The 115,343-nt window shown below is 70.0% G+C and carries 88 protein-coding genes (2 of these 88 running past the window's edge); 50 read left to right on the forward strand and 38 right to left on the reverse strand.

The genetic code is table 11. The annotated features are described in order from the left end of the window. The 5 genes in view from KLK06_RS36970 to KLK06_RS61840 are tightly spaced (at most 33 nt apart) and all read right to left on the reverse strand, a layout consistent with a single transcriptional unit that may run on beyond the window. Positions 1-617 carry the 5' end (the start) of a glycoside hydrolase family 15 protein gene (locus KLK06_RS36970; protein ID WP_214640283.1) on the reverse strand. Its footprint begins 1,213 nt before the window's first position, so only the first 617 of its 1,830 coding nucleotides appear in the window; it begins with the start codon at positions 615-617; the stop codon falls past the left edge of the window. Positions 618-632: 15 nt separating this feature from the next. Next, positions 633-1,853 carry a hypothetical protein gene (locus KLK06_RS36975; RefSeq protein ID WP_214640284.1) on the reverse strand — a complete coding sequence of 407 codons (1,221 nt, stop codon included), beginning with the start codon at positions 1,851-1,853 and terminating at the stop codon, positions 633-635. A gap of 29 nt (positions 1,854-1,882) precedes the next feature. Then, positions 1,883-3,154 carry an ABC transporter substrate-binding protein gene (locus KLK06_RS36980; RefSeq protein WP_214640285.1) on the reverse strand — a complete coding sequence of 424 codons (1,272 nt, stop codon included), beginning with the start codon at positions 3,152-3,154 and terminating at the stop codon, positions 1,883-1,885. 33 nt (positions 3,155-3,187) lie between these two features. Next, entirely contained in the window at positions 3,188-4,012 is an 825-nt protein-coding gene (locus tag KLK06_RS36985; RefSeq protein ID WP_214640286.1) for a carbohydrate ABC transporter permease, read from the reverse strand. Then, the gene (locus tag KLK06_RS61840) at positions 4,012-4,896 is read right to left on the reverse strand and encodes a carbohydrate ABC transporter permease (protein ID WP_214640287.1); all 885 of its coding nucleotides are present in this window, start codon (positions 4,894-4,896) and stop codon (positions 4,012-4,014) included. The genes KLK06_RS36985 and KLK06_RS61840 overlap by 1 nt, the downstream gene beginning before the upstream one ends. Positions 4,897-5,165: 269 nt before the next feature. Here KLK06_RS61840 and KLK06_RS36995 point away from each other — a divergent pair, with 269 nt between their 5' ends. Both KLK06_RS36995 and KLK06_RS37000 read left to right on the forward strand, forming a co-directional pair. Continuing rightward, positions 5,166-6,203 carry a LacI family DNA-binding transcriptional regulator gene (locus KLK06_RS36995; RefSeq protein WP_214640288.1) on the forward strand — a complete coding sequence of 346 codons (1,038 nt, stop codon included), beginning with the start codon at positions 5,166-5,168 and terminating at the stop codon, positions 6,201-6,203. Between the two features lie 168 nt (positions 6,204-6,371). Further along, the gene (locus KLK06_RS37000; RefSeq protein WP_308168615.1) at positions 6,372-8,279 is read left to right on the forward strand and encodes an endo-1,3-alpha-glucanase family glycosylhydrolase; all 1,908 of its coding nucleotides are present in this window, start codon (positions 6,372-6,374) and stop codon (positions 8,277-8,279) included. A 61-nt stretch (positions 8,280-8,340) separates the two neighbouring features. On the opposite strand, the gene KLK06_RS37005 is transcribed toward KLK06_RS37000, so the two are convergent. Then, a complete protein-coding gene (locus KLK06_RS37005; RefSeq protein ID WP_214640290.1) occupies positions 8,341-10,113 on the reverse strand; it encodes a DUF1996 domain-containing protein in 1,773 nt (590 codons plus the stop codon). Between the two features lie 417 nt (positions 10,114-10,530). Here KLK06_RS37005 and KLK06_RS37010 point away from each other — a divergent pair, with 417 nt between their 5' ends. The 3 genes from KLK06_RS37010 (at position 10,531) to KLK06_RS37020 (ending at position 13,798) form a co-directional block, all read left to right on the forward strand. Beyond that, positions 10,531-11,607, forward strand: a complete 1,077-nt coding sequence (locus tag KLK06_RS37010) for a dihydrodipicolinate reductase (RefSeq protein ID WP_214640291.1) — start codon at positions 10,531-10,533, stop codon at positions 11,605-11,607. Continuing rightward, positions 11,604-12,110, forward strand: a complete 507-nt coding sequence (locus tag KLK06_RS37015; protein WP_214640292.1) for a carboxymuconolactone decarboxylase family protein — start codon at positions 11,604-11,606, stop codon at positions 12,108-12,110. Before KLK06_RS37010 ends, KLK06_RS37015 begins: the two co-directional genes overlap by 4 nt. Before the next feature lie 65 nt (positions 12,111-12,175). Then, positions 12,176-13,798, forward strand: coding sequence for a GMC oxidoreductase (locus KLK06_RS37020; protein ID WP_214640293.1), 1,623 nt, complete (start codon positions 12,176-12,178; stop codon positions 13,796-13,798). A 147-nt stretch (positions 13,799-13,945) separates the two neighbouring features. Here the strand turns inward: KLK06_RS37020 and KLK06_RS37025 are convergent, their stop codons facing one another. Further along, positions 13,946-14,440, reverse strand: coding sequence for a hypothetical protein (locus KLK06_RS37025; protein ID WP_214640294.1), 495 nt, complete (start codon positions 14,438-14,440; stop codon positions 13,946-13,948). A gap of 53 nt (positions 14,441-14,493) precedes the next feature. Here KLK06_RS37025 and KLK06_RS37030 point away from each other — a divergent pair, with 53 nt between their 5' ends. Continuing rightward, complete coding sequence (locus tag KLK06_RS37030) at positions 14,494-14,859, forward strand: hypothetical protein (protein WP_214640295.1); 366 nt, start codon at positions 14,494-14,496, stop codon at positions 14,857-14,859. A 207-nt stretch (positions 14,860-15,066) separates the two neighbouring features. Here KLK06_RS37030 and KLK06_RS37035 read toward each other — a convergent pair whose 3' ends face one another. Further along, positions 15,067-16,152 (reverse strand): serine protease, encoded by a 1,086-nt coding sequence (locus KLK06_RS37035; RefSeq protein WP_214640296.1) that lies wholly within the window; start codon positions 16,150-16,152, stop codon positions 15,067-15,069. 477 nt (positions 16,153-16,629) lie between these two features. Here KLK06_RS37035 and KLK06_RS37040 point away from each other — a divergent pair, with 477 nt between their 5' ends. The 4 genes from KLK06_RS37040 (at position 16,630) to KLK06_RS37055 (ending at position 19,974) form a co-directional block, all read left to right on the forward strand. Beyond that, on the forward strand, positions 16,630-17,139 hold the full coding sequence (locus KLK06_RS37040; protein ID WP_214640297.1) for a hypothetical protein: 510 nt from the start codon (positions 16,630-16,632) through the stop codon (positions 17,137-17,139). A 132-nt stretch (positions 17,140-17,271) separates the two neighbouring features. Next, positions 17,272-18,174 (forward strand): DUF4097 family beta strand repeat-containing protein, encoded by a 903-nt coding sequence (locus KLK06_RS37045; protein WP_214640298.1) that lies wholly within the window; start codon positions 17,272-17,274, stop codon positions 18,172-18,174. Positions 18,175-18,205: 31 nt separating this feature from the next. Next, positions 18,206-19,174, forward strand: a complete 969-nt coding sequence (locus KLK06_RS37050; protein ID WP_214640299.1) for an ATP-binding cassette domain-containing protein — start codon at positions 18,206-18,208, stop codon at positions 19,172-19,174. Beyond that, a complete protein-coding gene (locus tag KLK06_RS37055; RefSeq protein WP_214640300.1) occupies positions 19,171-19,974 on the forward strand; it encodes an ABC transporter permease in 804 nt (267 codons plus the stop codon). The genes KLK06_RS37050 and KLK06_RS37055 overlap by 4 nt, the downstream gene beginning before the upstream one ends. A 13-nt stretch (positions 19,975-19,987) precedes the next feature. Here the strand turns inward: KLK06_RS37055 and KLK06_RS37060 are convergent, their stop codons facing one another. The 3 genes from KLK06_RS37060 to KLK06_RS37070 are packed head-to-tail and all read right to left on the reverse strand — an operon-like array spanning position 19,988 to position 22,981. Next, positions 19,988-20,494 (reverse strand): DUF3830 family protein, encoded by a 507-nt coding sequence (locus KLK06_RS37060; protein WP_250906608.1) that lies wholly within the window; start codon positions 20,492-20,494, stop codon positions 19,988-19,990. Between the two features lie 18 nt (positions 20,495-20,512). After that, a complete protein-coding gene (locus KLK06_RS37065) occupies positions 20,513-21,919 on the reverse strand; it encodes an amidase (RefSeq protein ID WP_214640301.1) in 1,407 nt (468 codons plus the stop codon). Between the two features lie 9 nt (positions 21,920-21,928). Then, a complete protein-coding gene (locus KLK06_RS37070) occupies positions 21,929-22,981 on the reverse strand; it encodes a D-2-hydroxyacid dehydrogenase (protein WP_214640302.1) in 1,053 nt (350 codons plus the stop codon). A 147-nt stretch (positions 22,982-23,128) separates the two neighbouring features. On the opposite strand from KLK06_RS37070, the gene KLK06_RS37075 reads away from it, so the two are divergent. Genes KLK06_RS37075 through KLK06_RS37090 form a run of 4 tightly spaced genes read left to right on the forward strand, consistent with a single transcriptional unit; the run spans position 23,129 to position 27,511 of the window. Continuing rightward, complete coding sequence (locus tag KLK06_RS37075; RefSeq protein ID WP_214640303.1) at positions 23,129-23,872, forward strand: Asp/Glu racemase; 744 nt, start codon at positions 23,129-23,131, stop codon at positions 23,870-23,872. 24 nt (positions 23,873-23,896) lie between these two features. Continuing rightward, positions 23,897-25,090, forward strand: a complete 1,194-nt coding sequence (locus KLK06_RS62605; RefSeq protein ID WP_214640304.1) for a M24 family metallopeptidase — start codon at positions 23,897-23,899, stop codon at positions 25,088-25,090. Positions 25,091-25,095: 5 nt separating this feature from the next. Further along, a complete protein-coding gene (locus tag KLK06_RS37085; protein ID WP_250906631.1) occupies positions 25,096-26,316 on the forward strand; it encodes a PLP-dependent aminotransferase family protein in 1,221 nt (406 codons plus the stop codon). Continuing rightward, entirely contained in the window at positions 26,309-27,511 is a 1,203-nt protein-coding gene (locus tag KLK06_RS37090) for a M20 family metallopeptidase (RefSeq protein ID WP_214640306.1), read from the forward strand. Before KLK06_RS37085 ends, KLK06_RS37090 begins: the two co-directional genes overlap by 8 nt. 22 nt (positions 27,512-27,533) lie before the next feature. Here the strand turns inward: KLK06_RS37090 and KLK06_RS37095 are convergent, their stop codons facing one another. From KLK06_RS37095 to ehuB, 5 genes are read right to left on the reverse strand one after another with little or no spacing between them, the layout of a single operon-like run. Continuing rightward, on the reverse strand, positions 27,534-30,464 hold the full coding sequence (locus KLK06_RS37095) for an FAD-binding and (Fe-S)-binding domain-containing protein (RefSeq protein WP_214640307.1): 2,931 nt from the start codon (positions 30,462-30,464) through the stop codon (positions 27,534-27,536). After that, the gene (gene ehuA / locus KLK06_RS37100; RefSeq protein WP_284735232.1) at positions 30,461-31,285 is read right to left on the reverse strand and encodes an ectoine/hydroxyectoine ABC transporter ATP-binding protein EhuA; all 825 of its coding nucleotides are present in this window, start codon (positions 31,283-31,285) and stop codon (positions 30,461-30,463) included. Before ehuA ends, KLK06_RS37095 begins: the two co-directional genes overlap by 4 nt. Next, entirely contained in the window at positions 31,269-31,925 is a 657-nt protein-coding gene (ehuD, locus tag KLK06_RS37105; RefSeq protein WP_214640308.1) for an ectoine/hydroxyectoine ABC transporter permease subunit EhuD, read from the reverse strand. Before ehuD ends, ehuA begins: the two co-directional genes overlap by 17 nt. Further along, positions 31,922-32,623, reverse strand: a complete 702-nt coding sequence (gene ehuC / locus KLK06_RS37110) for an ectoine/hydroxyectoine ABC transporter permease subunit EhuC (protein ID WP_214640309.1) — start codon at positions 32,621-32,623, stop codon at positions 31,922-31,924. Before ehuC ends, ehuD begins: the two co-directional genes overlap by 4 nt. Positions 32,624-32,674: 51 nt before the next feature. Next, complete coding sequence (ehuB, locus tag KLK06_RS37115) at positions 32,675-33,565, reverse strand: ectoine/hydroxyectoine ABC transporter substrate-binding protein EhuB (RefSeq protein ID WP_214640310.1); 891 nt, start codon at positions 33,563-33,565, stop codon at positions 32,675-32,677. A gap of 215 nt (positions 33,566-33,780) precedes the next feature. Between ehuB and KLK06_RS37120 the strand changes: the two genes are divergently transcribed. Together KLK06_RS37120 and KLK06_RS37125 are read left to right on the forward strand one after the other, a co-directional pair. Next, the gene (locus tag KLK06_RS37120) at positions 33,781-34,512 is read left to right on the forward strand and encodes a maleate cis-trans isomerase (RefSeq protein ID WP_214640311.1); all 732 of its coding nucleotides are present in this window, start codon (positions 33,781-33,783) and stop codon (positions 34,510-34,512) included. A 108-nt stretch (positions 34,513-34,620) separates the two neighbouring features. Then, on the forward strand, positions 34,621-35,295 hold the full coding sequence (locus KLK06_RS37125; protein WP_214640312.1) for a GntR family transcriptional regulator: 675 nt from the start codon (positions 34,621-34,623) through the stop codon (positions 35,293-35,295). Positions 35,296-35,300: 5 nt separating this feature from the next. Here the strand turns inward: KLK06_RS37125 and KLK06_RS37130 are convergent, their stop codons facing one another. Next, positions 35,301-36,770: an NAD-dependent succinate-semialdehyde dehydrogenase gene (locus tag KLK06_RS37130; RefSeq protein WP_214640313.1), complete on the reverse strand. Its 1,470-nt coding sequence runs from the start codon at positions 36,768-36,770 to the stop codon at positions 35,301-35,303. Positions 36,771-36,891: 121 nt separating this feature from the next. On the opposite strand from KLK06_RS37130, the gene KLK06_RS37135 reads away from it, so the two are divergent. Beyond that, positions 36,892-38,145: an aspartate aminotransferase family protein gene (locus tag KLK06_RS37135; protein ID WP_214640314.1), complete on the forward strand. Its 1,254-nt coding sequence runs from the start codon at positions 36,892-36,894 to the stop codon at positions 38,143-38,145. An 18-nt stretch (positions 38,146-38,163) separates the two neighbouring features. On the opposite strand, the gene KLK06_RS37140 is transcribed toward KLK06_RS37135, so the two are convergent. The 6 genes from KLK06_RS37140 to KLK06_RS37165 form a co-directional block, all read right to left on the reverse strand. Further along, positions 38,164-39,819 carry a serine/threonine-protein kinase gene (locus tag KLK06_RS37140; protein WP_214640315.1) on the reverse strand — a complete coding sequence of 552 codons (1,656 nt, stop codon included), beginning with the start codon at positions 39,817-39,819 and terminating at the stop codon, positions 38,164-38,166. A gap of 81 nt (positions 39,820-39,900) precedes the next feature. Further along, positions 39,901-41,844, reverse strand: coding sequence for a serine hydrolase (locus KLK06_RS37145; protein ID WP_214640316.1), 1,944 nt, complete (start codon positions 41,842-41,844; stop codon positions 39,901-39,903). A gap of 76 nt (positions 41,845-41,920) precedes the next feature. After that, positions 41,921-42,517 (reverse strand): ATP/GTP-binding protein, encoded by a 597-nt coding sequence (locus KLK06_RS37150; RefSeq protein ID WP_214640317.1) that lies wholly within the window; start codon positions 42,515-42,517, stop codon positions 41,921-41,923. Continuing rightward, positions 42,498-42,848 carry a DUF742 domain-containing protein gene (locus KLK06_RS37155; RefSeq protein WP_214640318.1) on the reverse strand — a complete coding sequence of 117 codons (351 nt, stop codon included), beginning with the start codon at positions 42,846-42,848 and terminating at the stop codon, positions 42,498-42,500. The genes KLK06_RS37150 and KLK06_RS37155 overlap by 20 nt, the downstream gene beginning before the upstream one ends. Beyond that, the gene (locus KLK06_RS37160; protein WP_214640319.1) at positions 42,845-43,270 is read right to left on the reverse strand and encodes a roadblock/LC7 domain-containing protein; all 426 of its coding nucleotides are present in this window, start codon (positions 43,268-43,270) and stop codon (positions 42,845-42,847) included. Before KLK06_RS37160 ends, KLK06_RS37155 begins: the two co-directional genes overlap by 4 nt. Continuing rightward, on the reverse strand, positions 43,251-45,935 hold the full coding sequence (locus KLK06_RS37165; protein WP_214640320.1) for an ATP-binding protein: 2,685 nt from the start codon (positions 45,933-45,935) through the stop codon (positions 43,251-43,253). Before KLK06_RS37165 ends, KLK06_RS37160 begins: the two co-directional genes overlap by 20 nt. 291 nt (positions 45,936-46,226) lie before the next feature. Between KLK06_RS37165 and KLK06_RS37170 the strand changes: the two genes are divergently transcribed. Beyond that, positions 46,227-46,718: a hypothetical protein gene (locus KLK06_RS37170; protein WP_214640321.1), complete on the forward strand. Its 492-nt coding sequence runs from the start codon at positions 46,227-46,229 to the stop codon at positions 46,716-46,718. A gap of 50 nt (positions 46,719-46,768) precedes the next feature. Here the strand turns inward: KLK06_RS37170 and KLK06_RS37175 are convergent, their stop codons facing one another. Continuing rightward, positions 46,769-47,887 (reverse strand): Dyp-type peroxidase, encoded by a 1,119-nt coding sequence (locus KLK06_RS37175; protein ID WP_214640322.1) that lies wholly within the window; start codon positions 47,885-47,887, stop codon positions 46,769-46,771. A 343-nt stretch (positions 47,888-48,230) separates the two neighbouring features. Here KLK06_RS37175 and KLK06_RS37180 point away from each other — a divergent pair, with 343 nt between their 5' ends. Together KLK06_RS37180 and KLK06_RS37185 are read left to right on the forward strand one after the other, a co-directional pair. Beyond that, positions 48,231-56,198, forward strand: a complete 7,968-nt coding sequence (locus KLK06_RS37180; RefSeq protein ID WP_214640323.1) for an RHS repeat-associated core domain-containing protein — start codon at positions 48,231-48,233, stop codon at positions 56,196-56,198. Further along, complete coding sequence (locus tag KLK06_RS37185) at positions 56,195-56,998, forward strand: colicin immunity domain-containing protein (RefSeq protein ID WP_214640324.1); 804 nt, start codon at positions 56,195-56,197, stop codon at positions 56,996-56,998. Before KLK06_RS37180 ends, KLK06_RS37185 begins: the two co-directional genes overlap by 4 nt. 16 nt (positions 56,999-57,014) lie before the next feature. Here the strand turns inward: KLK06_RS37185 and KLK06_RS37190 are convergent, their stop codons facing one another. Then, positions 57,015-57,647 carry a GntR family transcriptional regulator gene (locus KLK06_RS37190; RefSeq protein WP_308168616.1) on the reverse strand — a complete coding sequence of 211 codons (633 nt, stop codon included), beginning with the start codon at positions 57,645-57,647 and terminating at the stop codon, positions 57,015-57,017. 68 nt (positions 57,648-57,715) lie between these two features. Between KLK06_RS37190 and KLK06_RS37195 the strand changes: the two genes are divergently transcribed. The 10 genes from KLK06_RS37195 to KLK06_RS37240 all read left to right on the forward strand — a co-directional run bounded on the left by KLK06_RS37195 (position 57,716) and on the right by KLK06_RS37240 (position 70,340). After that, positions 57,716-58,495, forward strand: a complete 780-nt coding sequence (locus tag KLK06_RS37195) for an NAD(P)-dependent oxidoreductase (protein WP_214640325.1) — start codon at positions 57,716-57,718, stop codon at positions 58,493-58,495. 107 nt (positions 58,496-58,602) lie between these two features. After that, the gene (locus tag KLK06_RS37200; protein ID WP_214640326.1) at positions 58,603-59,625 is read left to right on the forward strand and encodes a LacI family DNA-binding transcriptional regulator; all 1,023 of its coding nucleotides are present in this window, start codon (positions 58,603-58,605) and stop codon (positions 59,623-59,625) included. 92 nt (positions 59,626-59,717) lie between these two features. After that, entirely contained in the window at positions 59,718-62,090 is a 2,373-nt protein-coding gene (locus KLK06_RS37205; RefSeq protein ID WP_214640327.1) for a glycoside hydrolase family 2 protein, read from the forward strand. Next, positions 62,091-63,773, forward strand: coding sequence for an ABC transporter substrate-binding protein (locus tag KLK06_RS37210; protein ID WP_214640328.1), 1,683 nt, complete (start codon positions 62,091-62,093; stop codon positions 63,771-63,773). It abuts the gene before it with no gap. 4 nt (positions 63,774-63,777) lie between these two features. Further along, positions 63,778-64,764 (forward strand): ABC transporter permease, encoded by a 987-nt coding sequence (locus KLK06_RS37215; protein WP_214640329.1) that lies wholly within the window; start codon positions 63,778-63,780, stop codon positions 64,762-64,764. Positions 64,765-64,768: 4 nt separating this feature from the next. Continuing rightward, the gene (locus KLK06_RS37220; RefSeq protein ID WP_214640330.1) at positions 64,769-65,638 is read left to right on the forward strand and encodes an ABC transporter permease; all 870 of its coding nucleotides are present in this window, start codon (positions 64,769-64,771) and stop codon (positions 65,636-65,638) included. Continuing rightward, on the forward strand, positions 65,635-66,675 hold the full coding sequence (locus KLK06_RS37225; protein WP_214640331.1) for an ABC transporter ATP-binding protein: 1,041 nt from the start codon (positions 65,635-65,637) through the stop codon (positions 66,673-66,675). Before KLK06_RS37220 ends, KLK06_RS37225 begins: the two co-directional genes overlap by 4 nt. Then, positions 66,672-67,592: an ABC transporter ATP-binding protein gene (locus KLK06_RS37230; RefSeq protein WP_214640332.1), complete on the forward strand. Its 921-nt coding sequence runs from the start codon at positions 66,672-66,674 to the stop codon at positions 67,590-67,592. Before KLK06_RS37225 ends, KLK06_RS37230 begins: the two co-directional genes overlap by 4 nt. Positions 67,593-67,621: 29 nt before the next feature. Next, positions 67,622-67,873 (forward strand): SCO4226 family nickel-binding protein, encoded by a 252-nt coding sequence (locus KLK06_RS37235; RefSeq protein WP_214640333.1) that lies wholly within the window; start codon positions 67,622-67,624, stop codon positions 67,871-67,873. A gap of 133 nt (positions 67,874-68,006) precedes the next feature. Beyond that, positions 68,007-70,340, forward strand: a complete 2,334-nt coding sequence (locus tag KLK06_RS37240) for a glycoside hydrolase family 6 protein (protein ID WP_214640334.1) — start codon at positions 68,007-68,009, stop codon at positions 70,338-70,340. On the opposite strand, the gene hutH is transcribed toward KLK06_RS37240, so the two are convergent. After that, positions 70,337-72,010 (reverse strand): histidine ammonia-lyase, encoded by a 1,674-nt coding sequence (gene hutH, locus KLK06_RS37245; RefSeq protein ID WP_214640335.1) that lies wholly within the window; start codon positions 72,008-72,010, stop codon positions 70,337-70,339. The genes KLK06_RS37240 and hutH overlap by 4 nt on opposite strands. A 163-nt stretch (positions 72,011-72,173) precedes the next feature. Next, entirely contained in the window at positions 72,174-72,269 is a 96-nt protein-coding gene (locus tag KLK06_RS37250; RefSeq protein ID WP_308168617.1) for a hypothetical protein, read from the reverse strand. On the opposite strand from KLK06_RS37250, the gene KLK06_RS37255 reads away from it, so the two are divergent. Next, positions 72,258-72,551: a hypothetical protein gene (locus KLK06_RS37255; RefSeq protein ID WP_214640427.1), complete on the forward strand. Its 294-nt coding sequence runs from the start codon at positions 72,258-72,260 to the stop codon at positions 72,549-72,551. The genes KLK06_RS37250 and KLK06_RS37255 overlap by 12 nt on opposite strands. Positions 72,552-72,559: 8 nt before the next feature. Here the strand turns inward: KLK06_RS37255 and KLK06_RS37260 are convergent, their stop codons facing one another. Next, positions 72,560-73,084: a MauE/DoxX family redox-associated membrane protein gene (locus KLK06_RS37260; RefSeq protein WP_214640337.1), complete on the reverse strand. Its 525-nt coding sequence runs from the start codon at positions 73,082-73,084 to the stop codon at positions 72,560-72,562. Between the two features lie 111 nt (positions 73,085-73,195). On the opposite strand from KLK06_RS37260, the gene KLK06_RS37265 reads away from it, so the two are divergent. The 3 genes from KLK06_RS37265 (at position 73,196) to KLK06_RS37275 (ending at position 77,000) form a co-directional block, all read left to right on the forward strand. Continuing rightward, the gene (locus KLK06_RS37265; RefSeq protein WP_214640338.1) at positions 73,196-75,997 is read left to right on the forward strand and encodes a BTAD domain-containing putative transcriptional regulator; all 2,802 of its coding nucleotides are present in this window, start codon (positions 73,196-73,198) and stop codon (positions 75,995-75,997) included. A 140-nt stretch (positions 75,998-76,137) separates the two neighbouring features. Next, on the forward strand, positions 76,138-76,323 hold the full coding sequence (locus KLK06_RS37270; protein WP_214640339.1) for a hypothetical protein: 186 nt from the start codon (positions 76,138-76,140) through the stop codon (positions 76,321-76,323). A 116-nt stretch (positions 76,324-76,439) separates the two neighbouring features. Continuing rightward, positions 76,440-77,000, forward strand: coding sequence for a hypothetical protein (locus KLK06_RS37275; RefSeq protein ID WP_214640340.1), 561 nt, complete (start codon positions 76,440-76,442; stop codon positions 76,998-77,000). A gap of 321 nt (positions 77,001-77,321) precedes the next feature. Here the strand turns inward: KLK06_RS37275 and KLK06_RS37280 are convergent, their stop codons facing one another. Then, on the reverse strand, positions 77,322-78,545 hold the full coding sequence (locus tag KLK06_RS37280) for a CynX/NimT family MFS transporter (protein ID WP_214640341.1): 1,224 nt from the start codon (positions 78,543-78,545) through the stop codon (positions 77,322-77,324). 174 nt (positions 78,546-78,719) lie between these two features. On the opposite strand from KLK06_RS37280, the gene KLK06_RS37285 reads away from it, so the two are divergent. Together KLK06_RS37285 and KLK06_RS37290 are read left to right on the forward strand one after the other, a co-directional pair. Next, positions 78,720-79,319 (forward strand): hypothetical protein, encoded by a 600-nt coding sequence (locus KLK06_RS37285; protein WP_214640342.1) that lies wholly within the window; start codon positions 78,720-78,722, stop codon positions 79,317-79,319. A 2-nt stretch (positions 79,320-79,321) separates the two neighbouring features. Beyond that, positions 79,322-80,230 (forward strand): hypothetical protein, encoded by a 909-nt coding sequence (locus tag KLK06_RS37290; protein WP_214640343.1) that lies wholly within the window; start codon positions 79,322-79,324, stop codon positions 80,228-80,230. A gap of 173 nt (positions 80,231-80,403) precedes the next feature. Here KLK06_RS37290 and KLK06_RS37295 read toward each other — a convergent pair whose 3' ends face one another. Next, complete coding sequence (locus tag KLK06_RS37295; protein ID WP_214640344.1) at positions 80,404-82,104, reverse strand: glycoside hydrolase family 55 protein; 1,701 nt, start codon at positions 82,102-82,104, stop codon at positions 80,404-80,406. Positions 82,105-82,520: 416 nt separating this feature from the next. On the opposite strand from KLK06_RS37295, the gene KLK06_RS37300 reads away from it, so the two are divergent. From KLK06_RS37300 to KLK06_RS63215, 3 genes are all read left to right on the forward strand, one after another. Continuing rightward, entirely contained in the window at positions 82,521-86,411 is a 3,891-nt protein-coding gene (locus KLK06_RS37300; protein WP_214640345.1) for a metallophosphoesterase, read from the forward strand. A gap of 60 nt (positions 86,412-86,471) precedes the next feature. Continuing rightward, positions 86,472-87,605, forward strand: a complete 1,134-nt coding sequence (locus tag KLK06_RS37305) for a HupE/UreJ family protein (RefSeq protein ID WP_214640346.1) — start codon at positions 86,472-86,474, stop codon at positions 87,603-87,605. A gap of 85 nt (positions 87,606-87,690) precedes the next feature. Then, entirely contained in the window at positions 87,691-88,002 is a 312-nt protein-coding gene (locus tag KLK06_RS63215) for a hypothetical protein (RefSeq protein WP_374197175.1), read from the forward strand. A gap of 22 nt (positions 88,003-88,024) precedes the next feature. On the opposite strand, the gene KLK06_RS37315 is transcribed toward KLK06_RS63215, so the two are convergent. Next, entirely contained in the window at positions 88,025-88,282 is a 258-nt protein-coding gene (locus KLK06_RS37315) for an acyl carrier protein (protein WP_214640348.1), read from the reverse strand. 173 nt (positions 88,283-88,455) lie between these two features. Between KLK06_RS37315 and KLK06_RS37320 the strand changes: the two genes are divergently transcribed. After that, entirely contained in the window at positions 88,456-91,668 is a 3,213-nt protein-coding gene (locus tag KLK06_RS37320; RefSeq protein WP_214640349.1) for a BTAD domain-containing putative transcriptional regulator, read from the forward strand. On the opposite strand, the gene KLK06_RS37325 is transcribed toward KLK06_RS37320, so the two are convergent. The 3 genes from KLK06_RS37325 to KLK06_RS61855 all read right to left on the reverse strand — a co-directional run bounded on the left by KLK06_RS37325 (position 91,650) and on the right by KLK06_RS61855 (position 95,220). Next, positions 91,650-92,447: an ABC transporter permease gene (locus KLK06_RS37325; RefSeq protein WP_214640350.1), complete on the reverse strand. Its 798-nt coding sequence runs from the start codon at positions 92,445-92,447 to the stop codon at positions 91,650-91,652. The genes KLK06_RS37320 and KLK06_RS37325 overlap by 19 nt on opposite strands. After that, positions 92,444-93,397, reverse strand: coding sequence for an ATP-binding cassette domain-containing protein (locus KLK06_RS37330; protein ID WP_214640351.1), 954 nt, complete (start codon positions 93,395-93,397; stop codon positions 92,444-92,446). Before KLK06_RS37330 ends, KLK06_RS37325 begins: the two co-directional genes overlap by 4 nt. Positions 93,398-93,618: 221 nt before the next feature. Further along, positions 93,619-95,220, reverse strand: a complete 1,602-nt coding sequence (locus KLK06_RS61855) for a phospholipase A2 (protein WP_214640352.1) — start codon at positions 95,218-95,220, stop codon at positions 93,619-93,621. A 520-nt stretch (positions 95,221-95,740) separates the two neighbouring features. On the opposite strand from KLK06_RS61855, the gene KLK06_RS37340 reads away from it, so the two are divergent. From KLK06_RS37340 to KLK06_RS37360, 5 genes are all read left to right on the forward strand, one after another. Continuing rightward, positions 95,741-98,818 (forward strand): BTAD domain-containing putative transcriptional regulator, encoded by a 3,078-nt coding sequence (locus KLK06_RS37340; protein ID WP_214640353.1) that lies wholly within the window; start codon positions 95,741-95,743, stop codon positions 98,816-98,818. A gap of 112 nt (positions 98,819-98,930) precedes the next feature. Continuing rightward, a complete protein-coding gene (locus KLK06_RS37345; RefSeq protein ID WP_214640354.1) occupies positions 98,931-99,398 on the forward strand; it encodes a hypothetical protein in 468 nt (155 codons plus the stop codon). A gap of 109 nt (positions 99,399-99,507) precedes the next feature. Then, entirely contained in the window at positions 99,508-100,929 is a 1,422-nt protein-coding gene (locus KLK06_RS37350) for a phosphatidylinositol-specific phospholipase C domain-containing protein (RefSeq protein ID WP_214640355.1), read from the forward strand. A gap of 59 nt (positions 100,930-100,988) precedes the next feature. Then, positions 100,989-101,888 (forward strand): CHRD domain-containing protein, encoded by a 900-nt coding sequence (locus tag KLK06_RS37355; RefSeq protein ID WP_214640356.1) that lies wholly within the window; start codon positions 100,989-100,991, stop codon positions 101,886-101,888. Between the two features lie 143 nt (positions 101,889-102,031). Beyond that, complete coding sequence (locus tag KLK06_RS37360) at positions 102,032-102,256, forward strand: hypothetical protein (protein WP_214640357.1); 225 nt, start codon at positions 102,032-102,034, stop codon at positions 102,254-102,256. 52 nt (positions 102,257-102,308) lie between these two features. Here KLK06_RS37360 and KLK06_RS37365 read toward each other — a convergent pair whose 3' ends face one another. Together KLK06_RS37365 and KLK06_RS37370 are read right to left on the reverse strand one after the other, a co-directional pair. Further along, positions 102,309-102,725, reverse strand: coding sequence for a hypothetical protein (locus KLK06_RS37365; RefSeq protein WP_308168619.1), 417 nt, complete (start codon positions 102,723-102,725; stop codon positions 102,309-102,311). Positions 102,726-103,189: 464 nt separating this feature from the next. Beyond that, positions 103,190-103,921 (reverse strand): hypothetical protein, encoded by a 732-nt coding sequence (locus tag KLK06_RS37370; RefSeq protein WP_214640358.1) that lies wholly within the window; start codon positions 103,919-103,921, stop codon positions 103,190-103,192. A 179-nt stretch (positions 103,922-104,100) separates the two neighbouring features. Here KLK06_RS37370 and KLK06_RS37375 point away from each other — a divergent pair, with 179 nt between their 5' ends. From KLK06_RS37375 to KLK06_RS37395, 5 genes are all read left to right on the forward strand, one after another. Continuing rightward, positions 104,101-104,421: a GYD domain-containing protein gene (locus KLK06_RS37375; RefSeq protein WP_214640359.1), complete on the forward strand. Its 321-nt coding sequence runs from the start codon at positions 104,101-104,103 to the stop codon at positions 104,419-104,421. A 98-nt stretch (positions 104,422-104,519) separates the two neighbouring features. Further along, positions 104,520-105,446, forward strand: coding sequence for an SPFH domain-containing protein (locus tag KLK06_RS37380; RefSeq protein WP_214640360.1), 927 nt, complete (start codon positions 104,520-104,522; stop codon positions 105,444-105,446). A 68-nt stretch (positions 105,447-105,514) separates the two neighbouring features. Next, complete coding sequence (locus tag KLK06_RS37385; protein ID WP_214640361.1) at positions 105,515-106,381, forward strand: hypothetical protein; 867 nt, start codon at positions 105,515-105,517, stop codon at positions 106,379-106,381. A gap of 199 nt (positions 106,382-106,580) precedes the next feature. Further along, a complete protein-coding gene (locus tag KLK06_RS37390; RefSeq protein ID WP_308168620.1) occupies positions 106,581-107,411 on the forward strand; it encodes an SAM-dependent methyltransferase in 831 nt (276 codons plus the stop codon). Positions 107,412-107,602: 191 nt separating this feature from the next. Continuing rightward, positions 107,603-108,151 (forward strand): dihydrofolate reductase family protein, encoded by a 549-nt coding sequence (locus tag KLK06_RS37395; RefSeq protein WP_214640363.1) that lies wholly within the window; start codon positions 107,603-107,605, stop codon positions 108,149-108,151. Here the strand turns inward: KLK06_RS37395 and KLK06_RS37400 are convergent. Together KLK06_RS37400 and KLK06_RS37405 are read right to left on the reverse strand one after the other, a co-directional pair. Beyond that, entirely contained in the window at positions 108,148-108,474 is a 327-nt protein-coding gene (locus tag KLK06_RS37400) for a ZPR1-type zinc finger protein (protein ID WP_214640364.1), read from the reverse strand. The two genes, KLK06_RS37395 and KLK06_RS37400, sit on opposite strands and share 4 nt — an antisense overlap. A gap of 103 nt (positions 108,475-108,577) precedes the next feature. Then, positions 108,578-115,343 carry the 3' portion of a LamG-like jellyroll fold domain-containing protein gene (locus KLK06_RS37405; RefSeq protein WP_214640365.1) on the reverse strand. Its footprint extends 2,852 nt past the window's final position, so the window shows 6,766 of its 9,618 coding nt (coding positions 2,853-9,618); the start codon falls outside the window, past its right edge — the gene reads right to left on this strand; its stop codon occupies positions 108,578-108,580.

Genomic DNA, 115,343 nt, shown 5'->3' on the forward strand with positions numbered 1-115,343 from the left:
GGGCAGCCTCGTGACGTGATCCCCTCGCCGACCCGGTCGAGGGCGAACACCGCGTGCTCGCCCTCCTGGAGTTCGAACTGTGCCCAGGCGTCCCGTCCATCGGTGTCGACGGGCACGCTGGCGGACAGTTCGAGGGAGAGGCACTCCGACGCGAAGATCGTCGAAGCGCCCTGCTGGTGGACCGTGTGGGATTGCCGGGCGTAGTCGAACCGGGGGGCCACCCGGGCGCGGAACGGGAGAGTGCCGCGGACGCAGGCGACCCGGCGGATCAGCCGGTGCCGATCGGCCTCGCTCGAGTCGCCCTCGATCGGCATGAAGTCCTGAATCTCACCCACCCCGTCGACGGCGAAAAAGCGGGTGATCAGGACATTGGTGTCCGGGAAGTAGAACTGCTTGGTCTTCGCCGGGGTGTCGGCGTACAGCTCGAACGAGCCGCCCTTGTCGGCGTCCAGGATCGAGGCGAACACGCTCGGGGCGTCGAAGCTCGGACAGCAGTACCAGTCGATCGTGCCGTTGGTGCCCACGAGCGCGACAGTGCGCAGGTCACCGATCAACCCGTGCTCTCCGATCGGCAGATACCGGGAGTCCTCGGGGTAGTCGGCTGGTCCAGCGGTCATATCCGTTTTGTGCCACTATGCAGTGAAATTATGCAGTTTCCTGATCACTTCAAGGGTGGCCGCCAGCTCGGCTTCAGGGATGAAGTGCCCGAAGGTGTCGTTGGCGAAGAACGAGACGCCGGCCACGGACGCGGCCTGCTCGGCCAGGACCTCCCGCTGGTAGAGATAGGTGCGCCGGTCGTCGAGGTAGGTGCGGTACCAGTACCAGGGGTCGACGAAGTCCAGGCCGAGCAGGGGGCGCGGGCCGCCCAGCGCGGCCTTGCTCAGCAGGTTGGGCACGATCTCGGTCCGCTCGACCAGTACGGCGAACGTGCTGACCAGGATCGCGTCGAGGGTCAGGTAGGCGGTGTCGGTCATGCCCCACGCCGCCCGCTCCACCTCGGCCCGCCAGTAGGTGTCCATCCAGTAGACGAGGCGCTCGCCCATGGCCGCGCGCAGCCGCAGGAAGAACCGCTCGATCCCGGCCGACCGCTCGCGGGTGAGCGGCGGCGCGTTGTCCGGGTGCCAGAAGCCGAGCAGGCCGAACTGGTTGCCGAGCATGACCCCGTCCAGCCCGAAGTCGGCGGCGAACGCCGCCGTCTGGGCGGCGACGAAGTCCCCGGCGGGCAGCCCGGACGGGATGCCGCCGGGGAAGGCGGCATACCCGCGCGAGTCGGCCGAGAGCGGGGCCGTCACGTCGATCACGCCCGGGACCAGGTGGCCGCCGGCGTCCGCGGTGCCGCCGGCCGCCTCCGGATGGCGTGCGGTCTTCCACTCGCTACGGCAGAACTCCGGGCCCGGCTCCAGGTACTCCAGCAGGTTCACCCGCAGCCCGCGCCGCTCCGCCTCCGCCCGGATGGCCGCGTAGATCCCGGCCAGCGTCCGGTAGTCCATGGGCTGCTCGGACACGACGAACATCGGCCCCGCCGAGTACGGGTTGGCCGAGCGTTCGCCGCCGTCGCGGACCCGGGCCAGCCAGTCACGGTTGTGCGTCCTGGTCATCGTGGTCGGCCCGCCGGGGCCGAGCGCGAAGCAGTTGTACCGGGCCCAGTCGAAGCGGTCGTCCCAAGCCTGGCGGCCGGCGTAGTCGAGCACGTGATCGCCGTTGCCCGCGCAGAACACGACCGTGACCGGCCGGTCCACCAGCCAGTCGGCGTGGTGGTCGAAAAATGCCGCTATTCCGGGTGCTGGGGCGCTTAGATCGTCGAAGATCTTGGGTGTGATCCACAGACATGCTTCTTGCGGGTCGTACGTCATGGTTTCCTTCGTGAGCGGGGGAGCGGGAGTCACTTGGTGGCGGCGAACGCCTTGTCCATGCGGGAGAGCACGGTGGGCACGTCCACCGTCCCGTTGAACAGCTCCTGGATCGACGTCAGGTGCTCCTGCTGGACCTTCGCGTTGGGCCAGGCCTGGTCCGGATAGGTCGTGGACCGGCCGGCCTTGACCGCGTCGAGCACCGGCTGCTGGAGCGCGTCGGCCTTGAAGCTGTCGGCCGACAGCGCCGGGCTGCTGCCCGAGGCGGTGGCGTACAACGCCTGGCCCTCGGGGGAGGCGAGGAACTCCATGAACTTCTTGGCCAGCGCCGGGTTCTTGGCCTTGGCGTTGACGCCGTAGACGATGCCCACCGACACCGGAAGGTAGGTGCCGCCGGCGCTGTCGGTGGCCGGGAACGGGGTCATCGAGAACGTGGTGCCCTGGGTGGCGTACTTGAGCGCCGACTGCACCGCCGACAGCACGTGCACCACGCCCAGGGCCTTGCCCTGGCCGAACAGCTGCATCTGCTCGTCGTAGCCGACGCCGTTGGGGCTGTCGTTGAAGCAGCCCTGCTCGCGCATCTCCAGGTACTTCTCCAGCGCCTGCTTCCACGCCGAGGTCGCGAAGGTGGCCTTGCCGTCCTTCTGCTGCTGGACGAAGCCAGGGTTGGGACCGTAGACGAGGGAGGCGGTCAGCGCGTACGGCACGAGCTGGGTCACCCAGGCCGACTTCAGGCCGAGCGCGAACGGCACGACGCCCTTGGCCTTGGCGTCCTTGCAGAACTTCAGCACCTCCGGCCAGGTCGTCGGCTTGCCGAGCCCGCTCGCCTGGAGCGCCTGGTCGTTCCAGACCGCGCCGATGGCGCCGATCGTCACTGGGACGGCCACCACCTTGCCGGCCGGGTCGCTGGTCACGGCCTTGAGGTCCGCGCTCAGGCCGCCCGCCCAGCCCTCGCCGGACAGGTCCATCAGCATGCCGTCCTTGCCCAGGTCGCGTACGGCCATCGTGTTGCCGCCGCCGGGCCACATGCGGAACACGTCCGGCGCGGTCCCCGAGGCGAGCTGGGTGCGGATCTGCTGCTGGTAGGCCGCGTCGTCCTCGGTGTAGATCGTCTTCACGGTGACGCCGGGGTTGGCCTTCTCGAACGCCTCGACCGCGGCCTTGGCCGGACCCTGGCCCGCGGCGGCCAGCGTCAGCACCTTATCCGCCGCGGCGGCGGTGGTGGCGCCGCCGCCCGAGGTGGAGCAGGCGGCGACGGCGGTGGCCAGGCAGCAGACCGATGCGAACGTTTTAATCGACTTCATGACAGACTCCAGGATCAGAAGTGGGGGGACTAGCTAGCCTTTGAGGCCGCCGGCGAAGCCCTTGATGATGTGCTTCTGCAGCGCGAAGTAGACGACCAGGATCGGGATGACGCTGATGACCAGGCCGGCGAAGATGAGCGGCCACTGGGAGACGTACTGGCTGACGAAGCCGTAGATGGCCACCGGTGACGTGGTGTTGTCGCTGCCGCCCAGGTAGAGCAGCGGGGTGAAGAACTCGTTCCAGATGCCGACCGCGTTGAGGATCACCACGGTGCCGGTGACCGGCCGCAGCAGCGGGAACACGACGGTGACGAACGAGCGCACCGGGCCGCACCCGTCGAGCAGCGCCGCCTCCTCGTAGTCGAGCGGCAGCTCGCGCAGGAACATCGTGTAGAGGAACACCGAGAACGGCATCTGCTGCCCGACGTTGATCAGGATCACCGACCAGAGCGAGCCGAGCAGGCCGAGGTCCCGCATGGTCGCGTACAGCGGGAGCAGCGCGAGCTGGCCCGGGATGAGCAGCCCGCCGATGACGAAATAGAAGGCGTACCGTGACCAGCCGCGGGTCACGCGGGCCAGCGGGTAGGCGGCCATCGCCGAGAAGGCGATGATCAGGACGACGCTGACGGCCGTGATCGCGAAGCTGTTGGCCAGCGCCGCGTCCAGGTTGGCCTGGGTCCACGCCTGCGCGTAGTTGCCGAGGGTGGGCGGGAACTCCAGGGCCAGCGCGCTGGTCTGGCTGTCCTGCGGCTTCAGCGACACGTTGAGCAGGCCGACGAGCGGGACGAGGAACAGCAGGGCGAGCAGGATCAGCGTGGCCTCGCGACTGAGCGTCCGCCAGGTGTAGCGCGCGTGCATCAGGAGGTCCTCCTCTGCGTCAGGCGGAACTGGACGGTCGCCAGGATCGCGATGACCACGGTCATGACGACGGCCAGCGCGATCGAGAACGGGAAGTCGCCCAGCGAGAAGGCGCTCTTGTAGATCGCCGTGGAGATCGTCTCGGTCGCGGTGCCCGGCCCGCCCCCGGTCATGGCCATCACCTGGTCGAACTGCTTGAGCCCGCCGATCAGGCAGAGCATCACGTTGATCACGACCGCCCCGTTGAGCAGGGGGAGCACGACGCGGCGGAACTTGCTCCACGCGCCCGCCCCGTCGATCGTGGCCGCCTCCAGCACCTCCGCCGGGATCGCCTGCAGTCCCGCCAGGTAGATCACCATCGAGTAGCCGGAGAACTGCCAGACGATCTCGGCGACGATCGCGTACAACGCCGTGTCCGGATCGCCGAGCCAGTCGTGCGCCAGAGCGCCCAGGCCGACGGCCCGCAGCGCGTCGTTGACGGCGCCGTTGGGCGAGAGCAGGAAGCTCCACACGTAGCCCGCGACCAGCGGCGTGAGCACCACGGGCGCGAAGAAGATCACGCGGAGCGCGTAGCGGCTCCTGGCCATGCTGTTCACGCCGAGGGCCAGCAGCAGCCCGACGACGTTCTGCGCCACGGTCGCCGCCGCGGCCAGGAGCAGGGTGTTTCCCAGGGCGGCGCGGGCGGTCCGGTCGGAGAAGACCGCGGCGTAGTTGTCCAGGCCGACGAACGACCAGACGGGCCGCAGCCCGTTCCAGTCGGTGAAGGAGAACAGCGCGCCGTTGGCGCTGGGGACGACGACGATGAAGAGATAGACCGCGATCGCCGGGACCACGAACCACCACGGAGCGTGCACACCCACCTTGCGGCGGGTCTTTCCGGACACACCGGGAGGTGCCTGCGCGGTGGGCTCCCGTGCTCCAGGCGCTGTCGTCGTCGCATGCGGCAAAGCCACGTGTAACCCCTCTCGCGGATGTTCGTGACCATGCTGTGAATCGATTCACAGGTTTCGGGCAGATTACGTGTCGCCCGGACCTGTGTCAACGGGCGTCGTGAATCGATTCACGGCTGCGCTAGGCTGATGTGCGGCCCGGAGCGGTTGGGCCGCGGCCGTCGGCCGACCGGCACGCGACGGACCTGACAGTGAGGAGCCCGATGACCCCCGGACCGGCGCCGAGGCGGCCGAAGGTCGAGGATTCCGCGGCCACGGTCGCCGACGTCGCGGCGCGCGCCGGGGTCTCGCGAGCGAGCGTCTCCTACACCTTCACCCAGCCGAACCGGGTCTCGCCCGAGTTGCGGCGGCGGGTCCTGGCGGCCGCCGACGAGCTCGGCTACGTCGGCAACGACGCGGCTCGACGGCTCCGCGTCGGCCACAGCCTCGCGCTCGGGTTGCTCGTCTCCAGCACGAGCAACCCCGTCTACGCGGAGATCGCGGCGGGCGCCGAGGCGGAGGCCGCCGCGCACGGCCGCTTCATCCTGGTCGCCAACAGTGACGAGAATCGCGAACGCGAGCGCGCCTACATCAACTTCCTGGAGTCACAGCAGGTCAGCGGGGTCGTCGCCGCTCCGGTGGGTGACGTGCCGGCGGAGCTGCTCGGGCTGAGGCGGCGGGGGACGCCGTTCGTCCTCGTCGGCGTAGCCGCCGGTCCGCACGACTATCCGGCGATCTCCGGCGACAACGAGCGGGGCGGCTACCTCGCCGTCTCGCACCTGCTCGCCCAGGGCCGCCGCCGGCTGATCTTCGTGGGCGGTACGCACCACCATGTCGACCTGCGGCTGGCGGGAGCCAGGCGAGCGGTCGCCGAGTCCACGGAGCCGGCCACGCTCGAGGTCATCCGCGTGCCGGTCCAGACCGCGAAGGCCGGCGAGGAGGTCTCGCGGGCATTGCTGGAGCGCCCGAAGGCCGATCTTCCCGACGGGATCGCCGCGGGCAACGACCTGCTCGCGCTGGGACTCCTGCACGGGCTCATCATGGCCGGGGTCCGCGTGCCCGAGGAGCTCTCCCTTGTGGGCTACGACGACATAGAGTTCGCCGACTTCGCGATCGTGCCGCTCACGAGTATCCGGCACCCGTCCGCGGCGCTCGGCGCCAGTGCCGTCCGGATCTTGCTCGGTATCGAGGACGAGGAGGACGCGGAGGGGCGCTTCGAGCCCGAGCTCGTGGTCCGCGCGACGTCCCTCTCCACCCAATAGACATGTGCTTTATCTGTACTTTCGGCTGGCAAGATGATCCCCGATTGCGTAGGACACGAGACAATCGAGGGCAAAAGCATGATTTCGCAGGTCAGGCTAGGAAAAGGGGTCGCCTTATCGGTAGGCGTCCTGCTTCTGGCCATATCGGGTGCCACCGCCGCCGGGGCCGTGACAGGGACGGCCGCCGTCGCGTCGCCCATCACCGTCGAGACGGCCAAGGACACCTATCTCAGCCAGGACGCCCCCACCCGTACGCACGAGACCTACACCTGGCTCTCGGTCTGTGCGGCGACGTGTGACGGCAAGGCCGAGTCGGAGCGCCGCGCGCTGGCCTCGTTCACGGTGAGCGGCGTGCCCTCGGGTGCCAAGAACGTCAAGCTCTCGCTGGAGGTGACCGCCGCCCGTACCACCGACACGACCATCGCCGCGAGCAAGGTCACCGGAAGCTGGGCCGCGGCCACGGCGAACTGGGCCGACAAGCCGACCTTCGGCCCGGCCATCGCCACCGCCAAGGGCCTGGTCAAGGACGAGACCAAGAAGCTCGACGTCACCTCCGCCTACACCGGTAACGGCACCTACGCCTTCGGGCTCTCGTCGTCGGCCGGCGCGCAGGGCGTGCTGCACTCGTCCCACTCGACCACGGGCAAGGGCCCCCGCTTGGTGGTGACGTACACGACGGCCACCGCCACGGCGACCCCCACCCCCACCCCCACGGCGACCTCCGCGGCCACCGGCCCCCTGCCGTTCGACCTGCCGGCCAAGAGCACGCTGCGTGCCTCCGCCAAGAAGGTGTTCGCGCACTACTTCACGCCGTACCCCATCTCCTTGGACAACAAGGAGGGCAGCGTCGACTACTACGCCAAGAACTACCTCAACCCGGCCGGCGAGAGCGGTAAGCACGCCGCCTACGGCGGGTTGCTGCGCGACCGCCCGAAGCCGCGCGCGGCGCTCTCCGGCGACTACCAGCTTCAGGACATGGAGACCGAGGTCAAGACGGCCGCCGCGGCGGGCATCGACGGCTTCACCGTGGACATGCTCTCGCTGACCAGCGCCAACTGGACCCGGCTCAAGCTGCTGGTGAAGGCGGCCGAGACGGTCGACACCGGCTTCACCATCGTCCCGATGCCCGACATGACCTCGCTGTCGGCCGACGCCGCGACGCTCGCCGCCTCCCTCGCCGAGCTGGCCGCGTCGAAGTCGAGCTACCGCCTGCCCGACGGGCGCGTCGTCGTGTCGCCGTTCAAGGCTGAGGCCAAGACCGCGGCCTGGTGGGCGGACCTCATCGACATCATGAACACCAAGTACGGCATCAAGGTCGCCCTCGTGCCGACGTTCCTGAACTTCTCCGCCAACGCCTCGGCCTTCGCCCCCATCAGCTACGGCTTCTCCAACTGGGGCAACCGCAGCCCGGCCGGGCAGACGGGCATCGCGAGCAACATCAAGAAGGCGCACGACCTCGGCAAGATCTGGATGCAGCCGGTCTCCGTCCAGGACGAGCGCCCGAACCAGAGCATCTACGACGAGGCCCTGAACACCCAGAACCTCAGGACCACGTGGGAAGGCTCGATCAACAACAGCGCGGACTGGGTCCAGCTCACCACCTGGAACGACTTCTCCGAAGGCACCCAGTTCACCCCGTCGCCGCACAACGACTCGTCCTACCTGGACATCTCGTCCTACTACCTGACGTGGCTGAAGACCGGCAAGGCCCCGGCGATCGTCCGGGACACGGTCTACCTGACGCACCGCACCCAGCTCGCCGCGGCCAAGCCCACGGGCGGCCAGACGAAGCTGATGGCGCCGCGCTCGGGCACCAGCACGCCCAGGGACAGCGTCGAGATCCTGTCGTTCCTCACCGGCGCCGCGACCGTGAACGCCACCATCGGCGGCACCGCCAAGACCTACGCGGCCGCGGCGGGCCTGCAGGCCCAGCTCTACCCGCTGGCCAACGGCACCAACAAGGTCTCCGTGGTCCGGTCCGGGACGACGACGGCCACCGTCACCTCCCCCTGGACCGTGGTGGCCGCTCCCGTGGTGCAGGACCTGCAGTATCACGCGGTCAGCAGCGGACGCTGATCGGCAGACGAAAGGGCCACCCGAATCCTCGGGTGGCCCTTTCCGTCTCCGCTTCCGGCTGTCAGCACCTCCTGCCGCTGTTGATGCATCGGACGACGGTGTTCATGAGCTGCTTGGACATCACCTCGATGGCGCCTGCGTGGTCGGTGTTCGGGCTCTGCTGCTGGCTGGCGACCCCGTCCAGCGCGAACGGGACGTCCGTGCCTTCGGGCTGGGTGTTGGGCACGTTGGCGTAGACCAACGTCATGCGGAGCTGCGGTACGGCCTTGGTCCCGCTCGGGCAGGCACCGTTCTCGTCGGGGAAGACGACGTGGGTACGGTGGTCCGCGCTGTCGAGGTTCTGGCCGTCCCAGCAACTGGGCATGTCGAGGATGCGGACGACAGCGCTGCCGTCCGGGCAGATCGGATACTTGTCGGTCAGCCTGTCGGTGAAGCCGGTGCAGCTCCACGTCGGCCGGGCGTTGTCCGCGCTGGCGGCCGGGGCATCGGCTGGGGCGTCGGTCGGGGCATCGGTCGGGACGTCGGTCGCGACGTCAGTCGGGAGGTCGGTCGGGACGTCCGTGGGAAGATCGGTCGGGACGTCGGTGGGAAGGTCGCTCGGAACGTCCGTGGGGAGGTCCGTCGGAGCGTCGGTCGGGGTGTCCGTTGGGGCGTCGGTCGCGGTGTCGGCCGGGGCGTCGGCCGCGCTGTTGGTCAGCGCCATCGCGTCGCCGGTGACCAGCCTGAGGAAGCGGGGCGCCGCCGTGACCCGCGACGTGGCATTTCCGCGGAACTGCAACTGCACCGCGGAGGGCAGCACGGATGTGCTCTGGCCCCCGGTACGTACCTGCAGGGACGGCCAGAAGTACGTCGACTGGTCGGCGCTGATGCGGCAGGTGGTGTCCGCGGCGGCCAGGCTCTCGTTGGTGGAGAAGGCGTCGGTGGACTCGTTGCCCACGTAGTTGTTCAGGTGCTGGGCGCCGTTGGACACGCCCGGAGCGGTGATGACGTTGTCGGAGTTGGTGTGTCCCTCCTGGTCCGTACCGCATTTGGAGACGAAGGTGCCGCTGGAGGCGACCCTCTTCGGCTGCTGCACGGGGGAGACCGCCTGAATGTCGATGAAGTCGTCGGCCGACGGGCCGGCGGTCTCGGCGGCAGCCGCGGTGGAGGCGGCACTCAGCTTGCAGGTGGACAGGGCCTCAACTTGGAGGTTGGGGCGTGCCGCTACTCGGCCGATGGCCGTGGCGATGCGGTTGATGGTGGCCGTTCGCTTGTCAGCGAGTGGGCCGAGAATGGCGTTCTGTACGAAGTTGGGGCCACCCTCTCCGGCCGAGGTGACCAGGCGTTTGTTCGCTTCGGCGATCTGGGTGTTCAGCAGGGCGAGGTTGCGGTCGACCTCGGCCTTCGCCGCTGCGGGGATCGCCGGAAGTTTGTCCGCGACACTCGGGCACGTGATCGTCTGAGCTGTGCCTTCGGGCGCCGGCGCATCAGAGGTCTCCGGTGTCGCCGAGGCGGAGGCCTCAGGCGCCGGGGCGGCGGTGGCATTGGCGCCGCCGAGCTTGCAGGTGGACAGCGCTTCCACCTGGAGTTCGGGGCGTGCCGCTACTCGGCCGATGGCCGTGGCGATGCGGTTGATGGTGGCCGTTCGCTTGTCAGCGAGTGGGCCGAGGATGGCGTTCTGTACGAAGTTCGGACCGCCCTCTCCGGCCGAGGTGACCAGGCGTTTGTTCGCTTCGGCGATCTGGGTGTTCAGCAGGGCGAGGTTGCGGTCGACCTCAGCTTGCGCCGCTGCCGGAATCTCTGGAAGTTTGTCCGCCACATTTGGGCAGGTGATCGTGTCCGCGCGGGCGGACACGGTCGTCAGGGTCAGTGACTGCCCTGCTGCGGGGGAACCCGCAAGGGCGAGAGTGATACCTCCGACTAAGGAAACAACAGCTAACCATGGCCTGAATGGCCTGCTCCCCGAGGCATTCGCCATACGGAACTCCTCTCGGGTTCGGAACGTGAACCGGAAAGCCCGGTTTTCGTGAGATACGGGACAACAAGCGCGATGGTTCACCCACCAGCAAATTCCCCCGTCGGCAGGAATTGCCGAAATAAATCCTGCGCGCATTGAACTGATGTCCGTTATTCCGCGTATCTCGCTACTATTACGGCGCTGGAGTTTCGCCACCAGCAGGGCGAGGACCGTAGCCGGGGCGATCCTCACACGGTCATCAGCGGGGTCGTGATGGCTCTATGCACCTAACCAAGCGCTTGCTACGCTCCGATCATGTTGTCCACGATCGTCTGGGGCACCGGCAACGTCGGCCGCGCGGCCATCCGTGTCGTCGAGGCCCACCCGGCGTTGAGACTCTCGGCCGTACTCGTCCACGATCCCGGCAAGGTCGGCCGCGACGCCGGCGCGCTCGCCGGGCTCGGCGATCTGGGGATCGCGGCGACCGACGACGTCGACGCGGTACTGGCCACCGGCCCCCACGCCGTCGTCTACGCGGCGTCCGGCGACATCCGCCCCGACGACGCCCTCGCCGACATCATCAAGGCGATCCGCGCCGGAGCCGTGGTCGTCACCCCCTCGTTGTACGCGCTCTACGACCAGCGCAACGCCCCGCCGGAACTGCGCGAACCGGTGCTGGCCGCCATCGCGGACGGCGGTGGCTCGCTGTTCGTCTCCGGCGTCGATCCGGGCTGGGGCAACGACGTGCTGCCCCTGCTGATCAGCGGACTCGGCGGCACCGTCGACGTGGTCCGCTGCCAGGAGATCTTCGACTACTCCACCTACGACCAGCCCGACTCGGTCCGGTACCTGGTCGGCATGGGCCAGCCGATGGACTACGAGCCGCCGATGATCGCGCCGACGATCCCGACCATGGTGTGGGGCGGCCAGGTACGGCTGATGGCCAGAGCCCTCGGCGTCGACCTCGACGAGATCCGCGAGACCGTGGACCGGCGCCCGCTCGACTCGACGGTGGGCACCGAGACGATGGGCGAGTTCGAGGCCGGCACCCAGGGCGCGGTGCGGTTCGAGGTGCAGGGCATCGTCGAGGGCGAGCCCCGCATCGTCATCGAACACGTCACCCGCATCCACCCGTCCTGCGCACCGGACTGGCCGACCCCGCCCGACGGCCAGGGCGCGCACCGGGTGATCATCGAGGGCCGCCCGCGCATCGAGGTCACGGTCGAGGCCACCGACGAGGGCGGCAACCGGGCGGCGGGCGGGAACGCCACCGCGGTCGGCCGCCTGGTGAACGCCATCGACTGGCTCGTGGACGCCGAACCCGGCCTCTACGACGCGCTCGACGTCCCCCTGCGCCCCGCGATCGGCAAACTCGGGAGGAAACACCCATGAACCTCGACATCCCCGAGGGAAAGGACGCGATCGAGTACGTGTGGGGTGAGATGGTGCCCGGCATCGGGATCGCCGCCTCGCACTTCTCCCTGTCGGTGTACGCCCACACGACCCTCGGGCTCCGCGAGTTCGAGGCCGCACGGCTGCGGATCGCGCAGATCAACGGCTGCGCCTTCTGCCTCGATTGGCGTACCGAACGGGACGGCGAGAAGGTCGAGGAGGAGTTCGAAGACGCGGTCACGCAGTGGCGCACCACCGACGCCTTCGACGATCGCACCCGGCTGGCCGCCGAGTACGCCGAGCGGTACGCCCTGGATCATCACGGTCTCGACGACGAGTTCTGGACGCGGATGACCGCGCACTACAGCCAACTGGAGATCGTCGAGCTGAGCATGAGCATCGGCTCCTGGCTGGCGTTCGGACGGCTCAACCACGTACTGGGCCTCGACACCGTGTGCAGACTGCCCAGCGGCCCATCGCCCGCCCCCAAGCGGGCTTCCTAGCTGACACAAAGGCGCGAGCAACATGCAGGACCTGTTCTCATCCCACCGAGAGTAAGGACCATCGGATGAGTGACAACACCCCGCGCGGTACCGGTTCCAGAGGTGTCTCGCGCCGTGGATTCATCGCGGGAACCGTGGGAGCCCTCGCCCTCACGGCCCACCCCACCGCGGCCCAGGCGGCAGCCGGTCCGATCGGCAACGGGGCCCACGTCGCGGCCCTGGTGATCGGTACCGGATACGGCGGCTCCGTCGCCGCGCTGCGTCTCGCCCAGGCGGGCGTCGACGTGCACATGATCGAGATGGGTATGGCCTGGGACACCCCCGGCTCCGACGGCAAGATCTTCTGCAGCACGCTCGCGCCGGACAACCGGTCCTACTGGTTGCGCACCAGGACCAAGGCGCCCCTCAACTACTTCCTCGGCTTCCCGATCGACCGGGACATCTCCCGCTACACCGGGGTCCTGGACGCCGAGGAGTTCAGCGGCATCACCGTCTACCAGGGGCGCGGCGTCGGCGGCGGTTCGCTGGTCAACGGCGGCATGGCGGTCACCCCCAAGCGGGAGAACTTCGCCGCCGTCCTCCCGTCGGTCAACGCCGACGAGATGTACAACACCTACTACCCGCGCGCCAACGCCGGGCTCGGGGTCGGCACGATCAGATCGGCCTGGTTCGACTCCACCGACTGGTACCAGTTCGCCCGGGTCGGCCGTAAGCACGCCCAGCGCTCCGGCTTCCCGTTCGTCTTCGTGCCCGACGTGTACGACTGGAACTACATGGAGCAGGAGGCAGCCGGCACCGCCACCAAGTCGGCCCTGGCCGGCGAGATCCTCTACGGCAACAACTACGGCAAGAAGTCCCTGCAGAAGACCTACATCGCCCAGGCCAAGGCCACCGGCAGGGTCACCATCTCACCGCTGCACAAGGTCACCTCGGTCGCCCCGGCGGCCGGTGGCGGCTACACGGTCGTCATCCAGCAGCTCAACACCACCGGCGACACCACGGCCACCAAGACCGTGACCGCCGACCGGGTGTTCTTTGCCGCCGGCAGCGTCGGCACCAGCAAGCTGCTGGTCAAGCTGAAGGCCACCGGCGCGCTGCCCAACCTGAACGCCGAGGTGGGCAAGGGCTGGGGCGACAACGGCAACGTCATGTGCGGCCGCGCCAACCACCTGTGGGACCCGACCGGCAGCTCCCAGTCGACCATTCCCTGCGCCGGCATCGACAACTGGGCAACCGGTGGCGCGTTCGCCGAGGTCGCGCCGCTGCCCACCGGGATCGAGACCTTCGCCTCGTTCTATCTGTCGATCACCAAGAACCCGAACCGCGCCCAGTTCTCCTGGAACGCCACGACGGGACAGGTCGATCTGAACTGGCAGACCGCCTGGAAGCAGCCGGGCATCGACATGGCCAAGACGATCTTCGACAAGATCAACGCGACGGAGGGGACGATCTACCGGACCGACCTCTTCGGCATCTACAAGATCTGGGGCGACCACCTCACGTACCACCCGCTCGGGGGCGCCGTCCTGAACAAGGCCACCGACAACTACGGCCGCTTGGCCGGCTATGCGGGCCTGTACGTCATCGACGGCTCACTGATCCCCGGAAACACCAGCGTGAACCCGTTCGTCACCATCACGGCACTCGCCGAACGGAACATCGAGAACATCATCGCCACCGACCTGTAGCGACCGATCAGCCCTGTAGCGATGGGTCGGCTCTATGGCAACCGGTCAGCTCTGTAGCGACCGGTCAGCTCTGTAGTGACCGACCAGCTCTGTAGCCGAAAGGGGCCGCGGCCTGCCCGCCGCGACCCCTTTCCGCGTTTCACTGGCTCAACCGAGATTCACCCGGGTGATCGCGTTGACCCTGGTCGCCATGATGTTCACGTTGAACACCGACATGTTGGTGGTGGCCGTAGTGGCGGCGCACCGTAGCCGAACCACCCCGGTGGTCGCCACGGCACGGGCGGTGCCCGACGACAGGCTCGCGAGCTGACCGTTGGGGCCGACCGTGGCGACGACACTGGTGTTGTTGGTGCTGCTCTCGCTGATGATCAGGAATGAGCAGGCCAGGGCCGCCGCCGTGGCGGTGTTGTTGCGGGCCGTGAGCGTCGCCACGGCCGTCCAATTGCCGGCCGGAACGTTGAACAGGTAGTCGGCAAAGGTGTCGGCCGTCACCGTCCTGGTGGCGAACGTGTCGGCGATGATCACCTCCGGCGGCACCGCGGCGTTCGCCGGGGCCGCCAGGCCGACGCCGACGATCAGCGCCACCCCCGCGACCAAGGCCACCCACAGCCCGCGCACCCTTGTGAGAACCGCAGTAAACACGAAACATCACTCCTCGCATCCGGGACAGCGTCCGCTGCCCACCCGATGCTCAGATGGTCTCGATCGCCGTTGCAGTCCCATTGCAACTCGTCCGCCGGGTGCTGCGGCCCGGAGGGCTGCTGGCGGTCTCGGCGCCCAGCCGGCACAACGACCCCGAGCTGTCGTCGGTCCTGCCGGATTGGGGGCGGCCGTCAAGCTTTGACGCGGAAGTGGGGCCCGCCGTCGTCGGCGAGGTCCTGGACGTGGTGGCGGTGACCTCTTGGGACGAGCCGCTGCTGCACCTGCCCGACCGAGAGGCCGTCACCCTCTACCTCCGAGGCCGCGGCCTCTCCGAGCCGACGGCGCGCGACGCCGCGCTCCGCGTGGCCACCCCGTTGCGGGTGACCAAGAGGGGGTCGCTCATCTGGGCCCGCCGGTAGTGATCGGTGATCCCGGCTCATTGCGGTGAGTGGCCCAAGAATCGCATCAAGGATCGGAAAGCCCCGCTCCTTGGGGTGAACGGCCCAAGGATCCCGGTGGCGATCAGAGAGCTCGGCCCATTGAGGTGAACGGCCCAAGGACCGCCGGCCGGATCTGAGGCAGATCCAGGCCGGGGATCGCGGTCACCGGCATCGGCAGAAGGATGCTCAGGGGGCGTTGGTGTTCTGGGCGGCCTGGTAGACGGCCATCGCCTCGTTTCCGAAGAAGGGGCCGAACATGAAATCGGGAGCGAAGTCGTACTTGAAGCTGTTGACGGAGTTCAGCCAGCCGAGCCCGGTGGATTCGTTGAACCCCTGGAACCACGGGCCGCCGCTCGCCCCGCCGGTCATGTTGCAGCGCAGCCCCTGGTCCCTGGTCATCACGGTGTCGTTGAACGCGCGCCCGCTGCAGTAGACCAGCTTCGAGCCGTCGAAGGGCGGCGCCGCCGGGTAACCGAAGGAGAACATCTGCCGCTGCCTGGGCTGGTTGAACGCCACCCCCTGCCCGCCCACGACGTCGGTCAGCGTCCGGCCCTGGAGCGGCGCGACCACGGCGGCGGCCACGTCGAAGTTGATGTCCTCGCGAGCGTTCCACTGCTGGGTGGTCAGCAGCCTGCTGGCCACCCAGGTGCCCAACGGGCGCCGGCCGTTGTCGAAGGCCGGGATGAACACCCAGTTCCGGTGAAAAGCACCGTCCGCCTTCACGCAGTGCCCGGCGGTGATCACGACGCTCTCGTTGGCGCTGGTCACGGCCGAGCCGGAGCAGGAGGCGTTGCCGCCGTTGGCAGTGGTGAAGAAGACGCGTCCGGTGGTACGCACGACGGCGCCGCCGTCGGTCCACCGGAGGCCGGGGCTGTTGGGCACCCGGGCCTGCTCCTGGGCCGCGACGCCCTGGACCGTCAACGGGGTGCCCTGGGTGGCGACGGCCGAGGCGACCCGGGTGGTCCCCTGGGTGCGCTGGGTCGTGGTGGTGGAGGCGCCTCGCGTGGCCCACGGCGTGCCCTGGGTCGGTGCGCCCGACCGGTCGGAGCGTCGCGGCGTGGGTTCGTCGAGCGGCTGCGCCGCCATCAAGCGCTGCTGCGTCCAGTACTGCAGGACGGTTCTGCGCTGCGACCAGGAGTCCGTGGCGGACCATCTGACGGGTGTGGGGTCGGCGCTGGTCCAGCCACCACTGGCCTGGGCGGTACCCGCGGGGACCAGGGCGCCTGCCAAGGTCAGTGCGACGGCGGAGAGCAGGGCGACTCTGCGGTGCATTACATACCTCCCGAAACCGGAATCTGCCGTCAGGAGGTACGTACGGCGCTATGAATCTTCCTCAAGGCATACGCAAACCGGTATAGCGGCATTTCGCGACGACCTCGCACCGACCGATCGGGAGGCGCTCGTCCTCGTCCACGCCGGCCCTCTCACCGCGCACCCCGGTCGTGCCGTGACCCTCCTCGAGCAGGGCGTAGCGGATCTGATCGCCCTCGCCGTTCCTCAGGCGCCGTCGGGCGGGCGGCGGCTGACCGCCAGTGGGTCTACGGCCATGTGATCGCGGACGAGGTCCAGGAGCTGTTGGCGATGGTGTGGCGGGTGGTCATGCGTAGGGTGCGGGCGCCTGCTCTGCGGTCGAGCGGTGTGCCAGGGGAGGCCGTACTGCTTGCCGATCCCTGGCCGTGATGCCTACGTGACGTCAGCTTGGGGCAACTTGGACTTGCAATGACGCCATTATGACGTCATAGTTGCGTCATGGACCTCGCGCCGTATGTCGACCAGCTTCGCCGTGAACTCACGATCGCCGCCGAGGCAGGCGGCGAGGACGCTCGCGCGCTCGCCGAGCGTCTCGCCCTGACGCTCGAGCCGGCCACCCGGCTCGCCCTGCTGGAGGCGCTCTCCGCCGCCGCGGACGAGATCACCCGCGACCTCGCGCCGGGTTCGGTCGAGGTACGCCTGCGTGGACCCGATCCCGGCTTCGTCGTGATGCCGCCACCGGTCGGTCAGCCGTTCGGCGAGCCTGGGCACGCCGGGGCAGCCGAGAGGGGTGCCAGGCCGCCGGATGTCGACGAGGGCGGGACGTCGCGGATCTCGCTCCGCGTCCCCGAGCAGCTCAAGCCGCGCATCGAGGACGCGGCCGCCCGAGACGGGCTCTCGGTCAACACCTGGCTCGTCCGCGCCGTCTCCGCAGCGCTCGAACCCGACGGCGGAGGCCGACGCGCGGGCCCCCGGACCCTGCGGAGCCACAGCGGCTGGGTCCGCTAACCGGGCCCAAGACCGTGCGTTCCGGCAGCCCCAGGCCGCTCGTCGCACCCAAGGCCGCGCCTTCCGGCAGCCAGGACGCTCGCCGCACCCAAAGACAATCGGGACGCCCGCCGAACCCATGAGGGGACCGTCATGCCAACGTTCGCCACCCCCGAGCCCATCTCCGTCATGATCGATCTCGCAGCCGCCAAAGTCCGGATCAACGCGAGCGATCGCACCGACACCGTCGTCGACGTACGCCCCAGCGACGAGTTCAGCGAGACCGATCGGCACGCCGCCGAGCAGGTCCAGGTCGAGTATGCCGGCGGCCGGCTGCTCGTGCGGGCGGACAAGGATCGGCCCGCTCCGCTGTCCGGGTGGGGCTCGATCGACAAGCTGGTCGAGGCGCCCAGAGTCTGGGCTCGTTCGCTGCTCGGCTGGGGCGGCTCGGTCGACCTGACCATCGACCTGCCGGCCGGCTCCCGCGTCGAAGCGAACGCGGCGGCGGACTTCCGCTGCAAGGGCCGTCTCGGCGAGGTGAAGTTCAGCGCTTCCTACGGCGACATCCGGCTCGAGGAGGCCGGCAGGCTGCAACTGAAGACGGGGTCCGGCGACATCTCGGTGAGCCGGTCGGTCGGGCACGCCGACATCACCAGTTCCAACGGTGACATCCGGATCGGCGAGATCGACGGCACGGCGGTGGTCAGGACCTCCAACGGCAACCTCACCCTCGGCTCGGTGACCGGCGAGCTGCGGCTGAAGACCGCGTACGGCGACATCACCGTCGACCACGCCCTGGCCGGAGTCGCCGCCAAGACCGCGTACGGCAATGTCCGAGTCGGCGAGGTGGTGTCCGGCGCGGTCGTCCTGGAGACCGCCGGCGGCCGGCTCGAACTCGGCATCCGGGAGGGCACCGCCGCTTGGCTGGACGTGAGCTCGCAGTACGGCAGCGTGGACGTCTCCCTGGACGACTGCGCCGGCCCCGGCCAGTCCGACGAGACCGTCGAGGTGCGTGCTCACACCGCCTACGGCGACATCGTGATCCACCGCTCCTGACACCAACACAACAGCAGAAGGAGAAGATCTCATGCCCCCAGCGATCGTGGCCGAAGGCCTGGTCAAGAGATACGGCGACGTGGTCGCCCTGGACGGGATCGATCTGTCGGTCCCGGAGGGAACGGTGTTCGGGTTACTCGGCCCGAACGGCGCCGGCAAGACGACGACAGTACGGATCCTGACCACGCTGCTCAAGCCGGACGCCGGACACGCCACGGTCGCCGGACTGGACGTCGTGGCCGACGCGCAACGGCTGCGCTCCCACATCGGGGCGTCCGGGCAGTACGCGGCGGTGGACGAGCACCTCACCGGCGCCGAGAACCTGGAGATGGTCGGCCGTCTCTACCACCTGGGCACAAAACGCAGCAAACAGCGCGCCAGAGAGCTGCTGGAACGCTTCGACCTGACGGAGGCGGGCGACCGGCCGGTCCAGGGCTACTCCGGCGGCATGCGGCGCAGGCTCGACCTGGCCGGAGCGCTGGTGGCCGACCCGCCGGTGCTGTTCCTGGACGAGCCCACGACCGGCCTGGACCCCCGCGCCAGGGTGAGCCTGTGGGAGGTCATCGCCGAGCTGGTCGCCGGCGGCACGACGGTCCTGCTCACCACTCAATATCTGGAGGAGGCCGACCGGCTCGCCGACCGGATCGCGGTGGTCGACCACGGACGGGTGATCGCGCTCGGCACCGCCGACGAGCTCAAGGACCAGGTCGGCGGCGACCGGATCGAACTCTCGGTGACCAGCCCCGCCGATCTGGAGACCGTCCGCCGGGTCCTGGCGCCGCTGGCCGTCGCCGACGTCTGGATCGACCCCACCGCCCTGCGCGTCACCATCCCGGTGGCGGGCGGCGCCGCCTCGCTCACCACCGCCCTGGGCCACCTGGCCGCCGAAGGCGTCGCCGTACGCGACGCCGGGCTGCGGCGGCCGACCCTGGACGAGGTCTTCCTGAGCCTCACCGGCCACCAGGCCGCCACCGACGACACCAAGGAGACGGTCCGATGAACGCCTTTCAGCTGGCCGTCGCCGACGGCATGACGATCAGCAAGCGCAACGCGCTCAAGATCAGGCGAGCCCCCGACCTGCTCGGCGGCGTGATCATCCTCCCGATCGTGTTCGTGCTGCTGTTCGCGTACGTGTTCGGCAGCATGATCGACCTGCCTGGCATCTCCTACCAGGAGTACCTGCTCCCGGGGATCTTCGTCCAGGCGATCGTCACCAGCGCGCAGATCACCGGCTACACCCTCACCCAGGACCTGCAGAAGGGCATCTTCGACCGGTTCCGCACGCTGCCGATGGCGCCGTCGGCGGTGCTGGTCGGGCAGACGCTCTGCGACATGCTCATGAACATCACCAGCATCGTCACGATGGCGCTGGTGGGGCTGCTGGTCGGCTGGCGCGTCCACTCGTCGCCGCTCGAGGCGGCCGGGGGGTTCCTGCTGCTGCTGTTCTTCGCGTACGCGTTCTCCTGGGTGACGGCGACGGTCGCGCTGGCCCTGCGCACGCCCGAGGTGTTCAACAACATCGCCACCCTCGTGTCGTTCCCGCTGGTCTTCCTGTCCAACGCCTTCGTCGACAGCGCGCGGCTGCCCGGCCCGCTCAAGCCCGTCGCCGAATGGAACCCGGTCTCGACGTTCGTCCAGGCAGCGCGCGAGCTGTTCGGCAACACCACTCCCCTCAGGCCGGTGCCCGACGCGTGGCCGCTCCAGCACGCGGTGCCGGTGTCGGTGGGCTGGTCGGTGCTGATCCTGGTGGTGTTCGTCCCGCTGGCCACGCGGCTGTACAAGCGAGCGGTCAGCCAGTGACGCTCGGCCGTCGTCAGTCCTCGTGGGAGCGCGCGTACGTCAGCGTCTCGCCCCGGGCGCCGGCCATCCAGATGTCCTGGCAGGCGGCGGCCATCTCCTCGAGTCCCTCGACGACGGCGCCGAAGACGTTGCCCGGCACCCAGCCCTGGTCGCCGTTGAGCAGCAGGTTGTTGCGCCCGTAGAACAGCGCCAGGTCGATGATGTGGGACAGGTTCTTGGGACCGTCGTCGCTCTCGTAGCCGTGCGAGGGAGTGGCGAGATCGTTGGCGTCGAACGCGAAATAGCAGAGATCGCCGGGAATGGGAGTGACCGTGGTGTTCTCCTTCCCGGGCTCGACCGCCGCGAACGCCGGCACCAAGTTGTAGATCTCGTTACGGGCGTACTTGCCGTGGAAAACCTGACCGGACAGCGGAAGCGCGTCCCAGACGGCGGCCGCGGTGCGCGGCGCCTCGTCATCGAGCAGCCGGGCGGTGCAGGAAACACCGCGCGATTCCAGCGTGACCGTGATGTAGCGAGCCATGGGGATTCTCCTCAATGGTTAGGGTCGAGCGAGCGGCGGCCGCGCGGAGGTCCAGTCGGTGGCCGCCTCATAGGCGTGGGCGGCCCGCAGCACGAGCGCGTCAGCGTGCCGGGGGCCGACGATCTGCAGGCCGACGGGCAGCCCGGCGGAGGTGAATCCGCAGGGCACGCTCGCGGCGGGCTGCTGGGTCATGTTGAACGGGTACGTGTAGGGAGTCCAGCTGGTCCAGTCCTCGGAGTGCCAGCCCTTCGGGGCGTCCATTCCCTTGGGGAACGCGGTGATCGGCAGGGTCGGCGTCAGCAGCAGGTCGTACGTCTGGTGGAAGCGCCCCATCCGTACCCCGAGGTCCATCCGGACCGCCGTGGCGTCCAGATAGTCCGCGGCGCCGGCGGCCAGGGCGCGCATGATGCCGCGGCGCAGCCCGGGGTCGACCCGCTCCAGGGCGTCGGGGCCATAGGCCTCGACGACCTTGGCCGCGCCCGTGAACCACAGGACGTGGAAGGCCTCGACGGGGTCGGCGAAGCCGGGATCGATCTCCTCGACGTCGGCCCCCGCCTCGGCCAGCACCGCCGCGGCGGTACGGACGGCGGCCTCGACCTCGGGGTCGTTGCGCACGTACCCGAGCGTGGGGGAGAACGCGACGCGCAGGCCGCGGATGCCGTCGCCGAGTCCGTCGCGGAACGAGGTCGCCGGGGTGGGCAGCGCCGACCAGTCACGTGCGTCGAAACCGGTGAGTATGTCGAGCATCAGGGCGGCGTCGGTGACGCTGCGGGTCATGGGCCCGCCGTGTGACAGGGTGCCGAACGGGCTGGCGGGCCACATCGGGATGAGGCCGTACGTCGGTTTGATGGTGACTGTCCCGGTGAAGGCGGCGGGGATGCGTACCGATCCGCCGCCGTCGGTGCCGACCGACCAGGCCCCCATGCCCAGCGCGACCGCTGCCGCGCTGCCGCCGCTCGATCCGCCGGCGGTCAGCTCGGCGTTCCACGGATTTCCGGTGGCGCCGTGTCGCGGGGAGTCGGTGACGCCCTTCCACCCGAACTCGGGCGTGGTGGTCTTGCCCAGCAGCACGGCTCCGGTCTCGCGCAGCCGGGCCACGGCCGGGGCGTCCTCGGGCCACGGTCCCTGCTCGTCGATGAGGTTGGTGCCGCGCAGGGTCGGCCAGCCGCGGGTGTAGAGGATGTCCTTGATCGAGGTGGGTACGCCGTCGCCGGGGCCGCGGGTGGTGCCGTCGCGCCAGCGGGCCTCGGACTCCTCCGCGCCGGCCAGCGCGGCCTCGGCGTCGACCATGACGAAGGCGTTCACTTCGTCGTTGGCGGCCTCGATCGCGGCGAGCGCGGCGCGGGTGGCCTCCACCGGGGACACGCTGCGGTTGCGGTAGCCGGCGATCAGCTCGGTGGCGGTCAGCCGGGTCAGGTCGGTCATCAGGGCTCCCTACTCGTCTGCGGGACTCGACTGCGGGCGGCTCGGCTCCGGCCGGCTCGGCTGCGCGTGGCTCGGTTGCGCGTGGGCGGGCACGAACCCGAGTCGCTTGTCGACGACGTTGACGAGATCCTCGCCGTCGAGCCAGCGGACGGCGTTGTCGGTGAACTGCCGGGCCAGCGTGTCGAGCCAGCCGACGGTGTCGCCGGACATGTGCGCGGACACGACCACGCCGGGCGCGCTCCACAGCGGATGGTCCCCCGGCAGCGGCTCGGTCGCGAACACGTCCAAGGACGCCCCCGCGATCTGCCCGCCTGCCAGGGCCGCGACCAGGTCGTCCTCGACGACGCAGGGGCCGCGCCCGACGTTGATCAGGTGGGCGGTGGGTTTCATCGCGGCCAGCACGGTGGCGTCGATGAGCCCCCGGGTCGCCTCGGTCAGGGGCGCGACCATGATGACGTGGTCGGCCCAGCCGACGTGCGCGGCCAACTCGTCGCTGGCGACGACGGTGCCGAAGTCGGGGTCGGCGGCCCGCGCGGTGCGCCCGGCCCCACGTACGTCCATGCCGACGGCGCGCAGCAGCCGGGCGATCTCGCGCCCGATGGCGCCGGTGCCCACGATCAACGCCGTGGTGCCGGCCACCGGCAGGGTCTCCCGGTGCTTCCACGTACGGGCGAGCTGCAGATCGTGGCTGCGGTGGAGGTCCTTGGCGAAGGCGAGCACCGAGCCCAGCACGAACTCGGCGATGGGCCGGTCGAAGACGCCACGTGCGTTGGTGACGATGACGTCGGATTCGATGAGCTCCTCGAAGAGGAGCTTGTCCACGCCGGCCGCGGCCACGTGGATCCACCGCAGTGCCCCGGCGAGATCCCAGATCTGGCGTACGGCGCTGGAGAAGAAGTCCCACAGGAAGAGGGCGTCCGCGTCCGCCACAGCGGCGGCCAAGCCGTCGGCGTCGCAGTAACGGACCGTCGCACGCTCCTCGACCGGCCGCATGTGCGGGGGGAGCGGGCCCCCGGCCGCGCAGAGCACGGCGATGATCGGCTTGCCGTCGGATCCTGCCATGGGCGCCTCCCCGTTCACTCGCCACCTGGGCCGCGGCCCAACGTAGGAGAGCTACGTATGATTGTCAACAATGCATCGATCCTGCATGATGGCGACACGGCTCCACACTCGCACGGGGTCGGCCCCCACGATCGCAGGAGACCGTCCATGACCACGAACACGAGCACCGCACCGCCCGGACCGGAGGTCCAGACCGGCGTCGGCGTGATCGTCCCGTACGACATGGCGCTGGATCGGGAGCTGTGGCGCTGGACGCCCGAGGACGTGGCGCTGTTCTTCACCCGTACCCCGTTTTCGCCGCTGCCGGTGACGGTGGAGATGGCGGAGCATGTCGGTGATGCCGAGGCCGTCAGCCGTTGCACCCGGGACCTGATCACGGTCTCGCCCGCGGTCTACGCCTACGGCTGTACGTCGGGTAGCTTCGTGCGAGGCGTACGGGGAGAGCGGCAACTGGTCGAGGCGATGTGCGCGGCCGGCGCCCCCGCGGCGGTCACGACGTCCGGTGCCCTGCTGGCGGCCCTGCGCCAGTTGGCCGCCGGGCGTGTGGCGATCGCCACCCCGTACGACCCGGACGTGACCGAGCGGCTCCGGCTGTTCCTGCGGGAGGCCGACGTGGACGTCGTCGGCAGCTCCCACCTGGGGCTGAGCACCGACATCTGGAAGGTCCCGTACGCGCGCACCGCCGAACTCGTCGCTCAGGCCGACCACGCCGAGGCCGACGCGATCGTGATCTCGTGCACCAACCTGCCGACCTACGACGTCATCGCCCCGCTGGAGGCGCGGCTCGGCAAGCCGGTGATCAGCGCGAACCAGGCGACCATGTGGGCGGCGCTGCGGGCCATCGGCCGCCGGGCGACAGGGCCGGGGCAGCGTCTCCTCGGCGACCACTGATAGAGAGAATGCGAGGTTCATGTAGTGCAGCAGTCTTCCCTCGGCCCGGATGCCGCCGAGTACGCGCGACGGCTCGCCCGTGTACAGGAGGGCATGGCGGAGCGCTCGTTCGCCGCCCTGCTGGTGACCGATCCGGCCAATATGTACTACCTCACCGGCTATAACGCCTGGTCCTTCTATACGCCGCAGTGTCTGGTGGTGCCGGCCGACGGTCAGCCGGTGCTGTTCGCCCGTGCGATGGACGCCGCCGGAGCCGGGTTCACCGCCTGGCTGCCGCCGGAGCAGATCGAAGGCTACCCGGAGGAACTGGTCCACCGTCCGAAGGTGCACCCGTACGACTGGATCGCCGAACGCGTCCGCGAACGCGGCCTGATCGAGACCGGGCCGGACGGGTGCGTAGGAATCGAGGGAGACTCCGCGTTCTTCACCGCCCGCGGCTACCTCGCGCTGCGGGCGGGTCTTCCGCACGTCCGGCTCGAAGACAGCCAGGAACTCGTCAACTGGGTACGCGTGGTCAAGTCCGACCACGAACTCGCCCAGATGCGGATCGCCGGGTCGATCGCGCAGCAGGTCATGGAGGTGGCGCTGGCGGCCGTGGCCCCGGGGCGACGCCAATGTGACGTCGTCGCCGAGATCGCCGCCGCACAGGCGCGCGGCACGGCTGAGCACGGCGGCGACTACCCGGCGCTCGTGCCGATGCTGCCCACCGGCGAAGGAGCCGGCACACCGCATCTGACCTGGACCGAGGAGAAGTTCCGCGTCGGTGAGGCCACGACGATCGAGCTGGCGGGCGTGTACCGGCGCTACCACGCGCCGCTGGCCCGCACCATCATGCTCGGCGAGCCGCCCCGCCTGCTCGCCGACACCGCGGCGATCGTGCGCGACGGCATGGCCGAGGTCCTGGCCACGCTGCGCCCCGGACGGACCGCTCACGAGATCCACGCCGCGTGGAACGCCGTCATCAGCGCGCACGGCTTGACCAAGGAATCCCGGATCGGCTACTCCATCGGCCTGGGATACCCGCCGGACTGGGGTGAGCGCACCATCAGCCTGCGGCCCGACGAGCACACCGTGCTCGAGGCCGGCATGTGCTTCCACGTCATCCTCGGCATGTGGATGGACGACTGGGGATACGAGCTGTCCGAACCCGTCGCGCTGACCACCGACGGGGTCGAGCGGCTGACCGACCTCACCCAGAACCTCACGATCGGACGGTGAACACGATGACGCAGACCGCCCGGCAGGTGCCGCTCGCGGCACGGGCGGCAGGACTGGTCGGGTCGGTCATCGACTCGAGCACGTCGCTGCTGCAGAAGCAGTCGCACGACATCGTCCGCTTCGCGATGGGCAGCCCCGCCGCCGAGGTGGTCCCCACGCAGGTCCTGGCCGCGATCAGCGCCGCCGAACTCGGCTCGGCGCACGCCTACGACTACGCCGCGACCGAGGGCGACCCCCGGCTGCGGGCGGCGGTGCTCGACATGCTGTCAGGCACCGGCGAGGCGACGACCCCCGACCGGCTGACCATCACCAGCGGCGGCATGCAGGGCATCGACCTCGCCTGCAAGCTCTTCGTCGACCCCGGCGACCTGGTCGTCGTCGAGTCGCCGACCTACACCAACGGCAGCGCCACCGTCATGTCGTACGGCGGCGAGGTGCTCGAAGCGCCCGTCGACGACGACGGGCTGATCGTCGAGGCTCTGCCGGCGCTCGTCGAGCGGGCCGGCCGCCTGCCGAAGGCGATCTACACGATCCCGAACTTCCAGAACCCCTCCGGCACCACCATGTCGCTCGCGCGGCGGCTCGCGCTCCTCGAGCTGGCCCGCGGATGGGGGGCGATCGTCATCGACGACGACCCGTACGGCTGGTTGCGCTTCGCCGGCGAGGACCTGCCGAGCCTGCGCGAACTGGGTGAGGGGCGGGCGGACGTGTTCTCGGTGCGTACCTTCTCCAAGGTGCTGGCGCCGGGTCTGCGGGTGGGCTGGGTCGACGCGGCCCCCGAACTCGGCCAGTTGCTGATCAACGCCAAGCAGGCCATGGACACCTGCGCCAACCTGCCCGCGCAGCTCCTGGTGGCCCGGTTCCTCGAGGACGGCCATCTCACCGAGCACCTGAGCGGCCTGCGCGTGGAGTACCTGCGCCGCAAGATCGGGATGCAGCGGGCGCTCACCGAGCACCTCGGCGACATCGCGAGATGGACCAGCCCGGACGGCGGATTCTTCCTGTGGGTGACGCTGCCGGAGGAGGTCGACGCGCAGGAGCTGTTCGAGGTGGGGCTGGCCGAAGGGGTCGCCTTCATCCCCGGCTCGGCATTCTCGCCGAGCGGCCGATTCCGCAACGCCCTGCGGCTGTGCTTCGCGTCGACCACTCCGGAGCGCACCTTCGAGGGTGTACGCCGACTGCGTCGCGCGATCGACCTGGTGACGACGGGGGCTCGGCATGGCTGACCGCGAAGCGATCACCGAGGCCGAACACGCGGTCCTCGACCTGATCACGCTCGACGAGATCCGCGAGGTCGCGGTGGACCTGGTCCGGGCGGTGGGGCAGAACCCGCCCGGCGAGGAGGGCCCGACCGTGGACGTGCTCGTCGCCGCCTGCGAGGCGCGCGGTCTGGCGGTGACGACCACCGAGGTGGAGCCCGGCCGGTCCAACGTGTCGGCGGTCCTCACCGGGGGCTCCGGGCCCGGGTTGCTGCTGCTCGGGCACACCGACGTGGTGCCCGTGGGCGACAACTGGACCGTGCCGCCCTTCGGCGGCCAGGTCCGCGACGGCCGGCTGTTCGGGCGCGGCTCGGCGGACATGAAGGGCGGTCTCGCCGCGTGCGTGGTGGCGCTGTCCGCGCTGCGCCGGGCCGGTGTCGCCCTCACCGGTCCGGTCGAGCTGGCCGCCGTGGTCGACGAGGAGGAGACCGGCAAGGGCATCCGGGCCTACCTCGCCGACGGTGACCGTTCCGGCTTCGCCGGGTGCGTCGTGGCGGAACCCACCGACCTGCAGACGATCATCGCTGCGCGCGGTGACTCGTACGTCGAGATCGCGGTCACCGGGCGGGCCGCTCACTCCGGCAAGCCCTCCGACGGGCTCAACGCCATCTACGGCGCCGCCGCGGTGGTGACCGAGCTCGAACGCTGGCACGGTGAGCTGTCGGATGTACGGCACCCGCTGGTCGGGGCCGCCACGTGGAGCGTCGGTCAGATCGCCGGCGGCACCGGGACGTCCACCGTTCCGGCCGAGTGCCTGATCACCGCAGATCGGCGCCTGCTGCCCGATGAGAAGGGGGAGACCGTGCTGGCCGAGACGACCGGCCGGATCGAGGCCCTGCGTCTGGAGGAGCGTGGGCTGGGCGTCGCGGTCACCATGACGATGCAGATGCCCGGGTTCGAGACGGCGCCGGACCATCGGCTGGTCGCGACGGCCAAGCGGGCGGTGGGCGACGCCGGCGGGCCCGATCTGCCGCTGGCGGGATGGACCGCCGCGTGCGACGGCGGATTCATCGCCCGTGACGCCGGGGTTCCGGTGATCGTGCTCGGCCCCGGCTCGGTCGCCGAGCAGGCGCACCGGGCCGACGAGTCGGTCAGCCTCGAGGAACTCGTGGTCGCGGCCCGCGCCTACGCGCTGTGCGCGATGAGGCTGCTCACCGGCTGAATCGGGGCCGCTTGCGCGGTCGTCAGCGGCGTTCAGTGCCGCCTTCGAGGTCGTCAGCGGCGTCCAGGGCCGCTGCGAGCACCTGTGCCAGGTGCAGCGCGGTCCGGTCGGTGCCCTGCCCGATCTGCGTACGGCAGCTGAAGCCGTCCGCGACGATCGCCGTCGCAGGGTCCGCCGCGCGTACGGCGGGCAGCAGCACCCGCTCACCGGCCGCCCGCGACACTTCGTAATGGCCCCGCTCGAACCCGAAATTACCGGCGAGACCACAACAGCCGGAATCCGGGGCATCGGCGTCGATGCCCGCCGCCCGCAGCAGCGCGGAGTCCGCCTCGAAGCCCATGACCGAATGCTGGTGGCAGTGCCGCTGCACCAGCGCCTTCCCGCCCACGTCGGGCGGCCGCCAGTCCGGGGCGTACGCGGCCAGCAGCTCGGCGAGCGTGTGGGTGAGCTGCTTGGCGCGCTCGGCCCGCTCGTCACCGGGCAGCAGATCCACCGCCTCGTGCCGGAACACGGCGGTGCAACTCGGTTCCAGCCCGACGACGGGGACGCCCGCCCGCAGGTAGCCGTCGAGCAGGCCCAGGGAGTGGCGCAGCACCCGCTTGGCGACACCGAGCTGCCCGGTCGAGATCCAGGTCAGCCCGCAGCACACCTGGCCGCGCGGCAGCACCACCTCGAAGCCCGCCGCCTCGAGCACCCGGACCGCGGCCCGGCCGACCTCGGGGGAGAGGTAGGTGGTGAAGGAGTCGGGCCACAGCACGACCTTGCCGCGCGCGCCGGTGCCGGCCGGTCGGCCGCGCCGGCGGAACCACGCCGTCAACGGCTGGTCGGCGAAGCGTGGGATGGCCCGCTCGGGCGCGATCCCGCCGATCCGCTTGAGCAGGCCCGCGAGACCCGACGACGTCATCCGGTTGACCACTCTCGGCATGCGCGCCGCCAGGCGTGACCACAGCGGCAGCCAGCCCATCGAGTAGTGCGACGGCGGGCGGAGCCGATGCCGGTAGTGGTGGTACTGGAACTCGGCCTTGTAGGTGGCCATGTCGACGTTGACCGGACAGTCGGACAGGCATCCCTTGCACGACAGGCACAGGTCGAGGGCGTCGCGCACCTCGGTGGAGCGCCACCCGTCGGTGATGACGTCACCCCGGAGCATCTCCCACAGCAGGTGGGCCCGGCCCCGCGTGGAGTGCTGCTCTTCGCGGGTGACCTGGTAGCTGGGGCACATCACGCCGCCCGAAGACTCCCGGCACTTGCCCACCCCGACGCAGCGGCGCTGCGCCTGGGCGAAGCTGCCGGCGTCCTGCGGGTAGGCGAAGACCGTGAGCAGGCGCTTGGGGTCGGCCGCTCCGGCGTGCCGGATGTTCGCGTCGATCGGCTCAGGGTCGGCGATGATGTTCGGATTCAGCACCTCGGAGGGGTCCCAGAGCTGCTTGACCTCGCGGAACAGGCCCATGATGTCGGTGCCGTACATGCGGGTCAGCAGTTCCGAACGCGCTCGTCCGTCGCCGTGTTCGCCGGAGACCGAGCCGCCCAGGCGGACGACGAGGTCGGTGGCCTGCTCGACGAACGAGCGGAAGGTGGTCAGACCGGCCCGGCTCATCAGGTCGAAGTCGATGCGCATGTGCATGCAGCCCTCGCCGAAGTGCCCGTACGAGGCGCCCGACAGGCCATGGGCCGCCATCAGCTCGTCGAGCTCGCGCAGGTACGTCCCGAGCCGGTCCGGCGGGACCGCGGCGTCCTCCCAGCCGGCCCAGGCCTCCGCGCCGTCGGCCCGGCGGGTGGCCAGGCCGGTGCCGTCGCGCCGGCACCGCCACAGCACGGCCTGCGCGCGCGGATCGGTGACCAGGGCCGACGTCACGGGGATGCCCGCATGGCCGAGGTCGGCGACGATCGCGCGCCCCGCGCGGGCCGCGTGCTCGGCGTCGTCGCCCGCGACCTCGATGAGCAGCCAGGCGCTGCCCTCCGGCAGGCCCGCCGCGATCGCGTCGTTCCTGACCTGGTCGGGCAGGCGCCGCACCAGCTCGTCGTTGATCGATTCCATGGTCAGCGGCTGGTGGGGCAGCACGTGGGGCACGCACTCGGCGGCGCTGAAGGAGTCGGGGAAGCCCAGCACCAGCAGGGCCTTGGCGGCGGGCAGCGGCACCAGGCCGATGGTCGCCCGCAGGGTGGTCGCCAGGGTGCCCTCGGTGCCACAGAGGAAGCGGGCGACGTCGTAGCCGTGCTCGGGCAGCAGCCGGTCCAGCGCGTACCCGGAGATGCGGCGTTTGAGACCGGAGAAACGCCGGCCGATCGCGAGGGCGTTCCGCTGGGCCAGCGCCTGCATCGCCCGGTGGAGTTCGCCTTCGCGGCCCGGCCGTGCGGCCAGCTCGGCCATCCGTCGCCCGGTGTCGGCATCGGCGGCCGGCACCGTGAGGTCCAGCCGGGAGCCGTCCGCGAGCAGCGCCTCAAGGCCCATGAGGTTGTCCGCGGTGGTCCCCCAGGCCACCGAGTGGGCGCCACAGGCGTTGTTGGCGATCATCCCGCCGAGGGTCGCCCGGCTGGCCGAGGAGGGATCGGCGCCGAAGGTGAGGCCGTGACGGCCCGCCGCCGCGGTCAGGTCGGTGAGCACGACACCCGGCTCGACCACGGCGGTGCGGCTCACGGGGTCGAGGTCGAGGATCCGGTTGACGTGACGGGAGACGTCGACGACCACGCCGCCGATGGCGTTACCGGCCATCGACGTACCGCCGCCGCGGACCACCACGGGCGCGCCCACCTCGGCCGCGATGCACACGGCGGCCACGAGGTCGTCCACGTCGGCGGGCACGACGACCAGGTCGGGCACCAGTCGGTAGTTGGAGGCGTCGGTGCTGTAGAGGGCCTTGGTCCCGGGGTCGTGGCGGGCCGTCCCCCGCAGGACGGACGTCAGCCGCGTGGCCAGCGACTCGACGTCGAAAGCCGTCGAGTGGCGGGTCAATGGCTCAGGACGGCGTGCAGGAAGCTCTTGGTGCGATCTTCCTTCGGCGCCTTGAAGATCTCTCCGGGCGGGCCCTGTTCGACCACGGAACCGTGGTCGAACATCACGACGCGATCCGAGATCTCCTCGGCGAAGCGCATCTCGTGGGTCACCATGAGCATCGTCATGTCGGTGCTCACGGCCAGCTCCCGGATGACGTTGAGCACCTCGCCGATCAGCTCCGGGTCGAGTGCCGACGTGGGCTCGTCGAAGAGCAGCACCTTGGGCCGCATGGCCAGCGCGCGGGCGATGGCCACCCGCTGCTGCTGCCCGCCGGACAGCTTCGGCGGCTTGTGGTCGAGGTGCTTGGACAGGCCCACCATCTCCAGCAGTTCGACCGAGCGCTGACGGGCCTCTTCCTTGTCCAGCTTGAGCACCCGGGTGGGCGCCTCGAGGACGTTCTCCAGGGCGGTCATGTGCGGGAAGAGATTGAACTGCTGGAACACCATGCCGACGTGGCGGCGGGTCGCCCGCATCTGCTTGGTCTCCTTGGGCCGCGAGCCGGGCTTGACGTCCCACAGGGTCTCGCCGTTGACCGTCACGAGACCCGTGTCGGGCGTCTCCAGGGTCATCAGGATCCGCAGGATCGTGGTCTTGCCCGATCCGGACGGCCCGATGATGGACACCTTCTCGCCCGACTTGACGTCGAAGTTCAGCGATCGGAGCACCTCATTGTCGCCCCACCGCTTGCTGACGTCGTCGAAGGAGATCATCACCTCGCGGGCCGCCGCGGGCGTCGATTCGGGTACGGGGGCCGATTCGGTGTCAATGTGCGGGGGCAAGTCGACGCTCCAATCTCCGGACCATCTGAGAGGCCGGGTAGCTGACCAGGAGGAAGAGCAGACCCGCGATGGTCAGCGGCTCGAGGTACCGGAAGTTGTTCGATCCGATCGCCTGAGCGTGGGCCAGCAGTTCGAACACGGTGATGGCGGACAGCACGGCCGAGTCCTTGAACATCTGGATGAGGTAGTTGCCCAGGAGGGGGATCACCGACCGGACGGCCTGAGGCAGGATGATCCGGGTCCAGGTGGCCCCGATGGGCAGGTTGAGCGCCTTCGCCGCCTCCCACTGCCCGGGCGGCACGTCGTGGATTCCGGAGCGGTAGACCTCGGCCGTGTAGGCGCTGTAGTTGATGCCGATCACGACGATGCCGGTGGCCATCGGACTGAAGCTCAGGCCGTAGTTGGGCAGGATGAAGAACGCGCAGTACGCCTGGATCAGCAGCGGCGTTCCCCGGACGAACTGGACGTAGAAGTTGAACAGCTGTGACACGACCGGCAGGCGCGAGAACCGGATGACCGCGACCACCAGGCCGAGGATCATCGCGATGACCGTGCCGGCGAGGGTGATCTGGACGGTCACCCACAGCCCCTGAAGCAGATCCGGCAGGATCGACAGGGCGAATTCAGAGTCCCAGATCATACGGGCATCCCTGCCTTCACGAGCGGACCCGGCTGATCCCGGCGTGACTTGGGCCGGCGGTCCAGGGCGAACCGCCGCTCCAGCCACTTCATCAGCAGCGAGATCAGTGACGAGAGCACGAAGTAGAGCACGAGGATGGTGAGGAACACCGCCGTCGTCTGCCCCGTGGTGCTGCGGACCATCTGCCCGCGGAAGGTGAGATCCGCGACCGTGACGAGCGAGACCAGAGAGGTGTTCTTCAGCAGATCCACCATCACGTTGCAGAAGGGCGGCAACATGGCCGGGATGGACTGGGGTATCAGCACCCGCCGCATCCGCAGCGCCCGGCCCATGCCGAGGGCCACGCACGCCTCGCTCTGGCCGGCGGCGCGTGAGCTGATCGTGCCACGCACGATCTCGGCCCCGTAGGCCCCCTCGTTGAACCCCAGCGCCAGCACCGCCGCGGTGAGCGGGGCGAGCTGGAAGCCGAAGAAGGGCAGCGCGAAGAAGAACCAGAACATCTGGACCAGCAGGGAGGTGCCGCGGAAGACCTCGACGAAGACGCCGGCCGGCCACCGCAGCCACCAGTGCTGCGAGAGGCGGGCGAGACCCGCCGTGAACGCCGTCACCACCGTGAGGATGGCGCCGAGAACGGTGACGAGCACCGTGATGAGCAGCCCCTGCAGCAGCAGCGGCGCGTAGGTGATCACATCAGACATGGGTCGTCGATCTCCTGGGCCGTGGGGTGAGGCTGGGGTGGCCCACTCGGGTCAGCCGGCGTTCTTGCACAGCTCGGCGGCTGTGACGCCCTTGGTGGTCTGCGCGTCGAAGCCCCACTTGGTGAGGATCGCGGCGAACTCGCTGGTCGCCTTGAACGCGGTCAGCTCCTTGTTGTACTCGGCCAGGAACGTCTTGTCCGTGGGGCGGAAGGCCGCTCCGGACCCGGTCCGTGGCGCGTCACCCACCGGCGCGGTGACCTCGAAGTCCTTGTCCTTCTCCCGCAGGGCCGTCAGCGAGAGGGTGGGCAGGAAGAAGGCGTCGGCCCGCCCGGCCCGCAGCGCCTCGATGCCGCTGCGCCCGTCGTCCACCTTGACCAGTTGCCCGTCGGGCACCTTGGCCGTCTTGAGGATCCCGTCCTCGAACCCGCCGGGAAGCACCGCGATCTTCAGCTCCGCGTTCGCGAGCACGCCGGCGACGGTGGTGATCTTCTTCGGATTGCCGGGCTTGACCCCGAAGGACTCCGTCGAGACGATGACCGGCTCCGAATAGAGCACCTCGGCGCAGCGTGACTGCTTCATGAACAGGCCCGCCGCGATGGCGTCCCACCGGTTGGCCTTCAGGCCGGGGATCATCGACGCGTACGGAGTGATGACTCCCTGGACGTCGTTGATGCCCAGGCGCTTGCACACGGCGCGGAACACGTCCGGCTCGGCGCCCGTGACGTTGCCGTCCGCGGTGACCTGCGTGTACGGCGGCTCGTTCGCGATGCCCACGCGGAGGAAGCCTTGCTTTCGCCCGGTCGCGAGCAGGTCCTGGGTGGCGCTCGCGGAGCCGGGGATCTCCGTCCGGCTGCAGCCGGCCAGAAATCCGGTCAGCGGCGCGGCCATCGCGGCGGCGCCGAGGCCGCGAAGGAGTGCTCTCCGCGTGGGGTCGTAGGTCATGTCGACTCCGATATCGTCGCGGCCGTCCTGGGGGACAGCGTTGGGAAGCCGGGATTCGCCAGGAACGGGGCGAGGCCTCTTTGTTGCTGACCGAAGCTAATCAGCTGGTGTAGCATTGTCAACAATCTTATTGATCCCTCGGGATATTGGAACGCGCTCGAAACACTCGCGAAACGTGTTTTCCTCCGCATCGCTCCTCATCCGAAAGGTCATCCGTGAACGAGCAACTCCGTCATACGACCGTCGGTCTGCTGTACCCCGGCTTCGGCGCCGAGGACGATTTCCCCGCCCTCGAGCGACGGCTGGGCGGCGCCGTGCGCCTGCCGCTGGTGCACACGTCGGTCGGTGAGGACGCCCACAGGGTCGACGCGCTGCTGGACCTCGGCAGCGCCGAGCGCCTGGCCGAAGGCGCCCGGCAGTTGGCCGGTCACGCTCCGGACGCCGTGATGTGGGCGTGCACCTCGGGCAGCTTCGTCTTCGGCTGGGACGGCGCCCGCGAGCAGGTGGACGGCGTGGCGAAGATCGTGGGGCTGCCCGTCTCATCGACCTCCATCGCGTTCGTCGAGGCGGTGCACGCGCTCGGCCTGCGCCGCGTCGCCGTCGCGGCGTCCTACCCGCAGGACGTCGCGTCACACTTCGTGGAGTTCCTGCGGCGCGGCGGCGTCGAGGTCGCGGCGCTGGGCAGCCACGGCATCCTCACGGCGGCCGAGGTCGGCACCTTCGGCAAGGAGCGCGTGGCGGACATGGTGCGCTCCGGTGACGTCGACGACGCGGAGGCCGTGCTGGTCCCCGACACCGCGATGCACTCGCTGGCATGGCTGGACGACCTCGAGAGCGCCGTTGGCAAGCCGGTCCTCACCGCCAACCAGGTCACGGTATGGGAGGGGCTGCGGATCGGGGGAGGGAGCACGCGCCTGGACAACATGGGATCCCTCTTCCGCCGGTGATCGGAGATGACATCAGTTGATTCCCACGTCGCGATGATGAACAATCCACAATCGACACGCACGCCGGGCTCTCCGCGCCGCACTGTCGCAGTCGAATCGGAGACCAGCATGACCACCCTGGGCAGGTTCATCGGACCCGTGGACCGCGAGTCCACGCCGAGCATCATCGCCCGCAAGCTCCGTGAGGCGATCGCCCACGGCGAGCTCCGGCCCGGCACCCAGTTGGGCGAGGCCGACCTGGCCCGCGAGCTCGGCGTGAGCCGTGGCCCGCTGCGGGAGGCCATGCAGCGCCTGACGCAGGAGGGGTTGCTGATCTCGATCCGCAACCGCGGTCTGTTCGTCATCGAGCTGACCGATGACGACGTCTACGACATCTACGTGGCACGCACCGCCGTCGAGCGCGCCGCCGCCGCCGAGATCTTCCGCCGCGATCCCGTCGCCGCGGGTACGCGACTGGCGTCGATCATCAAGAAGATGGCGAAGGCCTCCGACCGGATGGACGGAGAGAAGATCGGCGCCGCGGACCTGGAGTTCCACGAGGAGCTCGTCCGGATGGCCCAGAGCCCTCGGCTGTCACGGATGCACCACACGCTGCTGACCGAGACCCGCATGTGCGTGACCGCGCTGCAGGAGACCTACCCCGCGCCCGACGACCGCGTTCCCGAGCACAACGAGATCGCCGACGCGTTCATCGCCGGCGATGCCGAACTCGTTGACCGCCTGCTCATCGAGCACATGCGCGACGCGGTGGTCCGCCTCGGGTCGCGGGGGGCCGCCACCTAGACCGGTCAGGCGAGGGCGATGCCGATGTACTTGGTCTCCAGGAACTCCTCGATACCGGTCGGCCCGCCCTCGCGGCCGAGCCCCGAGGCCTTGACCCCGCCGAACGGCGCGGCGGGGTTGGACACCACACCCTGGTTGATGCCGACCATGCCCGTCTCCAGCGCCTCGGCGACGCGCAGCGCGCGCGACAGGTCGTTGGTGTACAGGTAGTTGACCAGGCCGTACTCGGTGTCGTTGGCGGCGGCCACGACCTCTTCCTCGGTGGCGAACGGCGTCAGCGGCGCGACCGGGCCGAAGATCTCCTCGTGGCGCATCCGAGCCGACTCGGGCACGCCGGTCAGAACCGTCGGCGGGTAGAAGAAGCCGGGCTCGTTCCCGGTCTCTCCGCCGGTGAGCACCTTGGCGCCGCGCTCGACGGCGTCGGTCACCAGTTGCTGCACCTTCCGCTGCGCGGCGGCGTCGATGAGCGGGCCGACGCGGACGCCGTCGTCGACACCCCGTCCGACGGGCAGGGCGGCCATCTTCTCGGCCAGCTTCGTACCGAAGGCGTCGATGACGTCGGCGTGGACGTACATGCGGTTCGCGGCGGTGCAGGCCTCGCCGGAGTTGCGCATCTTCGCGGCGATCGCCCCGTCGACGGCCGCATCGAGGTCGGCGTCGGGGAAGACGATGAACGCGGCGTTGCCACCGAGCTCCATCGAGGTGCGCAGCACCTTGTCGGCGCACTGCTCGAGCAGCCGGCGGCCCACGGCGGTGGAACCCGTGAACGACAGCTTGCGCGCCACGCCGGAGCGGATCAGCGGCTCCATGACCGCGCCCGCGTTGTCCGTGGTCACGACATTGACCACACCCTCGGGAACACCGGCTTCGGCCAGGATCTCGGCCAGGGCCAGCATGGACAGCGGGGTCTGCGCGGCCGGCTTGATGACGCTCGTGCAGCCGGCCGCGATCGCGGGGCCGATCTTGCGGGTGCCCATGGCCATGGGGAAGTTCCAGGGCGTGATCAGCAGCGACGGCCCGACGGGCTGCTTGGTCACCAGGAAACGGGCGCCGCCGGCCGGCGCGACCTGGTAGCCGCCGTTGACGCGGACGGCCTCTTCGGCGAAGTGGCGGAAGAACTCCGCGGCGTAGGCGATCTCGCCTCGTGACTCCGCCAGGGGCTTGCCCATCTCCAGCGTCATGAGCAGGGCGAGGCTGTCGATGCGCTCGTGCAGCAGGTGAAAGGCGCGCATGAGCATGTCGGCACGCGCGCGCGGCGCGGTGGCGGCGAACGCGGTCTGCGCCGCGGCGGCGGCTTCGAGGGCGGCCATCCCGTCTTCGGGCGACGCGTCCGCCACGGCGCACAAGAGCTTGCCCGTGGAGGGATCCAGCACGTCGAAGGTGGCTCCCGACGACGCGTCGATCCACTTGCCATTGATGAAGAGCTGCTTCGGAGCCGCCTCGACGACTGAGCGTTCACGGGCCTGATCAGTCATTTCTCGTCCCTTCCGACGGAGGGTGCTGGGAGCCGGCGCCGCTTCGGGGGCTGACGCGGACCGCGAGCCGTTGTAAGTTATCTACCAGTTTGATTGTCGACAATCTACCAGAGGGGTCCTCGTGGCAGAACTCTCTTCGATCCTCAAGCAGGCAACCGGAGTCATCGCCGCCCGCGGCGAAGGCGTGCACCTCTATGACGAGGAGGGCCGCCGCTACCTGGACTTCACCGCCGGCATCGGCGTCACCAGCACGGGGCACTGCCACCCGCGCGTGGTCGAGGCGGCCCAGCGCCAGGTCGCGACCCTCATCCACGCCCAGTACACGACGGTCATGCACCGCCCCCTGCTCGACCTGGTCGACCGTCTCGGCGAGGTGCTGCCCACCGGCCTCGACCGCATGTTCTTCGCCAACTCCGGCTCCGAAGGGGTGGAGGCGGCCCTGCGCCTGGCCCGCCAGTCGACCGCCCGCCCGAACGTCGTCGTCTTCCACGGCGGCTTCCACGGCCGGACCGTCGCGGCCGCCTCGATGACCACCTCCGGGACCAAGTTCCGCGCCGGCTTCAGCCCCATCATGGGCGGCGTCGTCATCGCGCCCTTCCCGAACCCCACCCACTACGGCTGGAGCGAGGAGGAAGCGACCGACTTCGCCCTGCGCGAGCTGGACTACCTCCTTCAGACCGTGACGACGCCGGCCGAGACCGCCGCCTTCTTCGTCGAGCCGGTGCTGGGGGAGGGCGGCTACGTGCCGGCCAACACCCGGTTCCTGGCCGGCCTGCGCGAGCGCGCCGACAGGCACGGGATCCTGCTGGTCCTCGATGAGGTGCAGACCGGCTGGGGGCGCACCGGCAAGTTCTGGGGCGGCGACCATTTCGACGCCCGCGCCGACATCCTGATCACCGCCAAGGGCCTGGCCTCCGGGTTCCCGCTGTCGGCGATCGCCGCCCGCGCGGACATCATGGAGAAGGCCTGGCCCGGTTCGCAGGGCGGCACCTACGGCGCGAACGCGGTGGCCTGCGCCGCGGCACTGGCCACCCTCGACGTGATCCAGAGCGAAGGCCTCGTGCAGAACTCGGCCGCCCGCGGCGCCGAACTCCGCGCGGTGCTGCAGGACGTGGCGTCCGCGCACAAGAACATCACCGACGTACGAGGCCTGGGCCTGATGCTGGGCAACGAGTTCCGCGACGCGAACGGAGACCCGGACGGCGCCACCGCCGCCGCGGCCCAGCAGGAGGCCGCCAAGCGCGGGCTGCTGCTGCTGACCTGCGGCGCCTGGGGAGAGGTCGTCCGGTTCATCCCCGCGCTGGTCGTCAACTCCGAGCAGGTGAAGGAGGCCGGCACGATCTGGGCGGAGGCGGTGACCGCGGTGACCGCCTGACCAGCGGTCGCGGCTGTGTCACTGTGCCCGGTGGACGCTGAAGTCGTCGAACGACACGGTGATGACGCCGCCGCCGGCCTCCGGCACCCGGGCGACCACGCCGGCCTGACTGATCGAGCTAACGGGCAGCGTCTGAGAGTCGACGACGTCGATCGTCTGGGTTCCGTCGATCCACAGCGTCAGGTGGGTTCCGGTGCCGGCCCGCCGGCAGGCGGCCTGGATGCGGACCCGCTGCCCGGCGGTGGGCGCGCCGGCCTGTACGGGAGGCGTCACGTCGAGGTTGGTGCCCTGGGCGTTCCTGACGACGCGCGCGGTGCCGTCGAGGCCGAGCAGGAACGCGTACCCGTTGGGCACCTCTTCGTCCCATCGGCACAGGAGCCCGAAGCTTCCCCGGCCCGACGAGCCCGCCCGCACCTCGGCCGTCGCGCCGATCATCACGTCGCGTTCGACCGCGGCCGGTGAGGCCGGATTCTTGGCCGGCACGGGGGAGAGGGCGGGATTGTTCGGGTAGCCCTTGTCGGCGAAGAGGGAGTAGACGCCGCGGTCGATCTCGTACCCGTGCACGGTCCGGTTGTCTCCTTCGGCGTGGGGGCTGAAGGTGTAGCCGTCCCAGTTGCCCCGGTCGCTGAAGTCGTCGGCGTAGAGCAGCGGGCCGTTCGCCGGCGCCTCATGCGTGGACCTGAACTGCGGCACGAGGATCACGCCCGCGACGAGCACCGCCGCCAGACCGGCCGCGACCCCCCAGATCCACCGCCGTGTCCTTCCCGGGCCACCCGCGGCCCCCTGGGCGGTCTCCTGCGCGGCGGTCCGCAACGTCGCGGTGGACGGGTCCGGCCCGGCGGGCAGGGGTGGTAAGGGCGGCGGGGAGTGCGGGTCGCTCCCGGTGAGGTCGCGCAGCAGGTCGGCGGCGGTGGGCCGGGCGTCGGGGTCCTTGCTCAGGCAGGCGGCGAGCAGCGGGCGGAGGTCGCCGGGCACGCCGGCCAGGTCGGGGTCGCGGGTGGAGACGGAGTACAGGAGCGCGGGAATCGTCGCGCCGCCGAAAGCGAGCCGCCCGGTCGCGGCGAACGCCATCGTGCAGGCCCAGCTGAACACGTCCGACGCCCGGCTGGGCGGTTGCCCGGCGAACTGCTCCGGGGCGATGTAGGCGGGGGTGCCCACCACTCCGGACTCGGTGGTGGTGTGGTCCAGGGCGCGGGCGATGCCGAAGTCGATGACCACCGGCCCCTCGGGGCCGAGGATCACGTTACCTGGCTTGAAGTCGCGGTGCACGATCCCCGCCCGGTGGATCGCGGTCAGAGCCGTCAGCGTGGCGACCGCCAGCCGCTGCAACCCGCTGCCGGTCCGCGGGCCGTCGGTGGCGACCGCTTCGGCCAGGGACCCGCCGGGGATGTACTCGCTGACGACGTAGGGGCGACCGTGGATGTCTCCCACGTCCAGCACCCGCGCGGTGCAGAAGGGGGCGACCCGGCGGGCGGTGTCGGCCTCCCGCAGGAACCGCCGACGGCTTTCGGAGTCCATCGAGGCGCTGCGGTGCAGCACCTTGATCGCGACGCGGCCGCCCGACGCTGCCTCTCCGAGGTAGACCACCCCTTGACCGCCCTGGCCGAGCACGCCGGTCAGCCGGTAGTCGCCTATCCGCTCAGGCTCGTCCGGATCCAGGGGACGCGGGCCCACGGCCCACCTTCGATCATCTCGATGTCGTGCTGCGAAGGGCCAGGATAGAGGTTTCCCAGCCGGGCGGGAAAGCCGCGGCCGCTAGAACAGGTCGTGCGCCGGCCAGGCGGCGACCTCCCGGTAGACGTCCCACATCATCGCGTCGAGGTCGACGCCGTTGCCGTTGGCCACCGCCGCCCAGCAGAACTCGTTCCCGGTACGCACGAGCACGGACTCGGTGCCGGGCAGGCGTCCGGTGTGCCACCAGTTGTTGCTGGTGTTGACGGCCCAGCCGCAGGCGTATCCGGAGTTCGCCGCCGACGGCGTGGTCATCGTGGTGATCGTGTCCCTGCGCAGCAGGTCGGGCACCGTGGCGAACCCGTCGGCCCGCACCGCGAACCTCAGGAGGTCCGTGGGCGAGGCGAGCCAGCCGCCGTGGGAGTCCATCCGCCGTACGCGCATGCCGTACGGGTCGTCGGTGCCGTAGTAGACCACCTCGTCGGCGCGCCGCTCGGCGCGGGTGTCGCCGGCGATGTGCATGTTGGTGATCCCGCTGGGCGCGAGCACGCTCTGGCGTACGTGATCGGCGTACGGCTGCCCGGTGACCTGTTCGATGACCCGGCCGAGCACGCAGTAGCCGAAGTTGGAGTACATGTAGGTGGTGCCCGGCGTGTGCTGCAGGGGCCGGTTGTCGAGCACCCAGCCGATCAGCTGCGCGTGGTTCATGCCGGGGTTGGTGAACATCGGGTCGTTGCCGTCGTTGGTCCAGCCTCCGGCGGTGTGCTGGAGCAGGTGCTGGATGGTGATGGCGTCGATGCCCGTGCCGTAAGGCTGCGTGCCGTAGCGGGTGCCGAGGACGCCGCCGGTGCCGAACACCCGCTGCCCGAGCCTCAGCCGCCCCGCCTCGACGAGCCGCATGATCGCGACCGACGTGATCGGCTTGGAGACGCTGGCGACGCGGAGCAGGTGCCGTTCGGTGAGCCGCTCGCCGGTCTCCCGGTTGGCCCGGCCGTACCCCCGGGCGAAGACGAGCGCGCCGCGGCGGGCGATCGCGAGCGAGATGCCCGCGACGCCGGCGCCGGTCAGGTAGCGGTTGACGACCGCGTCGACCGGGGCGAAGTCCCCGGCGGCCGGTGCCTGGTTCCACCAGATCGCCGCGAACCGGGGCGTGCCACTGCCGTAGCCGCTCACCCGCGCGGGGCGGAAGCCCTGGCTCGTGTGCGTGTCGAAGGCGAGCTGGTAGTCGGCGGAGCTGAGGCCGTGGCGGGCCGACCAGCGCGGGCCGGCACCGCGGGCCCAGATCGCCGCGTACAGGTCGGTGCCGCCCACGGTGTAGCCGCTGACGCGCATAGGGCGGTAGCCCTGGCCGGTCAGCCGGTCGAATTCGGCTTGGTACTGCGCGGCGGTGAGGTTGTGCCGGGCCACCCATGGCGGGCCGCCGGTCTGCTCCCAGATGGCCGCGAACAGGGCCTGTCCGCCGGCCTGGTAACCGTCCACGTGCACGAGGCGGTAGCCCTGGCCGAGCAATCGGTCGAATTCGGCTTGGTACTGCGCGGCGGTGAGGTTGTGCCGGGCCACCCATGGCGGGCCACCGGTCTGCTCCCAGATGGCCGCGAACAGAGCCTGTCCGCCGACCTGGTAGCCGACCACGTGCGCCGGGCGGTAGCCCTGGCCGGTGAGCCGGTTGAACTCGGCCTGGTACTGCGCCCCGGTGAGGCCGTGGCGCGTGACCAGCGGCGGTCCGGGCATACGTTCCCAGATGGCCGCGTACAGGGCCTGCCCGCCCGCCTCATAGCCGTCCACGTGCGTGAGCCGGTAGCCCTGGCCGGCCAGCCGGTCGAACTCGGCCTGGTACTGCGCCGCGGTCAGGTTGTGCCGCGCCACCCAGGCGAACGGGCCGGTGGCTCGCGCCGTACCGGCGACGAGGCACTCGGCGAGCCCCGCCGCCGGCACCATCCCGCCCTTCTCCAGGCCGATGAGCGCGCCCAGTGCGGCACCCGCGTGCAGGATGGTGCGCCGGCTGTACGGCGTGGATGGATCGCCCATGTCGTCTCCCCCCAGAGTCGATCGATCAGCTCGATCGTGGGACCGGGGAGGGGGGATGACATGAGCACCCCCATACTCAATTCGGCGACCCGGAGGCGCCTTCCACCGCGTACATGACCAGCGTGGTGAGCACGTCCTTGACCGAGTCGCGCTCGCGCACGTCGCACAGCACGATCGGGATGGTCTCGGTCAGGCCGAGCGCCCGCCGTACCTTGACCGGGTCGTGGCGGCGGGCGCCGTCGAAGCAGTTCACGCAGACGACGAACGGGATGCCGCGCTGCTCGAAGTAGTCCACCGCCGGAAAGCAGTCCTGCAAACGGCGGGTGTCGGCCAGCACGACGGCGCCGAGCGCGCCGACGGACAGCTCATCCCACATGAACCAGAACCGGTCCTGCCCGGGAGTGCCGAACAGGTACAGCCACAGCCCATCGCGGATGGTGATGCGGCCGAAATCCAGCGCCACCGTGGTGGTGGTCTTGGACTCCACACCCGAGGTGTCGTCCACCCCCAAGCTGCGCTCGCTCAGCAGCTCCTCGGTGTGCAGCGGCCGGATCTCGCTGATCGTGCCGACCATGGTCGTCTTGCCGACGCCGAAGCCGCCCGCGATGAGGATCTTGATGGCCAAGGCCGAGGCGACCGAGGTCGCCCCCGGCTCAGAGGCTGCGTAGTCCATGCAGCACTTCCCTGTAGATGCGTTCGTCGATGGTCTGCGCCGCCGGACGCGGGCGCTCGATGGTGACCAGGCCCTCTCGCCGCAGGTCGCTGAGGATGACCCGGGTGATGTTGAGCGGCAGCTTGAGGTGCGCCGCGACATCCGCCACGGGCGTCGGCCTGCGGCATACCGACAGCACGGTGTGATGCTCCGGGATCAGGTCCGCGGGCGCGTGGGAGCCGCCGACCGTGGTGACGATGGCCACCAGGTCGAACGTCTCGCCCCGTGGGCGCGCCCTGCCTCCGGTCAGCCCGAACAGCCGGATCAGCGGCCCGGGATCCTCCCCGGTCACGGTCTGGCGCCGTTCCAGGCGGGTGCCGGTGCCGCTCCCCTCGGCTGCGAGGAAAGGTGCTCGCCGACCCGCTTGACCATGAGCGCCATCTCATAGGTGACCATGCCCAGCTCGGCGTCTCCCGAGGCGAGCACGGCCAGCCGGGCGCCCTGGCCGGCGGCGGTGACGAACAGGAAGCCCCCCTCCAGTTCGATGATCGTCTGACGTACGCCGCCCAGCCCGAAGTGCCGTCCCGCGCCCATGGCGAGGCTGTGGCTGCCGGCGGAGATGGCGGACAGGTGCTCGGAGTCCTCCCGGGTCAGCTCCCGGGAGCCGCCCATGGCCAGCCCGTCGGCGGACAGCACGATGGCGTGCCGGATGCCGGGGACTCGCTGGGTGAGGTCGTCGAGCAGCCAGCTCAGTTCACTTCTCGGGTCGGGCATCGGGATGGTCGTCCTTTCGATTCCATACGTCTTGTCCCTGCTCCGTTTGGCTGCGGCCTTGCTGCCAGCCGCGCTGCATGGACGACATGAGCTGGGAGAGCTCCTCCGGCGAGCGCACCGAGACGGAGCTCCGGTCCGCGCGCCTGGCGGCACGCAGTTGCGGAGCCATATTCGCCTGCGGGACCCGCATCGGCAACCCGTCGAGGTCTTCGTCCGCCTCCTGTGCCGGTACCGTGACGCTCCACTCGACGGACGGCCCGGCGGGGAGGGAGGCGCCGGGCACCCGTCGCGTGGCGGGGCCGGTCCTCGGCTCGGCTACGGATCCGTTCCCGGGCTCGTTCGCCGAGTCGCTCACATGTCCGTTCGCCGGGCCGGTCATCGGGCCGGTTCCGGTCAGCGGGGTCTGCCTCGGCGTGGGGGCGGCCTCGAACCAGGCCACGCGCTCGGGCTCCGATTCAGGCGCGGGCCAGTCCGGGATGTCGCCGGGGCTGTCCGCGTCCCCGTCGTCACCCGGGAACTCCCGGCCGTTCGCGGCCTCCGGCCCGCGGGCCGAGAAGGGCTCCGGTTCGAGGCTCGGGAAGGCCTCCGAGGGGAAACTCGGGAAGGGGTCCGGGGCAACGCTGGGGAAGGGGTCCGGGGTGACGCTGGGGAAAGGCTCCGGGGCCACGGACACCACGCGGGGCCGGCCGTCGGCGGGCGCCGTGCCGAGCGCGCGCATGGGCCTGCCCGCGCGGCCGGTGGTGCGCTCCGCCGTATGCGTCGTCGTGGTGACGGCCGGGGCATCGGAGAGGGCGAGCAGAGCGGAGGGCAGCAGCACGATCGCCGTGGTCCCGTCGTACGGCGAGCGGCGCAGCGAGATCTTGATACTGTGCCGGACCGCGAGCCTGGACACCACGAACAGGCCGAGCCGGTCGCTGTCGGCCAGGTCGAACTCCGGCGGGTCGGCCAGCCGGGCGTTGAGCTCGTCGAGGGTGGCCTGGTTCAGCCCCAGGCCCCGGTCCTCCACCTCGAGCGCGAAGCCGTTCGCCGCCGTCATGCTGCGGATGTGCACGGTCGTGTCGGGCGGGGAGAAGACGGCGGCGTTCTCCACCAGCTCGGCGATCAGGTGGATCACGTCGGTGACCGCGGCGCCGACCAGCAGCGGGGAGTTCGGCATCGGCGCGATCGTGACGCGGGTGTAGTCCTCGACCTCCAGCACCGCGGCGCGTACGACGTCGAACAGCGGCACGGGGTCGCGCCAGCGGCGCGCGGGGGCGGAGTCGGACAGGATGATCAGGTTCTCCGCGTGCCGCCGCATGCGGGTGGTCAGGTGGTCGAGCTTGAACAGGTCCTCCAGGACCTCCGGCTCCTCGATCCGCCGCTCCATGGTGTCGAGCAGCGCGAGCTGGCGGTGGAGCAGCGCCTGGTTGCGCCAGGCCAGGTTGAGGAAGACCTGGGCGACGCCCTTGCGCAGGGTCGCCTGGCCCACCGCCGCCTCGACCGCCGTGCGACGTACGGCGGAGAAGGCGTTCACCACGCGATCGACCTCGGCGGTGTGAGCCGGATCGAGGCCGGGCGCCTCGGTGGCCGGATCCACGTCGTCGCCGCGGCGCAGCCGCTCGACCAGCCGGGGCAGCCGCTCCTCGGCCAGCTCCACCGCGGACGACTGCAGGCGCTTGAGCTCGGAGATCAGCGAACGGCCGAACCGGAAGGACAGCGCCACCGACCCGACGACCGCCAGCAGGCCCAGGACCAGGACCAGCCCGATCCGCCAGTACGCCCCGGACTTCAGATCCTCGGACTCGATCGAGGCGCGGCCCAGCTCCGTATGGGTGTCCCGGTTGATCACGCTGAGGAGCGACTCGGCGTCGCTCTTCCACTCGGCCGGCTCCACCGGCGGTGATCCGTTGGTGTCCCACACGAACAGCCGGTCCTCCACCGCCAGCAGCCGCTTGTACGGGGCGCTGGCGACCAGCCTGTCCAGGTTCGCCCGCAGGGCGGGACCCGCGTCGCGCTCGGCGTTGGCGAAGAAGATCCGGCGGCTGGTGAACGCGGCGACGAACGAGGCGCGGTCGGTGGGGGTCATCTTGTGGTGCACGATCGTGTTGGTGAGCACGGCGTGCTCCCGGCCCAGGTACTCCGAGGTGGCGCTGTAGGCCGCCATGCCACGCACCGCGCGGTAGGACGAGACGCCGCTCAACGCGTCGCGGTCGTTGAACTGCTGGTTGGCGACGTCGATCAGGTCGTTGTAGGCGTCGATGACCTTCAGCCGCGGGGACAACCCGCCATCGTCCGCGGACGCGCGCAGCGACTGGAGGCTGTCGAGCGCCTGCACCAGTGCCTGCACCTCGGCCGGGGTCTCGCCGTCCGACCCGACGTCAACGGATCCGATGACCTCGCGCAGGCGCTCGGCCTTGCTGTCGGTGATCGGCCGCTGCTCGGCCAGCGGCGCGTACGACGCGGTGCTACGCGGTGCCGCCGCGGAAAGCTGGCGCTCCTGCTGTAACTCGATGATCAACTCCAGCACCGGTGACCCGATGGCCTCCCACCGGTCCTGTGTCTGGGAGATCGAGGCGATCTCGTCCACGCTGGAGTAGGCGATAAACCCCCACAGAGCGATCATGGAGACCAGCGGAAGCAGGAGGATCCTGAGCAGCTTGGTACGGATCGGCGGGGGCGAGCTCATCCATCATGTCCAATTCCGCGCGTGGTGTGCGCCGCTTAGCGTCGTGAACTGGTGGTGGCCCCCCAGGTTGCCTGCCACGACTGGTACGTACGCCTGTGGTGCGTCCACTATGCCGATGGGGCACATGCACTTCAAGCTCCAGATGCGAAGAATCAGGCCAAAAGGCGTGTTGACTCCATGTCAGCACACGATTTGTGATCGTCACCGTTGGCTTTTCACCCACAGTGACGATCGTCGGACCCGCGCTGCCCGAAACTGTCGCGTGATCTTCACCTGCCATCATCCGGCCTCATGGTCCGTCACTTACTCGCGGGCGCGTGCCTGGTGAGCGCGCTCCTGGGCTGCACCGCGGCCCCCGCCGCTCCCCTCCGACAGGTGGCGACCCCCACCGTGGCCCCCGCGCCCGCGCCCGCTCCGGCTTCCGGCGAGGTGGCGAGCCCGGCCGTGGCGCAGTATCACGCCACCGAACTGCGTCCCGGCGACTGCATCGAGCCCATGCCCGACAGCTTCATAGTGACGGTGGTCGGTTGTTCGGTGCCGCATGCGGCGGAATTCGCCACTACCTACGTCATTCCGGACGGCCCGTGGCCGGGCTTCGCTGAGATGGAGAAGCTGGCCGTGGCGGGGTGCGGGCCGAGGATGCGGTACGTGGCGTCGAGGATGGGCGAGGTCGGTGCGGCCGTACTCGTTCCGGCGGAGGCGGACTGGCCGAGGTTCAGAACGGCGTATTGTCTGGCGGCCCCATTCGATGGCGGGAAACTCGTCGGCCGCGTCATCAAGTAAATTGACCTGTTTGAGTAACTACTCAATAGCCGATAGTGAGAAATCGCCGATCACACCGCGATATTCGCCCGCCCATGGGAGAGATCGAGCAGGAAGTAGTATCCGCCGCCGACCGTGAGCGTGTATCTGTCGAGCGTCTGCCCGGCCAGCCGGCGCTGGACCCCGGCGAATCCCTGCTCCAGGTCGCCCTGGAAGGCCACGAAGAGCATGCCCTGATCCTCGGGGCCATCATGGTAAGAATAGCCGCGCCGGAGCATTCTGGGGGCGGCGACCCCGGAGGTGCCTGGGTTGGCGCGGCGGGTGTGGGCGTCCAGGGGAGTGATCCGGCCCTCCGGGTCCGCGTCGAACACGGGTCTGCTGGTCGGGTGGGTGCCGTCCAGCCAGGTTCCGTCGCGGCGGCGTCCCATGACCCGCTCCTGTACGGGAACGGGCTCGAGGTCCCACAGCCGGGTGGCGAAACGGATGATGCGGACGACCTGGTAGCTGCCGCCCACCGCCCATCGCGGTTCGCCCGAGCCGGTCGCCACGCGGGCCACCTCCGCCGCGTCAGGGCTGCTCCGGTAGGAGGGGTTGCCGTAGCCCTCCATGAAACCGAACAGGTTGCGGGCCAGTGCCCGCCCTTCGCTCAACTGGCCGCCCGCCCGGAAGCCCTGCTTCTCCCATCGGACTCGGACTCCGGGCACGGCGCGCCGCAACGAGCCGCCCACCTGTCTGGCCAGCTCGGCGGTGCCGGCGCTGACCTGGAGGAGCAGGTCGCCGTGGACCAGGGCGGGGTCGAGCACGTCTCCGACGAAGGGCGGCATCGGCGTGAGCGAGACAGGCCGAGCCGCCGCCAGGCCGGCCTTGTCGAACCACGACGCCCCGAGGGCGATGGCCGCCTGTGCTCCGCCGCCGGGCTCGCGTGCCAGGCGGGCCAGCGCGTCGAGGGAGCGTACGGCATCGGCGCCGGATGGTACGTCGAGCGCGGTGAGGGCGACGTGCGAAGCGGGGGGCAGGAGCGCGGCGGGCAGCGGAGCGACGTCGGCGGCCTCGAACGCCGGCTCATCGCCGGAGTCGGCGGCGGTCATCGCGCAGACGGCCGCGAGGCCGGCGAGGGCCATGGCGCCGCGCCGGGTGGTGACTCCGGGGTCGGAGGATGACTTCTGGGCTGCCGACCGGCGTGGTGTCACAGATTCTCCGTACTGTTCGACAGGACACAAAACATCATGTCTCCAATCGAGTCAAGATCCGTTGCCGAACTGAGATGCTGTAAATAATCAGTCTTGTTTTCAGTGATCGTCCGGCTTAGTGTTCCCAATCGCCGAGTAAAGCCTACATAAAACGGACAGTCGGAATAATTCCGACTGTCCTAGGCATTGTCGCGGGGAGTGCTATATGTCGGGTTTTGTCCGTGGAAAGCTCCTGGCGACACTGCTCGGGCTGAGTGTCGTCTTTTCGCCACTTCCCGTGCTGGGTCAGAGCTCCCAAACCGTCTTACCCGCGGCACTTCCCGATCACGACAGGCCACCGCCGGTGAGCGCCAAGGCCACGGCGGCGAGTGCCAAGGCCGTCGCGGACGCGGCCGGTCCCGCCGTCTACGCCTATGACGCGGCGGGCATGCTGACCGGCGTCACGCACCCCGGCGGCGAGGCCGCCAAGTACAGCTACGACCCGGCCGGCAACCTGACCGGCATCGAGCGGTATCCCGCGACGCAGCTCTCGGTGATGAGCGTCGTCCCGGTCGCCGGCCGGCCCGGTTCGACCGTGCGCGTCTCCGGCACCGGCTTCTCCGCCACTCCGTCGGGCAACACCGTCTCGTTCAACGGCGCCACCGCCACCGTGACCGCCGCCACCGCCACCTCGCTCACGGTGACGGTGCCGGCGAGTGTGACCACCGGTGCGGTCGCCGTCACCGTCGGCGGCACCACCGCGCAGGCCGGGACGTTCACCGTGGCCGCCCCCGGACCCGCCCTCACCGCGATCACGCCGCAGACCGGTCCGCCGACCACCGCGGTCACCGTCACCGGATCCGGCTTCGCGAGCGCGCTGTCGGACAACATCGTCAGCATCAACGGGTTGCGCGCCGAGGTGACGTCGGCCACGGCCACGCAGCTGACGTTCGTGGTCCCCAACGGCGCGAACTCCGGCAAGGTGCTGGTCGCGACCCCCGCCGGAGAGGCGACCTCAGCCGCGGACTTCATCGTCCCCCTGACCGCGGTGGACCCGGCCACCATCGAGAACACGACCCGCCTGCAGGTCGGCGGCGAGGCGCAGCCCGTCCTCATCTCCAGCGCGGGCAAGTCCGCGCTCGTCGTGTTCGACGCCCCGGCGTCAGGCGAGGTCGACGTCGGGCTGACGGGGAACACGCTGGGCACGGTCAACGCGATCGCCTACAACTACGCGAGCACGAAACTCCAGAACGTCTCCGTCAGCAGCAGTGGTGGATCACTGCACCTCAGCGGTCTTGCCGAAGGGCGGACCTACCAGCTCCTGCTCGATCCGAGCACGGCGACGGCGACAGGTCAGGTCACGGTGACGCTGTCGGCCCCGGTGTCCGGCGGCCTGCTGTCGCCCACGGCCGCGGGATCGACCGCGACGATCGCCCGGCCGGGCCAGCACGCGGTCTTCACCTTCGTCGGGGCCGCGGACGCCGCCGTGAGCGTGGGATTCACCGGCACCACGATCGACAAGTACTGGAACGTCGACGTGGTGGCGCCGAACGGCACGGTGGTCGACAACTACAATTTCTCCGCCGGCACGTCAGGTGACCTCGATCTTCCGAAGCTGCCGATATCCGGCACTTACCGGGTCGTCATCGATCCCGCCTCCGCCGCGACCGGCTCGGTCACGGCGACGCTGTCGTCCCCGGTGTCCGGCGGCCCGCTGTCGGCCACGGCCGCGGGATCGACCGCGACTATCGCCCGGCCGGGCCAGGACGCGGCGTTCACTTTCACCGGGGCCGCGGACGCCGCCGTGAGCCTGGGATTCACCGGCACCACGATCGACAAGTTGTGGATCGTCAACGTGATGGCCCCCGACGGCACGAAGGTGGTCGACAGCCGGATCTTCGCCGCCGGTGCGTCGGGGGAGATCGACATTCCGAAGCTGCCGGCGTCCGGCGCCTACCGGGTCGTCGTCGATGTCAACTTGGGCGGTACCGGCTCGATCACGGCGACGCTGTCCGTACCGGTGGCCAGTGGCGTGCTGTCGGCGACGGAGGCCGGGTCGGTCGTGACGATCCCCCGGCCGGGCCAGGACGCGGGGCTGACCTTCGCGGGCACCGCCGACGCCGCGGTGAGCCTCGGTCTCACCGCCAACACCTTCGGCAAGACGATCTACCTGGACGTGGTGGCGCCGGACGGGACCGTCGTCGTGGACAACCAGTTCCTGTCCACGACGACCTCCGGTGAGATCGACATCGCCAAGCTGCCGCAGACCGGCACCTACCAGGTGCTGATCGACCCGGACCAGGCGAGCACCGGCTCGGTCACGGTGACGCTGTCGAGCCCGGTGTCCGGCGGCCAGATCACGGCGACGGGCGCGGCCGCGGTGCTGCCGATCCCGCGGCCCGGTCAGGACGCCATCCTCACCTTCGCCGGGACGGCGGACCGCCCCGTGAGCCTGGGGCTGACGGCGAACACGCTGACCAAGTCGGCGTACGTCAACGTGCTGGCGCCGGACGGCACGGTCACGGTGAAGAACTTCTACGTGTCCGCCGCGGCCGCCGACGAGATCGACATCGAGAAACTTCCGCAGACCGGTACGTACCGGGTGGTGATCGACCCCAATGACGCGGCCACCGGCTCGATCACGGCCACGCTGTCCGAGCCGCTCACCGGGACGCTGACCGCCACCGGCGCCGGGGTGACGTCGGCGATCTCGCGCGCAGGTCAGGACGCGGTCCTCACCTTCGCCGGGACGGCGGACCGCCCCGTGAGCCTGGGGTTGACGGCGAACACGCTGACCAAGGCCGCGTACGTCAACGTGCTGGCGCCGGACGGCACGATCACGGTGAAGAACTTCTACGTCTCGGCTGCGACGGCTGACGAGATCGACATCGCCAAACTCCCGCAGACCGGGACGTATCGGGTGGTTATCGACCCCACTCAGGCGGCCACCGGCTCGATCACCGCCTCGCTGTCCGAGCCGCTCACCGGGACGCTGACGCCCACCGGCGCCGGAGTGGCGGCTGCGCTCTCGCGCGCCGGTCAGGACGCGGTCCTGACCTTCGCCGGGACGGCGGACGGCGCCGTCGGCATCGGCCTCACTCCCAACACCGTCAACCAGCCGACGTACGTCAACGTGCTGGCGCCGGACGGCACGGTCGTGGTGAAGAACACCTATGTCTCGGCCGCGACGGCCGACGAGATCGACATTGCCAAACTCCCGCAGACCGGGACGTACCAGATCGTGATCGACCCGACGAAGGCGGGGACGGGCTCGGTCACGGCCACGCTCTCCAACCGGATCGCGGCCGGCACTCTGACCCTTGGCGGCGCCGCCGTCAACGCCACGATCGCCCGCGCCGGGCAGGACGCGGCCTACACCTTCACCGGCACCGCCGCCCAGAAGGTCAAGCTCACCGTCACCGGGGTGCCGAGCTTCACCGGGCCGATCTACGTGGGCGTCATCAAGCCTGACGGGACCCAGCTCAGCAACACCTACATGTCCGTCAACACGACCGTCAACGTCGCGGACCTTCCCGCGGCCGGAACGTACACGGTCGTGGTCGACCCCACCAAGGGCCTGACCGGGCAGGTCGGCATCGCGCTCGCCACCAGGACCGCGCTGGCGCCCGCCGCCACGAACGCGACATCGGGTCCGGCCGCCTCGCCGTCCCCGACCCCGTCGGCCACCCCGGCGATCCGGCCCGCCACCCTCATCGGTGAGACGCCGAACGGCGAGGGGGACTGGAAGCCCGACAAGGGCAACCTGACAGGCGTCGACTGGAACATCCGGCGGGCCGAGCCCGCGACGATCGAGGCGGCGCGGGCTTCCGCCGGGGTCACGGCGCTGTCCGGCGTGATCCGGACGATCGACGGCAAGCCGCTGCCGAAGGTCGCGCTGACCGTCGGCCGGGTCAAGGGGACCACCGACGGCAAGGGCCGCTTCCTGCTCACCGGTCTGCCCGCCGGAACCTCGACGCTCGACGTCGACGGTGCCGCGGCCAGCACGAAGGGCCACCGCTACGGCTTCTACTCGGTCAAGGTGGACCTGGCCGCCGGGCGGACCACCGTGCTTCCGTACACCATCTGGATGCAGCAGCTCGACACCCAGTACATGGTGAAGTTCGACTCGCCGACCACCAAGGAGGTCGTGCTCACCACGCCGAAGATCCCCGGCCTGGAGGTGCGCATCCCCGCGGGGTCGGTGATCCGCGACAAGTTCGGCAAGGTCATCACCGAGCTGGGCATCACGCCGATCCCGATCGACCGGCCGCCCTTCCCGTTGCCGCCGAACGGCATCGTGCCCGTCTACTTCACCGTGCAGCCCGGCGGCACCTTCGTCTTCCCCGACGGCGCCCGCGTCGTCTACCCGAACTACACCAAGCTGCCGCCCGGCCAGACCGTGGACTTCTGGAACTACGACCCGGAGCGGCAGGGCTGGCACGTCTACGGTCACGGCAAGGTGAGCGCCGACGCGACGCAGGTCGTACCGGATCCCGGCACCAAGGTGTGGTCGTTCTACGGCGGGATGTTCAACACCTCGAGCCTGCCGAAGTGGCTGCAGGGCTGGTTCAAGGACGTCTGGGACTGGATCAACGGCGACCCGGTGCAGCTGTCCACCGGTCAGCTCATGGACTCGCGCACCGACCTCGCCGTCGACGACGTGCTGCCGATCGAGGTCACCCGCACGCTCTACCAGGGCGACACCGCCAACCGTGACTTCGGGATCGGGCAGATCGGGGCCTACAACGCCTTCCTGCACTCGGAGCAGCAGTACCAGGAGGTCGACCTCTACCTTCCGGGCGGCGCGATCATCCACTACGTCCGGACCTCTCCAGGAACGGGCTTCATGGACGCGGTCTTCGGCGCCGTCAACACTCCCGGCGAGTACAGAGGCTCGACCATCAGGCGCGACAACACGCGCGACGGCTGGGAACTGTGGCGGCGCGACGGCATGCGGTACTACTTCCCGCAGTACCAGCCGCTGGCGGAGATCAGGGACCGCAACGACAACACGATCACCTTGACGCGCGACGGCCAGCTCAACCTCGTCCAGATCACCTCGCCCAACGGCAAGTGGATCAAGCTGGCGTACAACACGAACAACCGGGTCACCGGGCTGCGGGACAACATCGGCCGCACGGTGGGCTACACCTACAACGCTGGCGGCCGGCTGGAGACGGTCACCGACACCGGCGGCAAGGTCATGAGGTACACCTACGACTCCGCCGGCCGGATGTTCACCGCGACCGACACCCGGGGCATCACCTACCTGACCAACGAGTACGACGCCGCGGGCCGCGTGGCCAAGCAGACGCTGACGGACGGGCAGATCTACACGTTCGACTACGTCACCGACGCCGCCGGGAAGATCACCGAGACCCGGGTCACCCAGCCGAACGGCGCGGTGCAACGAGTCACCTTCAACGCGGCCGGCGCGGCGACCAGCCAGACCGAGGCGTACGGCACGGCCGAGGCGAACACGACGACCTTCACCCGCGGCACCGGTCAGCGGATCGACTCGATGACCGACTCCGCGGGACGGGTCACGTCCATGGCCTACGACGGCGAAGGCCGGATCACCCAGTCCACCCGCCTGGCGGGCACCCCGGCCGCGGTGAACGGTGTGAAGACCGTCTATGGCGGGCCCTTCGACCTGCCCTCGGCCGTCACCGACGAGCTGGGCAAGACCACCACGTACGAGTACGACGACAAGGGCAACCTCCTCACGGAGACCGATCCGCTGGGCCGGGTCAGCAAGACCCGCTACAACTCCGCGGGCCAGGTGCTCACCGTCACCGACGCGGCCGGCAAGGTCACCACCAACACCTACAGCCTCGGCGACCTGAAGACCTCCACCGATCCGACAGGCCGCGTCACCCGGTTCTTCACCGACAACGCCGGCCGGATCACCCAGACCACCGACCCGGCCGGAGCCGTCTCGACGATCGCCTATGACGCCCGCAACCAGATCGGCTCCGTGACGGACCCGCTGGGCCGGACGTTCGGCTTCGGCTACGACGAGAACGGCAACCGCAACAAGCTCACCGATCCGCGCAACAACTCGATGTCCTGGGAGTACGACGCCTCGGACCGGGTCACCAAGGTCACCGATCCGCTCGGCAGATCGACGGTCACGACCTACGACAAGGCCGGGCAGGTCGCCACCACGACCAGCCGCAACGGCAAACTCACCAAGTTCGCCTACGACGCCCTCGGCCGGACCAAGCAGGTCGACTACGGCGTCAGCGGCACCACCGCCGAATCGACCGTGGTCTTCACCTACGACGAGGTCGACCGGCTCAAGCGCATCGCCGACACGGCCGCCGGGGGAGACACGGTCTTCACCTACGACGACCTCGACCGGGTCACCCGGGTCACGCGCCCGGCCGGGCAGGTCGACTACGGGTACAACGCGGTGGACCAGCGGACCAGCGTCACCGTCCTCGGACGGGCACCCGTCACCTACGACTACGACGACACCGGCGCGGTCAAGCGGATCGCCCGCGGAAACGTGGCCGTGGCCCCGCACTACGACGACGCGGGCCGGGAGGACCGCCTCGACCTGCCCGGCGGCTGGAGCCAGCACTACGGCTACGACGACGCGGGCCGGGTCACCGGGATCACCTACCGCTACGGCACGACCGACAAGGGCGGCCTGGCCTACGGCTACGACCCGCTCGGCCAGATCGCCGACGTCACCGGCTCGTTCGCCAAGGTCGCGTTGCCGGCGGCGGTCAGCGGGATGGTCTACGACGCGGCCAACCGGCTGACCAGCCGCTCGGGGCAGACGCTGTCGTACGACCCCGACGGCAACCTCACCGGCGACGGCACCACCACCTACGACTGGAACGCCCGAGGCCAGCTCAAGGGCCTCAGCCGGGCCGGCCTGACCGCCGGGTTCCGTTACGACGCCGAGGGGCAGCGAGACCGCCGCACGGTCAACGGCGCCGTGACCGGCTACCTGGCCGGCGGGGACAACCCCATCGCCGAGACCGACGCGTCGGGGAACGTCACGGCCGAGCTGATGTCCGGCGCGATCGACCAGTGGTTCGGCCGCACCAGCGGGGCCGGGACCCAGACCTATCTCACCGACCTCCAGGGCAGCACGCTGGCGCTCGGCGCCGATGACGGCAGCCTGAAGACGGCCTACTCCTACGACCCGAACGGCGGCACCGCGGTCACCGGTGACCCGGGCGGCAACGGGTTCACGTACACCGGCCGCGAGGACGACGGTACCGGCCTGCTGTTCTACCGCGCCCGCTACTACAGCCCGACGCTCGGCCGGTTCATCAGCGAGGACCCGGTCGGCGTCGACGGCGGGGCCAACCTCTACGGCTACGCCGCCGGCGACCCGGTCAACGCGACCGACCCGAGTGGCAACAGCCCGATGCTGGCCGCCTGCCTGGGCGGCGCGCTGTTCGGCGGCGGCCTGGAATACCTGACCCAGCGGCTGTCCGGCCGCAAGGTCGACTGGGGCAGCGTCGGCACGCAGGCGCTCCTCGGCTGCGGGCTCGGGATGTTCGGCAAGGCGTTCCAGTTCGGCAAGGTCGCGCAGTGCGTGGGCAACAGCTTCACCGGCGACACCCCGGTTCTCATGGCGGACGGGACGCGCAAGCCGATCAGCGAGGTGCGGGTCGGCGAGCTGGTCATGGTGACCGATCCGGTGACCGGGGCCACCCGAGGCGAGCCCGTCACCGCGCTCATCCAGGGCCTCGGGTCGAAGAGCCTCGTCGAGCTGACCGTGGACCTGGATGGAGAACGGGGCACGGTCACCGCGACGGACGGGCACCCGTTCTGGGTCCCGGACCGCCGGGAATGGGTCGAGGCCGGCGACCTCGTCCCCGGCACGTGGCTGCGGACCTCCGCCGGCACCTACGTGCAGGTCAGCGCGGTCCGGAAGCTCTTCAGATGGGACCGCGTCTACAACCTCACGGTCGGCGAGACGCACACGTTCTATGTGGCCGCCGGCGCGGCGAACCTGCTGGTCCACAACAGTGCCTGCCCGAAGGCGTCCTGGCTCGGCAAGGCCAACTTCACCAGCCAGAAGACGATGAGCAAGAAGTTCGACGCCCACGCCGCCGACTTCGGCATCACGGGCAACCGCAACAAGGCAACCATGCAGGCGTTCGAGAAGGCCATGCGGGACCACATGGCCGCGCCGGGAACCAAGATCTACCGGTTCAACTACCGGGGACAGGGCACGGCGGTCGGCTTCATCGATCCCAGTACGGGAAAGATGGTGATGCTCCACGCGGACGGGTCGTTCTGGTCCGCCTGGAACCTCGGAAGCAAGCAGCTCGCGGGCATCATAGACAAGGGCTACCTGTATTGACAGCAGGCGGAGGCGACCCCGCGACGAGCGGGGAGCTGGCCGGGGCGCTCCTCGACGGCCCGCACCGGTTCGGCGGCCGGTGGCTGGACGAGGGCGCCAAGGCGGTGGTGCCGGTGCCCGCGTCCTGGCCGCCGGACGAGCGGCTCGCGGGCCGGGTCTCCGCGGGCGCCAGGGCGTCCGGCGTGGACCGCGTCCTCGCGGGGCAGGTCGGCGCGCGGCATGCCGCCGAAGACGTCCTCGAGCTGCGGGTGCCGCTCGCCGGGCTGCCCCGGTCCGAAGGCGGCCTCCTCCTCGCCCTTCCCGGGCTGTCCGGCGCCGTCCTCGTCACGGGGCAGGGATATGCGCTGGTCGCGGGGGACACCCGGTTCGTCCGGGCGTGCCTGGACACCGGGATCGACGAGGCCAGGGCGAGGTTCGCCAGATACGCGAAAAGGCTGGCCGGCTCGCGGCCGGAGCCGGCGGCGGTCGCCGCGGAGTACCCTGCGCGACATCCGTCGGCGTCCACGCCGGCCGAGGTCGCTCCGGGATCCGGGGTGGCCGAGCAACTGGCTCTCATGCGGGCGTTGGTGCGAGGCGACCTGCCCGCCGCCTCCTTCGCGCCGGCCTGGCTGGCCGCCCGCCGGCGCGCGCTCGACGAGGGAGAACGGGTCCGCGACAGCCTGGAACGGGCGCTGCTGGACGTCTTCTACGCCCTGGAGGACTACCCAGCCGACCCGGACCTGCGCGAGCCCGGCGACCTCACCGACGAGGAGCTGACCTCCCGGGTCCGCGTGTCCCTTGCCGGTCTCGCCCCGCCCTGAAGCCGCGGTGAGCTGGTCAGTCCTTGTAGGCGCGCAGGGCCTCGATCACGCTGCGGAGGTGCCCGCGAGCGGCCTGTTCGGCCGTCTCCGGATCGCCCGAACAGATGGCGTGGATGATGGCCAGGTGCTCGTTCAGTGAGACGGCCGGCCGTCCCGGCTGCATGGCCAGCCGGAACTGGTGCCGGACGATCTGCGCGCGCAGCCGCTCCAGCACGCCACCGGCCGTGGCCTGACCACTCAGCTCCCGGATCCGGCGATGCAGCGACCGGTTGAGATCGGAGTAGCCGAGCACGTCGCCCGAAGCGACCGCCGCCGACATCCGCGCGCCCACCTCGCGCAGCTCGTCCGCCTCCGCCGGAGTCACCCGCTCAGCGGCCTTGGCCGCGCACAGGCCCTCGACCACCATGCGGACCTCGCTGATCTCGATGGCCTCGGCCAGAGAGACCGCGCGGACCCGGGCGCCCCGGTTCTGAATCCGCTCCACCAGGCCCTCGTTGGCCAGTTGCTGCAGCGCCGAACGCACCGAGCTGCGGCTGGCGGAGAAGCGCTCCGACAGGTCGGTCTCGACCAGCCGCTGATCAGGCACGAACTCACCACGCATGATCCCGTCACGCATGGCGTCGAGCACCGCTCCCGAGTCTGAGGACACGTTCCCTCTCTCTGATTGTCGCCAATCTTGTGCTAAATATCGTATCGATGATGGATGCCATTCACTCGATGACAGATGCCGCCCCGCCCCTGCGCGTGGCCGTGCTCGGCCTCGGTGAGGCCGGCGCGGCCATCTCGGCCGACCTCGCCGCCGCCGGGGCGCTGGTCCGCGGCTACGATCCCGCCGTCGGCGCGCCCGCGGGCGTCGTGGAAACCGGTGGCGAGGCCGACGCGGTCCGCGGTGTCGACCTGGTCCTGAGCGTCAACAGCTCAGCGGCGGCCGAGGAAGCGCTGCGTAACGCGCTGCCGGGCGCCGCGCCGGCGACCCTGTGGGCGGATCTCAATACGGCGGCGCCGGCGGTCAAGCGGCGGCTGGCCGAGCTCGCCGGCCAAGCCGGTCTCGCGTTCGCCGACGTCGCGCTGATGGCGCCCGTTCCGGGACGTGGCCTGCGTGCGCCCATGCTGGTCTCCGGTGGTCACGCCGAACGGTACGCCCGCCTGCTCACACCGCTCGGCGCGCGGGTGGATGTGCTCGACGGCCCCCCTGGGCTCGCCGCCGAGCGCAAACTCCTGCGCAGCGTCTTCTTCAAGGGCTTGGCGGCCGCCGTGGTCGAGGCGCTCCGGGCCGGGCGGGCGGCCGGATGCGAGGACTGGCTACGCGAGAACATCGCCGACGAGCTCGCCGCGGCGGACGCGGCCACCGTACGGCGCCTGGTGGACGGCACGCACCGCCATGCCGTACGGCGTGCCGCGGAGATGCGCGCCGCCACCGACATGCTGACCGACCTGGGCGTGCCGCCCCTGATCACCCGAGCCACCGCCGACCTCCTCCGCGGGCCCCTGGAGTGAACCCCGCGTCCGCGGGGGCTTGCGTTCGCGGCCGGCCTTCATTGAGATGGCTTGTCATAAGGTCGCGTGCGCGGCGAAAGTGAACCGGTAAATCCAGGGACGGCCGTATGAAGCGACCCACGATCGACGACATAGCCCGCAGGGCCGGTGTCTCGAAGGGCGCGGTGTCGTTCGCGTTGAACGGTCGTCCCGGTGTCTCCAGCGAGACCCGCCGCCGCATCCAGGCCATCGCCGCCGAGCTGGGCTGGCAGCCGAACAGCCTGGCGCGGGCCCTGTTCGACGGCCGGCCCGACGTGCTGGGTCTCGTCGTGGACCGGCCGGCGCGCACGCTGGGGCTGGAGCCGTTCTTCATGCAGCTGATCTCCGGCATCGAGGCCACGCTGTCGGCGGCGTCCGTCGGACTGTTGCTGCAGATGACCGAGGACCCAGAGCAAGAAATCGCGATTTATCGGAAATGGTGGGCGCAGCACCGGGTGGCCGGGGTGTTCGTCGTCGATCTGCGGGCCGAGGACGCCAGGATCGCCGTGCTGGAGGAGCTGAAGCTGCCCGCCGTGGTCATCGGCGGACCGGAGGGGACGGGGCGGCTGCCCACCGTCTGGAGCGACGACGCCGGCGCGATCGGCGTCGTGATGGAGCACCTGGCCGGGCTGGGGCACCGCAGGATCGCCAGGGTCGCGGGGCGGGAGGAGCTCAGGCACACCCGCGTCAGGACCGACGCGATGCGAGAGGCGGCCGCCAGGCTGGGGGTGGCGGCAGCCACCGTGTACGCCGACTACAGCGGCGAGAGCGGCGAGCGGGCCACCCTCGACCTGCTGCGCGGGCCAGGACGGCCGACCGCCATCGTGTACGACAACGACGTGATGGCCGTGGCGGGCACCGCCGCCGCTCGTGAGGCGGGGATCTCGGTGCCCACCGAGCTGTCCGTCGTGGCCTGGGACGACTCGGCCCTGTGCCTGCTGGCCCGGCCCCACCTGACGGCGGTGAGCAGGGACATCGCCGCGTTCGGCGCCCAGGCTGCTCGGTCGCTGCTCAACCTGGTCCAGGGCCGGGAGGTCGCCGACTCGCGGCAGGCCGAGCCGCGCCTGGTGGACAGGGGGAGCACCGCCCCCTGTGATGAATCGGTTCAGTAACCGAGCGGAAATATGCGCGACCAGTCATTGCAACTAAACGGGTTTAGTGATGGCATGTCAGCCAATCCCCGCTGCTCAAGTCCGGAGGGTTGATGACCCCGTTCCGTCCCTTGCATGAATCCTGGATTGTCCGGTCGGCGAGCGGCGACGTGCGGGCTCCGGCCACGGTGCCCGGTTGCGTGCACACCGACCTGCTCGCCGCCGGGCTGATCCCGGATCCCTACCTCGACGACAACGAGACCCGCGTGGCCTGGGTGGGCCGTACCGAGTGGCGTTACGAGACGGAGTTCTCGTGGGACGGCACCGAGCACGAGCACACCGACCTGGTCTGCGAAGGGCTCGACACCGTGGCCGAGATCGAGCTCAACGGTGTTCTCGTGGGCGAGACCGCGAACATGCATCGCTCCTACAGGTTCGACGTCCGCCACGCGCTGCGTATCGGAGGCAACCGGCTGGCGATCACGTTCCGGCCGGCGCGGCAGTACGCCGAGCGGCTGAAGGAGGAGCTCGGAGACCGGCCGAGCGCCTACACGGAGCCCTACAACTTCATCAGGAAGATGGCCTGCGACTTCGGCTGGGACTGGGGGCCGACGCTGGTCACGGCCGGCATCTGGAAGCCGATCGGGCTGCACGAGTGGAGCGGTGCCCGGCTGGCCGCCGTGCGGCCGGTGGTGAGCGTCGCCGACGGCGTCGCCCGGGTCGCCGTGCACGTCGAGGTCGAGCGGGCCGTCCAGGAGAAGCTGCTGATCACCGCCAGTGTCTGCGGCAGGTCGGTCATGGGAGCGCTCTCAACGGACAAAGCGTTGCTTGAGCTTGAGATCCCCCAGCCGGAGCTGTGGTGGCCTCGCGGGTACGGCGCGCAGCCGCTGCACGAGCTGACCGTGACCCTCGGCGACGAGGTGGACGTTCTCGACGTGTGGCAGTCGAAGATCGGGTTCCGGACGGTCGAGCTGGACACGGCGGACGGCGCCTTCACGATCGAGGTCAACGGCCGGCCGGTCTTCGCCAAGGGCGTCAACTGGATCCCCGACGACTGTTTCCCGGCCAGGATCGACCGTGCCCGCTACGCCGGGCGGCTCGCGCAGGCGTGCGAGGCCGGCGTCAACCTGATGCGCGTCTGGGGCGGCGGGCTCTACGAAAGCGACGACTTCTACGACCTGTGCGACGAGCTGGGGCTGCTGGTCTGGCAGGACTTCGCGTTCGCCTGCGCCGCCTATCCGGAGGAGGAGCCGCTGCGCTCGGAGGTCGAGGCCGAGGCCCGCGAGAACGTCACCCGGCTCATGCCGCATCCGAGCCTGGCCCTGTGGTGCGGCAACAACGAGAACATCTGGGGCCTGTTCGACTGGGGCTGGCGCGAGAAGCTGGCCGGGCGTAGCTGGGGCGAGGGCTACTACCTCGACCTGCTGCCCGGCATCGTGGCCGAGCTGGACCCGGGCAGGCCGTACTGGCCGGGCAGCCCGTACTCGGGGTCGATGGACCTGCATCCCAACGACCCTGAGCACCACAACATCCACATCTGGGACGTCTGGAACGAACGCGACTACACGGCCTACCGCGAATACCGGCCCCGGTTCGTCTCGGAGTTCGGCTTCCAGGGTCCCGCCACGTACGCGACCATCAAGCGGGCCATCGGCGACGAGCCGCTCACGCCCGACTCGCCCGGCATGCGGCACCACCAGAAGGCGATCGACGGCGAGCTCAAGCTGGCCGCCGGGCTCAAGCCGCACTTCCCGCCGCCCACGGGCTTCGACCGGTGGCACTACCTGACGCAGGTCAACCAGGCCAGGGCGATCCAGCTCGGCGTGGAGCACTTCCGGTCCTTGTGGCCGCACTGCGCGGGCACGATCGTCTGGCAGCTCAACGACTGCTGGCCCGTCACGTCGTGGTCCGCGATCGACGGCGACGGGCGCCGGAAACCGCTGTTCCACGCGCTGCGCCGGGCGTACGCCGACCGGCTGCTGACCGTGCAGCCGCGCGACGGCGGGCTGGCCCTGGTGGCCGTCAACGACACCGACAAGCCGTGGGTGAGCACGGCGGTGGCCGCGCGGCTCGGCGTGGACGGCGCGGAGCTCCAGGCCGAGAGCTTCGCCATCGAGGTGGCGCCGCGCGGCGCGGTCACCGTGCCCCTTGGCGTGGGTGAGCCGGCCGACCCCGCCAGAGAGCTGGTCGCGGTGCGCGCGGGGGAGCGCCGGGCGCTGTGGTTCTTCCTGCCGGACAAGGACCTCGACCTGCCCGAGGGGCGGTGCACGGTCACGGTCGAGGGGCGTGACGTCACCGTCAACGCTCACACGCTGGTCCGGGACCTGGCGATCTTCCCCGACCGGGTCCACCCCGACGCCGAGGTGGACGACCAACTCATCACGCTGCTGCCCGGCGAAAGCCATCGGTTCCGGCTGAATCGCGACATCGGAATGAGTGTGCCGATCACCTGGGTGAATGCCCATACCCCCCAATTGGAGATGTAGATGAGAGTCAAGCCGATCATGGCAGGCGCCATGCTTGCCGTACTCACCGCCTGTTCGGGCGGCGGGGTGCCGTTGACCGCCGGCAGCACCGCGCCCACCTCCGCGTCGGCGTCGGGCGGCGCCAAAGACGTGATGGTCAACGTCGCCGCCGGGACCGGCCAGTTCAGCGAGAACTTCAACCCGCTGGTCCAGGGCGTCCCCAACCTCATGGGCACGTGGGGGATGATCTACGAGCCGCTGATGTTCTTCAACCAGTCCAAGTCCGGCGACGTCCAGCCGCTGCTGGCCACCAAGTACGAGTTCGGCGACGACGGCACGTCGCTCACCTTCACCCTCCGCGAGGGCGTGAAGTGGAGCGACGGCAAACCGTTCACCGCCGAGGACGTGGCGTTCAACTTCCTCTACCGCCGCGACAAGAAGGACCTGAACGCGGCCGGCACCAACATCAAGGACGCCCAGGTCCTCAGCCCCACCCAGGTGAAGATCACCTTCACCGAGCGGATGTACACCAAGCTGTCGGACGTCGCGGGCGCCCCCACGTACATGGTGCCCAAGCACATCTGGGAGAAGATCGACAAGCCGAGCAAGGAGACCAACACCAAGCCGGTCGGCACGGGGCCGTTCATCATGGGCGAGTTCACGCCGCAGAGCTACACCTTGGTCAAGAACCCGCTGCACTGGGACACCGGCAAGCCCAAGATCGCCGGACTGCGGTTCTGGTCGTACAACAACAACGACGCCTCCATGCAGGCGCTGGTCGCCGGGCAGCTCGACTGGGGCGGGATGTTCATGCCCGAGCCGGACAAGCAGTTCGTGGCCAAGGACCCGCAGCACAACCAGTACAAGAACGAGGCCCACCTCTACATCACCAACCTGATCCCGAACCTGACCAAGGCGCCGCTCAACGACCTGGCCGTGCGCCAGGCCGTCAACGTCGCGCTCGACCGCGACAAGATCATCGACCTGGCGTTCGCCGGGCTCGGCAAGCCGGTCAGCCCGCTGGGCCTGGTGCTGCCGCTCTTCCAGGACTACGTCTCGCCGAAGTACGCCTCGCTGAAGCTGGAGTACAACCCGGACAAGGCCCGCCAGATCCTCGAGGCGGCCGGCTACACCAAGGGCGGCGACGGCTACTACGCCAAGGACGGCAAGCGCCTGTCCATCACCTGCCACCTGGTGACCGGCTGGACCGACTACGTCTCCGCCGCTCAGGTCATGAAGCAGCAGCTCAAGGAGGTCGGCATCGAGTTCAGGGCGAAGGAGGTCTCCTTCAACGCCTTCGTCGACATCCAGCAGAAGGGCGACTTCGAGTCGATGATGTGGAACGCCTGGGGCGGCCCCCACCCGTTCCAGATGTACAACAACATCCTCAACAGCAAGAACACGCCCCCGGCCAGCCAGAACATGGCCCGCTACAAGAACCAGGCCGTGGACGACGCGCTGAAGGTCATCGCCAACACCCCGCCGGAGCAGGCGGACACGATCAAGCAGGCCATCTACACCATCCAGGACGCGGTCGTGGCCGACCTGCCCTACATCCCGCTGCAGCAGTCCAGCTCCCTGGCGGAGTTCCGGACCACCAACGTCACCGGCTGGCCCAGCGAGCAGAACCCGTACGCGCTCGGCCTGCCGTTCTCCCACCCCGACAACGGCATCGTGGCCAAGAACCTCCAGCCGGCGCAGTAGTCACATGGCATATCTCTGGCGCAAGCTCGGGTTCTACGCGGTGGCGCTGTGGGCGGCACTGACGATCAACTTCTTCATCCCACGCCTCATCAGGGGCAACCCGGTCGACATCATCCTGTCGCGCTTCCAGACCAGGCAACCGCCGCCACCGGAGTTCCGCAGGACCCTGGAGATCATGTTCGGGGTCAGCGACGACCCGCTGTGGATCCAGTACCTCGCCTACCTACGCCACCTGGCCACCGGCGACCTGGGCACCTCCGTCCTCTACTATCCGGCCCCGGTGACCACGGTGATCGGCCAGGCGATGCCCTGGACGCTCGGGCTGGTCTCGATCTCGCTGCTGATCACGATGGGGCTGGGCGTCGGGCTGGGCATGGTGGCCGGGTGGCGGCGGGGGAGCTGGCTGGACAGCCTCATCCCGTCCACGACGTTCCTGGCCGCGATCCCGTACTTCTGGCTGGCGCTGCTCCTGCTCTTCCTCCTGGGCGGGGGGCTCGGCTGGTTCCCGCTCAACGGCGCCTACGACTACGCCCACGTACGCATGGGCTTCACCGGCGACTTCATCGGCAGCGTGCTCTACCACGGCGTGCTGCCCGCGCTCACGCTGGTGATCTCCGGCGTGGCGGGGTGGCTGCTGGGCATGCGCAACATGATGGTCTCGACCATGGCCGAGGACTACGTGGTCATGGCGCGGGCCAAGGGGCTGCGCCCGCGCCGGGTGATGATCGCGTACGCGGCCCGCAACGCCGTGCTGCCCAGCGTGACCGGGTTCGCGATCACGCTCGGCTTCTTCGTCGGCGGCCAGGTCGCCACCGAGGTGGTCTTCTCCTACCCCGGCGTGGGCTTCGCGCTGCTGCAGGCCGTCGGCAGCGCCGACTACCCGCTCATGCAGGGCCTCTTCCTCATGATCTCGGCGGCCGTGCTGGCCGCCAACCTCCTGGTCGATCTGCTGTACGGGCTGATCGACCCCCGAGTGCGGAAGGCGGGCTGAGGCCGTGACCGTCGTTGTAAGCCTGGCCGCTCCCCGGGACCGGCTGCTCGGCCTGCCGAGATCGGGCAAGCTCGTCACCGGCCTGGTGATCGTCGGCTTCTTCGCCCTGTTCGCCGTCATCGGGCCCGTGCTGGTCGGCGACCCCGAGGCCCTCGTGGCCGGACGGCTCGAATCACCGTCGGCGCAGCTCTGGCTCGGCTCGACCGACACCGGGCAGAGCGTGCTGGCCCAGTTGCTGCACGCCACGCGCGGGTCGATGCTGATCGGCCTGGTCGCCGGAGTGCTGGCCACGGCGGCCTCGCTGATCGTCGGCGTCGTCGGCGGGTATGTCGGCGGCTGGCTGGACGAGGCGTTCTCCCTGCTCAGCAACGTCACGCTGGTCATCCCCACGCTGCCGCTGCTGATCGTGGTCGCCGACTACGTCGAGGACAGCGGCCCGGTCACCTACGCGCTGATCATCTCCCTGATCAGCTGGGCGGGTCCGTCGCGGGTCATCCGGTCGCAGGTCATGTCGCTGCGCAACCGCGACTACGTGGACGCGGCCCGGGTGAGCGGCGAGCCGGGCTGGCGGATCATGATCTTCCACATCCTGCCCAACCTCACCCCCGTCATTGCCTCCGGGTTCGTCTGGGCGGTGATCGGGGCCATCCTTACCGAGTCGGGGCTGTCCGCGCTCGGCCTGGGTGGCGGCTCCGTCACCTCCTGGGGAGGAATGCTCTACTTCGCCCAGAACGGCTCCGCGCTCTCGCTGGGCGCCTGGTGGTGGTTCGTTCCGCCGGGGCTCTGCATCGCCGCGCTCGGCACCGGGCTCTCCCTGATCAACTTCAGCATCGACGAACTGATGAACCCGCGACTGCGAAAGGCGGCCGCATGAACGACACCGTTCTGTCCGTACGCAACCTGAGCGTGGCCTACGGACAGACCCGTGCGGTCCGCGACATCAGCTTCGAGCTGGGCCGGGGCCAGGTCCTCGGCATCGCGGGCGAGAGCGGCTGCGGCAAGTCGACGCTGGCGTACGCGATCAACCGGCTGTTGCAGCCACCCGGCAGGACCACCTCCGGCGAGGTGGTCTTCCACCCCCAGGACGGCGACCCGATCGACGTGCTCGCCCTGGACGGGGAGGCGCTGCGGCGCTTCCGCTGGCGGCGGGTGGCCATGGTCTTCCAGAGCGCCATGAACGCGCTCAATCCCGTGCTCAGCGTCCGGCGACAGCTCCACGACGTGTTCACCACCCACGAGCCGTCGATGTCCAAGCGCGAGCGGGAGGAGCGCTCCCGCGAACTGCTGAACCTGGTCGGCATCGACCCGGGACGCATCGGCTCCTACCCGCACGAGCTGTCGGGGGGCATGCGCCAGCGGGTGCTGATCGCGATGGCGATGGCGCTCAACCCCGACGTGGTCGTCCTGGACGAGCCCACCACGGCACTGGACGTGGTGGTGCAGCGCGACATCCTGGAGGAGATCGACCGGCTGCGGGAGATGTTCGGCTTCGCCGTCGTCTTCATCACCCACGACCTGTCGCTGCTGCTGGAGATCAGCGATCAGCTCGCGATCATGTACGGCGGCCGCATCGTCGAGTACGGCACCAGCAAGGACACCCTCCTCCAGCCCCGCCACCCCTACACGGTGGGCCTGCTCAACTCCTTTCCCAGCCTGCGCGGCGAACGCCAGGCGCTGCACGGCATCCCCGGCAGCCCGCCCGACCTGTCGAAGGAGGTGACGGGCTGCTCGTTCGCGCCCCGCTGCCCGTACGCCTTCGAGGGCTGTCACAAGTACGAGCCCGAGCTCGACTCGATCCAGGACTCCTTCGTGGCCTGCCTGCAGTACGACCGCAGGCTGCACCCCGCCCGCCCCGACCGGCGCCTGCTGGAACGCCGCTTCGAGTACGCCGAGCACGAGGTGACCTCATGACGTCGATGACGGTCAGCCACCTGAGCAAGACCTTCAAACTCTCCAGGAAGGAGCGCCTCAGGGCGGTCGACGACGTCTCCTTCGACCTGCGCTCCGGCGAGACCACCGCGCTGGTGGGGGAGAGCGGCAGCGGCAAGTCCACGATCGCCCGCATGCTGGCCAGGCTCGTCACGCCCACCTCCGGCGAGATCCTGCTGGAGACCTCGGACTACCGCAAAGACGTACAGATGGTCTTCCAGGACCCGTTCGCGTCGCTCAATCCGGCCCACACGATCGGCTACCACCTGCGCCGCCCCCTGGAGATCCACAAGACGCCGGGCACGGCCGAGGAGCTTCTGGAGCGGGTCAACCTGCCCGCCGCCTTCGCCCGCAGATATCCGCACGAACTGTCCGGCGGCCAGCGGCAGCGGGTGGCGATCGCCCGGGCGCTGGCCCCGCGCCCCAAGGTGCTGCTGGCCGACGAGCCGGTCTCGATGCTGGACGTGTCGATCCGGCTGGAGATACTCAACCTGATCGACCGGCTCAAGAGCGAAGAGGATCTGGCCGTCCTCTACGTCACGCACGACCTGGCCACCGCCCGGCACTTCGCCCGCGACATCATGGTCATGTACCGGGGACAGATCGTCGAACGCGGCCCGGCCGACGACGTCATCCTCACGCCGGGGCATCCGTACACCCGGCTGCTGGCCGAGGCCGCCCCCGACCCCTGGGCCGCGCACGAGGGCGAGCGGCCACCCCGGCAGGAGCGCAGGAACGGGCCGCCGCTCGCCGGCGGGTGCCTGTTCCGCAACCGCTGCCCGTACGCCACCGACGCGTGCGCCGACGAAGTCCCCACGTACGGGGAGGAGCACCTCGTCCGCTGTGTCCTCCACGCTCCGGACCGGCAGGCGATGGAACGGGATGGAACGCCCTCCTAACAGAGAAGGGGACCGAGGGAGAGTTCACGATGGCGAAGTTCATGGATGTGCACAGCGGGTTCGTCGGCGTCACCGAGGAGCAGCTGCGCGAGGCTCACGAGCGCGACCTCGCGGTCGAAGGCGAGGAGGGCGTGCACTTCGAGCGCGCCTGGCTCGACCCCGAGTCCGGCAAGGTGTTCTGCCTGTCGTCCGGACCGTCGAAGGAGGCGGTGCAGCGGGTGCACGAGAAGGCCGGACACCCCACCTCGGAGATCTACGAGCTGCCGATCGAGGTGGAGTAGCCGCCGTGCCTTACCGGCGGCACCTGAACCCGGGTGCCGCCGGAGCCGTACCTCTTGTCGACTGTCTGGAGCGGAAAGTCCTGTTGCGTTCAGGTCTCAGGAGGACCCCGGCGTCTTTCTAGATGGGCGGGCGATGGCACACGGCACCAAGCACGGCGACGCGGTGGACAGGAGAACCGGCGACGACCCAGGGTGGGTCGGCGGCCATCGCATCATCCGCCGGCTCGGCGAGGGTGGGATGGGCATCGTCTACCTCGCCGAGGGCCGTGGGCGGAGACTGGTGGCGGTCAAGGTCATCCACCGGCACCTGGCCGGTGACCCGGAGTTCCGCCGGCGGTTCCGCCGCGAGGTCGCGACCGCGCGGCGGGTCGCCCGCTTCTCCACGGCTCCCGTGCTCGAGGCCGATGTGGACGGCGAGACGGCGTACGTCGTGACCGAGTACGTGCCGGGGCCGACGCTGTACCGCGCGGTCATGGAGCGGGGGCCGATGTCGGGCTCGGAGCTCGAGGGACTCGCCATGAGCACGGCGGTCGCGTTGGGGGCGATCCACGCGTCGGGCGTCGTCCACCGGGACCTCAAACCGTCGAACGTGCTGCTGTCCCCCGTGGGCCCGAAGGTCATCGACTTCGGCCTCGCCTTCTCGGCCGACTCCACCACGCTCTCCGTCACCGCGATGGGCACGCCGGCGTACATGTCTCCGGAGCAGGCCCGCGGGACGGCTACGCCGGCCTCCGACGTCTTCTCGTGGGGAGGTGTCGTGGTCTTCGCGGCCTGCGGGCAGCCGCCGTTCGGCACCGGGGCGGGTCACGGGGTGCTCTACCGGGTGATCCACGACGACCCAGTCCTCCCCCGACTGGACGGCGTCCTCGGCGACCTGGTGCGGCGCGCGCTGAGCAAGGACCCGACGGGTCGCCCGACGGCCGCGGAGATCGTGGACGCACTCGCCGGGGGCACGACAAGACGCCTTTCACCCGCCTCGGTGCCGACTCGGGCCGGGGACACTCCGCCCGAGGCACGCAGGACCGATCCCCTGGGCGTCTCGGCGGGGGACGTTCCGTCGCGCGGGGCCGACCCTCTGGGTGCCTCGGCGGGGGACGTTCTGCCCGTGGCGCGCGGGGCCGAGCCCCCGCGTGCTCCGTTCGAAGCGCCCCGGAGCAAGCTTTCTCGCACCGATTCCAAAGGTCAGCCGACCACTCCCGAGCCGGGTGGCGTCGCTGAGCCGGGCAAGGGCCGACGCCGACGTCGTCGGGCCGCGTCCAGGCGATGGGTGTGGGCCGGCGCGCTCGCCCTGGTGATGGCGGGCACCGTCCTCACCATCCAGGCGACCGCCGACCGCGGCCTTCCGGGCTTGTCCATGCGGACCCCCGCCGTCGCGGAGGACGCCGGCGCGCGGTGGCGGAAGCTCCCCGGCGAGAACCCGTTGCGCGCCGACGCCGTACGGTTCTACGCGCAGCCGGACACCGAAGCGGCACGGCAGGCCCGGACCTGGTCGGCCCAGGGCAGGACGGCCGACGCCGCCCTCATACGGGCCATGTCGGAGGTCCCCCAGGCCATCTGGCTCGCCGGTGGCTCACCCGCCGACGTCTCCCGTACGGTGCGTGAGACCGTCACCCAGGCGGACCGACAGCGGACCGTCCCGGTGTTCGTCACCAACAACATCCCGGGACGTGACTGCTGGAACGGCGGCGCCCCGAACACCGAGACCTACCGGGCATGGATCGACGCGGTGGCCGAGGGCATCGGGAACCGGCCCGCAGTCGTCGCCCTGGAGCCCAGCGGCCTGGCGCGGATACCCGGCGGCCCGGAATGCCCGCGGGGCGGGGAGGCCGCCGCCGTCCAGCGGTACGGCGATCTCTCCTACGCCGTGGAGACCCTCACCGGCCTGGCCGACACCGCCGTCTACCTCGACGGCGGGCTGGCGGGGTGGCCCGCGTTCACACAGATCGCCGACCGGCTGGTCAACGCGGGGGCGGCCCACGCCGACGGCTTCTACGTCAACATCGTCGGCTACCGCCCGACCGATCGCTCGCTCGCCTACGCCGCGAAGCTGTCCAGGTGCGTCCACCTGAGGACGGTGTCGCGGACGGCCTCGTGCGCCGACGCGGCTCTCGCCGCCGTACCGGACGACGCGCCCGGCCTGCCGCACTTCATCGTCGACACGAGCCGGAACGGTGCGGGCGAATGGCAGCCGCCGGCCGGGCGGTTCCCGGTGCCGGACGAATGGTGCAACCCTCCCGGCAGAGGTGCCGGGGCACGGCCGACCGCCGGCACCGGGAGGCCGCTGACCGACGCGTTGCTCTGGCTCAACAGCCCCGGGTTCTCCAACGGCCAGTGCACCCGCGGCACCTCGGGACCGGCGGACCCGGCGTACGGCATCGTCACCCCGGCCGCCGGCCAGTGGTGGCCCGACCAAGCACTGGAGAGAGCGCGGAACGCGGTTCCGCCGCTGACGTCCGCGACCCCCTAGCCGCGGCCGTCCGAGGAGATGGACGGCACCAGGTGCCGGTTGTGCACCAGCCAGATGGCCCGCTCCAGGTCAGGGGTGAGATAGCGGTCATCGCCCAGGGGCGTGATGTACCCCCGGATCTCCGCCAGCAGGGACCGCGTGACGGCGCCGAGCGGCAAGCCCGCCATCTTCTGCGCGATGAGGTCGATTCCCTGGGCGGACATCAGGTACTGGACCGCCAGCACGATCTCCAGCCGGTCGAGGTTCTCGTGCAGGTGCCGGACCGAGGCCATCGCCATCGTGTTGTGGTCCTCCTGCCCATCCTTGACCGGCCGGGACAGGGTGCCCGCCGGTGTGGCCCTGGCCTGCATCTCCGGGATCAGCGCGGCGGCCACCGTCTGCACCTGCACCATTCCGGAGTTCAGGCCGACCGCCCCACCGGCGAGATTGGCCGGCAGGTCGTAGCTCCACCTGGGGGACAGCAGCCGCCCCGACAACTCCTGCGACAGCACCCCGAGGTCGGTGATCTCCGCGTTCACGGTGTCGGCGAGGTGCCCCATGACGGAGCCGTCCCAGTTGCCGCCCATCACGAACTCGTACCCCGGCCCTTGATCGCGCTTGAAGACCAACGGGTTGGAGGTCGAGGCGTTGGCCTCCCGCACCAGGGTCCGGCGCGTTTCGGCGAGCACGTGCCGCAGCCCGGCCATGATGTGCGGCGCCGCCCGCACCGACACCGCGTCCTGGACCCGTGGGTGGTAGTTCGCCGGGTCGAGGCGCTTGCGGCCCTCTTCGGTCATCCAGCCTGAGCCCGCCACCATCGCGCGCAGTCGCGCGGCGATCGAGTTCTGCTCGGGGATGCGGCGTTCTTCGTGGGTACGCGCGTCCAGCGATCCCTGCTCGGCCCTGGTCGCCTCCATGAACAGGGCGAAAGCGCCTTCTGCCTGGTCGGCGAGTACGGTGGCCCGGTGTACGGCGTCCATCAGCGTGGCGGCCAGGACGGTGCTGCCGCTGATGATCGGCAGCGCTTCCCCGGCCCGCAAGGTGAAGCCGGCGGCCAGCCCGGCCTTCGGCAGCAGCTCGGAGGCGGGTCCCTCCACACCCCGGTAGCGCACCGGCGCGTCCTCGCCGATCGCCGCCAGCCCGGCCGCCGCCTGCGGCTGCAGGTCTCCGGTGCCCAGCGAGCCGATTTGCGGCATCCGCGGTACGACCCCGGCGTTGACCATGGCCAGCAGCCGCTGGGGCACCTCGGGGCGTACGCCGACCGTTCCTCTGGCCATCTGGTTCGCCTTGAGAATCAAGGCCAGCCTGACCACGTTGTCGGGCAGCGGCTCCCCGACGCCCGCGGCGTGGGAGCGCAGCACGTTGCGCTGGAACTGCTCCGCCTCCTCGGGCGTCAGCGGACGGTCCTTCAGCGGCCCGAGCGCCTGGTTCCACCCGTACACCCGCTGGTCGTCCAGGGCCGCCAGCGCTCCCGCCCGCGTCTCGGCCATGTGCGCCCACGCGTCCGCCGCGAGCCGCACGGAGACGGGACGGCCCTCCAGGATCGCGAAGGAGTCCCGCAGAGAGAGCGAGTCGCCGTCCAGCACCAGGTCCAACACCGGCGGCGCTTCAGGATCGGCGACCGCCTGCCCCGGCACGCACAGGGCGGCGAGCAGGCCCACGCCGGCGGCTATTCGTCCTACATGGGTCATCAAGTCGTCCCCCGAGCCTCACGACGAAGATCAATGCCGCTCCGTTATAGCCACCGGACGAACGAGAGCCAGAGAGGGCTCAACACCGGGAGACGAGTGCTGACTCGGCCTCGACCAGACCTATGACCGGCGCTTACTTCTCCAACGAGCACCAAGCCCTGAGTCAGTCGACCAGGCCGGCACGATGGGCGGTGATGGCCACCTGGACGCGGTTGGTGACGCCGAGCTTGTCGAACAGGTGCGAGACATGGCTCTTCACGGTCGCCTCGCTCATGTGGTGTTCGTCACGCTGCTCGCGCTGACCCTGACCGGCGACACCAGCATCCTGTACGGGGCGCCGACGAGCCTGCGGGCTCTGCTGCTCCTGCCCCCGTTGTTCCTCGCCCTCACCGCCGCCGCCACCGCGGTCACCGTCACGAGCTGGAATCGACCGCACATCGGCCTCGCGGCCCGCGGGCACCAGGTGACCCTGCTGGTGGGAATGCTCGGCCTGACCTGGTTCTGCCAGCACTGGAACCTGATCGGCTGGCAGTTCGGCTGACTGGTTCCTCAGGGCGCCGCCAGCAGCGAGACGAGATCATCCCATCGGGAGACGAGCAATCCCAGAATGGCGCCGAAGACGCCGACGATGGCGCTGAGAGTCGGATCGAAGGAACCGTTCACGAATGACGCCGCCAGCCCGAGCAGGGCGATCACGACGAGAAGAACGTTGCGGACCACATGCGATACGCCCAAGGGCGTCTGGGAGGCGCCGAAGCAGCGGCAGGTGACGGACTTCCCCCGCCGGACGACCATGGCGACGGCGACGGCGAGACACCCGAGCAGCCCGGCGGCGATGATGAACGCCGCTGATCCGGCCCAGCGGAGGGGAACGGCGGCCAGCACGATGACCGCGCCCTCGGCCACCGCCGTGGCTACTGCCGCCGCCGGGGCCCGCGCCTCGCCGACGACCGCCATCGCTCTGGTCGACTCGACGAATTCGCCCCAGGCCCTGCGGCTGTAGATCTTGCTCCCCAGGGCGAGCGCGAACATCGTGAGCAGCAGCAGTCTGCTCGCCACATCGACGTACTGCATGATCACAACCTAGCCACGGGGGAGCGAATCCAGCAAGAGCGCTGCTTCCCGCGTATCGCTGCCAAAGGGGTTCGTTACCCTCGAAGATCCACAAGCAGGGGGTAAACCGTCGTGCTGATTCGGTTGCTCGGAACCATCGAGGTGGAGCATTCGGGCCAGACCCAGCCCGTACGGCCGCCGCAGGTCGCGCTCGCACTCGCCGCGCTGGCGTGGGAGGTTCGCCGGGTCGTGTCCGTCGAGACGCTCCTCGCCCGGGTCTGGGGCGAGCAGGTTCCGCCCGGCGCGCGGCGCACCCTGTACACGATCATCACCCGCATCCGCCGCGACGTGCTGGCGGGTGACGGCGCCGTCGTCCACCGGCTCGGGGGTTATCTGCTCGACGTGGACGAGTCCGCGGTGGACGTGTCGCGGTTCCGGAGCCTCGCCTACCAGGCGATGGCCGAGCCGGATCCGGCGCCGCTGCTGGCTGATGCTCTCGCGTTGTGGCGCGGCGACCCACTGACCGGGCTGCCCGGCGAATGGGCCGAGCGGGCCCGCCACCGGCTGCGCGACGAACGCAAGGAGACCATGCTGCGATGGGCGCGGACGGTGACCGGCCGTGACGCCGCGGCCGCGGTGGCGGCACTGTCCCCGCTGGCCGACGAGTACCCGCTGGACGAGCTCCTGGCGGCCGCGCTGATCGAGGCGCTGCACGCGTGGGGGCGGACCGCCGACGCGCTGGCGCACTTCGCGCAGGTACGCCGGACGCTCGCCGATGAGCTGGGCGTCGAGCCGGGCACGGAACTGCGGCGCGTCCATCGGACGCTGCTGCGGTCCGGCGACGCGGCCGAGACCGGACACGTGGTCCCGGCCCAGTTGCCGGTCGACCTGAGAGGCTTCGTCGGGCGGGCGCCGGAGCTGGAACGACTGGCCGCGATCGCGACCGGCGAACGGCCGGAGACCGCGGCGGTCTGCGCGATCTCGGGACCGCCCGGGGTGGGCAAGTCGTCACTCGCGCTGCGCTGGGCGCATCTGAATCGCGACCGTTTCCCGGACGGGCAGCTGTACGCCGATCTCAGCACGTTCGACCCGGCCGACGCGGCCGTGGTCCTGCCCCGGTTCCTCAGCGCGCTCGCGGTCCCGGAGTCCCAGGTGCCGTCGGGCGCCGAGGCCCGGATCGGGCTCTACCGCAGCATGCTGGCCTCCCGGCGGGTCCTCGTCGTGCTCGACGACGCCCGCGCCGCCGAACAGGTACGCCCGTTGCTGGCCACCGCGCCGGGATGCCTGACGCTGATCACCAGCCGATCCGAGCTGTCCGGCCTCGCGGTCACCGCGGGTGCCTCCCTGGTGTGCCTGGACGTCCTGCCGGACGACGACGCCTACCGCCTCCTGTCGGCGAGGCTGGGCGAGCCGCGGCTGGCGGCGGAGCCCGAAGCCGCCGCGCTGATCATCCGCCGGTGCGGCCGGCTGCCGCTGGCCCTGGCGATCGTCGCGGCGCAACTGGCGCAGCGCACCGATCTGCCGCTGGCGGAGGTCGCCGCCGACCTCGCGCGGGCCGGCGCGGACCTGGAGCCGTTCGCCCACAGCGACCCGGCCGTTGACCTGCGCAGAGTGTTCGGGCGGTCGTATCGGGACCTGCCCGAGCCCGCGATCCGGCTGTTCCGGCGCCTCGGGCGACACCCCGGGCCGCACCTGCCGCTCGCCGCGGCGGCGAGCCTGGCCGCTCTGCCGGTGGACCGCACCCGGGAATTGGCCGCGCAGCTCGACCGCGCCAACCTGGTCGGCCTCCGCTCACCCGGCCGCCTGCGGCTGCACGACCTGCTGCGGGTGTACGCGCTGGAGCAGGAGCGGGCCGCCGACAGCCGGACGGTACAGCGTGCGGCGACGCGGCGGCTGCTGGACTACTACCTGTGTTCGGCGTACGCCGCGAGCGAGGTCTGTTACCCGCACCGCGAGAAGCTGAAGCTGGAACCGCGGGCACGGGGTGCCGTGCCGGAGTCCTTCGCCGGGCCGGCGGAGGCCCTGCGCTGGTACGCCGACGAGTCGGTGGCGCTGCCGGGGTTGCTGGCGGAGGCGACGGCGGCCGGGCTGGACCGGCACGCGTGGCAACTGGCGTGGGCGTTCTCCGAGTTCATGCAGCGCCGCGGTCCATGGGAGCAAATCCTGCGCGTTCAGGGGGTGGCGTTGGACGCGGCCAGGCGGCTCGGCGACCGGCCGGCCCAAGCCCGCTGCCACAACAGCATCGCCCGCGCCCACGTCAGGCTAGGCCGCGACCGGGAGGCCGTCGAGCACTTCGATCAGGCGCTGGAGCTGTATCGGGACCTCGACGAGCCGGTCCTGAAGGCGCACGTCCACCTGGGCCTGACCGTCCCGCTGAACCGGGTGCGACCCGGCGAAGTGCTGGACCACGCGCTGCGCGCGCGGGAACTGTTCCGGCAGGCCGGCGACGTCATCGGCGAGGCGCGGGCGTTGAACAACGCGGGCTGGTTACGAGCCCGGATCGGCGAGTACGACCAGGCGCTGGCCGACTGCCGCCGAGCGCAGCGCATCCTGGCCGAGCTCGGGTACGCCCAGGGCGAGGGGCACGCCTGGGACAGCATCGCCACCGTACTGGAGGCCAAAGGCGACTTCGGGCAGGCGGTGGCGGCCTACGAGCGGGCGGTGGAGCTGTGGCGCGGCTGCGACGACCTGCACCCGGCCGCCGAGACGCTGGTCCGGCTGGGCGAGACGCAGCTGCGGGCGGGTGACACCGCGGCCGCGCTCGACGCCTGGAAGCGGGCGGCGGAGTGCTACGACGCCCTCGGCGACGCCCAGGCCGGCAAGGTGCGCGCCCGCATCGCGTCCGCCGACCAGCCGTCCCACCAGCCGCCCGGCCAGCCTCCCGACCAGCCCTCCGACCAGCCTTCCGACCAGCCTTCCGACCAGCGGAGATAGGCCGTTAAGAAATCATTGAGAAATCGCTCAGCCCCCCGGTGCAGGCTGCGACGTGCGGCAGCGGGACGGCGGCGTGTCGGCCGTACCCGGCCGCGCCGGGCGGGCGTGGGCCCGCTCGGGACCGCCGATTGGGAGGTTCTATGCGCGTCGTCACCAGAATGGCCGACCGGCTCCTTGAGCTGATCGCGCCGCACACCGTAGCCCGGGCTACCGACTGCGGCTATGAGTGCTGCAGCTTCCCGGCATTCACCGCGAAGTACTGCTGCTACTACCCGAACGGCCACGTGTCGTGCGGCAGTTGCCAGAAATACATCTACTGCTCGTAACCGCTGGGCCACGTAGCAGCCTTTCACGGTGACGCGCCCACCGCGATGACCGGTGCCCGGCGGTGGTCGGCCGCGGCCGGGCACACCCTCATGAGCTTTCGACACGGAGATGTCCTGTGCCTTACCTGATCGCGATCGTGGCCCTTGTCGGCGCCCTTTGCCTGGTGGACCTGCTGCTGACCCTCGGCGTGGTCCGGCGGCTCCGGGAGCAGACGAAGCTGATCGACGCGCTGTACGAAGCCGTAGGCACGGGCGCCCTGGGCGGGGCGGGCCAGAGCGGGGGCCTGGCCGTCGGTGAGGTCGTCGCCGATTTCGACGCGACGACCATGGACGGAACCCGCGTGACGCGGGATCTCCTGTCTGAGGGGACGGTCGTCGCGTTCCTGTCGCCGGACTGCAAGGGCTGCCACGAGCAGCTTCCTGAGCTGGCCTCCTGGGCGGCGGACCAGGACCGGTCACGGGTGCTGGCCGTGGTCGACGGCCGGTCGGGTGATCCCGAGCAGTTGATCACGGCCCTGGCACCCGTCGCGCAGGTGATCACGGAGGACGCGTTCTCGCAGGTCGCCGACGCGTTCCGGGTTCAGTCGTTCCCGAGCTTCTTCCAGGTGACCGCGGGCGGCAGGCTGCTCGCCACGGCGCCCCGGATCTCTCGGCTGCCGGCCGGGTCGCCGGCGTGACCAGCCGCGGGCCGGAGACGACACCGACGCCGCGAGTCCTGGCGGGATGCGCGGTACGCGCCGCCGTCGCCGACTACGGGCAGGACCCGCGCTGGCGCAAGGGCGTCGAGACGATGGCTCCTCACCCCGACGGGATCGTCCGGGTGGGTACGACCACCGCCGAGGTGATGCGGTTCGCGGGCCGGACCTATCGCAACGGAGGGGAGGTCATCGGGGTGGAGCCGGGGCGCTCGTTCGACTGGCGTACCACCTCGGGGATCGACGCCCAGGGCGGCAGGATCGTCGTGCCGCTCGGCGAGGATCGGTGCCGCTCTCCGCGGCTCAGTCGGTGCTCGGCAGCGGCCGGGCCACCCGTACACCGACCAGCAGCAACAGGCCGACGGCGGCCAGGATCCCGACGGCGATGACCGGCACCAGGGCCTGGTAGCCCATCCCGCCGGCCACCAGGCCGAACAGCGGCGGACCGAGCAACGACCCGAGGCTGCCCGCCTGGGCGACCACGCCGTTGCCGACATCAGCGTGGTCGAGACGCTCCAGCACCAGCGGGAGCGCGGCGAAGACGAGGGCTCCCAGGAACCCGTTCTCCATCGAGACGACCCCCGCGCCGGCCTGTACGGCTGCCACCGAACCGGGGCCGCCGTACATCAGCCAGGCAGCCGGTACGGTCAGCAGCCCGACCAGCCCCAGGACGCCGACCGGCGTGCCCCTGCGGAGCAGCACTCCCATGGCCAGCCCGCCGAGCACGCTGAGCAGCGAGATCACCGAGGTCACGGCGCCGGCGGCGGTGGCTGAGCGTCCGTGCTGCTCGATGAGGAGCGTGGGCAGGAGGACGATCACCGGAATGGTCACCAACGCGGCCAGGCAGAAGGCCGCGGCGAGCACCGCCGGCCACATCAGCGCCCCGGCGCGCGGGACGGGCCCGGCCGCGGTCTGCCGCCCGGCCCCGCGTGGCAGCCGTACCCAGACCACCAGCGCCATCACGAACGTCAGGCCGGCGAGCAGCCCGATCCAGCCGCGCCAGCCCAGAGCGGAACCCATCGCGCCCCCCGCGAGCGTGCTCGCGCCGATTCCCATCGGGACGAACGTGGCCCAGAACGACAGCGCCATGCTGCGGTCCCGCTCGCGGGCCAGCCGGAGAATGAGCGCCGGGCAGGAGATGGTGACCAGCACGTATCCGATGCCCTCGACGCCCCGGACGGCCAGCAACCAGGCGAAGTCACCGGTTGCCACGCTCACCGCGCTCGCCGCCGCGATCAGGATCAGGCCGGCGACCAGCGACCTCTCCGCGCCGAAGCGGCGTACCAGATACCCGGCGGGCAGGCCGACGGCGGCGCCCACGCCGACGACCGCCGAGATCACCCAGCCCAGCCGCGACAGCGACAGCCCGAGCTCGGCCGCCACCACCGGCCCGACCGAGGCGAACTTGCCGAGGCTCATCGCCGCGACGACCCCGCCGAGGTAGACGATGACGATCGTCACCCACGGCGAGCTCGGCGGGGATTCCACGCTCGGCTTCGATGTGGCGGGCGCTGGCTGGGGGTCCATGAGTCTCCTTCGCACCGTTTGGGGGAGCACTCCCGGATTCGATCATTGCCGGGCAGCCGGTGCCGTTCAACCCGATTCAGTCGCCCGTCGAAAGCAGAGTCGTCGCCTGGCGTACGCCTACCGTTGACGTAAATTTCCTGCTGCCGCCGCGCGTAGATCCCAAAGTGATCATCCATGCGCAAGTCAGCTCTCGCTTTACTCTTCGCGTTGGTCACGACCGCCTCGGCCGCGGTCACCATGGCCATTCCCGCGACCGCCAACACCTTCGGCTTCTACGCATGGCACCCCACCTGGTGCTGCCCCAAGACGGACAACCGCGACGTCTACTGGAACGCCTCCACCCTCACCACCAACATGCTGTACGCCGCCGACTACGGCATGGCCAACCTGGACTACCAGTCCGATCTGCGCATCGGAGGCTATGACAGCGCCGCCGGCACCCACACCGACGTGGTGATGTTCGACGCCTACTACGTCGACTACTGGGGCAAGGACTGGGACGGCTCCAGCACCGGCAAGAACCTCACCGGCTCCACCAAGTGCGTCAGGGTGCTGGCCCAGATAGGCGGCGAATACACCTGTGACCGGGCCGAGCTCCGCTTCGACCTGGCCGACATGACGAGCACGGCCGTTCGCAGGAAGACCGCCTGCCACGAGATCGGGCACAGCATCGGACTGGGCCACACGAACCTCACCTCATGCATGAAGGCCGGCACGTCCACCACCGCCACCTACAGCAGCCACGACCGCGCGCACATCAACGGAGCGTGGTGACCATGCGGAACAAGCTCGTCATCGCGGTCACCCTGGTCGCCGCCGTCATCACCGGAACCGCGGCCGGCGCCGTGGTCAACACCCCGGAGCAGTCGTTCTGGGCGCAGATCCGCTACGGCGCGAGCGCGGGTGACGGCGACTACCTGTTCGACTCGCTGGCCGACGTCACCCCCGGCGCCGCGGACTCGGCCGCCTTCAAGGCCTCCGCCGCCCTCGTCCAGGGCACGATCGTGGACATCGAGCCGGGCATCGCGTTCGCCTCCGACGACTCCGACGGTTCCTCCGCGATCGTCGCCTACGACAGTGAGGACGCCGCGATCCGGTACGCCAGCCTGGTCGTACGCGTGGACAAGGTCCTGGCCGGGCAGCTCGGCCAAGGCTACGCCGACGGGAAGATCAGACTGCAGGTCGAGCATCCCGCCACCTCGACACTGGCCGAGCTCAAGGACTCCATCGGCACGGCCGGCACGGGCCTCATGTACGTCCACAACCTGGCCGCGCGCCGGCAGCTCCTCGGCCGCCCTGTCACCGATCCCGCGCAACTGGCCTACGCCCAGTCGGTGCACGTGCCGATCGGCGAGGGCCTGTTCGTCGAGGAGTCGGCGGGCAGCCCCGTCATCGCCCCGCTCATGGACGGCGAACGGGCCGCGCAGCTCCTGGGCTACACCTACGTACCCGAGGATGAGTCCGAGCCCGCTCCTACGTCCACCTGCGACGACGACCTCTGCCCCCAGCCCACGCGCAAGCCGGACGCGACGGCCACCTCCGTGCCCGCCGGAGAGCCGGAGACCGCGCCCACGACGACCACCGCGCCCACCGCGGGCACGGCGCCGACCCTGTCCACCCTGCGCACCCGGCTGGTGGCCAGCGCCTGCGCCGAAGGCACGGCGGCCGACTCATCGGCGTGCTGATCTCGCCATCGGCGAGGACATGACCCGTCACGAGAACGCGGCGCCCAGGGTGCCCGTGACACGTTCCTCCTCCGCGAGCGCGCCCGCGAACACCGCGAACATGTCCGCGAGCAGGAGGAGCGGGTCGCGGGCACGCCGCTGCGCGTGGCCGTGTCGTAACGCGGGAGCGTCGGTTAGTCTGTGCGGTCGCGTTGGGCGGCGTACAGGTCGGTGACGCGGGGCGGTGAGCCCTGCTCGACCAGGAGGCTCTCCAGGTCGCCGGTGAAGTCCGGGGTGAGCTCGCTGGCGGTGCCGTTGGTGCCCTGGATGCCGACGGTCACGCTGCGGGGGGCCACGTCGGCGATCGTCAGGGCGTACGCGCTGCCGCCGGTGACCCGGACGTTCCAGTGCGCGATCCGGGCCCCGAACAGCGGGCCGGACGCGGCCGAGCCGCCGACGCGGCCGTTGTTCACCAGGGTGATGTTGGTCCGGGCGTTCTCGTACGGCAGTGCCCGGTGGGTGTCGAAGGTGCCCTCGGCCATCCGGCCGCGCCGCCAGACGTTGCCCGACGACAGGCCCTCCACGTTGAGGCCGTGGTGGACGGCGCCGGACGGCACCGGCACGGTGAACGCCTCGATCTCGAAGTCGTCGACGAGGTTGTCGTGCGACTGCATCCGGCAGGCGAAGCTGTGGTGAGCGGCCCGGCCGCCCACGGCGACTCTGGAGAGGGTGGTCGACTTGGCGGAGGTGAAGCCGAAGCCGAGGTCGCAGTTCTCCACGCGTACGTCGCTCGCCCAGCAGTCGTGCACGGCCTGGAAGCACACCCCGTTCGAGCCGGGATGTCTGTTGTGCGCGGTCATCGCGACCAGTTCGTTGCGGATGGTGAGCTGCTCGACGCCGCTGTCGTGGACGGTCGGGCCGATCGCGCGCAGCCGCGCCGGCCAGCCGGGGCGCAGGTCGTACTTGAGCGGCTGGGCCAGGACGACCAGACGGTCGCCGAGGATCGCCTCGACGCGGACGGGCCACTGGAGCGTGGCGTACTGGACGTACTGGCCGCCGGAGCCGGTGACGAGCTGCGGCGCCCCGCGCGGCCAGTCGTAGGACCGGGCGCCGGGGATGTCGCCGGCCAGATGGGTCAGCAAGCTCGCGTCCGGTGGGTTGTCGCACTCGAGCACCACCATGTCGCCCGCGCGCAGCCGACTGGTGCCGGAGACGATGAGTGTCCGCTCGCCGCGGGAGGCGGCGCCGGCCTCCGCGAGGGTGTCTCCCAGCAGCCAGCCCTCGGTGCCGGCGAAGTCCTCGGCCTCCGACCGGGCCCGCCGCTCGGCCGCCATGAACCAGATCTGCCCGCCGGTCCACGACCAGCGGCTGTTGCCGTTGGACTGCCGGGCCGGCCGGTAACCGTCGTCCAGCGTCCGGCTGAAGCGCAGCACGGTGGCGTCGCGCCCGGCGCCGCGCAGGACGACGTTGGACCAGTGCACGAAGACCGGCGAGGCCAGCAGGTAGGTGCCGCGTGGCACCAGCACCACGCCGCCGCCCCGTTCCCCGGCCGCGCGCAGCGCCGCGTTGAACGCCGGGGCGCAGTCCGTCGTCCCGTCCGCGCGGGCGCCGTGGTCGGTCACCCGGGTCACCACGTCCAGGCGCGGCAGACGGGCTCCGAGGCGGTAGCCCGCGCGGGATATGTCGGGTATCAGGGGGTGGGATCCGGGCGCCTGCGCCCACTGGTCCAGCAGCGCGGCGGACGCGTCCGGATGGCGGGCCGGCGCCCCCTCGGTCGTCGCGCGGGCGGTTTCGGCCCCCGCCACGGATCCGCTCACGAGCGCGGGCGCGGCGATGGCCGCCACCGCGCCACCGACGAGCGTTCGGCGGCTCAGCTTGGCGAGGTCCTGACGCATGGTGCTCCTCGGAGTCGAGCGGTGCGGTGAACTCAAAGATGGGATCTTTTGACTGTAATCCCATAGAATGTCGGGCCTGTCAACTGCCTTGCGCGGGGAAGTGGCGACTATACATCGGATGTTTTTCCGAAAAACTTGTCTCGTCCGGAGAGGTTGTCTGGACGTTCTGTAAGGACGTTCGATCTTGTGACCCATTTGCTCCTATTTCGTAATGGATGAGCAGAATCATCTGATCGTTTGCTTTCTCTTCAGCCTCTCCATGCACACCATTCACGGGTGCGCTCCAAAGTGTTCGCCGCAAGGGCACGTAAGGAAAGAAGGGACTGCATCTGATGCGGTCAGCAGCACGTAAATCACGGGGTGGTTTAGGGCGCCGATGGCGTCTCGCCGCGGTCGGCACGGTCGTGGCGCTGCTCATGAGCAGCCTCGTCACGTCGGCCTACGCCGATCCCGACCCGGCGCAGCAAGAGCGGGGACGGCCCAGCCCGACGCCCACCAGCTCCCAGAGCCCGGCGAACCCTCCGACGCTCACCCCCGTCAGCGGTTCCTACCTTGAGGGCAAGGCGAAGGTCGCGGCGGTCCCGTCCACGGCCGGTGACAGCGTCACGAAACTCGACATCGACGGCAAGGCGCTCGACGCCACCCGTACCGTGGGCGTCTCCAAGCTCAGCTTCGACGTCGGCCCGAACTCCACGGAGGCGCAGTACCACAGCTACGTGCTCGTCAACGGCGCTCACCGCAGCGACATCGGCGACTACGTGAGCACGCGGGCCACCATCGACATCCCCAACGAGCAGCTCGTCAAGGGCGAGAACACCGTCGAGATCGTCGTCGGGACGGTCCAGTCCTCGTGCGGCGTCAACTACGACGACTTCGTGCTGTCCGACGTCGGTCTCGTACTGCTCGGCGAGGTCGCGGACGGCGAGGACAACCCCTACACCCTCTCCTTCGGCGACGGAAGCTGCGGTACGAACACCTCGCTGCTGAAGCGCGCCACGCTCAAGTTCTTCGTCCAGTCCGACCCGCAGGGCACCACCGGCCTCGCCGCGGACGTGGACACGGCCAAACTGGACAACGGCGAGCACGCCATCACCGCCACGACCGCGGCCGGCGTGACCGTCAAGAACACCGTGACCGTGAACAACGCCCCGGCCGGCGCGCCGCGGCTGCTGCCCACGGACGGCACGCTCGTGGCCGGCACCAAGCCGGTCTTCGCGACCGTCCCGGCCGCCGGCGGGGACGGGGTCAAGTCCCTCACCGTCGATGGCGCCGAGCCCGTCACGAAGGCCACGCTCGGCAACGGCGCCGCGCAGCTCAGCTTCGACGTGGGCGCGGACTCGATCGACGACAAGTTCGACAACTTCCTGCTCGTCAACGGCAAGCGCGTCGACCTGGGCGGTTCCTGGGTGAGCCGGCGGGTGACCATCGCGGTTCCGGCCCGGTTCCTGGTGCCCGGCGACAACGTGATCAAGGTGGTCACCGGAGACTACAAGGAGACCTGCGGCAACAACCGCGACGACTTCGTCATCGCCAACCTCGCCCTCGCCCTGGACGGCGGCACCGTGACCGGCCAGGACATCAAGCCGTCGTACGAGATGGGCGACGGCACCTGCGGCAGCAGCCAGACCGCGCTGCGCGAGGCCGAGCTGCGCTACAAGATCGACGCTCCGGCGGTGCACGTCATGGAGACGCTCGGCTCGGGCAACGCGACGCTCAGCTTCAACGTGGGCAGCAACTCGATCGAGGCGCGCTACCAGAACTACGTGCTCGTCAACGGCCAGAAGGTCGTGCTCGACGGTGACTTCGTCAGCCGCCGCGTCGACTTCACGATCCCGAACGAGTTCCTGGTGCCCGGCTGGAACACGATCGACCTCGTGGCCGGCACCTTCCCGACGTCGTGCGGCAACAACCGCGACGACTTCGCGATCTCCAACATCGCCCTCACCCCGGCGGCGGGCACGGCGGCCGGTCAGATGCTCAAGACCTCGTACGGCATGGGCGACGGCAACTGCGGTGACACCGTGAACTCGCTGACCGAGATCGACCTCGAGTTCCTCGTGGATGCCCCGGCCCGCGGCCTGCGCGCCGACCTCGACACCACCGCCATCAAGGACGGCAAGCACACGCTGTCCGCCACGTCGGCGGCGGGCGAGGTCGCCACGCGGCTCCTGGTCACCGACAACTCGGCGCCGAAGGTCGGCAAGAGCGTCCCGGCCGCGAACGAGAAGATCTCCGCCTCGGTCGTGCTGGACGTCAAGCTCGAGGACGCCTCGGGCGTGGTGTCCGGGCCGGACGTCAAGCTCGACGGCCAGCCGATCGAGCTGGGCGCCAAGGTGGGGCCGGGTCTTCGAGCCGGTTCCCACACGCTGGCCGTGACCGGGGCCGACGGGCTCGGCAACACCGCGACCCGCGAGATCGTGTTCGAGTCCGCGGGCATCCCGGATGTTCCCGCCGAGCTGACCCCGGCGCTGGGGAGCGTCGACGTGTCCGACCCCGTCAAGCTGTCGGCGAAGGTCGCCGAGCCCGACGGCGGCCCGGTGACGGCGACGTTCTCGCAGGCCGAGATCCTCACTCCGAACCAGGTCTACCAGGGCACGGCCACGTCCCTCCCCACGACCCTGCAGGTGCCGGGCGAGAAGCGCGTCAAGGCCGACGGGCTCGACCCCGCCGACGGCAAGCTGCTCGACGCGCCGGCCGGTCAGGACATCACCTACCAGCGGTACGACGTCAAGGTGGAGGGGCACGTAGCCGCTCCGGTCCTGCGCTGGGAGGGCGTCATCGACCCCGAGCGCCTGGTGTCGCTGCGGGTGTGGAACACCAAGGACAAGGCGTGGGACCTCCTGACGAGTGCCCGCGGCGCCGCCGAGGGCAAGACCTCGCTCACGTCCGTGGTCGACGAGAAGTACATCGACAAGCGGCAGGTGCACGTCATGGTGACGGGTGAGGACCCGTTCGCCGACGACGTCGATCCCGGTGACCCGAACCACTTCGACGACCCCGCCTCGTACGACTTCTCGATCGTCCACTACACCGACACCCAGTACATCTCCGAGGGCGCGGTGGAGCAGGAGACGGCCGAGGAGCGCGCGGTGTGGGAGTCCGCCTACTCCGGCGTCGTCGACTGGATCAAGGCGAACAAGGACCAGCGCAAGATCTCCTACGTCGCGCACACCGGCGACATCATCGAGAACAACATCCGCAAGCCCACGGACGAGGCCACGCAGAAGGAGATCACCGGCGAGTTCGAGGTGTCGTCGAAGCAGCAGCGCGTGCTGGACGAGGCCAACATCCCCAACGGCGTGATCGCCGGCAACCACGACAACCAGTCGGGCACCGAGGACGGCCCGGAGGCGATCTACAACAAGTACTACGGCCCCAGCCGCTACCAGGACGCCTCACAGGGCTGGCAGCACGCCAAGTACGGCGGCCCGTGGAAGGAAGGCGACAACCAGAACCACTACGACCTGTTCTCCGCCGGTGGGCTGGACTTCGTCGTGGTCGGTCTGTCGTTCGGCGTGACGAGGGAGGAGGCCGAATGGGCCGACTCCATCTTCAAGAAGTTCCCCGACCGCAACGGCATCCTGCTCTCGCACGACTACCTCGTGCCGAGCACCAACCCCGACGGGCGCGGCGCCGGATTCACCGCCCCCGACGGCTCGATGCTGTACAAGACGGTGGTCGAGAAGAACCCGAACGTCTTCCTCATCCTCGCCGGTCACGAACACGGCGTGGGCACCAACGTGAAGCCGAAGGTGGGCCAGGTCGGCAACGGCGTCGTCGAGCTGCTGGCGGACTACCAGTTCTACACGGTGTCGGCCGACCGTCTCGGGCTCACCGAGATCGGCGGGTACAAGCCGGACGACCAGCTCCAGTTCGGTGCGAGCTTCTTCCGGCTGCTGCAGTTCAACGTCAAGCGGGCGGAGCTGAGCATCGACGCCTACTCTCCGCTGCTCAACGACTTCGGCGCCACCGAGTTCGATCCGCTGCGCCGCTACAACGGCCGCGAGGACAACATGGTGCTGCCGGTCGATCTCACCTCCCGCACGACGAGCTTCCAGACCGACTCCCTGGCGCTCTACAAGCCCAGCCGGATCATCGGTAAAAGCACGGTCACGTCGGGTCAGGTCGCCTCGGTCACCTGGAACCGCCTCAAGGACGACACGGCCTACGCCTGGTTCGTCGTGGCGCGTTCCGCAGGCGGCGGTGTGACCGCCTCCGAACCGAGCGTCTTCGTCACGAAGGACGAGCACGGCCGTCCCGGCAAGTGGGATGCCGACTCGCCCATGTACCACTGGTTCAACCGCTGATCCAGCGCCGCCCCGGACCCACGGTCCGGGGCGGCGTCCACCTCGATCTGGAGACTAGACATGCCCCCCAGGCGCTGGCTCGCCGCGGTGCTCCTCGCCGCCATCCTCGGCGGCGTGCTGACGGACCTGGTGCTTCCCGCTCCGGCGGCGGCGCACGACGTCACCACCACCGCCCAGGCCGAGGTGACCGGGACGGGCTCGAACGTCAAGGTGGTCCTCGACCTCGAGTACGACCTCCTGATGAAGTCGGCCTGGCTCTACGCCGAGGCCTACGACGCGAAGGAACGGACCGAGCAGCTCCGCCAGCTCAAGATCAACCGGGACGCCGTGACCGCGTACGTCACGGGCCGCTTCGCCGTGGCGTACGGCGACAAGCCGTGCGCGCCCACCCCGGTGGGCGACGCGGACGTGCGCCTGCGCGACAAGGTGGCCTTCGCCGTGGTCACCCTCACCTACGCCTGCCAGGGCGAGAGCGGGCAAGCCCACGCGATCTCCAGCGCGCTGTTCCCCGACTCCGAGTCCTTCGTCCACAGCACGAAGACCATCGTCCGGTACGACCTCGACGGCGAGAAGGGCTCCGGCGTGCTGGCCGCCACAGCCCCCACGCTGCGGGTCGGCGAGCACAAGGCGTCCAGCCAGATCGGCGAGTTCTTCCTGCTCGGCGCCGAGCATCTGCTGTTCGGCCTCGACCATGTCCTCTTCCTGCTCGCCCTGCTCATCGGCGCGCGCCGGCTCCGCGACGTCATCGTCACCGCCTCCGCCTTCACCGCCGCCCACAGCATCACCTTCCTCCTGGCGGCGATGGGCATCGTGGACGTTCCCAGCGCGATCGTCGAGCCGATCATCGCGGGCTCGATCATCGTCGTGGCGCTCGCCAACCTGCTGGGCCGGGCGGAAGACCGGCTGGGCAAGTGGCGGCTGCCCATCGTCTTCGCCTTCGGCCTGGTGCACGGGCTCGGCTTCGCCGGCGCGCTCGACATCGACCAGAGCGGCTCGTGGGCGCTGCTGCTGTCACTGCTGAGCTTCAACCTCGGCATCGAGGCCGCCCAGCTCGCGATCATCGCCGTGCTCTTTCCGCTGCTGGTGCTGCTGCGCCGGACGTCCGCCGCCCGCTGGACGGTGGCCGCGATGTCGGTCCCCATCGTGGCGGTCAGCCTGTACTGGTTCGTCGAGCGGATCCCCCTGCCGCTCTGACGGAAGGGCCGCCCGCTCGACCCGACCTCGAGCACGCGTTGCTACGAAGCGTGCAGGCATCGGGTCGACTGGCACACGCTCAACGGTGTCGCCGCACTGCCGGCCATCGCGCTGGCGACGACCGTCGTCGCGTTCGCCGTCAAGGCCGGCCGGAAACTGGTCCTGCTGTCGTTCAGCCCGCTCCGGGCGCGCGTTCGCCGTGCCGCCGCTCACGCTCGCCGCCGCGGCGGCGGGGGCGGACGGGGCCATCCTCGACGTGCACATCGACCCGTCCAGTGCGTTGTGCGATGCCGACCAGGCGCTGACCGTCGAGGAGTTCAAGAGCACGATGGTCGATCTGGAGCGGATCCTGGCCGTGCTCGGACGTCATGTCGCCCGGCACGGCCCGCATGCCTGACGCGGCTTGGTCGAGGGCCTGGTCAGACCGCCTGGATGAGGTACTGATTGACCACCTGGACGAGATCTCCGGGGGTGGCGGCCTTGGCGATGACGCTGTCGTCCAGCAGCACTCCGAACTCCCGCTCGATCCTGGCGGCCGTCTCCAGCACCGCGAGCGAGTCGTAGCCCAGCTCGGCGATGGACGTGTCGGCGATGTCGCCGGACAGGTCGACTGCCTCGTCCTCTCCGGCGCATTCGCGAAGGATGCGGGTGAGGTCGTCCATGGTGAACACGCGCATGGCGGAGGCCTTTCTCAACCGGCTTCTGGACACGTTTGTGGGCCGTTCTGATCCCAGAATCCGCGACGACGCTCAACGCGTGCTCGAGCCGCCTTAGATTGACCATCGTCGTTTTACCGAGAAAGATGATCTGTCAAATGCGCGCGTCCGCCGTGATATGAGATTCTTGCCCGGTGAAGGTCGCGGTTTTGGGCCCCCTGGAGGTCTCCGCCCCGGACGGCCGCCCGGTGGAGATCGGCGGCCCCAAGGTGCGTGCCCTTCTCATCCGTCTCGCCCTCGCTCCGGGGCGGGTCGTGAGCGTGGATTCCCTGATGGACGACCTGTGGGGGGAGGAGCTGCCGGCCGGGGTGGTCAACGCCCTGCAGTCGCTGGTCTCGCGCCTGCGCCACGCCCTGGCGCCCATCGGGACGTCGCTCGTCGAGTCGTTGCCCGGCGGCTACCGGCTCGCGCTCGCCGCCGACGACGTCGACGCCTATCGGTTCGAGCGGCTGGCCGCCGAGGGCAGACGGGCCCTGACGACGGGCCGGGCCGATCGGGCCGCCGACCTCCTGCGCGAGGCTCTGGCACTGTGGCGGGCCGAGGAGGCGCTGACCGCCGCCGCGCACGCGCCGTTCGCCGCCCCCGCCGCCGCCCGGCTGGCCGAGCTCCGGCTGAACGCCGTGGAGGACCAGGTGGAGTCCCGTCTGCGCCTGGGCAGGCACGCCGAGATCGTCGCCCCCCTTGAGGCGCTGGTCTTCGCCCAGCCGCTGCGCGAGCGCCCGCGGGCTCAGCTCATGCGGGCGTTGTCCGGGCTCGGCAGGCAGGCCGAGGCGCTGGCCGTGTACGCGGACGCGCGCGCGACGTTCGCCGCCGAGCTGGGCATCGAGCCGTCGGCGGAGTTACGGGATCTCCAACTGGCCATCCTGCGCGATGATCCCGGCCTGCGCCCGGCCCCGGCGCCCCGGCGGCGGGCCACCAACCTGCGCGCGCAGCTCACCAGCTTCGTGGGCAGAGACCGGGAGATCGAGGCCGTCGCCGCGCTGTTGTCCGGCAACCGCCTGGTCACGCTGGTGGGGCCGGGGGGAGTGGGCAAGACCCGGCTGGCCGAGGAGGTGGCCACCCGATTACGCGAGCGTCCCATGGACGGCGTCTGGATCGCGGAACTGGCCAGGGCCCGCGAACCCGGTGACCTGCCCACCATCCTCATCCAGACCCTGGACATCCGCGAGAAGGGCCTCCTCCAGGCCGCCGCGCCCACCAGGGACCCGGTGGAGCGGCTGATCGAGACGCTGGCCGACCGGCGCCCGCTGATCATCATGGACAACTGCGAGCACGTGATCGCCGCCGCGGCGGCGCTGGCCAACCGGCTCATCTCGGCCTGCCCCAGGCTGCAGATCCTGGCCACCAGCAGGGAGCCGCTGGGCATCACAGGAGAGGTGCTGTGGCCCATCCAGCCCCTGGCCACCCCACCCGAGCACGTGACGGGCACGGACGTGCTGGACTACCCGGCCGCGCGGCTGTTCGCCGACCGCGCGGTCTCCGTGCGCCCCGGGTTCGCCGCGGAGGCGTCAGCCGCCCTGATCGCCGAGGTCTGCCGCCGCCTGGACGGGCTGCCCCTGGCCATCGAGCTGGCGGCCGCGCGACTGCGCTCGATGCCGCTCGCCCAGCTCGCCGCCCGGCTCGACGACCGGTTCCGGCTGCTGACGGCGGGCAGCAGGACGGCTCTTCCCCGCCACCAGACGCTGCGCGCGGTCGTGGAGTGGAGCTGGGACCTGCTCGACGACGCCGAGCGGCTGCTGGCCCGCAGGTTCTCGGTCTTCACGGGCGGCGCCGGCCCGGAGTACATCCAGCAGGTGTGCGCGGGTGACGAGCTCGCCGCCGTGGACGTGCTCGATCTGCTCGCGGCGCTCGCCGACAAGTCACTGATCACGGTGGAGCTCACCGACGCCAGCGAGCAGGGCCGCTACCGGATGCTGGAGACGGTACGGGTGTACGGCGCCGAACGGCTGGCCGAGGCGGGCGAGGCCGAAGCCGTCGAGGCCGCGCACGTCCGCTGCTTCCTGGAGCTGGCCGCGTCGGCCGAGCCCTGGTTACGGACCGCGGAACAGGTCAAGTGGATGGCGCGGGTGGCGGCCGAGCACGACAACCTGTTGAGCGCGCTGCGCCGGGCGGCCAGGGCCGGGGACGCTGACACGGCTGTGCGGTTCGGGGCGGTGCTCGGCTGGTACTGGATGATCCGCGGCAATTACGTCGAGGCGCGGGCGTGGCTGGACGAGGCGCTGGCGGTGCCGGGGGAGTCGCAAGGGGTCGAGCGCCGGGTCGCCTCGGCGTACCAGGCGCTCGCCGCGCTCGTCAGCGGCGACCAGCCGCCCGAGCGCACGCGGGCGCGGCCCCCGCTGCGGGAGGAGCCGCGCCCCGGAGCGGATCCCCCGGCGGTGGTCCTGCTGGAACTGGTGTCCGCGATGCTGGCCTACGACCATGGCCGGCTCGTGGGGGCGCTGGAGCGGTACGCGGCCCATCCTGACCCGTGGACGCGGGCCCTGCTCCTGCTGATGCGGGCCTTCGCCGCCGAGCAGATGGGCGAGGGGGCCAGCGTGGTCACCCACCTGCGGGCGGCGCTCGACGCGTTCCGGAAGGTGGGAGACCGGTGGGGACTCATCACCACCCTGAACGCCCTGGCCGAGGAGCAGGGACTGCGCGGCGACAGCGCCGGGGCGGTGTGCACGTGCGAGGAGGCGCTCCAGGCGGCGATCGAGCTGGGATCGCCCGAGGAGGTGCTCAGCGTCCGCGTGCGCCTGGGCGTCGAGCGGGCCCGCGCCGGCGACGTGCCCGGCGGTCGGGCGCAGCTCATGGAGGTGCTCGACGTGGCCGAGGCCGCGCACGAGACGCAACTGCTGGCCCGCCGCGCGCTCGGCGAGATCGCCTGCCGGGCGGGAGAACTGGCCGAGGCGCGCCGCCAGTACGAGCTGGCGCTGGCCGGATTCGCCGCGAACGCCCTGGTGACCAGCCAGGTGCGGGCGCTGATCCTGATCGGGCTCGGCTGGACGGCCCTGGCGGAGGGCGCGGCCGACGAGGCCGCGGCGCTGTTCGGGGAGGCGGCCGGGTCGGCGATCGAGCACAGGAGCGCCCAGACGCTGGCCGGGGCCGCGGAGGGCCTGGCCGCGATCGCCGTGGCCGGGCGGGAGACGGACCGCGCCGCCGCGCTGCTGGGGTTCGCGACCCGGCTGCGCGGCAGCCTCGACCTCGGCAATCCGGACGTGGTCCGCCTCATCTCGACCGTCCGCGCCCTCCTGGGGGAGGACGCCTACCGGGCCGCGCACGCCCGCGGCATGGCGCTGTCCACGGAGGAGGCGGACACGCTCATCCCGGGCCTCCGCCCGCCAGGGGATCAGGTACGGCGGAAGTAGGCCCGTACGGCCAGCGGGGCGAAGACGATCACGATGCCGACGCCCCAGAGCGCGGTGTAGAGCACCGGCTCGGCCACCGGGCCGCCGAGCATCAGCCCCCGGGTCGCGTTCACCACCTGTGTCACCGGGCTGACCTTCACCCATGCCTGCAACCACGTGGGCAGCGTCTCGGTCTTCACCAGCACGTTGCTGATGATGGTCAGCGGGAACATCACGATGAACCCGATGCCCTGCACCGTCTGCGGGTTCTTCACGGTCAGCCCCACCGTGGCGGGGATGCAGCACAGCGCGAGCGCGAACCCCAGCGTCACCAGGCAGGCCGCCAGCCCGGCCAGCAGCCCGTTCTGGAACCTGAACCCCAGGATCGAGCCGAAGCCCACCAGCGCCACCATGGAGATCACGTAGCGCCCGGCGTCGCCGAACACGGCCCCGGCCAGCGGCGCCCATCGCGCGATGGGCAGGCTGCGGAACCTGTCGACGATGCCCTTGTTGGCGTCGGCGTTCAACGCGACCCCGATGCCCATCGTGGCGAACAGCACCGTCTGCACCATCAACCCCGGCACCAGGAACTGCAGGTACGCCCGCCAGTCCCCGGAGATCGCCCCGCCGAACAGGAACGCGAAGATGATCACGAAGACGATCGGCTGGATGATCACGTCGACGAGTTGCTCAGGTGAGTTGCGTACCTTGAGCAGGTTGCGCCACGTCAGCGTGCCGCTGTGCTTGATCGCGGCCAGCAGCCCGACGCGCTGCGGCTCCGCGATGGTCTCGACGGTCATGTCGCGGTCCTCTCCGGGCTCCGGCCAGTGGTGATCATGAGGAAGACCTCGTCCAGGCTGGGCAGGCGGAAGGCCAGCTCGCGTACGGCGATGCCGTCCTCGCCGAGCCGCCGCACGACGACCGACAGCAGCGCGGGGTCGTCCACCGTGACGGCGACCCGCGAGTCCTCGGCGTTGCGCACCGGAGCCGTGCCCGTCACCTCGGCGAGAATCGCCGCGGCCCGGTCGAGATGCGCCGGGTCGATCGGCCACACGTCCAGCGTCTGCTGGCCGATCTGGGCGCGTAGCTCGTCGGTGGTGCCATGGGCGATGACCCGGCCGTGGTCGACCACGACGATCCCGTCGGCGAGCTGGTCCGCCTCGTCCAGGTACTGGGTGGTGAGCAGGACGGTGGTGCCGTCGGCGACCATCTCGCGGATCATCTGCCACACATCGTTGCGGCTACGCGGGTCGAGGCCCGTGGTGGGCTCATCGAGGAAGAGCACCCGGGGCCGGGCGACGAGGCTGGCCGCCAGATCGAGCCTGCGGCGCATGCCTCCCGAGTAGGTGGACGTCAGCCGTTCGCCGGCGGCGGCCAGGTCGAAGTGCTCCAGCAGTTCCCTGGTCCGCCGCTTGGCGTCCGGCCTGGACAGGCCCGCGAGCCTGGAGATCAGCACGAGGTTCTGAATGCCGGTGAGATCCTCGTCGATCGAGGCGTACTGCCCGGTCAGCCCGATGCGCCGGCGTACCAGCGTGCCCTCGCGTACGACGTCGTGTCCGGCCACCCGGGCGCGTCCCGCGTCCGGCGGCATCAGCGTGGCCAGGATGCGTACGGCGGTCGTCTTGCCCGCTCCGTTGGGACCGAGCAGCCCGAGCACCGTGCCCGCGGGCACGGCCAGGTCGACGCGGTCCAGGGCGGTCGTCTCTCCGAACCTCTTCGTGAGGCCCTCTGCCTCAATGGCGTAGGTCATGATCGCCAGCTTGCCGGGCACGCCTGAGAGTCCGGGCACAGCGGCTGACAGCGGCTGACAGGCGCTGCCAGTCAGCGGCAGCCGGGGTCGCGGGCACTCACGGACGCCCGCCCGGTCGACTCGTACTTCCACCTACTGGAGCTGTCGGCGGACGGCTGAGGGAGCCGCGAAGGAAGGGGGCCGGATGGCGGGCGATCCCGCTCCGCCATCCGGCTTCTGGCTCAGGTGTTGTCCGCGCCGTTCTTGGGATTGCCGAGGCGGACGCCTTGGCGGTAGACCCACGCCCATCTCCTGCAGACGGGGCGTACCAGGACGAAGTAGGCGTTGCACGTCCAGTTCTTCAGCGTGCTGTAGAACACGTCGTCCACCTGGGACTTGCGGTACCTGTCGAGGTAGTACTTGTAGTGCTTGTAGGTGTTGCCGATCAGCCCGTAGCCATAGTCATGCATGTCACAGGCGGGGCGGAAGTCGAACCCCGAGGGGCGGTCCGGGGCGTTCGTGCAGTGGTCGTAGGTGATGCCGACGACAAAGCGCTTGCTGGGGAGCTGCTTCCACAGCGGCTTGTGCCAGCCGTTGTGCGCGACCCAGGCGGAGCAGCCGGCTCGCTGGTAGTACAGCCACTTCCAGGCGTCGTTGCAGTAGGAAGGATAGGCCTGGGGGTTGGAGATGTCGCCGGGGAGGAAGTCGCCCGGGGCCGGCGCGGTGGCGTTGGGGTCGTTGATTCCCGTCGCGCCCTGCATGGTATCGCCGGCGGTCGGGCGCGCGGTGTCGGTGGCGGTCGCGGTGGGGGCCGCGGTGCCTGCCGCGAAGGACAGTTGCCAGCCGCCGTCCGTGGGCGAGTCGATCGACGTCAGGCGGCCGATCTGGTCGTAGGCGTACGTCGCCGCGGGGGAGGTGCTCTGGGTGGGATCGGCCACGGTGCGGAGCAGGCCGTTGGGGTCGTATCCGTAGCTGGCCACGGTCTGCGGCGCCGCCGTGCCGGAGGTGAGCGTGATCTGCTTGAGCCGGCCCGCGAAGTCACCGAAGGAGGACGAGGTGGCCGTGGTCGAGGTGGCGTATTGGACGGTCAGTGTTTCCTCGGGGGTCTCCCCGGCGGCCGGTTCCTTGACGGTGCTGACGCGGCCCTGGGAGTCGTAGGTCACCGCGGCGGTGCCATAGGCGGTGTTGCCGGTGGCCGTCGCCCGCCAGGTGTCGGTGCCCTGCAGCCCGTCGATCTTGTTCCAGGTGTAGGTGAGGCTGAGCTCGGCATTGCTCTGGGCGAAGGTGTCGTCGCCCGTCTCCGTGGCGCCCTTGTCCATCGCGATCGTTTCGGAGATGGAGGTGCGCATGACCCCGGCCGTCGCGTCCCACCGGCTCGTTTCGGCGATCTTGGAGCCGTCGGTGCTCTCGTAGCGGTTGACGCCGCCGCCGTCGGGGAAGGAGACGCTGCTCTTGAACTCGTAGCGGGTCGAGTTTCCCTCGTCGAGCTCGGTGACGACGATGGCGCCGCTCTGGGTCTCCAGTTTCCTGTCGATCATCCCGCCGAGGAATTCGGCCTTCCAGCCCGGCCCGAACACCGCCATCTCGGGACGGGACGGCAGGGCTGACTGCGGCCGAGCCAGGTCATCGGCTCCGGTGGCCACGCCGTGCGAACGGCCGATCACACCGGCCGGCACGTCGGTTTCGCTGATCTTGAAGGTGTCGGTGTCGGTGAAGTACAGGCCCGGACCGACCTGCTGGACCACGTCTGGATCTGCCGCATTGGCGGTGGCGGCGGATGCCACGGGTGAAAGCAGCGGGAGTAACACCGCCGCGATGCTGATGGTGAATGTTAATCGACGCAACCGGAGCTCCTGAATCGAGGAAGTGATTTGATCAATCGGACATTAGATGACCAGAACTCGCTCGACAAGGGCCTGTACAAATGCATATGTCGATGTTCAAATTGCATACGGAGCCGTGCTTATGGACAATTTATAAATATTATTATCCTTGTGCATCTGCGCAGGTAGCCCTGCCTTTGTGGTGAAATTGTAGTCGTTATATGGCCGCTTGGTGCATAATTATTCGCCCGCTCTCGCAACTGTGCGGACGGTAATGCTGAAAGGCGTTTTGCGCGGGCAAGGCGAAGCGGCCGAAGCATGCTTCCGCACCGCGCCGGCGCCATCGAAGACGCGTTTCCGGGTCGCATTGTGGCGCCCCTGATCGATCGGCTCCCCGCTCGCCGCGTCGGCGTGCGCAGGCCGGCCCGTTCGTCGTGCGCCCCGTCGCAGCCGGCTCACACCCTCGACTGAGGGCCTCGCCTGATCAACAATGACCCCAGGAGCCATCGATCGACCCACTGATCACAGGAGGGAGCGCGATTTGGCGGCAGTATTCTTCGGCATCTTGGGGCCGGTATGCGTTCGCCTGGGCGGTCAGCAATCCGTCGAGCTGAGCGGCAAGCAGAGCGTGGTCCTGGCCAGCCTGCTGCTCAATGTCAACGCCACGGTGTCCAGGGACCGGCTGATCGCCGCGCTGTGGGAGAACGCCCCCCACTCCGCGGTCTCCAACCTCCAGACGTACGTCGCCCAGCTGCGAAAGGTGCTGCCGGCGGGCACCCGTCTCCTCACCAAAGGATCCGGCTACCTGCTGCAAGCCAGTGCGGAGGAGGTCGATCTGCTCATCTTCGACCAGGAGGTGCGCCTGGCTCGGCTGGCGGCCGAGCGGGGCGAGGCCGGGGCCGCGGCTGAGCGGTTCGAGCGGGCGCTGGCGCTGTGGCGCGGCCAGCCCGCCGAGGGCACTCCCTTGGGGGGCGACCTGCTCGCCCGCGTCGCCGAGGTGGAGGAGCGTCGTACGGAGACGCTGCTTGACTACGCGGAGGTGAAACTCGTCCTCGGCGCCCACAAAGGGATCATCGACGATCTCCGCCGCCTGCTGGCTGAGCAGCCCTTACGGGAGAAGGCCTGGTATCTGCTCATGCTGGCACACGCACGCGCGGGTCAGCGGGACAAGGCGCTCGACACCTACCGCCGCGCCCGCGACGTGCTCGTGGAAGAGCTCGGCGTCGAACCGAGCAAGGATTTGCAGGACCTGCAGTCCATGATCCTCGGCGGCGGCCTGCCGCCCATCGCGCCCGAACCGCGGGTGAGGGGCATCTGCCAGCTACCTCCGGACATCGCCGACTTCGTCGGCAGGCAAGGGGAGCTGGCCTCGGCGATCGAGGCGCTCGGCCCGGCCCGCCAACGGGCGACGACCCCCGAGCCGGCGGGGGCCGAGCCCGCGCGGATCCCGCCGACGCAGACGGTGCCCCTCTGCGTCATCTCCGGCCAAGGGGGCGTGGGAAAAACCGCCCTGGCCATCCACATCGCCCACCACGTCCGGCACGACTTTCCCGACGGGCAGCTCTACATGAACCTGCGCGGCGGGGAGAACCGCCCCACAGATCCGGAGGAGGCGCTGGGCCGGTTCCTCCGCGCGCTCGAGGTCGACAGCGCCACCGTCCCTTCGGGGCTGGACCAGCGGGCGGAGCTGTACCGCGCCAAGCTGGCGAACGGCCGCTACCTGGTGGTGCTGGACGACGCGGCGGACGAGGGCCAGCTCTACCCGCTGCTGCCGGGCACGCCCGGGTGCGCGGTCCTCATCACCAGCAGGCACCGGCTGACGGGGCTGCCCGCCGCACGCATGATCGATCTGCCGATGATGCCGTCCGGCGAGGCGCTCGAACTCCTGCGGCACCTCATCGGCGCCGATCGGGCCGCCGAAGCGTCCGGCGACGCCGACACGCTCGTCCAGTTGTGCGGTGGCCTGCCCCTTGCCGTACGTATCGCCGGAGCCAAGCTCGCCGCCCGGCCGCATTGGGGCTTGGACCAGTTGGTCACCAGGCTGAGCGACACCCGCAACCGCCTGCGCCAGCTCTCCCACGGCTCCCAGGCGGTGCGGGCCAGCCTCGCCGTGGGCTACCAGGGCCTGACCTCTCCGGCGCGGCGGCTGTTTCGCCTGCTCGGGCTGGTGGAAGCGCAGGACTTCGCCGCGTGGTCGGCCGCCGCCCTGCTCGACATGCCGTACGCCGAGGCCGAGGAGCTGATCGAGCAACTGGTCGACGTCCGCCTCCTCGACGTCGCGGGTCATGACCCGTCCGGGCAGGCGCGGTTCCGCTTCCACGACCTGACGCGGGCGTACGCGCGAGAATGCGCTGAGACCGAGGAGTCTGAGAACGAACGGATCGCCGCGATACGACGCGCCCTGAGCGCCTGGCTCGCCCTGACCCGCCAGGCGCACGCCCGGCTGTGCGGCGGCGACTACCGCCTGCCGTACGGCCGCAGCCCGCTCTGGTCGCCTGACCCGGAGATCGTTGAACGCCATGTACGCGACCCGCTCGCCTGGGTGGAAGCCGAGCGGGCGGGCATCGTCACCGCGGTCAGCCAGAGCGCGGCGCTGGAAGCGGACGAACTCTGCTGGGAACTCGCCTCCAGCGCCATGCACCTCTTCGAGACCCGCAGCTTCTACGACGAATGGCGCGCGACGCATGAGACGGCCCTGCTCTGCGCCCGGAGTTCGGGCAACGTACGAGGGCAGGCGACCATACTCAACGGCCTGGCGGGACTGTTCCTCGCCCGCGACGACATGCCGCGCAGCGGCGAGGCGCTGGAGGAGGCCCTCGGGCTGTTCGAGAAGGCCGAGGACCGGCACGGACATGCCCTGGTCCTGGTCAACCTGGCCGAGCTCCATCGCCTCCAAGGCCGCTACGCCCAGGCCCTGGAGTTGTACGAGCAAGCGACGGAAGACGTGGCGCGGGTCGGCGACCACGGTACGGAGATCGCCATCCTGCGGGGCATCGGCCACATCCACTTCAACCAGGGGCGGCACGACCTCGCCGGCCCGTACCTCCGGCGGGCGGTGCGGCTGGCCGACGATATCGGCGACGTCCGTTCACGGGGGTTCGCCAGGATCATTCTCGGCGAGATCGACCTCGCTCGAGGCGATTCCGCCGCCGCGGAGGCCGGGTTCAGCCAGGCGATGGCCTACTTCGACACGCTCGGCTTCCCCAGGGGAACCGCGTACGCGACTCTGGGGCTGGCGTCGGCCAGACTCGCCCAGCACGACCTCGCCGACGCGGAACGTCTCCTGCAGCGGGCCCTGGCCATCTACGAGAACGTCGGAGAGAGCCTGGGCCGGGCCCGCGTGCTGTTCGCCTGGGCCGAGCTCCGGCGCCTGCAGGGCCGATTCGACGAGGCCGTCGCGACGTTGACGGATGTCATCGCGATCTGCCAGGCCATCCCCGCGCCACGCCGCCACGGCCTCGCCCTGCGCGCCCTCGGTGACGTGCACCGCGACGCCGGAGACCGCTCCGCGGCCATGGACGCGTGGCGGAGCTCGCTCGCGGTCCTGGAGGCCACCTCCTCACCGGAGGCCAAAGAGGTGGCCGCCTTGATCAAGCAGCACACCGACGATGTGCTGTGACCCTCGGCGACCGGCTGCCAACCTGCGTAACCACTCGCACTTACCCGGGGCCTCGCGGACGTAGGCTGCAGATCAGCAACCAGTCGTCGGCCCTTGCGAGAGGGAAGCCTGCATGACCGTCACTCCCGCGCACCTGAGCGCCCTGGCGAGCCGCGCCGAGGCGCTCACCGCCGAGGTCCGGGCACTCTGCGACAGCGCCCCGATCGGATCGCCGGAACGCGACCCCCTTGTGGCGGCCGGGCAGGCCGCGAACTGGCTGGCCCGAGGCGCCGAGGACCTGGAGCGCGCGGCCATGGACCTGGCCAGGCTCCAGGCCCAGCCGTGCGGCCTGCCGTGGGGCATCTGCCCCGAGCACGGCAACACCCTCTCCTCCACGGCCGGCGTCTCCGAGTGCCGGGTGTGCCGGCGCACCTGGAACCACGACCGGCGCGGCCGGCCGTGCCAGGAGCCGGTGACGTGGAAGGTGATCGACCGGGCCGGGACGGAGACGAGGATGTGCGACGGGCACGTCCTCGGTGCCCGCGCGGCCGCCGCGGGCGCGACCTTCATCCGCCTCGACGAAGGCGTCACGCAGCCCTGACCAGCAATAACTTGGCATATGCCCAGGTCGGTCCACGCATCGCGGCCCTCTCGGGCCCAAAGTTCGTGATCGTATTGTCGGGGCACAGCCCCGGTGTGAAGATCATAGAATGTCCCGACCAAGAACCGTCCTGCCCGCACTCGCCGTCGCCGCGTCCGCGCTGCTGATCAGTGGAAACGCCGAGGCGGCGGCGGACGCCCCGTTACCCTCGGCGATCTTCCGCGCCACGCACAACAGCTACTCGGGCAACGTCGACGGCGCCAAGAACTCGATCACCTACCAGCTCGACCACGGCATTCGCTTCATCGAACTCGACATCCACGACAACGGTTACGCCACCGCGCACGACTACGCCATTGGCCATGATTCCCCCGGCAACCTGGTCGACCACACCGGAAACCCCGCGTCGAACCTCCTGCGCGACTGGCTCAACGTGATCAACACCTGGTCCGCGCAGCATCCCACCGCCGCACCGATCGTGGTCGCGCTCGACGTCAAGGACGACCTGACCGACAACGCCTCCTTCGCCGCGGGCGAGCCGGCCGCGCTCAACCAGGAGCTCACGTCCGTCTTCGGCTCGCGGCTGCTGCAGGCCAAGGACTACCCGGCGAGCACGCCGACGGTGGACTCGCTGCGCGGCCGGGTGCTCGCGCTGATCTCCGGCAACGGTGAGACCCGCACCCAGTACAAGCGCGACATCGGCTACAACCCGGCCGTCGCGATCAACGGCCGCGGCCAGGTCGTGGAGGTGCACGACTCGGGCTCCGGCACGCTCTGGTACTGGACCGGCACGTACGGCGCCGACGGCCGCGTGACGTGGTTACGCCACGGCAAGTACGACACCGGCGTCACACCGGCCGTCACGCTGAACGACAACGGCGACCTGGTCGAGGTCCACCAGTCCCAGAGCGCGACCACGCTGTGGTACCGCGTCGGCCACCTCGGTGCCGACGGCGAGATCACCTGGTCGGCCAGCCACCAGTACGACAACGGCGTCCTGCCGACGGTCAGGTTCACCGACGCGGCGGGCACCCAGCTCCGCGAGATACACCGCAGCCAGAGCAGCACCCAGAACTGGAATTGGACCGGCGTGCTCAACGCCGGCGCGATGACGGTCACCTGGAGCGGCAACGCCAAGACCTCCGACGCCCGCTACGACAAGACCACCGCGACCAGCGGCACGTCGCGCGTACACGTGTGGACCGGCGCCGACGGCCCGACCTCGGCCCAGACCCTGCGGCTGGACACCGACCAATACACCGGCGACCGCATCCGCTACCCGCAGACCGCCTTCGACGAGTTCCAGCAGGGCGACAGCGCGGAGCTCCAGCAGGGCGCGCTGTTCTACGCGGCGCCAGCCACCGAGTCCTCGTTCATCACCGCGGCACGACAGGCGGGACGGCTCGTGCGCGGCTGGGACTTCGACTCGGCGAGCGACGCCACCACCCCGCCGGCCAACTATCCGGCGACCAACCGGCCGTACGACACGTGGTACCAGAACCTCCTCACCCAATCGGGCGCCATCGACTGATCATTGAACCCCGCGAGGGAGGCAGCCGTACCAGGCCAGAGAGAACTGAAAGGGTCATCATGAACATGCGCACCCTCATTGTCCCCGGCCTGTCCGTCGCCCTCGCACTGGTCACCACCTCACTCAGCCCGATCGCCGCGCAGGCCAGCACCCCCATCTACCTGGCCGCGTCGCTCAAGGGCGCGAACGAAGTGCCTGTCGAAGGGATGAAGGTCGGTGACGTGGACGGCAACGCCCTCGCGGTGTTCCGCATCCATGGCAACCGGGTCGATTACGCCGTCCGGTGGCAGAAGGTGGACGCGCCCAGCGGGTTCCACATCCACAAGGGTAAGAAGGGTGAGAACGGCGACGTCAGGGTCCCGTTCTTCGGCGAGGCGATGCCCGCCGCGCTCCACGCGGTCAAGGGCACGGTCCTGGTCAAGGACCTCGCCCTGCTCGGCCGCATCGTCAACAATCCCGGCAACTGGTACGCCAACCTGCACAACGCCGAGTTCGGCGGCGGCGCGGTACGGGCCCAGCTCTACCGGATCCGCCCGGTGGAGCTGGAGTCGGTGCTGTCGCACGGGTTCGGCACCACGCTCACCGCGCGGGCCAACGGGCGGCAGGAGGTGCCGGCACCCGGCATGAAGGTCGGCGACCACAACGGGTTCGCCGGCTGGCTGGTGCAGCCGGAGGGCAACCGGGTGTGGTTCGCCGCCGCGTGGCAGCAGGTCGGGGCGCCGATCGCCTCGCACATCCACCGCGCGGGGAAGGGTAAGAACGGGCCGGTGGTCGTGCCCTTCTTCGCCGCCGACAAGGGCCTGCCGCCCAGCGTCAACGGCGTCGCCGGGAGCGTGACCACCTCGGCCGCGGTGGCCCACCGCATCTGGAAGAACCCGAAGAACTGGTACGTGAACCTGCACACCGCCGAGTTCCCCGGCGGCGCGGTACGCGGCCAGCTCTACAAGGGCGACTGGTAGGCCACTGGTCCTAAGCGATTCGGCAAGCCAGCCTCATGACCCGGAAAGGGAGCCGGGTCGATCCGGGGCGGATCACGACAAGGCTGAAAACCTCCCTGTGGGGGTTAGCGACCCGCTATCCGATCACCACACGGAGGTGCGCCATGACGATTACCGCCAATCTCGACAAGCTGCTCGACAAGGCATTCGAGCAGTACGCCCTGGACCAGCTTCCTACCGCCCCGGTCAGCGCGCTCGCCGGTGTGAGCGACGCTGACGCCGAGGCGCTGGCCAAGGCGTTCAACATCAAGACCATCGGCGATCTCGGCCGCAACAAGTACCTCCGCGCCGCGGTGGCCATTGTCAACCTGGTCGACGCCAGCAAATAGCGAAGACGCCCCGTCCACCTTCGAGGCGGGCGGGGCGTCTCTCGTATCGCGGTCAGGTCAAGGGGACGTCGATCCTCTTGCTGGACGTCGCCCCGATGACTTCGATGCCCCGGTAGCCGATGATGCCGTCGAGCGGCAGCGACACCGTGTACGGCGAGGTGACCGGCAGTCCGACGCCGCCGGGGAGTCGGCCGGTCACTTCGATGCCCCAGTAGTCCGGCCGGTGGACGTAGCGCAGCGGTACCAGTTCGACCCGCATGTTCAGATAGGGCTTTTCGCCACGGACGACCAGGATGAACGTGTTGGGGATGATCCCGGGTATGACCCGCGCCTCCTCGAAATCGATGAGACGCGTCGACGAAGACCCGGGTGGCTTGGTGAGGGTCTCGGCGGTGGCTGGGGTGGTCAGACAGATGGCGAGCGCGGCCCCCATGGCGGCGGTGGTGAGAATGGCGATGAGACGCTTCACGAAACCTCCTACTACCCTGCGCAACATCTTCGCTACGCATGGTAATCAGAGGGGATGGGGAGCGCCAGCGCCCGAGATCGTGACAAACAGGCAGCGGCCCCCCGGACTACCCAAGCCGGGGGGCCTAAGATGTGCCGCCATGTAAGGCGCCAGCGGCGTTTAAGAGGGCGGATCAGTCCTGACGACGTGCGCTCTGCCATTGAGCCACCGCGGCACGAAGAGCCGCGAGCCGGATTCGAACCGGCATCTCAACAATCACAGTCCATCCTCGGTTGATCTGGCGCCGACGGCGATGCTGAGCTTAGAGCGAGAGTCTGAGTCTGATCGGCTGCCTCTGCCAGTTGGGCTACCGAGGCGCGTACCCCGGGGAGGACTCGAACCTCCACTTGAGCCGTTCGTCAGGTTCAATCTGAGCTTCAGCTTCGCGCTTTCGCGCACCCCGCGCTCAACGGGGAGTCTCTAGGTTAGGCGAACAGGTAACGGAACACCACGCCGCCGACCTCCTGGTCTTCGACGGCGGTCGCGTTGGCCTCTTCACGGGCGTACTTCACCGCGTCCTGAAGCTTCTGCACGCGGGCCAGCAGCTCGTTCACACGGCGGGCCGGCAGTGCGCCGGAGAAGGTGGTCTTCGTCCAGTAGCCGACCACGATGTCCTCGGTGAACACCTGGACCTGCGCCGGATGCTTGTCCGTCGCCTCGGCCAGGACATGGTTGCGCGGCACCTTCTTGGTGCGGGTCGTCTTGACCGGCTCGGTGCGCCACGTCTCGGCGTTGTCGTCGAACGTCCACGTCTCGGCCGAGTCGAGCGTCGGCAGCTTCGCCACGAACGTGTGCAGGTCGACGAGCTGCTTCTCCAGGAACAGCAGGTACGTGACCGGCACCCCCGAGATGAGCGTCCGGCCGTCGACGACCACGTCGGCCTTGGCGACCGCGTTCGTCCAGTCCTTCGTCGCGGTCACGTCGAACAGCCTGGTCAGTGCCGCGACTACGTCGGCGATGACCTGCTCGGTCTTCACCTGTACGCGCGTCGACTCCGGCGGCAGTTGCTCGCCCTCGTCGTCGATCGGCTGGTAGGTACGCGAGAGGCCGGACAGCAGCGGCGCCTTCTGGACGGTGTGGTAGGCGTCGGACACCGCACGCTGCGTGCCGGCCTTTACGCCTTTCTCGACCGCGAGGATCTGGTTGAGCTTGGTCACGTTCATGACCTTAGGTGGTGGAGTGACGTGTCACACCTGATTTTCAGCGGTTTGAGCTTCCAGACGGAAATCAGTACACCGGCTGGGATTGCCGACACCCGAAACCGAGAACGTGGCCCACGAGATCGCATTCATGGCCGTTCGCGTGCGGGCGGCGCCAGGCAAAGGGGAGTCCGACCATGCCCAAATACCTCATTCAGGCGAGCTATTCGGTGGAGGGCATCAAGGGGGTGCTTCGCGATGGGGGCACCGCACGATGCCGGGTGGTGGAGCGCATGCTGGAGAGCGTCGGCGGCCGGGTCGAGCAGATGTACTTCGCCTTCGGCGAGAACGACGTCTACATCATCGCCGACATGCCCAGCAACGCGGCCTCGGCCGCTGTGGGCCTCGCGGTGACGGCGGCCGGAGGAGCACGGACGAAGACGGTCGTCCTGCTGACCCCGGACGAGATCGACGAGGCGGCGCGGCAGAAGGTGGACTACCGAGCCCCCGGCGGATGACGGCGACCACGAAGATGATGCCGCTGACCAGGACTTGACGACTTCCTTACCTGACAGGTGTGTACCCGGATCTAGCCTTGAACTGGAAGGGGCACGCCATGATCATCAATATCGTGCTCGGGCTGATCGTCCTGCTGGCGGTTTGGCTGGCGGTCAGCAGCATCAGGATCGTCAACCAGGTAGAGCGGGGTGTGGTCTTCCGCCTCGGCAAGGTTCAGCAGGAGGTCCGCCAGCCAGGGTTCACCCTCCTCATCCCGGTCGTGGACCGCATGAAGAAGGTGAACGTACAGATCGTCACGATGCCGGTGCCCACGCAGGAGGGCATCACCCGTGACAACGTCTCCGTCCAGGTCGACGCCGTCGCCTACTTCCGGGTCGAGGAGCCGCTGCGGGCGGCCATCGCGGTGCAGGACTACCTGTTCGCGATCGAGCAGGTGGCGCAGACTTCGCTGCGCTCGATCATCGGCAAGAGCGATCTCGACGACCTGCTCTCCAACCGCGAGGAGCTGAACAAGGGCCTCGCGCTGATGATCGACAGCCCCGCACTCGGCTGGGGCATCCACATCGATCGCGTGGAGATCAAGGATGTCCATCTTCCCGAGGGCATGAAGCGATCCATCGCCCGCCAGGCCGAGGCCGAGCGCGAGCGCAGGGCCCGGGTGATCACCGCGGACGGAGAGTTCCAGGCCTCGCGGAAGCTCGCCGACGCGGCGGCCATCATGACCGAGGCCCCCGGCGCGCTTCAACTGCGGCTGCTGCAGACCGTCGTGGAGGTGGCGGCCGAGAAGACCTCCACCCTGGTCATGCCGCTGCCCGTGGAGTTGCTCCGCTTCTTCGAGCGCTCCGCGCCAAGCGCCCCGGCAGCGGGGGCCGTTGGGCAAGCCGCCAGTGCCTCGGCGCCGCAGGCCGAAGAGCGGCCGGCCGTGACGGACTCCGCCACGCCCGAGCTGACCCCGCCAGGGCCTTCGTTCGAACGAGCCGCCGCGGACTCGGCCGCGGAGAATGGCGCCGCGCGTACCGCATAGATCAACGGATTGACCGTACTCCGTTGAACGGAGTACGGTCTCTCGGCATGCTCACAAGATCATGTCAAATGTTCCTCGCCGTGGCCGCACTGGCGCTGATCGGCGGCTGCGGGGGCGCCGCCGGGAGCGCCGCGCCGTCGCCCGACGCGTCGGCGGCCAAGGACAAGAAATACCAGGTCGAAGCGGCCAAGGCCGACTGCATGAAGAAGAAGGGCTTCAAGTACGTCGCGTTCGTACAGGAATGGAAGAAGCTCCCCAAGGACGAGAAGCGGGCCGTCGGCGACTACCAAGCGATGCGGGAATATCGCGAAAAACGTGGGTTCGGGGTCTTCGATCAGTACGTCTACCCCGACGAATCCAACGCCCAGGACGCCGGGCCCGAGAGCAACCCGAACGGGAAGATCCAGTCCTCGCTCAACAGGGCTCAGCTCGGCGCCTACGACAAGGCGCTGGACTCCTGCGCGGCCGCCGCCATCAAACAGGTGCTCGGCTTGACCGTGAAGTCGGACATGGACTACCTCGAGCAGGCGGGCAAGGCCGCCGACCGGGCGATCGAGCGCACGCTGAACTCCGACCCCACGCTGGTGCGGCTGGCCTCCGCCATGGCCACCTGCCTGAAGGGCAAGGGCTACTCTCCCGGCGAAGCCACCCCGAAGGCCATGGTCCAGAACGGCCTCCAGACGTTCCAGGATCTGTGGGACAGGCTCGGGCGCGAGCAGAGGGACGACGTCCCGGATGCCGCGCCTCCGCGCAAGGACGGCGAGCCGTGGACGTACTACAGGCCGACCCTCACCCCTGAGCAGGCCAAGCCGTACCTGCAGAGGGAGATCAAGGCGGCGCTCGACGACCTGGAGTGCGGCAGGGACTTCTACCCGGCCTACCTGCCGAAGGACAAGGCGGTTCAGGAGCAGGTCGGCGAGCAGTACCCCCTGTGACCGCACGCTGTGCGAGGCTCGCCGGGCACGCAGCGTCACTGGGGGTGCACGGTCGGCCGATGCGGGCTGGCCCGCACGTGGCCGCCGGTCGTCCAGCGGCTGGATCGATTCCTCCGTAAATACTGGGCATCTGGCGGATCCTGATCACAGACCTACCGATTACCCATAAGATGCGGTGAAAGGTGAGGAAGGGTGTGGCGTGACCGAGAGTGAGCGACCTCCGGGGAAGATTGATCCGAATGTCCCCACCGTCGCCCGAATGTATGACTATTTCCTGGGCGGTAAGGACAACTTCCCCGCTGACCGCGAGGCCGCCGAGAAGATCGTCAAGCTGGGCAGCCAGGGTGGTGCGAACGTGCGGGAAATGGCCCGGGCGAACCGCGACTTCCTGGTCCGCGCGGTGGAGGCGGCGGCCAGGGCCGGCGTGCGGCAGTTCCTCGACATCGGCACCGGTCTGCCCACCCAGGACAACGTGCACCAGGTCGCGCACCGGATCATCCCCGACGCCAAGGTCGTCTACTCGGACAACGACTCGATCGTGCTGGTCCACGCCCGGGCGCTGCTGGCCGACAACCCCGACACGGTGATCATCGACGGCGACGCGCACGACCCCAAGGGGCTCCTGGCCGCCGCCGCCCAGCACCTCGACTTCAGCCGGCCCGTGGCCGTGCTGGTCGTGGCGCTGTTCCACTACTTCAGCGACGACGACGAGGTGGCCGGCATCGTCCAGGCCCTGCGCGAGCCGCTGGCGCCGGGGAGCCTCCTGATCATCACGCACGCGTACGTGGAGCGGGGCCAGAGCATCCCCGACCGGAGGACCGAGACCGAGGACGTTTACCGGCGGACGACCTCCGGCGCGCTGCACCTGCGGGACTATGACGTGGTGCGCACGTACTTCGACGGGCTGGAGCTGCTCGAACCCGGCCTCGTGCCGGTGCAGGACTGGCGCAACGACGACCCGTTCGTCGTCCCCGGACTGGAGAAGGGCGGCGTCCTGGGCGGCGTCGGCCGCGTCCCCGAGCAGGACTAGGGAAGCTCCTCGCCCGGCTCAGCCGCACTTGCCCCAGGACTTCCAGCGAGCTGTGGCGACGGCGGCATTCGAGAGGATCCGCCGTCAAATGACCGAAATGGTCAAAGGGAGACCTTAAGAGATCCGTAAGTAGGTCCTGCGAGGTTATAGGCGTATCAGAACGGCCCCGCGCCTTACCAAGGAGAAGCATCATGCGAAAGATCGCCGCAAGCCTGTTCATCTCGCTCGACGGGGTTGTAGCGGACCCGGCGGAGTGGCACTTTCCGTACTTCAACGACGAGATGGGGGCCGCCGTGTCGGCGCAGATGACCGACACCCTGCTCCTCGGGCGCAAGACCTATGACAGCTTCGCCGGAGCGTGGCCGGAGCGGGAAGCAGCAGGTGGCGAGGACGCCGGCTTCGCCAAGACGCTCGGCGACGCACGGAAGATCATCGTGTCCCGCCAGCCCCTGGAGTTCACCTGGCGGAACTCCGAACTCCTGCGGGGCGACCTGGTCGAGGCCGTGAGCGCGGTGAAGAAGGAGCCGGGCGGCCCCATCGCCGTGAGCGGCTCGGTCTCGGTGGTCCGCCAGTTGCTGGCAGCGGGCCTGCTGGACGAACTGCACCTGCTGGTGCACCCCATCGCCGTCCGCAAGGGCGAGCGCCTGTTCGACGAGGGGGAGAAGCCGGTCCCGCTGGAGCTGATCAAGTCCGAGACGTTCACGACAGGCGTGCTGTATCTGGTCTACAAGCCTGCCTAGGGGTCGGACATCGCAGGGGGGATGAGCTTGTAGTTGGGGATCGTGGGTTTCAGCCGTTGGTACGCCTGCTCGTCCGCGGCCGCCGCCGCGGCTTCGGGGATCTCGACGCGGCCGAGGTAAGGGCCCTGCAGGCAGTGGTCACACCAGAAGTGGGCGTCACCGATGAGCAGGTGGGGGATCCGGAGCCGGTACACCAGGCGGAGACAGGCTCGCCCGCAGTTCGGGCAACGCCCGGAGATCGGTCCGGGCAGCTCGTCACGAGCCCGCGCATAGGCCTGAAGCCAGCTCTCCCATCGGAGCGCCTCGTCATGAGTGTTCGACAATGGGGCCACCTCGGTGCTCGAGCCTGTCGTCTTCCGGCTCTACGTACATATACCGCGATCGATGTCCGGGCGGCTCGTCGAACGAGCCGCCCGACCCCATGAGTCACTGGTTACGTGGATGGTTGTCCCACCAATCGTCCTCGAAGGCATAGGCCCGGTCTTCGTACGGGTCCGCCTCTTCGTTGGTCGTCGGGTAGGGGAGGCCCTGGCGCAGCTCCCCCACGTGGAATCGCTCGTGGGCGAGGGTACGGGCCAGCAGTTCCTCGCTGCGGAAGGCCGCCCGCCGCAGCAGGACCATCTGATTGGGATACGTCACCCCAGCCTGCCCGTCCATCTTCTTGTCGATCCTGATGGTCAGGTCGTCGATCCGGATGTCCCAGTCCTGGGCCACTCGCCGGACCGTGTCCATGTTCATCGGGAGCCTCTCGCTCCAGTGCGGCCTTCTGGCATCCCTGGCGCGTGCCAGGTTGACGGAGTCACCCCCGAACAGCCCGCGCGCCCGCGCACCATTACCGCCGCCGTACCCCGCGTCCTCCAGGGACAGCCCTTCCGCGGAGGAGCAGGCGGCGCCGGCACCCGTCACGCCACGGCAGGGGTCGAGCTGCACCGTCGGATCCGGCGGGACGCCCGGGCCCGGATCGACACGGCACTCCTGCATCGCGTCCGCGCCGAACACCCCTGAGCATTGGCCGATGACGTGCGGGGCCGGGTCGAGGCCGCCGTTGGGCTGCCCGTCGCCCGCTCCGGCCTCGATCGGCGTGAAGGCCACGCCGACCTTGTCCAGGATCTTGTCGATGGCGTTGTCGACTCGGTGATTGAGCCCCTTGTCGAGCGCGTCGGCCAGGGAGATGCCCGCCGGACCAGGCAGTTGGTCATGGTCGATGGGGCCCGGCCTGGTCGCGCGCGTCTTCGCGGCGATGTCGGCGAGCTCCTGAGGCGTGGGCGGCGGAGGCGGCGGCGGATCCGCCTTGGGCGGGGTCTTCGTGCCCTTGTCCGGCGAGGAGCCGGGGTCGTCGTCGTCGCCGGGCGTGCTGCCGGACTTGCCCTTGCTCGGCGAGGAGCCGCCCGGGTAGTCGATGTACGGCCCGCTGCCGTCCGGCCAGCCCTTCCACCAGTTGTTCTGCCACCACTTCGCCCCCAGGTAGGCCGCCCCGGCGGTGACGCCGACCGCCGCGAGACAGTAGAGCCACACCGGACCGCAGAACCGTGAGCCGCGCGCGGCCGCACCGACCTCCCCGCCACCGGTGAGGATGAAGTCGGCCGCGGTCAGGACCGGCTTGGCGATGTCGATCTTGACGACCTTGATCACTTGCTTGGCGGTGCCGCACACGAAGGCGGGGCAGCCGAAGTGACCGGTCGGGTCCACCTGGTTGAGCGGGTCACCGTCCGCGTAGGCGAAGCGGTTGCCCTTCGCCGACGGCATCGGATCCACCTCGAGCGTGTCCCTGCTGGAGAACGCGCCGGTGCCCGGGTCGTACCAGCGGGCGGCCATGTTGACCTTGCCGGTGGCCGGGTCCGTCCAGCCGCCCTGGTAGCCGACGCCCCGCTTGGTGCCCGAGCTGGCGACGACCTTCCCGTACGGGTCGTAGGCCACCGAGTCGGTCAGCACACCCGCGCCGGTGAAGGTGGCGGTGAGGTCGCCGTGCCGGTCGGTGAAGGCGTACAGGCCCGCGACGGAGACGATGTTGCCCGCCGGGTCCCTGCCGTAGAGCTCGGTACCCGCCGCGGCCGGGGTGTTGCCCAGGCCGGAGTAGCTGAACGTGCGGCCCGCGGTGGAGGCGACCCGGTCCAGCCCGTCGTAGGCGTAGGTCGTGGCACCGTCAGTGATCATCCGGTCGAACGCGTCGTAGCTCGTCGCGCTCGCGCTCCCGCCGGTCGGCGTCCTGGATCTCAGGGTGCCGCGCGCCGAGTAGGCGTAGCCGGCCGATCCGTCGGAGACCAGTTGGTTGCGCGCGTCGTAGACGGCGGCGGCCGTTCCGGCCTTGGTCCGGTTGCCCGCGTCGTCGTACTCGTAGGCGACCGAGTTCCACGACGTCAGCCTGCCCGCCAGGTCGTAGCCGTAGGTGTTGGCCCCGGCGCCCGCCGTTCCGGTCGTGGTCTTGCTGGTGAGCCGGTCGGCATCGTCGTAGCCGTAGGCGATGGCGGCCAGCACCGCGCCCGCGTTGGTCTTGAGCGTGTCGGAGGTGGGCCGGTGCAGCGCGTCATAGTCGAAGGAGCGCTTGGCGCCGCCGTAGTCCACGGCCTTGAGCTGGTCCATCGAGTCGTAGGAGTAGGTCGAGGTCCCGCCGGTGAGCGGGTCGCGGACCGTGGTGAGACGGCTCGCCGCGTCGTAGTCGTAGGTGGCCGTGCCCGCCTTGTCGGTGCGGGCCTTCATGCGGCCGTCGGCGTCGTAGGTGAAGGACGCCGTGCCGGAGGGCCCCGCCGTGCTGACGAGATGATCGCGATCGTCGTAGCCGAAGGTGTCGCTCCCGGCCGAGGTCTGCCGGCCCACGGCGTCGTAGCCGAAGCTGTGGGCGGTCGTAGCGGTCTCGGCGCCCGCGCCGGTCTCCGCGGTGAGCTGGTTCAGCGCGTCGAAGGTACGGGCGATGGTGACCCCGCCCGGCTTGCTGACCTGGACGGGGCGACCGGCCGCGTCGTAGTCGGTGATCGTCTGGCGTTGGGCGAGCGTGGGGTAGGCCGTGGTCGTCGGGACGAGCATCGCCACCTGGAGGTTCCACGGGTTGTAGCCGTACAGGGTGGCGTTGCCGTTGCCGTCGGTGAAGCGGGTGCGGTTGCCCACCGCGTCGTAGCCGAATGTCGTGGTGACGCTGTGCGTCGACGTGGTCTTCTCGTGCTGGCCGGTCAGCCGGTTCAGCGCGTCGTAGTCGTAGGTGGTGACCCCGCCGCCAGGTCGGTTGACGGTGACCGGGTTGCTCCCCGCGTCGTAGCTGATCGTCGTCGGCCGTAGCTGGTTGCCCGACGCGTCGAGATCGGCCACCGCGGTCGCCCGGCCGGCGCCGTCGAACGTGAGCGTGCTGCCGGTGCCGTCCGGGTTGGAGACCTTGGTCACCCGGCCGGCGTGGTCGCGGGTGTACCAGTGGGCCTGGGAGAGCGGGTCGACGTCGACCACGACCTCGCCCGCCGCGTTGTAGCCGAGCTGGCTGCGCGCGCCCGACGGTGTGGTGACGTAGGTCAGGTTCCCCGCGTCGTCGTACTCGAAGGCGGTGGTGTACCCGGCCGGGGTGGGGGTGCGGTCGACGGCGGTGGCGGAGATCCGCCGGCCCAGGTCGTCGTACGTCGCCCCGGTCACCCGTCCCGCCTGGTCCCGGGTCCAGAGCCATTCCCCGGCCACGTCGAAGCCCGACCGCGACTGCTTGCCCGCCGCGTCGGTCGTGGCGACCACGTTGCCCAGTTGGTCGTAGGTGTAGGTGTCGCCGTGGCCGAGCGCGTCCACGGCGCGCGTCATGCGGCCCAGCGCGTCGTACGTCGCTGTGGAGCCCGCGGTCACCGTGGCGCCGGCGCCGGCCTGCGTGTAGGAGGGCAGGGTGACGGTGAGCGGCCGGCTCATGGCGTCGTAGGCGGTCGTGGTCCGGTAGCCCTCGGCGTCCTCGCTCGTCACGACGTCGCCGAAGCTGTTGTAGCCGGCCCGCGTCGACGGCCTGACGTTGAACGGCGTGCTGCCCAGGTGCTCGATGGCCACCGTCGGCGCCTTGGTCGTGGTGAGCCGGCCCGCCTCGTCGTGGGTGTAGTCGGTCACTGCGCCGCGGGGGTCGGTCATCGTCCGGGGGAGGCCCCGCTGGTCTCTGGTCCAGGAGGTCGTGAGCCACGCGGCGCCGTCCCAGACCTTCTGGGACAGGGGCCGGCCCAGCGGGTCGAGGTCGAACGTGGTCCAGGTGAAGCCGCTGTTCTGCGCCTGGACCAGGGAGATGATGTGGTCGTCATCGTCGTAGCCGTACGTGGTCTTGCGCTTGATGCCGGCGGGGTCCAGCAGCGCCTCGGTGGTCCGGTTGGCGGCGTCCACGGTGTAGGCGGTCGTGCTCTTGCCGTTGCCGGTGACGCGCTGGATGAGGTTGCCCGCGCTGTCGTAGGTGTTCTGCTGGAGCGGGATGTCCCGGGTGGATCCGTCGGCGTTGTGGAAGCCCTCGGCCCAGACCGATTCGAGCAGGTTGTCGTCGTAGTAGTGGTTGCGGGTGGTGCGGCCCATGGCGTCGGTGACCGTGGCCAGGCGTCCGGCCGGGTCGTAGGCGCGGGATTCGAGGACCAGCTCCTTGGGGGAGCCGTTGTCCAGCGGGTCGCCGACCCAGTTGGCGAGGCTGCTGGTCAGCAGCAGTCCGGTCGGTCCGTAGACCTGCCGGTAGTCGGCGCCGGTGGCGTCCACGGTGCGGTTGAGGTTGCCGTAGGCGTCATACCCGTAGGTGGTGGTGTTGCCGGCGGCGTCCTTGACGGACGAGACGCGGGCGGCGGAGTCGTAGGTGTAGGTCGTGGTGCGGGTGGCGTCCTTACCGGTGGGGTCCATCCGATCGACCTGGGTGACGTTGCCGTCGACGTCGTAGGTGTAGATGACCCACGGGAGGTGCTTGACGCCGCTGATCACGTCCGTGGTCGTGGGGCCGACGGTGGCGGTGAGGTGGTTGAGGGCGTCGTACCCCATCGAGGTGGTGACGCCGTTCGGGAACGCGTCGGAGACCTGGGCCACGGCGGTGGGGCGGCCGGCGCTGTCGTAGTCGTACTTCGTGGTGAGCCCGGCCGGGTCCACCATCTGGGCGAGGTCGCCGTTCTGGCGGTAGGCGAACCGGGTGGTCTTGCCGCCGGAGGTGGTCACGGAGGCGAGCAGCGCGTCCGGGACGGTGCCGCCGTCCACGGCGGCCTCGGTGCCGTCGGTGTAGGTGTACTTGGTGGTGCGACCGGCACCGGATCCGCTCACGGGAGGTGTGGTGACGCTGAGCAGGTCGCCGGAGATGTCGTAGGTGTAGCTGGTGCGGTGGTCGGTGTCGCTCGTGGAGGTGGCCCGGGCGTCGAACGTGCCGGTGAGCTTGTCGTTGCGGGGGTTCAGCGGGTTGCCGGCGTCCAGGTAGTAGGTGAAGTAGGAGGTCTGGCAGGAGCGCGGGCCCCGGCAGGTCACCTTCATGACCGGGTTGCCCCGGTCGTCGTTGAAGAGCTGGGTGGTGTGCCCGTCCGGGTCGGTCACCGAGGCCAGGTTGCCGTTGAGGTCGTAGCCGTAGCGGGTGGTGCCGCCTGTCGCGTCGTACAGGGAGGTCGGGCGGCCGCCGTGCCGGGGGTCGAAGCTGTAGACCATCGCCTTGCCGCCCGGGTCGGCGGCGAGCACGGTGGTGCCGGGGATGCCGAACGTCGCGACGTCGTTGTAGTGCGCTTGGATCGCGTCCGTGTTCAGGCTGCTCCAGTAGAGCGCCACCTCGTCGATGGTGCCGGTGAAGTGGCCCAGCGTGTCGGCGGGCTTGGCGGGCCAGTTGCCCGCGATGAAGCCGGCGCCGACGTAGACATGGTCCTGCGCGACCGTGGAGACCGGCCCCTTGGACCTGGTCCCGACCACGGCACCGTCCAGCCAGAGCCACTGGGTGCCGCCGGAGGCCGTCAGGGCGACGTGGTGCCAGCTCGCGTCGGTCACGGTCGTGCTCGTGGTGATCGGCGCGATCGCGGCGCCGTCCCAGAACTGGCCGCGCAGCTTGCCGTCCGTCCCGACGTACAGCGCGGGGGTGTAGTTCGCCTGCGGCCCGGCCGGGTCGGTGAGGGCCTGGGCCTGGTAGGCGAGCAGGACACCGGGCTTGGCGGTCTTGAACCACAGCTCGGCCGAGAGGTCGCCGCCGCCCTTGATCTCGCGGTCGGGGAGCTCCAGGTAGGAGCTGGAGCCGTTGAACCCGGCGGCCGTGTCGCCGCCGGTGGCCAGGACGATGGGCGCGGTCTGGTTCAGGGTGACGTTGTGGTAGGTCGCGTCGGTGTCGCGCCCGTCGCCGTAGGCCGCGCTGGCCGCCCGGGTGCCGGAGTACTCGGCGAGGCGGTAGTACTCGCGCGGCCGGGCGCTCAGGACCGCGTTGGGGTAGTACTCGGTGGAGCCCTGCGTCTGGGCGGGGTACACCCGCCACTGCCCGCCGTTGGCGTCGGTCACCGAGGCGACGCGGTCGCTCTGGGCGTCGTAGGCGAGCGTGGCCTGCAGCTTGCCCGAAGGCAGCTTGACCGTCTCCAGCACGCCCGTGTACTGACCGGCCTTGTACTGAGCGGTGACGGCCGTGGGGCCGAGCGGGTGGGTGTAGAAGGCGGGGTCGTCGATCTGGCCGGTGAAGTGGCCGCGCGTGTCGGCGGGCGCGGCGGGGCACCAGCCCGAGGTGGTCATGTAGCCCGCACCGACGCTGGCGTACGGCAGGTGGGTGGGCATGATCTGCTTGGCGCGGTCGTCCACGATCGACCCGTCCACGTACAGGCCCTGCCAGGTTCCGCTCGAGGTCAGCACCACGTGGTGCCAGGCCCCGTCGTTCACCGCCGCGGTCGAGCTCATCCCTCCGCAACTGCCGTCGTCGGCCAGCTGGCCGTGCAGCTTCCCATCGGTCCCGACGTAGAGCATCGGCAGGAAGCCCCAGGGGAGCGGGCCCCGGGAGTCCTCCAGCGTGTTCATCTGCGCGCCGTACAGCACGCCGGCCTTGGTGGTCTTGAACCACATCCCGACCGCCGCGTAGGTGGTGTCGTCGGTGATGTTGTACGGCATGCGCAGGTAGGAGCTCGTGCCGTTGAACGTCGCCGAGCCGTCCGTGGTCCCGGCCGGGGCGCCCGCCGCGCCGAAGGCCAGGTTGACCGCCTCCGCGTCGTCCTGGCCGACGAACTGCCGGGCCTCGTTGGTCGCGCCCTGGTGGAGCCGGTAGTACATCGCGGGGGCGGCG

The sequence above is a fragment of the Nonomuraea sp. NEAU-A123 genome (assembly GCF_018603905.1).
Classification (GTDB): domain Bacteria; phylum Actinomycetota; class Actinomycetes; order Streptosporangiales; family Streptosporangiaceae; genus Nonomuraea.

Excerpts from the sequence above, each read along its gene's own strand:
- KLK06_RS36975 (WP_214640284.1), bottom strand. The coding sequence starts at position 1,853 with ATGACGTACGACCCGCAAGAAGCATGTCTGTGGATCACACCCAAGATC.
- KLK06_RS36980 (WP_214640285.1), bottom strand. The coding sequence starts at position 3,154 with ATGAAGTCGATTAAAACGTTCGCATCGGTCTGCTGCCTGGCCACCGCC.
- KLK06_RS36985 (WP_214640286.1), bottom strand. The coding sequence starts at position 4,012 with ATGCACGCGCGCTACACCTGGCGGACGCTCAGTCGCGAGGCCACGCTG.
- KLK06_RS36995 (WP_214640288.1), top strand. The coding sequence starts at position 5,166 with ATGACCCCCGGACCGGCGCCGAGGCGGCCGAAGGTCGAGGATTCCGCG.
- KLK06_RS37010 (WP_214640291.1), top strand. The coding sequence starts at position 10,531 with ATGTTGTCCACGATCGTCTGGGGCACCGGCAACGTCGGCCGCGCGGCC.
- KLK06_RS37015 (WP_214640292.1), top strand. The coding sequence starts at position 11,604 with ATGAACCTCGACATCCCCGAGGGAAAGGACGCGATCGAGTACGTGTGG.
- KLK06_RS37020 (WP_214640293.1), top strand. The coding sequence starts at position 12,176 with ATGAGTGACAACACCCCGCGCGGTACCGGTTCCAGAGGTGTCTCGCGC.
- KLK06_RS37030 (WP_214640295.1), top strand. The coding sequence starts at position 14,494 with ATGGTCTCGATCGCCGTTGCAGTCCCATTGCAACTCGTCCGCCGGGTG.
- KLK06_RS37035 (WP_214640296.1), bottom strand. The coding sequence starts at position 16,152 with ATGCACCGCAGAGTCGCCCTGCTCTCCGCCGTCGCACTGACCTTGGCA.
- KLK06_RS37040 (WP_214640297.1), top strand. The coding sequence starts at position 16,630 with ATGGACCTCGCGCCGTATGTCGACCAGCTTCGCCGTGAACTCACGATC.
- KLK06_RS37045 (WP_214640298.1), top strand. The coding sequence starts at position 17,272 with ATGCCAACGTTCGCCACCCCCGAGCCCATCTCCGTCATGATCGATCTC.
- KLK06_RS37050 (WP_214640299.1), top strand. The coding sequence starts at position 18,206 with ATGCCCCCAGCGATCGTGGCCGAAGGCCTGGTCAAGAGATACGGCGAC.
- KLK06_RS37055 (WP_214640300.1), top strand. The coding sequence starts at position 19,171 with ATGAACGCCTTTCAGCTGGCCGTCGCCGACGGCATGACGATCAGCAAG.
- KLK06_RS37060 (WP_250906608.1), bottom strand. The coding sequence starts at position 20,494 with ATGGCTCGCTACATCACGGTCACGCTGGAATCGCGCGGTGTTTCCTGC.
- KLK06_RS37065 (WP_214640301.1), bottom strand. The coding sequence starts at position 21,919 with ATGACCGACCTGACCCGGCTGACCGCCACCGAGCTGATCGCCGGCTAC.
- KLK06_RS37070 (WP_214640302.1), bottom strand. The coding sequence starts at position 22,981 with ATGGCAGGATCCGACGGCAAGCCGATCATCGCCGTGCTCTGCGCGGCC.
- KLK06_RS37075 (WP_214640303.1), top strand. The coding sequence starts at position 23,129 with ATGACCACGAACACGAGCACCGCACCGCCCGGACCGGAGGTCCAGACC.
- KLK06_RS37085 (WP_250906631.1), top strand. The coding sequence starts at position 25,096 with ATGACGCAGACCGCCCGGCAGGTGCCGCTCGCGGCACGGGCGGCAGGA.
- KLK06_RS37090 (WP_214640306.1), top strand. The coding sequence starts at position 26,309 with ATGGCTGACCGCGAAGCGATCACCGAGGCCGAACACGCGGTCCTCGAC.
- ehuD (WP_214640308.1), bottom strand. The coding sequence starts at position 31,925 with ATGATCTGGGACTCTGAATTCGCCCTGTCGATCCTGCCGGATCTGCTT.
- ehuC (WP_214640309.1), bottom strand. The coding sequence starts at position 32,623 with ATGTCTGATGTGATCACCTACGCGCCGCTGCTGCTGCAGGGGCTGCTC.
- ehuB (WP_214640310.1), bottom strand. The coding sequence starts at position 33,565 with ATGACCTACGACCCCACGCGGAGAGCACTCCTTCGCGGCCTCGGCGCC.
- KLK06_RS37125 (WP_214640312.1), top strand. The coding sequence starts at position 34,621 with ATGACCACCCTGGGCAGGTTCATCGGACCCGTGGACCGCGAGTCCACG.
- KLK06_RS37130 (WP_214640313.1), bottom strand. The coding sequence starts at position 36,770 with ATGACTGATCAGGCCCGTGAACGCTCAGTCGTCGAGGCGGCTCCGAAG.
- KLK06_RS37145 (WP_214640316.1), bottom strand. The coding sequence starts at position 41,844 with ATGGGCGATCCATCCACGCCGTACAGCCGGCGCACCATCCTGCACGCG.
- KLK06_RS37150 (WP_214640317.1), bottom strand. The coding sequence starts at position 42,517 with ATGGACTACGCAGCCTCTGAGCCGGGGGCGACCTCGGTCGCCTCGGCC.
- KLK06_RS37160 (WP_214640319.1), bottom strand. The coding sequence starts at position 43,270 with ATGCCCGACCCGAGAAGTGAACTGAGCTGGCTGCTCGACGACCTCACC.
- KLK06_RS37165 (WP_214640320.1), bottom strand. The coding sequence starts at position 45,935 with ATGAGCTCGCCCCCGCCGATCCGTACCAAGCTGCTCAGGATCCTCCTG.
- KLK06_RS37170 (WP_214640321.1), top strand. The coding sequence starts at position 46,227 with ATGGTCCGTCACTTACTCGCGGGCGCGTGCCTGGTGAGCGCGCTCCTG.
- KLK06_RS37195 (WP_214640325.1), top strand. The coding sequence starts at position 57,716 with ATGACAGATGCCGCCCCGCCCCTGCGCGTGGCCGTGCTCGGCCTCGGT.
- KLK06_RS37200 (WP_214640326.1), top strand. The coding sequence starts at position 58,603 with ATGAAGCGACCCACGATCGACGACATAGCCCGCAGGGCCGGTGTCTCG.
- KLK06_RS37205 (WP_214640327.1), top strand. The coding sequence starts at position 59,718 with ATGACCCCGTTCCGTCCCTTGCATGAATCCTGGATTGTCCGGTCGGCG.
- KLK06_RS37210 (WP_214640328.1), top strand. The coding sequence starts at position 62,091 with ATGAGAGTCAAGCCGATCATGGCAGGCGCCATGCTTGCCGTACTCACC.
- KLK06_RS37215 (WP_214640329.1), top strand. The coding sequence starts at position 63,778 with ATGGCATATCTCTGGCGCAAGCTCGGGTTCTACGCGGTGGCGCTGTGG.
- KLK06_RS37225 (WP_214640331.1), top strand. The coding sequence starts at position 65,635 with ATGAACGACACCGTTCTGTCCGTACGCAACCTGAGCGTGGCCTACGGA.
- KLK06_RS37230 (WP_214640332.1), top strand. The coding sequence starts at position 66,672 with ATGACGTCGATGACGGTCAGCCACCTGAGCAAGACCTTCAAACTCTCC.
- KLK06_RS37235 (WP_214640333.1), top strand. The coding sequence starts at position 67,622 with ATGGCGAAGTTCATGGATGTGCACAGCGGGTTCGTCGGCGTCACCGAG.
- KLK06_RS37240 (WP_214640334.1), top strand. The coding sequence starts at position 68,007 with ATGGCACACGGCACCAAGCACGGCGACGCGGTGGACAGGAGAACCGGC.
- hutH (WP_214640335.1), bottom strand. The coding sequence starts at position 72,010 with ATGACCCATGTAGGACGAATAGCCGCCGGCGTGGGCCTGCTCGCCGCC.
- KLK06_RS37255 (WP_214640427.1), top strand. The coding sequence starts at position 72,258 with ATGGCTCTTCACGGTCGCCTCGCTCATGTGGTGTTCGTCACGCTGCTC.
- KLK06_RS37260 (WP_214640337.1), bottom strand. The coding sequence starts at position 73,084 with ATGCAGTACGTCGATGTGGCGAGCAGACTGCTGCTGCTCACGATGTTC.
- KLK06_RS37270 (WP_214640339.1), top strand. The coding sequence starts at position 76,138 with ATGCGCGTCGTCACCAGAATGGCCGACCGGCTCCTTGAGCTGATCGCG.
- KLK06_RS37280 (WP_214640341.1), bottom strand. The coding sequence starts at position 78,545 with ATGGACCCCCAGCCAGCGCCCGCCACATCGAAGCCGAGCGTGGAATCC.
- KLK06_RS37285 (WP_214640342.1), top strand. The coding sequence starts at position 78,720 with ATGCGCAAGTCAGCTCTCGCTTTACTCTTCGCGTTGGTCACGACCGCC.
- KLK06_RS37290 (WP_214640343.1), top strand. The coding sequence starts at position 79,322 with ATGCGGAACAAGCTCGTCATCGCGGTCACCCTGGTCGCCGCCGTCATC.
- KLK06_RS37295 (WP_214640344.1), bottom strand. The coding sequence starts at position 82,104 with ATGCGTCAGGACCTCGCCAAGCTGAGCCGCCGAACGCTCGTCGGTGGC.
- KLK06_RS37300 (WP_214640345.1), top strand. The coding sequence starts at position 82,521 with ATGAGCAGCCTCGTCACGTCGGCCTACGCCGATCCCGACCCGGCGCAG.
- KLK06_RS37305 (WP_214640346.1), top strand. The coding sequence starts at position 86,472 with ATGCCCCCCAGGCGCTGGCTCGCCGCGGTGCTCCTCGCCGCCATCCTC.
- KLK06_RS37315 (WP_214640348.1), bottom strand. The coding sequence starts at position 88,282 with ATGCGCGTGTTCACCATGGACGACCTCACCCGCATCCTTCGCGAATGC.
- KLK06_RS37325 (WP_214640350.1), bottom strand. The coding sequence starts at position 92,447 with ATGACCGTCGAGACCATCGCGGAGCCGCAGCGCGTCGGGCTGCTGGCC.
- KLK06_RS37330 (WP_214640351.1), bottom strand. The coding sequence starts at position 93,397 with ATGACCTACGCCATTGAGGCAGAGGGCCTCACGAAGAGGTTCGGAGAG.
- KLK06_RS37345 (WP_214640354.1), top strand. The coding sequence starts at position 98,931 with ATGACCGTCACTCCCGCGCACCTGAGCGCCCTGGCGAGCCGCGCCGAG.
- KLK06_RS37350 (WP_214640355.1), top strand. The coding sequence starts at position 99,508 with ATGTCCCGACCAAGAACCGTCCTGCCCGCACTCGCCGTCGCCGCGTCC.
- KLK06_RS37355 (WP_214640356.1), top strand. The coding sequence starts at position 100,989 with ATGAACATGCGCACCCTCATTGTCCCCGGCCTGTCCGTCGCCCTCGCA.
- KLK06_RS37360 (WP_214640357.1), top strand. The coding sequence starts at position 102,032 with ATGACGATTACCGCCAATCTCGACAAGCTGCTCGACAAGGCATTCGAG.
- KLK06_RS37375 (WP_214640359.1), top strand. The coding sequence starts at position 104,101 with ATGCCCAAATACCTCATTCAGGCGAGCTATTCGGTGGAGGGCATCAAG.
- KLK06_RS37380 (WP_214640360.1), top strand. The coding sequence starts at position 104,520 with ATGATCATCAATATCGTGCTCGGGCTGATCGTCCTGCTGGCGGTTTGG.
- KLK06_RS37385 (WP_214640361.1), top strand. The coding sequence starts at position 105,515 with ATGTTCCTCGCCGTGGCCGCACTGGCGCTGATCGGCGGCTGCGGGGGC.
- KLK06_RS37395 (WP_214640363.1), top strand. The coding sequence starts at position 107,603 with ATGCGAAAGATCGCCGCAAGCCTGTTCATCTCGCTCGACGGGGTTGTA.